The organism is Paenibacillus sp. FSL R5-0923 (assembly GCF_038009145.1).
Lineage (GTDB): Bacteria > Bacillota > Bacilli > Paenibacillales > Paenibacillaceae > Paenibacillus_AQ.
Window position 1 is genome coordinate 461,372 of sequence record NZ_JBBPAT010000002.1, and the last position, 115,343, is coordinate 576,714.

Here is a 115,343-nt window from a genome sequence, read left to right on the forward strand (position 1 = left end):
AAGAACATCCCGCATATCGACGTGGAGAATAAACCCGGATATACCAATATGGATTCCAAGGCGCTGCTCGTTTTGATTGCGTTGTTCATTCACAATATACCAGAAGGTCTTAGTACGGGATTCAGTTATGCCAGTGAGCAGGCGAGTCTGGGTCCCACCGTGGCCATAGCGATTGGTGCACAAAATATGCCTGAAGGATTGATTCTCGCAGTCTTTCTGATGAACTCTAGAACAACTAAGTTAAAAGCCTTGGGAATCGTTACGCTTACCGGACTTATGGAAATGGTATCTGCGGTTATTGGGTATTTTACGGCGAGTTACCTACAGAATGTAGTGGGCTATGGTCTTGCTTTTGCCGCCGGGGCTATGCTATTCATCGTCTACAAGGAACTTATTCCAGAGAGTCATGGTCATGGTTACGAACGGCCTTCGACGTATTCGTTTATCTTTGGATTACTGATTATGGTGTATATCACGCAGATATTTGGGTGAATAGGATAGAAGGGATTCCAGTGAATCCTGTCGAACAAGAGTAGTTATGATGACAACACATAAACTTGAAAAGCTACCTTTTTACACCTTACTTATTTTTATCGTTGCTGGAGCTATAGGAGCGGGGTATTTTTATACCCGTTCCTTTTTGGCGTTGTCTGCTGTGCTCTATGGAGTAACGGCTGCGCTGGAAGCGATCAATGTCTCTCTACTCTTGCCAGTATCCTTATTATTCTTATGTTGGTGGTGGTGGTTTTGCGGTTCTATTCCCTTCTGTATATGTAAATATGTACATCAACATAATTTGCAGATTGGATTGGACTGGATGTCGGAGTGATCGGGGTGTTGGTGTTCATCACAATGATTGGTATGTTGAAGAAAGTGGATGATAGTCGAAAATAACATGGTGTATATTAAAAAATGCATTGTCATTTGTTAGATTATGCCTTACCATAGGTAAGTATTTCCATTGCATACATATTTAATGAGGAGAAGATTGTCTGCGGTTTTCATTCTACTACAGGAACTCCTTTTTTGAAGAAGGTTGTGGGAGGTATTCAGCGAACGGTATGAAAAAGTTATTTGGTTCAGAAGAATCGTACTGAGATAATCCATTAGTAACCCAACGGTTAACCTAATGTTCTACATACTAAGGGATACATCAATTACATCTAGGGGGTAATATGTCTATGCAAGTGAAGAAGTCCGTATTCATCAGTTCATTAGTAGTATGCAGCTTAGTGTTCGGGGTAGTTGGAGCGGGAGCAGCAAATGGTATCACAAAGATTCAAGCCGCTTTAAATTCAAATATCAAGTTTAAAGTTGATGGTAATTCATGGCAACCAAAAGATAGTAATGGAAAGAGTCTCTCCGCGCTTGTCTACAACGGTACTACCTATCTACCATTACGTTCTACAGCAGAGGCTCTTGGTGTCAACTTGTCGTTGAACAGCGCAACACAAGTGATTTCACTGGATAGTGGTTCCGCAAACGGGATTCCTTATAATGATGCGACGACTCCAGTCACATCTCCAAGTACAAGCACATCATCGACTCCAGTCACATCTCCAAGTATAAGCACATCATCGACTCCAGTCACATCTCCAAGTACAAGCACATCATCGACTTCTAGTGATATCAAGGTGCTTTCTGGAACTACATCACAAATGACTAGCAAATTAAAGGAACAAGCTGTGATTCTTCTTAAAATGTACGGAGATTCCCTATTAAGTGGAGATACTTCCAACTACGCCTCTTATTTATCGAAAAATGTATCCACTTCTCGTGAGAATTCGGGAACTTCTTTGGGTGATGACTACTTTATAAATAATTATTCTGATTTGGTAACAGGCACAAAAAAAGCGAATTCGGCATCAACTCTCAATTCCTTTGCAAAGGCTTTACAGAATGCTAAACTTTCTGATATTGAGGTTGGGCTTATCAGTGATAAAAATGAATACTTCCAACGTTTCAGCTTCTCTTTTCAGCCGAAAGACTTTAATGCTCTCAGTACTGTTTACGTCTATTTTTCATATGATGTAGAGACCTATAACAGTAGCACTTATATACTGTCAGAAGCCTACGTAGACTAGGAACTCGAACATAAATATCTTTCAATCAAGCCTATTCTTCGGAGTAGGCTTTTTATTTTGACTTTAAAGTTGCTTCATTTATATACTGTAATGAGGTGAGAAAACGGACGTGCCAGATAATGTAGTACATGAATTGAACTCTGTTATAAATGCTGTGCTCAGAAGTTGCACCTGAGAAGGCTATTTCTCGTCAGGAAATGGTTGTCATGCTAATGAGTGCAATTGATCTCCAAGCTTTAATCTAAAATGTTTAAAAAAACGGCCAATGAAATGCCAGAGCAGCTTAAGCTGCCTGACCTCATTGGCCGTCTTTATGGTTTAATCTGTAATTATCCTCGCAAAATCGTCTCGATTTGCTCCAGCTCTTCTGCGCTTAGCTCCGGTGCATTCAAGGAAGCGACTGCATCTTCAATCTGGCTCACCTTACTTGCGCCGATCAGAGCAGAAGTGACTTTACCTCCCCGGAGTACCCAAGACAACGCTAGCTGAGACATTTTTTGTCCACGTGCAGCAGCAATCTCGTTCAGTTTGCGAACTTTAGCGATCTTCTCTTCCGTAATGGCATCTTCGGACAGGAATACACTTGGTCCAGCAGCGCGAGAATCAGGAGCGATTCCGTTTAGATAGCGGTCTGTCAGAATGCCTCCTTGTAGTGGGGAGAACACAATCGAACCGATACCTTCCTCAGCTAATACATCCTGCAAGCCATCTTCAATCCAGCGGGACATCATGGAGTAGTTAGGTTGATGAATCAGGCATGGCGTTCCAAGTCGACGCAGAATTTGTGCCGCTTCGCGTGTCTGTTCAGGGTTGTAATTCGAAATCCCAACATACAGCGCTTTACCTTGACGTACAATAAGATCCAGCGCAGCCATAGTCTCTTCCAGTGGTGTATTCGGATCTGGACGGTGGTGATAGAAAATATCTACATAATCAAGGCCCATACGTTTCAAGCTTTGGTCTAGACTGGAGACGAGATATTTCTTGGAGCCCCATTCGCCATATGGACCGGCCCACATATAATATCCAGCCTTAGTAGAGATGACCATTTCATCACGATAAGGAGCAAGATCCTTCTTAAGGATTTGACCAAAGCTTTCTTCTGCGGAGCCAGCTGGGGGACCGTAGTTATTAGCGAGATCAAAATGAGTGATTCCAAGATCGAAAGCTCTTCTTGCCATGGCGCGACCATTCTCGAATAAGTCGTTTCCGCCAAAGTTATGCCAAAGTCCTAGCGAGATCGCCGGAAGGAGTAGACCGCTTTTTCCAGTGCGGTTATATTTCATATTGTCATATCTGGTAGCGCTTGCGTTATACATCATTATTTCCTCCTAAAAAGACTTATTTCTGATTACGTTACGTCCTTATTGTAGCGAAAGATCCCGGACAAACGTATGTCAGCAAGGAAGAAGTTTATAGCACAATGTCATTTTCGAGATGACGGATACGGTATTCTTTTGGAGAACAACCTTTCACCTTCTTGAACATTCGCGAAAAGAGTAAGGGGTCCTGATAGCCGACAGAACGCGAGATCTCACCGATAGTACAAAGGGTTTCTGTCAGAAGCTCGCATGCTTTAGCGATTCGGTAATTTAATAAATACTGCTGCGGTGGCATACCAATGGTCCGTTTAAACAAGGAAGATAAATATTTGCGATCCAGCTTGAGAGAAGAAGACAGCATTTCCACCGAAATGTTCTCACAATAATGTGTATGCAAAAAGTGGAGACTTTGCTCGACGTAAATACTCTTTTGACGCGGTAAAGGAAGTACATCCGGAACAGCTGGCACCGCTTGTAGCAAGAGGGAGAAAAACTCATACATGATCGCTTTTAGCGGCAGGTCAAGACAATCTGAATTGTCGGCTGCTTCTGTCAGGCGTTCGTAGAGATTAGGCATAAGCTGTTTATCCATCGGGAAGATTGGCTGCTCAGGGGTCAAGGAGGTTTTGGATAAAATATATGATACCTGTTCTCCGGTAAAGGCTACCCAGGAATAGATCCAAGGATTGGTCAGGTCCGCTGCATAAGAAGTAACGATATGAGGGTAGGTAAGAAAAGCTTGTCCCGCTTGCAGGATATGGGTTTGTTCACCTACAGATACCTTACCAGTTCCCTCATGAATGAAATGTATTTTGTAAACGTCACGAACTCCGGGTCCGAAAAAATGCCCGGGTAGACACTGCTCCCGCCCCCAGTAATGGAGATGCAGATCGGGATTACCTCTGAAGGGACGCTCAGAATTATAATTAAATATCGCCATGAATGCTTCAGTCTCTTTCTTTTATAGAGTTAACTAAGGGTGATTATGCCCGCTTTCTTTTATTATACAGCATATTTTAGTGGGAACATTACTTGGAATGGTTTGCGAATTCTGTGATAGAAGTTTATCCCAGCTCAGTTTGGTTAAGTAAGCTATGAAGCTGAAAGTATGAGCTAACTTCGATCATTAGGAGGTAATGGAGATGAATAAGAGAATAGTGGGTGTCTTTGCTGCCGAATACGAAGCTTCGAGGGCAATTGAAGAGTTGAAACGTCAAGGCTGCAGAACAGAGGACATATCGATTATCGCGAGAAATTCAGAGAGTGCGGATACGCTTAGAGATGAATCAGGGACGCAAGCGCCGGAAGGAATAGCTACTGGTGCAGCTACGGGTGGTCTGCTGGGTGGATTAACTGGGCTCTTGATGGGGATAGGCGCTTTGGCTATTCCAGGCATCGGGCCGATCATTGCAGCCGGACCGCTTGCGGCAACACTTGCTGGAGCGGCAATAGGTGCAGGCAGCGGTGGATTAGTTGGCGGTCTTATTGGACTTGGCATTCCTGAAGAGGAAGCCAAGCGTTACGATAACTACGTAGATGAAGGCCATATTCTTGTAATGGTGGATGTGGAGGGCGAGCAGAAAGAGGAAGAAGTGAAGCGGATCTTCGTACAGCATAATAGTCTGAATGCAGACCGTTTTGAGGATATTGCGAATATGAATACAGCTGAAAATCGAAATTATGATGGCAGTGTAAAGGAAAGCGATGCGCTCAGAGCCGCTGATCAACAAGAGGCGAGAAATTTGGCTCAAGCTACCGGAACCATGGATGCCATGGATACCTTAGCTAGTGAGCGCATTAGAAATAAATAAGAGATGAAAAGATATTTAGTAAAAAACAGACTATTTCACTAGCCAAGGGTGAGCTGGTGAGATAGCCTGTTTTTTTGTGTAATGCTATAGAGAGGCAACATTCTGTCTAACGGTTAGTCCATCCGGTATTTCTTTGCCAGGCAGGAAATGAATGCTACGGATGTAGCGGATTGTTCGACTCTGTGCCCGCATGATGACCGAATGCGTCTCAGCGCGCTCTTTGCCGATAAAACGGACACCGTTCAGAAATTCACCTGAGGTTACGCCAGTGGCGGCAAAGAGTACGTCGCCTGTGCCAACCATGTCCTCCATGTATAACACTCGCGTAGGATTAGAAATTCCCATACGGACACAGCGCTGCTGCTCAAGAGGTCCATCGGGAAGCAAACGGCCCTGCATTTCTCCACCAAGACATTTCAGTGCGGCAGCTGCAAGGACGCCTTCAGGTGCTCCGCCCGAGCCCATGTACAAATCGACATCGCTATCCGGCAGGGCTGCCGCAATAGCGCCAGCCACATCGCCGTGACCGAGTAGCTTAATCCGTACACCCGCTTCTCGAAGACTATGAATGAGCTGCTCATGCCGTTTGCGGTCAAGTACCATTACAGTTAGCTCGGAGAGGGACTTGCCACTGAAGAGGCATGCTTTCTGGAGAGTGACCTCCACAGGGTCTTCAAGACTAAGCTTCCCGGCAAGCTCAGGACCGCAAGCGAGTTTCTCCATATAAATGTCTGGAGCATGCAGCAGGCTGCCCTTATCTGCTATGGCAATCACGGATTGGGCATTGTGAAGACCACAGGCCACCACTTCAGTGCCTTCCAGAGGATCGACGGCTACATCGACAGAAGGACCCTTTTGATTCCCGACTTTCTCGCCAATATAGAGCATTGGAGCATCATCCATCTCTCCTTCACCAATGACGACCGTTCCGTCGATGGAGACGGAATCAAACATGGAGCGGATGGCAGTCGTGGCTGCATCATCTGCCGCATTTTTATCTCCCCGCCCGATCCAGCGAGCTGAGGATAATGCACCTAGTTCAGTTACCCGTACAATCTCAAGAGCCAGTTCGCGATCCATTCTAATTCCCTCCAGTACATCCCATAAATTTTAATCTGAATGTTAGATATAACCCATAATAATACCAGCGGTTTCTTCTATAGCTTTGTCGGTAATATCGATTACAGGACAGCCTAGCTTATTGAACAGAGAAGAGGCATATTCCATCTCCTCTGTAATCCGCTCCAGACTTGCATATTGGGAGCCAGTCGGTAACCCAAGCGCCTTCAGCCGCTCGGAGCGAATCTTCAGCATATAATCCGGCTTCATGGTTAGTCCGATCAGTCGGTTCGACGGCAAGCTTAGCAGCTCTTGCGGAGGAGCAATTTCTGGAATAATCGGATAGTTAACGACCTTTTTCCCCCGATGGGCCAAAAAGATACTAAGTGGTGTTTTTGAAGTACGGGACATCCCTAGTAGAACGATATCGGCCTTCAGCATAGCGCCGAGATCGCGGCCATCATCACAGGCAACTGTGAATTCGATAGCCTCCATACGGCGGAAGTAGTTCTCATCAAGCTGGTGCAATAAACCCGGTCGCTGCTGAGGAGCGTCGTCAAACGTATCAATGAAAGCTTGCATCATTGGGCCCATGATATCGACGATACGAAGGTCAAGCCGTACAGCCTCTTCTTTAATCATCTCTCTTAGCTCCGGCTGCACCAGCGTATAGACGACAAAACCTTTATGCTGCGCGGCTTCTTCCATAAGCTTCCGGAGCTCATCTTCATGTCTAATGTTCCCGTATCTTTTGATGGTGATCTGCTGATTCTGGAATTGATGAATGACGGCCTGCACGACAGCTTCCGCCGTATCTCCTATAGAATCTGAGCAGATCGTTATTAGGTTGGAAGATTGCTCGATGCTCATGAATTCCTCCTGTTATCCTTTGGCTTCTAGTTCGAGGAGAAGTTTTACGATAGCAGTTTTCGTCAAGCGTCCTATGACATCCAGTTTCGTACCATTGTCTTCTGTGGCGCTGGGAACAACTACCGGTAAACTATCTACCTCGTGAAAAATCATTTTATGTGCGGCATCAAGCACCGTCTCATCTGGTGAAGTTGTGACTACTTTGGGCTGGCGTGTCATGACCATGCTTACGGGCATGGATACAGCACCCGGATTGCCAAGGGTTACTTTCAGGAAATCCTTACGTGAAGCAACACCGGTGAGCTTGCCCTCTTCGTCACAAATAATAAGGGTGCCAACATCCTGTAGAAATAGCGTAACTACGGCATCTTGAACCGTAGTAGTCTCACGGATAATAATAGGTACACTTTGAATCTCTTTTACCTTTGTCTCCTGCAACAAATAATTGCTTCCCAGACGATTAGATGATTTGAGTCCCGGGAAGTAACCGACTTTAGGTTTAGCATCGATATATTTGAGCATAACCAGAACAGAGAGATCGGAGCGAATCGTTGGCCGTGTTAAATTCAGACATTCGGCAATCTGTTCGCCGGTAATCGGAGCTCTTTTGTTCACAATATCAATGATTTCTAGTTGACGTGATGTCAGTTCGATCGCAATTCCCTCCACTTCAGATAAAAAGGCATTCCTCTTTAGAAAAGAAGCGCCGTTAAGCGAATCCTCCTTTCATATATGAGTCATATATAGATGTTTTTAATTTAACTTGGTTATATAATACGCAATAGTGGTCATAAATGCAATATATAGTACGTCATATATTCATTTTTTTTGACGCAGATGTACGGACCCTACGCTTTAACATTAATTGTTTCAAGGCATCAGCATTGACCAGGATGGTCCCAGCAATGATAGTGAATACACCGAGGATCGTAACCCAATTCACGGCTTCATTATAAAAGAAAAAGCCAACCCCTACGGCAATCGGTGGAGAGATATAGAGCCAGGTAGAAGGAAACACAGGATTTGTCTTAGCGACGAGCCAGTAGAACAACGAATGACCGACCATCGAGCCGATTACGATTAGATAGAGCAGTGAACCTGCGGTCTCGTAAGAGAGGAGAAACTCAGGATGTACATTTTCGGTGGCTAAGGAAAGAATGAATAACAGCACTCCACCATACATCATTTGGGCTGCATTAAGTGCGATTGGAGAGACCTCAGGCATACTGTTGATTACTTTTTTAGAATAAATCGCACCTACTGCGTAACAGCATTCCCCAATGAGGACAGCTGCGCAGCCGATGAGCCATAACGGTGAAATATCAACGACAAGATTAGGAAGAACGAGCAGCAGTACGCCAGTCAACCCGATGATACAACCATATAGGGAGATGGCAGGTGCTTTTTGACGAAGAATAGAAGTTTGGAGCAACAGAATCATGATCGGACCCGTGGCAGAGAGTACAGCTGCTAACCCGGAAGATACATATTGTTCAGCCCAGTAGAGACCTGCAAAGGTGCCAAAGGTTAACGCAGATCCGGTGAAGAGCATTTCTTTACGTAGGAGCAGGGAGAAGCTAGCCTTTCGTTTCCAGACCATCCATAGAAATAGAACAGCGCCTGCAACAAAAAATCGCAAGCCTGCTGAAAAGAAGGGCGGCGCACCGGCATCCACACCGATTTTGATAGCTAGAAAGGTCGTACCGAAGATCAGACATACAAGTGCATAAGCGAATAAGATCATTTTGAAAGTCCCCTTTAGTGTGTGTATATAACGATCCTTGAATCAGTTCGTTAATCATATAGGGGAGAACACAGAACAGATGATGTTGAGTAGAACAGATGACTTCGAAAATCGTGTACAATACTGTAAATAGGAGTTGTTCGGAGAGGAGTTGCAGTGAGGTGAAAAAGTCAGCGAGCGTGGAGAATAATCATCCCTTGTTTCGGCAGGTATATGAATTTCTAGTGAATCGCATGGAGCGAGGGGAGTGGGGGGCACATGATAAGCTTCCTTCTATACGGCTGCTAGCGGAGGAATTACAGGTACATCGACTGACAGTATTCAAAGCGTATAGAATGCTGACAGAGGATGGAAAAGTTTATGTAAAAGATAAATCAGGTTATTACGTATCGCCTGTTAGCTTGGTTCCTATTGTAGAAAAAGGAGCAGCAGTGACTGCCTATGCGCTCACTAATCCTCTTTCGGATATACAGAGAATGCCTGCTAAGTATCAGTTCTCACAGGCGCTGATTGATCCAGGTCTTTTGCCAAATCTTTTTCTATCCGACTATGTCAAAAAAGTGTTCGATTTATATCCCAAGGTCATGGGGACGTACTCTTCGGTTCAGGGAGATGAGGAGTTACGGGAGACGCTTAGTCGTCATTTTCGGAAGAAGAATCGGCTACAGTTATCCTCGGAAGAGCTGCTTATTACTTCAGGTGCGCAGCAGGCGATCAATCTGATATCACGAATTGTGCTCGGGCCTATGGACACGGTGCTTGTGGAGCGACCGACCTACAGTGTGGCCATGGATATTTTTCGCCGGGAGGGGGCAAGGCTGGTTCCGGTGGAGATCACTCCGATGGGCTACGACTTGGAGGAAGTTGAAGCGCTGATGAAAAAGCATAGACCGCGCATGTTCTATATCAATCCGACTCATCATAACCCAACTGGATATACGGTGCCAGCGCAGCAACGTAAACTGTTGGTCGAGCTTGCCGAGCGTTATCGCTGTCTGTTAGTCGAAGATGATCCGTTCCGCGATATGTATTTTGAAGAGGAGCCCCCGCCGCCCTTTTTTGCTTACGATACCGAAGGTTGGGTGATCTATATTAGCAGTTTCAGTAAATATGTAGCCCCAGGCTTACGGATCTGTGCGGTGGCTTGTCGCTATCCGTTTATGGAGCGCTTGATCACGGCCAAATCACTCGCGGACAATGGTACTCCGCTGCTTAACCAGAAGATATTCCTACATTACTACACGTCATCACGTTTGCAACAGCATCTCGGTAAGCTACGCATTGCACTTCAGGTGCATAAGGAGATTGTAGAGGAGGAGCTGGCTGGGACTGGGTGGGAGTGGACGCCTCCGCAAGGGGGCTTGAATTTATGGGTGAAGCTGCCGGACCATCTTTCGGCGGATCGACTGTTTGCCTCAAGTATGGCCCAGTCGATTGCTTTTGTGCCAGGAGAGTTGTTTGATCCGCTTGGTGAGATGAGGTCGAGGATTCGAATAAGTTACTCTTTTGCAAGCGAAGGGGTGCTACGTGAGGGGATTCAGCGGATGATTGCAATTGCGCGGGGGTTATGAGTAGGTACAGTAGACATGAGGAACTAATGAAGACTATTTAGGATGGAAGAGATTAGACTTGTATAACTTGTTTGGAAATTGTTGTAACACTTTCTTCTTCTGTTCCGTCTGTAGAGTAAAGAAGGAGGTTATTATGATGTTTAAGACCAAGTTCCGCAGTCCACTTATGATGTTCCTAAGTATAACGTTAATATTTATGGCCTTACTGACGGTGCGTCCCTCCGTTACTTATGCGTGTTCCTGTGTTGTACCTGCGGAGCCACTTGAGGCGCTGGAGTCAAGTTCAGCCGTCTTTACTGGGAAAGTAGTGGACAAAAAGGAGCCAAAGGGGACTATAATCTCATCTGCGGATCCAGTAAAAGTAACCTTTGAAGTCGATTCCAGCTGGAAAGGAATTAAGGGGAATAAAGTTACCTTGAGTACTGCTTTATCGTCTGCCAGCTGTGGGTTTGAATTCGTGGAAGGGGAAAGTTATATCGTCTATGCGTATGCTAATGACGAAGATGACTCTGGTAAATTAGAGGCCAGTTTATGCAGCCGAACGAAGCTGCTTGCCTCGGCATCAGAGGATCTGAAGGAGCTTGGACCTAGTATATCGGCAGGTACTCCTACAGCTTCTCCGGAGGTAACATCAAACCATTCGCCGAAATCCGAAACTGGGAATAATGGGGCGACTGAAGTTGAGGGGAAACCAGCTGCGGAGAGTGACTCTTTTCCACTTGTGAATGTAGGGATCAGTGGAATCATTATCGTTTTGATAGCGATAGCTGGCGCTGTACTCTACCGTCGTAGAGATGGTGGAACGCGTAAGAAATAACGCTTTAACTGTAGGTTCACGTTATGTCGTGATGAAATAAGCGGTCGCCCGGGAGTTGTTCGGGCGACCGCTTATTTGTTTGAGCTGACCTTAAGTAGGTGGTGGGCGGTGTGGGTACTGGTGCTTAAGTATAGCTCGGGTCATCAAAACTCGAAGTAAGTGAAATCCTTCTTAAAATTGTCGTGGTTTACTCGATATTATCGATAATTAGGGAAAATCTCCCTGATTTAATCGTATTTTACTCTGTATGATCGATAATTGGGGAATTCCTCCCTAAAATTCTGCGGAAATGCCCTATTTTTCCTATAATCGACTATTTATTAGGGAGAATTTCCGCAAAAAGTTTAATTTGCGCTTATAAAGTTCGAATTTGGGGGAGAATTTCCCTAATTATGAGTTCAAGGAGGGCAGAATTTTGTGAAATACGGTGAACATTAGATGTTGTAAGGTGAGACAAAGTAAATTTAGCTAATGTAAGTTGAAATCAGTTAAAGTTCGCTGCTGTAAGATGAATTCATGCTACAAGCTTCGTCACACCCAGCCAAACAACCGAGCAAGCTGAGCGACAGCAAAGGTTACTCCAATGGCGATACCGAGTGGGATGACTGCTGAGAGAACAGCCCACTTCATGCTTTTTGTCTCCTTATAGATGTTTACGAGTGTAGTGCCGCAAGGATAGTGAAGTAGGGAGAACAACATCATGTTAAGTGCGGTCAGCCAAGTCCAGCCATGTGATAAAAAGACATCTTTGATGCTGCCCAAGCTATCGATATCGACCATAGCACCTGAGGACATATAGCCCATAAGCAGAATGGGCAGTACGATTTCATTCGCAGGAAGTCCAAGAATAAACGCCATGATGATAAAGCCATCCATGCCGAGCATCTGTGCAAAAGGATCGAAGAATGCGGCCATATGATTCAGGACAGAATCTCCACCAACAAACAGGTTGCCAAGAATCCAAGTGATAATACCGGCAGGGGCAGCAACGACGATGGCACGAGTAAGTACGTTAAGGGACTTATCTTTAGAGGAAATAAGTATGGTCTTCCAAATTTGTGGACGACGATAGGGCGGGAGCTCTAGTGTATAGTGCGTTGGAACACCGCGTAGCGCAGTTTTGGACATGACCCAGGAAACCGTCAGGGTAACGATGATGCCGATCAGCACCATCCCCATAAGTACGGAGGCGGTGGTGAGGGTACGGAGTGCGCCTGTCGTAGCCGCTCCTGCCATGAATAAGGAAGACAATAGAATCAATGTCGGCCAGCGGCCGTTACATGGAACGAAATTGTTAGTCAAAATCGCGAGCATCCGTTCACGCGGCGATTCGATGATTCGGGTGGAGAGGATCGCGGCGGCATTACAGCCGAAACCCATAGACATGGTCAAAGCTTGCTTGCCGTGACCGCCTGATTTTTTGAACAACCGATCCATGTTAAAAGCAACCCTCGGCAGATATCCGAAATTCTCAAGCAGCGCAAACACTGGGAAAAATATCATCATTGGCGGCAGCATGACGCTGATGACCCAAGAGGTTCCTCGATATAATCCAAGAACAAGTACACCGTGTAGCCAAGCTGGGGCATGGATCGCCTCAAATCCGGCAGTGAGATAACCTTCGATGAAGCCGAAGAAGGAAGCAAGCCAGCTTGAAGGATAATTGGCGCCGGCAATCGTAATCCAGAACACGATACCGAGGATGGCGAGCATAATGGGGAATCCCCATATTTTTGAAGTTACGATATTATCTAGCTTATAAGTGCTGTTCAGCTTCTTCTTATCCCTATAGGTGACTGCATCCCCGCAGATGCCTGCGGATACGCCATAGATACCACTGACAATCTCATCCCGTATCGCTCCGCCGTCAGCGAGCTTTTTCGCTGTGGACAGCAAGGAATCTAGAGGATCTAATCCCTTAGTGATATGCGGTGACTCCATGACCGATGACCTCCTTTGCTTCAGGTAATTCTTTATTCTTCATATTCTCTTTAAGTGAGGTAAGAAGGCTGTCATCACCATCTAACAGGCGCAATGCAATCCAGCGGGCCGGGTATTTGCTGCCAATGGTTTGTTCTACCAGCGGTGTAAGCTCTGCAATTCCTCGTTCAATCTCCTCGTTGTACGTAATACGCAGTGGCTGTGCAGTGAATGCGCCTGTAGCCACTCGCTCCACCTGATCCAATAACGCCTCAATACCGATTTTATTGCGAGCCGATATCGCTACAACAGGCACGCCGAGACGTTTGGAAATACGTTTCAGATTGATGTCGATACCAAGTTTACGGGCTTCATCGATGAGGTTGATGCAGACTACAGCCCGCCCGGTAATCTCCAGCACTTGCAAGGCAAGGTTGAGATTTCGTTCTAGCGAGGTAGCGTCGAGAACAACTAGTGTCACATCGGGCTGTTCAAAAATAATATAATCTCTAGCCGCTTCTTCATCAGCAGAATTCGAGTACAGCGAATACGTACCAGGAAGATCTACTGCGAGGTACGTATGGTCCTTATGCTTAAACTCGCCTTCAGCGGTAATGACGGTTTTACCTGCCCAGTTTCCTGTATGCTGGCGCATGCCGGTCAGCAGATTGAAAAGCGTGCTTTTGCCAGTGTTAGGATTGCCTGCAAAAGCGACTGTGAAATGACTCATGCTTCTACACCTCCGATGACTTCTCCAAATATTAAAGAGCTTTCTTCTCTACGTAATGCAATGGTCGTGTTGCTTACCCGAAAAGCTATAGGATCTCCTAAGGGACTACGCCGTAACACCTCAACGGCATTACCGACTACAAACCCGAGATCCAGTAATCTTCTTCTAAGCACGCCCTGAACTTCAATGCCGCTGATACGCAGTGTGCTTCCTTTAGCCGCTTCTGATAAAGGAATACTAGCTCCAGACATTAGATCCCCTTCTTTCATTTATTATTATTTGTATTTTTATGGTTATTATTTTGTGCATTGGAATTTTTCTTGTGGTCTGACACAATATTAGTATATGTGAACAACTTTGTCCCTGCAACAAGAATGTTTCCCTAAGGCAAAATTAATTTAGGCGCAAAAAAGCCCCTAACGGAAAGAAGGCTTGCGCTCTCCAGCCGAGGGGCTAAGGTTGAGTCTACTTATAGGCTTGTCTTTAATTGGAATAGTCTAATCAAAGTTTTTATTAGCCGTGAAGTTATGTCCAGCTTCCAAAATCAAGCGTACGTCCAGTCTCTACTAAAGTCTTGGTATTACTTAGAACCTGCCACCAAGCGCTGATGCTGCCTGCATACGACGGATCTTCAGGATGCCATTCATCATGGATAAGCGTGAGCTTAGTAGTTCCGCCCACCGGTTCAAGCAGCCAAGAAATACGCGATTCATATATTTCATGTCCTTTATGATAGGAAGGTCCTACCTTATGCGTGAAACGCAATGCTTTTTGCGGAGTGAACTCCAGCAGAGTCCCATAGACATGCAGCGTTTCATCTCCATCTGCACCGGGTCCGATGTATTCCAGTAATTCTCCTTCTTTGAAGGTTGAACGAATAACGCTGCCGTAATAAATCTGCTTCGTACCTTCCGGAGAGATTAAGGTTTCCCATACCTGCTCAGGTGTTCCGCCAATATAAAATTCATAGTGTAGTTCCTTCATTCGTTATTCCTCCTTGATTTATAGGTTCATTTATTCCCTCAGACTCATTTACACTATACAAAAGGATCACTGACAACTACGGTCAGTGATCCTAAAGTAATTTATGTCTTATAATGAGCTGCTAAATTGGAGGCTATGGAGGCTAGTCTTTCTCTTAGTGAGGAAGGCTCCATGATGCGTAATGTGGTTCCATAAGGCAACAAGAAATAGGGTGCATAAGTCAGTAAAGAAGTTTCGTCCACTTGAAAGCGGGCTTGTCCTTCCATGCGCTGTACCAGCGTATGTCCGAACAACCAATGACTGCATAGATCATTCAAGACTCCCTCATCGGATGCGATGAGTACTGTAACTAGTTTCTCTTCAGTATTGCGTGCAGGCAGTAAGCTCTTTAACAAAAAATCACGTGCAGAGAAGTCAGCAGGACGAGCGAACACAGCTTCTGTACGGTGTAGTTCAATGATTCTATCCACCCTGAAACTACGAATTTCATGTCGCTCGTGGCAGTAAGCTACGGTGTACCATTGGCCCTTCCAGAGCACAAGTCCGTAAGGATCAATGGCACGGGATGATTTGGTTTCTCCATTACCCTTACGATATTCCATTTGCAGGGTGTATCCGTTCGCTGCCCCCAATTCCAATTCTTGAATCAGATGGCTAAGCGACGGGGAAGGAGAATGGATCGTCTCAATGCCATTCTCATGGCGCTCCATTTGTTCTAATTGCTGGGCATTGCTGTATCTTTTTAGCTTGGATAGGGCTCGGTCCAGAGCTTCAACATAAGGATATCCGGTCCCCCTGGCAAAAGAAGAAGCTTGTAGAAGGGCACGCTGCTCTTCGGAGTCAAAGAATAATGGAGCCTCAATAAAATGCTCCGGTAAGCTGTAACCGCCACCAGGCCCGCTATCCGCAATAACGGGTACACCACTGATGCATAACGCATCGATGTATCTGTACACAGACCGAACACTGATCTCTAACGCTTCTGCTAGTTCTCCGGCGGTTCTTCCCCGCTGCTTGAGCATCCAAAGAATGGATAACATATGATCAGCCTTGGACATAAATCTGGAGCCTCCTTGCTGCAGAAATTAGTAGTTCAACTATAGCAAAATGCTCATAGATCAGCCAGAATCCTTTCGATAGGATCTTATTGCTGTTTAACCATACGTTTTTTGCCATAAGTTCCGAGTCGCCATAAATATTCTACCGGTCCCATCCGGAACCGTTTGAGAATAAGGGTACTAGATATGATTTGTAGAAGCAGTATGGCCGCCGCTGCAATCATCTGTGTCGATACATGCACTGTACCAGGCCAATCTAGCAGATTGGATAGTGTTAGTATAATAACGGTTTGCAATAAATAATTGGTTAAAGCCATTCTGCCTAGAGAAGCTAGGGGCGCAAGTAGTTTCTGTACAACTCCATGGCGCATGAGTAGGGTTAGCGTTGTCACATAAAAAATACTGACTGGAAGTCCGCCTACTGCGAAAGCTACATCCAGAGCGCCTGTTTTATCCATGATACTCTGTTGCGCAAAATACATCGGAATGATTAGCAGCAGAGAAACCACTTGGGTGATCCGTAATCCTAGCTTATACCGTGACGGATTCTGAAATAATCCAATCTGACCACTCCAATGCCCAAGCAGAAACATACCAAACGTTACCACTATCGGGCCTAAGTAGAGACCTGCAAGGGTGACCACAATGCCTGCAATTAATACAAAACTTGACTTTAACTTATAAAAAGGAAGGAGAATCAGTCCAATGACTGCATAGATGAGCAAGGTTTCACCGGGTTGGAAATAATGGTGCACCAGACCGATTAGAAATAAAATGAACAGCCTACGCAGAAATAATACACGGGGCTTAGACTCCCCTTTAGCTTCAACCCGGGATAAGAATAACTGAAAGCCAACACCGAATAAAAATGAGAATATCACAAAAAATCGGTGATCCACTGCTACATCAAGAAAACGAATAATCTGCAAATCGAGCGAGTTAAATTCCATCGTACCGAATACCATCTGACGAATGTTTATGAAGATGATACCCATTAGAGCAAAGCCACGGAGCACATCGAGTGTTACGATTCTTTTCACCATATTCTTTATACCATCATCTTCTTGAGACTTTGTATGTAGCGTGATCGCGCTATGATGAAATATATAGTTTGCACAGCAAGGAATGCACCAGATGTAATTAGGACAGGTACCGTTACATTCGTGATACTAATTTGCTTCAATACCGGTCGGATGACGACAAGCGTCTGGATGGTAGCGACAATGATCGGAATATAGAACAGCACAGAGATTTGTCTGGTGGCAGAAGCAGACATTTCTTTGACGCTTAAACCGATTTTAGACAAGGCATTATACATTTGCTTATCTGCATTCAGCTCAGTATGAAGCTTGAAGAAGAGGAAGCTGGCTGAAGAAAGTGAGAAGATAAGCGCGATAAAGATCCCTATAAAGCTAAGCATAGCCGTGCCTTGTTTGGTAGTTAGATAATCATCTGCTCGAGCATTTAATATGGAGATATATTGATTGTTGGTATTGTTGGAATCTCTACTCCACTGGATCAGTTCATTGGTGATGATGGTTTCAGGTGAGGTATCCACAGGTAGTGGACCGTCCCAAGCAGGGATTTTATATAGATATTTCACATATGATCTCGTGTACTTCGCTGCTGAAGAAGAGATATTCTTGTACAAGCTGTCATCTACAATTAAGAGTGAGCTTGAATATTGCCCCATGGGATGGCTCTTCGGAATTCGTACCTCTTTCAGCATAAGCTCCGCATCGTTTTGAACCTTCAGCAGAATCTTTTGATTAATAGTATAGTTCTGTGAATCCACCTGAGGGTTTAGCAGTAAGACAGCTTCTTTGTCAGATAAGGGAGCAACTTCGGACATATCCATTTTTGAAGTTAACTGATTGAACTGGGACCAGGATATTAAATCAATGCTTTGGGTAGCTTCTTTACCCAGACTCTGAATGGAGGCAGAGATTAGCTCGATTTTATTCTCTGTATACTCCACTTTAGCGTTTTGTAATTTATTATGAATGGGTTCTAAGTCAGGGGGAGTTTTCCCTGGTTTATAAATCGAATACTCCATAGCGAATGGACTATTTTTATAGAGTTCTACGTTTGCTTGATTAATCGATAAAATAAATCCTGACGCCATGCAAGCAAGCGAGGTTACAACCGTTACAAGAAACAGCATTCTTGCATTATCTTTGATCTTGTAACTCATCTCGGAAATCCATAACAGGTTGGTTCCGCGCCAAAGTCGCTTGCGGCTTAGTTTAAGCAGACGTATTCCGAGTACGGACAGCTGAGAGTAAAAGAAATAGGTACCTGCGATCCCCGTGACAGCAGCAACTAATAACGTAATTGGAGACAATTGCTTTCGAATGGCGAGTGCCCCTGCCGTCAATAACAGAAGCCCAAGGAGTGAGAGCAGCCAAGACACACGGGGCTCCTTTTTAGGTTTAACACTCCCTTTTAACAGATCAAGGACTTGATGTTTGCGGATAAATAACAATGTGAAGATAGAGATGACCAGAAACAGTGAGATAAACGAAATAGATGTGATCAACAGCGGTTTAACTGGCCAATAGAAGGGTAAATGATCCATTCCCATAATGGTCGTGCTGAGCAGCAAAAATAACTTGGATAAAAGCATGCCGAAAGACATACCTGTTACTATGGATAGTAGTCCGATCAGCATATTTTCTATAAGAATCAGTTTGTTGATCTGACCGGAACGTGCACCTAACATCATTAGTATGCCGAACTCCAGATTACGAAGTTTCAGAAATGCACTAATCGAGTAAAGAACGAAAAAGAAAGCAAAGACAAACACAATATAAGAAGCGATTTTCATACCAGCGGCTGAATTTGTACCTAGCTCGATACTGGCAACCCCAGGATGATAAATAAAGACGGAATATGAAAAGAAGATCATGACCATAAAAGCACTACTTAAGAAAAAGGCAAAATACGCCCGAGAATTACGCTTCACATTGTTAAACGCGAATTGAGGAAAGTTCATGACTATTCCCTCCCCAGAATGAAAGTGTGTCGATAATTTTTTGGAAGAAGGCTTGGCGGTTATCTCCCCGGTGAATTTCGGCTGCTAGCTTCCCATCTTTTATAAAAATAATCCGATTGCAGTAGCTCGCTGCCAGCGGATCATGTGTCACGAGCATTAGCGTAGTGCCTTCTTTGCAGTTAATATCCTCTAGCGACTCCATCACAATTCGTGAGGAATTAGAATCAAGTGCCCCTGTGGGTTCATCTGCTAGAATGATCGAAGGCGAAGTAATAATGGCACGGGCAATCGCTGTCCGCTGCCGTTGTCCGCCGGATATTTCATAGGTGCGTTTATTCAGAATTTCCGTAATGTTCAAGCGTGCAGCGACCTTTTGCAGCAAGGCTTCCATTTCGGAGAGCTTGCGATTATCCAGCGTTAGAGGAAGCACGATATTTTCGGCTACCGTTAAAGTCTCCAGGAGGTTAAAGTCTTGAAATACAAAACCGAGTTCTCTGCGACGAAAGTGAGCAAGGTCTTTTTTGTTCAAAAGATAAGGATTGCTGCCGTTGATATTCACCTCACCTGAGGAGGGCTGATCGATGGTAGACACCATGTTAAGCAGAGTGGTTTTGCCGCTCCCTGAGGGGCCCATGATGCCAACAAATTCGCCGCTTTCAATGCTAAGATGAATATCGGTGAGGGCCTGTGTCTTTACTTTGCCCGGATATACCTTATTAAGACCTTTGACTTCTAAAACATCCATTCCTATCATTCCTTCCATTACAATCTAATTTCATCCGTCCTTAAGCGGGGACGTGTTATGTATATAATTTACAAGATCGGGCTATGTGCTGCTATGGATTTACCTTAACGTTATCTTACAACCCGTTTAAGGTTATGTTCGTACGTGAAGCGAGTAGGCCATACATAAAGAAGAGGGACTCCGTAGCCATAAGTTAAGTATGACTAGAAGTACCCTCCGATCTTATTTCTGTAAATGGTCACTGTTGTGAAATGTAATTTGGACTTTAGTGCCTTCTCCAAGCTTAGATTGAAGCTCCACAGTATGTCCTAGCCGGATGCAAATTTCTCGCACTAGATACAGTCCCATTCCTGTTGACTCATGGTATTGGCGTCCACGTTCACCGGTGAAGTATGGATTAAACACTCGTTTGAGGTCTTCAGGAGAAATGCCGATACCTTGATCTGTAATATTAAGTAAGAAATCCGTTCCGATGTGCTTTGATGAAAGAGTTACGGTTTTATCGTTGCCGGAGGTGTAATTGACAGCATTGGTTAAGATTTGGGTTAGCATAAACATTAACCATTTGGCATCACTATATACGGTGAAGTTAGGATTGATTTGTATATTTACTTTTATGCCTCTTCGGATGAAAAGCCTGCGGTTCTCAGCTACAGATTCACTAACCACTTTACTGAGAACTAGCGGCTCCACTTGGAAATCATCCTCAAATTGATCCAGCCTTGAAGTATAAATCACCATTTCCAGCCCTCTGCGCAGACGTTCCAATTCCTCCTGAATACTTATAGCAGCCTCATCCTCAAGATCCTCTAGCGAAAGCTGAATGACTGAAAGTGGGGTCTTCATCTGATGAACCCAGCGGTTCATGAATACGATATGCTGATCCATTTGGCGGACATGCCCATTTACCTGCTCCTGATACTGGCGGTCAATAAGCTGTAATAACTCATGGATCGCTTCTGGTAGCGGGGTGTCTCCTAAGGAAACAAGATGTTCCTCTAGCATATTCTTGGGATTACTTAAGGCTGCGTATAATCTCCGGTGCTGAACGTATCGGTAGCCAAGATACAAGAGAAGAACTGCAGTGCTCAGGGCTATGCCATAGAGCATGATCGAGAGGGGTCTATCCTCACCTGTCAGCCAATATAGTGGTGGAACAAGCAGTACTTGAAGCAGGTAGAATAGGATAAATGGAAGCTGGTCTCTCCAAAATAGCTTCATAGCATATCCTTAGTGACATTAAGCCGATAGCCAGCGCCTCTTACAGTTTCCACAATATCGCCAAGACCGAGGTCCTTGAGTTTTTTGCGGACACGGGTTATGTACACATTTAAAGTATTGTCGTCTATAAAATGCTGATCCTTCCACATGAGATCTAGCAGACGCTCCCGGTTAACAACTCGTCCTTCTTTTAGCAATAAGGCTTCCAGTAGAACCGCTTCTTTCTGTGTCAGCTCGCTAGTATGTCCGCCAAATTGAATCACATACCGCTCAGGATAAAGAATTAGTTCTCCGGCTTGGAGCGTCCGTTCCTCTTGAATTTGTGAGTAAGAGCCGTAAGCTCTGCGTAAATGGCTGCGGATTTTGGCAAGTACGACTTCATAATGAAAAGGCTTGGTGATGTAATCATCCCCGCCATTTTCTAGCGCCATCACCTGATCCATTCCACTATCCCGAGCGGATATGAAAAGAATAGGGCAGAGTGAGGTAGTGCGAATCTGGCGACACCAATAAAACCCATCATATTTAGGCAGGTTGACGTCCAGCAGAACAAGATCAGGATGGGTGTCATTAAAAATCTCCAGTACCCTGTTGAAATCCTCTACTATCACCGTACGAAATTCATATTTAGATAGATACGTGCTTAGAAGGCTTGCGAGCTTAGCATCGTCCTCTATGATTAGAATAGTCTCCATAGTTGTGCTCCTTTGATCAAATATAAGAATGCAGTGGTTCACACGGTTATACAGTAACATGGACTAGGAAAATTATGCAAAAAGGACGTCTAGCTGCCGAAAAATAATATGAGGAATAGTTGCACTTTGTACAATAGATTCTATCAAAAAGACATTGGGATTTGATTCTATTGCACATCCTGCAACCAATTGGTTACCAAAACGTCTTATTATTACAAATAGGTCGAATTCTAATGTACAAAGTACAACAGAATCCTATTTTCCTATAAAAAAGAATGCATCTATTGCACAAACTGCAATAGATGCATCAAAAAAAGTATTCTTAGAAGTAGAAGCCGAACCTAGCACAACGCTCGTTCGTGCCGCTGGCTAGATCATTCTATTGATATTTAACCACAATTGCGTTGCTAATCTGGCGCCCAGGGGTCGTGAGATATTTGCCATTGTAGTATAATCCGCTTGATGCGCCGCCATCCAGATTCATGGCTTGATACGCTCCAGCCTGCTTCATCATTTCTGCGAGCTGTGGGATAGTAGCTCCACCAGTAGTTAGCAGAATTAGCTTGTGGTCGCGAGTGAGGCCGAGTGCGCTGCGGGCTCCGCCGCCTGTTAAGATTTTGGCATCTTTGAAGCCTTCTGCTGCAACATTAAGAGATACCTTACCATTCACAAGCAGACGTGGTCCGGCTTGGAGCGCCCCTTCCATAGATCCGGAAGCGAAATGGTTCGTAAACTCTAGTCCGGGAATAAGCGAGGCCAGGTGATTGCTATCATAGGTGAAAATCGTGCGGCGATCTCCAGAGCTGTTTTTGAGCATTTTTCCACCACTGACCATGTAACCGTAAGGAGCTTTGTAGGCCCCTTTAGTGTAGGCATCAAAGAACGTACCATTAATAGCCACTACGGCATTATTGCGCTTGGCTAGACTGCTCAGGTCCTCCACTTTTCCTACCGTATTTCCTGCTAGTACAACGTCGAGCTTCACTTTAGGATGCAGTAGGGATACCGTAACCGTTTGGGCTTTGAAGGATCTGCCGCCCACCTTGAAAGTTTTACTAGCACTGACAACGGGGGAGGAATCTGCTTTGATAAGTGCGCCAGTCAGTACAGGTACCGTTGATGAAACCCCGTTATTAGTAAGGGTTACAGAAGAGGCTTCCTGATTCCACTCTAATTGAAAGCCCAGCGTTTTGCTGATAAAAGACAAAGGGATATATACCGTACCGTTATCACTAAAAGCGGAATCGGTTAGTGTAACTGGCTTGTCGTTGACTAGCGCAGCTGCTTGTCCTACAGTAAGTGTAATCTTAGTGTCTGCGTTCGTAATGGTTATACGTTTGTCACTAGCATTCATTTCAGCATGTATACCAGTGAAATTATTTAAGAGACGCAGCGGGATGTACGAGTGATTATTCTTGGTCACATACACGGTGTTTTTCGGAACCGGAGCAGCACCAGCAGTGGAGGAACAAACTGTGTAAACCGGAACCAAACATAGTAGAAATGCGAGAAAGAACGGAAACAATAACTTTTTCATATTAACCAAAATCTCCTTATCCTGTAGCTGATGTAAAAAGCGGTAAGGTTTATTATACCTCAAGTTCTAAAACATGGATAACCTCATTTTTCAAATACTCATGGAAAGATTCTGATAGAATGTAGATACCATTACAAGAATAGTACTAGAACTCAACAACTAAAGGGAGATCTTTATGACTACAATAGGTTTAATTCGCCATGGAAGTACCGCGTGGAATAAAGAAGGCAGAGCGCAAGGGCATACGGATAATCCATTGGATGCTGAGGGTGTGCAGCAGGCGGTTCTTCTTGCTGAACGGCTCAGCACTGAACAATGGGACTATTTATATTCGAGTGATCTGCTTAGAGCGCGACAAACAGCAGAGGTAATTGCAACAAGGCTTGGCATGGAGATCGCCGGTTTAGTACCAGGGATCCGTGAGATGAACGCAGGGCAGATTGAAGGTACTACGGAACAAGATCGCGTTGAACGATGGGGAAGTGAGTGGAAGAAGTTAGATTTGGGACTGGAAAGTCCGGAGGCTAGTGAGATCAGAGGCAGTCAGGCTATCGAAGATATCGCGGAGAAACATCCGGGCAGTCGTATATTGGTCGTTAGCCATGGTGCGATTTTACGGAGTAGTCTTAGAAGACTTTTTCCAGAACTGAATGTAACTGTTTTGCTGAGTAATACATCTATCACTCGGATTATTAAATCCGATTCGACATGGAATTGCGAACTATACAATTGTGCACGGCATTTGAAGATATAATTAGTGTTCAGATAATGTTCAGAGCATTTTAATATAGTAATTGCTCAGATAGTTAATCATTTTTGTAGTCAGAAGGATGTGCGAATTTAAGGTGGCAGAGGTCCAGATTTACTTACAAACGTTATTCTCCATTCTCATCGCAGCAGCGGCCGGTTATTTAGTGCTAAGACTTTACCGGGATATTTCATCTAAAACGCCTCAAAAAAGAGCGATTCATACCGGTCTTTCCGTGATCATTATCGTCGCCTCCCTATGGATCATGCACCAGCTAGGTGTAGAAACCTTACTGGGAAATGAAGTGGCCGATGATGGGGTTATTATACCGCTGTTGGTCTATAGTCTTACGATAGCCCTATGTATGTTTTTACTTACACGCATGAACCTAGTATTGGCTGAAAGAGAGCAATTGAAAGAACTGGCGTATAAGGATGCTTTAACGGGGTTATTGAATAAGAATGGAATGGATCATTTTTGGGATCGATGCAAAGTAAATGAGCAGCTTGCTGTTTTGTTTCTGGATCTGAATCGTTTCAAATCGATCAATGACAGCTTGGGGCATCATGTGGGGGACTTATTGCTGCAAGAAGTGGGTAAAAACCTAATTCAATTCTCCAGCAAAAGAAAACGTCATATTTTCCGCGTCGGCGGGGATGAATTTGTGATTGTCGCCAAAGGTAGCACTCAGAAGGAAGCGGAGCAGCTTGCTGTGCGGATTCTGGAGAAGACGACTAAGAGTTACCAGCTTGGCGAACATAACTTGTTCGTATCCATGAGTATAGGGATCAGCATAAGTCATGGTAAGGTAGATCATTTTAGACTGCTAAATGAAGCAGATACAGCGATGTACGCTGCCAAACAGCTTGGTACGGGGCGTTACTCCGTCTATAAGAATTAGAATGAGTTGGTATAAAATACAAGCGGCAGCCATGGACCTCTACAATAGGTCTGATATGCTCCCCATACGGTAGACAGGCGAAATAAAAAAACCTGCTACTGTGAGGGGAGCTTATTCATGTCTAGAGGGAAATATAACGCTTTGGAGAAACTCACCATCCTCGAAGAGGTATCGAATGGGGAGATTGGTTTTTTAGCAGCTGCGACGAAATATGGGATTAACAAGACGACTTTAATGAAATGGCAACGTCGATATAAGACACATGGATATAAAGGGTTGGAGCGCCGTACACATCTTCAAAGGTACAGTGCTGAACTGAAGATCCAGGCGGTGAAGGACTATCTTGAGGGGGACTTGTCTCAGTATCAGATCATCGATAAATACAAGATTGCTAGTACGAGGCAGCTCTTCAATTGGATTAACAAGTATAATGGTCATAGCAGCTTAACAGCCTACAAAGGGGAAAGAAAAGCTATGACAAAAGGGCGAACTACGACTTGGCAAGAACGGATCGAAATCGTTCAGTATTGTCTGAGCAATCAATATGATTACCAAAAGACAGCTGGACAGTTTCAGGTCTCCTATCAGCAAGTATACCAATGGGTGAAGAAGTTTGAAGGTGGCGGCCAGGATGCATTAAAGGATGGTCGAGGAAGAAAAAAAGCCCCAGAAGAGTTAACGGCGGCCGACCAACAGAAACTCAAGATGAAGCAAATGGAGTACGAAATTGAGCGACTTCGGACGGAAAATGCATTTTTAAAAAAGTTAGAGGAACTAGAAAGAAGGCGACGCTAAATCAAACACGGCAGGAAACGATCTACCTTGCCATTCAAGCACTTCAAAAGGACGTGTCAGCAAGCGTTCAACTGCTATGCGAAATTGCAGGAATTGCACGCTCAAGCTATTACAAATGGCTAAATCGCAAGCCCAGCCCTCGTGAGCAGGAGAATGAGCAGTTGATCCATGTAATGATGACCATCTATGAGAAAGTGGAGCGCACTTTTGGGTACCGTCAATTAACTCTGCATATGCGCAGACAAACCGAAAAAACCATTAACCACAAGCGCGTAAAGCGGCTAATGAAGGTCATGGGAATTCAGTCCGTTATTCGGAGAAAGAGGAAAAAGTATGCCAATGCTACTCCACAACAGGTCGCGGAGAACGTCCTAAACCGCAACTTCCATGCGGATACGCCGAATGAAAAGTGGCTCACCGATGTAACGGAATTCAAGTATGGCAACGGCCAGAAAGCGTATTTAAGCGCTATTCTCGATCTCCATGATAAATCCATCGTCTCTTATGTATTAGGGCGTTCCAATAACAATCCACTTGTATTCCAAACGTTGAAACTCGCCTTACAAGAAGCCCCAGAAAACAGCCCATTGCTTCATAGCGATAGAGGCTATCAGTACACTTCACTGAGCTTTAAGAAGCTTCTGGATGGCAACAAAATGGTTCAGAGTATGTCCCGAGTTGGGCGATGCATCGATAACGGTCCAATGGAATCCTTCTGGGGGACCTTAAAATGTGAGAAGTATTATTTGCACAAGTACCATACCTTTGAAGAGCTTAAAAGGGACATTGAGGCCTACATTCACTTTTACAATTACGAACGGTTACAAGCAAAATTAAACGGCCGTAGTCCGATGGAATTTAGGACCAAGGCCGTTTAAACGATTTTGATTATTTGTACTGTCTACTTGACGGGGTGCAGTTCAGTCCTAGACTGCCGCTATTTTTATTGGACTAACTATTCCCTTTGAAATGAAATTATGCGCCAGGCGAATGAATGCTGTTAGTCACATCCTTGCGGCCTTTCATGAGGAACAAGCAGACAAGAGCAACTGCCATACTAATCGCCGCCACGTAGAACAGGATCGAGTAATCAAAGATATCAATCATAAGTCCCAATAGTGGAGGCGAACTGATGGCCGCAAGGGAAGAGACGAGATAATACATCCCTGTTCGTGTACCAATACTCTCTTCTGTCCCTGTTGCCACAACATAAGGATAGGAATTGATATTAATACAAGCCCAGAAGACTCCACCTAGCAACAGTAACCCTCGAAGGAGCAATAAGTCCTTTGCAAAACCGACGAGAGCAAAAATGGTCATTAGTCCGCATACGCCGATGATGATCATTTTTTTCTTCCCGAATCTTCCGCCCAGCCAACCGCTCGGAATGGCGAACAGCACGAAGGCCAAAGAGAAGAAAGTGAGCGAGAAGGAGGCCGCCTGTTCGCTTAGGCCGAGATGATGTTTGCCATATAAGGTAAACAGTGTCTCAACGCCTTGATATGCTACGAACCAGAAGAAAATCGCCGCTAGCAAAAATACTGTGGTACGGTCAAGCTGACTTCGAAAGGAAATACGAGAGGGCTTGGTGGCAGTAGCTGCTTCTGAAGGAAGCTTCATTTGTACGTTTACGCCATCCCGATTTTCTTTAATAAAGCGTGATACGATAAACAGACATAATAAGGTAATCAGTCCAGCAACGATAAACGGTAGCGCTGGGTTTGATTTATACAGGATAGAACCTACGCCAAAAGCGAGAATAGAACCGAACCCACCCATGAAATTAATCAGCCCGTTGGCCTTCGTACGCTGCTCTTCTGGCGTAATGTCCGGCATGAGGGCGACGGTTGGTGAACGGTATAAGCTCATGGCCAGATTCATTAGCATCATAAACAACAGAAGTGTAAATAGTCCGGTATGAAACGGAATCAGCATGGTTAGCACGGCAGCGAAAGGCATACCAATCATAAGATAAGGCATTCTGCGTCCAAAACGCGAGGTAGTGCGGTCACTACGGTTGCCAATCCAAGGCTGCAGGAATAAGGCAAAGTAATTATCAATCGTCATCAAGAAGCTGATAAGTGCCACACTATGTACGTATTTTTCTAGAAAAAAGGGTACAAATGCGTTATACAGACTCCACGTAATGCTGATGCTGAAAAAGCCGAATCCGAGCAACCAGACTTTTTTCACACAGTCACACTCCCTTATTATTTAGCTAGAAGCCCAGCCAGCACATCTGGATGATCTGTAATAATACCTGACACTCCAGCTTCGATTAAAGCCTTCATCCGCTCTGGATCATTAACGGTCCAAGGATGATAAGCGATGCCATGCTTAGCGGCTTCTTCGACGAATTCAGGAAGTACTGCTTGATGATAAGCATGTAGTGCGTTTGCGCCAAGCGTAGCTGCATAATCCCAAGGACGATACAGACCTTCCCCGTATAGAATTCCTGTCTTGATCTCAGGTGCGATCGTTTTACTGTGAGCTAATGAATAATGGTTAAAGCTTGAAAAAATCACGCGATCGCTCATCTTGAACTCCCGTACAGCCGCGATAACCTTTTCCTCCATACCCGGGTAAAAGAAAGTACCATTTTTAAACTCGATGTTCAGTACTGTATCTCGACCTTGCAGCAGATCTAACAAATCTTCTAGCAAGGGGAGTTTCTCGCCTTTGAACTCGGGACTGAACCAAGAGCCCGCGTCCACTTCCAGAATTTCTGCAAGGGTTTTATCCTTCACATAGCCACTTCCGCTTGTCGTACGGTTTAGGGTTTCATCATGAATAAGAACAAGCCCGCCATCCTTGGTCATTTGTACATCGGTTTCAATTCCGGTTGCACCTAACTCAAGACCTTTGCGGAACGCTGCCATAGTATTTTCCGGACACACTGCCGATGCGCCGCGATGCGCAAAATTAATAATGTTTTTCATCAGCTATTCATCCCTCCAACTTAGTGTTTGCTGTCGCCCTGTAGACGAGGGCTACTTTTCATATTCCACACGAAGACAAGAAACCCTGTCTAGAAATTCTGACAGGGCTCTATTTCTTGAAATTTAACATGCAGTTAACCTTCTGCAAATTCTTGCCTCAATGATTCATAGCGCCATAAGGAATCCGTTCCAGCAGACCTGATCCATAGATGTTTTGCAGCTTTAGCTCTGGCATATGAATATAACCGATATAACAGTCGCATACCTTCATTCGGCAGGCTCTTACAGCGGATAGACCTTCCAAGCCATCGCGGTAGAGATTGCCTATGACACCTCTGTCCTTATAGCAGCGTTTCACCAGTCCAGCGCCTTGTACATAAAAGACTTCATTTCCAGCGTTGCAGGTTTGACCAAGGCTCTCGTAATCCATAGCATTCACAGCAAAATGCGGATCAATTTTGCTAAGAATAGAAAGATCCTCGGCAGTATAGTAATCCGGTTTATCTTTATAAGCATTGACCCATAGATATACACTCTCCGGTAATGCTGCGCGAAGCGAGGCTATAGCAGGAAAGGCGCTGCGGATCCCAACGCTCCCAACACTGAAAGGCATATTATTCTCATACAAGGTCATGCATTGCGTTAGAAACTTATCCTCGCTCACCTGACCGGAGTGGTAAGTAGCCCAAAAGGCAGCCTTGTTTCGATTCAGCTTATGAATGAAGTCAAGATTTGCTGAAAGGTTCGTCTGAATGGCTACCTTCTCCACATGCTCCATATTGGAGAGCGAGATCATCGCTTCTTTGTACCAGCGATGAATCAGCCCTTCGCCATAAGGATTGAAAAAGATAGACAGCCGATGGCCCGTTGTACCTTGCAGAGAGGCCCACTCGACAAAGGTTTCCAATCCTTGTCGATCCTTCGCGAGAGTGGCTGCGCTGTCTCTTGTTTTGCCGAAAGGACAGTAGGGGCAGTCATAGTTGCAGGAGGTGAGAGACCCACGGTAGTAGAGGACCGCATTCATGGCAATACGAACCTTTCCATCTGCTCTCGTATCTCTCCTGAAATAAACCAATCACCGATGGAATCGGAGTAGCCCATGCCTTCAGTAGTGAGGCGTAAAACTCCATCTTCTTCTTTCCCTAAGCCGGTATGAAGCAGGTTAGACAGTTCAGGATAATCACTCCAGAGTGAATTTCCGAAGCGCAGACTATAATCTTCAAGCCTCAGACCTTCACTATGTAAAATCGCCTTTAGAATAAAGCGACGCTTCTGTTCTTCCAGACTTAGCACAATTCCGTAATCTGCCGTATCGTAACGATCTGTACTGACGTAATCGGCAATAATGCTCTCGGTTGCTTTACGGCTCACCCCATAACGGGAAGCGTAATGCACATTGCGGGTATAGGACCTAGCCCCGCAGCCTAGCCCGACCATTCCTTCTTCCTGACAGCTGTAGTCAAGAATGCTTTTATCCGTTCCTGCGGTTTCCTTGGCGAAACGACGCATGGAATATTGGCGATAACCTCTGGCTTTAAGCAGCTGCCCAGCGGCCTTGTAGCAGTCTAGGCGAATATCCTCCTGGCGCTGGATATCCCCTGGCTTTACGATGGTGTGCTCACGGGTGTAGAGCGGATAAATAAAGATTTCCTCAGGATTATAGCTAAGCGTCTGATTTAGCGAATACAGCCAAGAGTCGACGGACTGCCCCGGAAGACCATAGATCAGATCCAAATTTAGAATGGGAAAATCATATTTTCCCAGCAGCTCTAGTGCGCGATACACCTCATCCGGATTTTGTGGGCGATAGATGGCCGCCGATTCAGCTGCGACAAAGCTTTGAATGCCCATGCTGACCCGATCCACCGTATATTCTTTTAGAATATTCAGCTTCTCTTCGGTGATCGTCTCCGGTGAAGTTTCCACTGAGATGGAGGCTGAGCTAATATCCAATCCCATCGTATCAACGGCAATGTGGAACAAACGGCGCAGTTGATCTGCCGCCAGTAATGTAGGCGTACCCCCACCAATCGCGAAACGGGCATACGGCTTATGTTTGGTGAACGCGGCCCACTGCTTGGCTTGACGTTCTAGCGCGTCTACGTATGTAGCGTGAACATTCGCGCGTTTATCAGGCAAGGTGAACAGGTTGCAGAATCCACAGCGAGCACCGCAAAACGGGATATGCATATATAGAAAAAAAGATTCTGCAGGCTCATCTCGCCATAAGGATTCTAGTGGTATCGGAGGCTGTAGATCCCTGTAAGCTGTTTTGTGTGGATAGGAATACAGATAAGATCGGTAAGGGTTAGCAGTAATATTGTCTTTCCATTGGTGAAGCTCTTCTAAAGAGAAGGACGATAACGTCATAACAGTTCTCCATCCTTTCCTTTTATAAAATAAATTCCCGATAAGGGACGTTCCATACGGTCTCGTGAGCCAAGCGATGCCCCTGATAGCCATCTTCGCCAAAAGCAGTTCCATGATCAGAAAACGCCAGACAGAAGGTAGGATTACCGCGTTCCCGGAAGGCATCGAATAATCGGCCCAGTTCACCATCCACATATCGGAGTGCTGCGCGCTGGCTGTCTACGGAGTCCTTTTTAGCACCGGGTATAAAATAATGGTTCGGCCCGTGAATGGCTGAGACATTGAGGAACATGAACAATCTTTGTTCGCCCGGAGTATCCTTCAGCAGCTTCAAGGCATGATTCACCTGATGCTCTGTGGAACGCGGATTGGTGACCCCGAACGTCATCCGCCAGTAGCTTTGCTGGAAATAGCTTGGTAACACACGAGCGAGTGGATTTTTTTTGGTGAAAAAAATAACGCCCCCAATACAAACCGTACGGTAGCCCTCGGCAGCAAGCCCGGATACGATATCGGGTGTATCGAACAGCCAGGTATGGGGATGCGTCTTCATTCCGGTGTTTCGGGAATGGAACATTCGGATATGTTCCGTCTTATCCGTTGTGGCTGGAGTAGGCAAAAAACCGCCGAAGAAGGCGTGATGAGCCGCATAGGTAAAGCTGCCTGGGGTATGTCTTTTCTCCCATGATCCGGTTCCGCACAAGTTCGGGCAGTTTGATTCTTCCATAACAGCAGCATCATAACGAAGAGTATCGAGTGTGATCATAAGAATGTCATGAGTGCCGACGATGGTGTTCATATCCATTAAGATAATCCTTCCTTTATAAGCGGTGTGGAGGGAGGTGTGATATAGTCTCTAGCCGACAATACCTTCATTTCCCATTCGTAGGTGCTGCAGCCGCGGTATTTCACATCGTACAGCAAGTCGCCAAATGGATTGACATCCGCGACAAAACATTGCTGTGAACCCTCGGATACGAGTACATCGATTCCGGCTACCCCGGAACGGGGAAAAGCAGCCAGTGCTTGCACAGCGGTATTCCGCACCTGCTCCTGTACGGATTCAGACAGACCGGCTTCCGAAAGAGACATCCGCTGGTTGCGTAAATGCAGATTCGTAATTGGTGTAGGGCTGACCCGAGCAACCGCGTGGCAGGCCTCGCGGAGAACGACTAGCTGGCGAATATCGAATGCTTTTCCCTTAAGCCCCGCTTTAGGGATCCATTGCTCAGCATAAGCACCGTGCTGGTAGATCCAGTTCATAATTCCCGAGATTGTGGCGGTATCCGTGTACCGTCGCAGTTTACCGGAATTATAGTAAATGGGTGGTCGAGTGATGTAATCCTCGACCCCCACTGTTGTTAAGGCAATTTCGGCCCCCGTCACAGGATGGATTTGATAGGCGATCACTCCAGAAGCGGCAGAACCAAAGGCTAGCTTAATGAATACCCGGTGCATGCGCCGGGATAACATCATCTCCCGGAGAGAGTCATAATCCGTAGGCTGCTGATCTTCGCCTACTGGGCGAGGGATTGGAATCCCTGCCTCGCTCAGAATCTGTTGTGTCTGGCGTTTATCGGTCATGGCCGCAATGTCAGTAGGGTCATTTAACCACAGTGAACCTGGACACGCGGTGTTGGCCTCTCGCTGTAGTCTAGCCAGCATTCGGCAGTAGCCACGGAACCATTGTGATGGATGATGCAGGACACCTTGTATTTCCTTCAATTGATGGGCTACCTTCACGCGGAGTGGTCGCGGATCAGGCCTATCGGCGAAGGGATGAAGGGAATCGTCCATATCATCCGAATCCGGTGCACCCAGAGCGATAATGGCTCGTTCTATCTCGAAGCTGCTGCCAGGCGATTCCAGTCTCAGTAGCGGGGGAGCTGCACTGAGATCTACTCCGTTATAAACGGAGGACTGACGGGATATCTGTTTCTTCTGCTCTTCCATAAGATCACCTAACGATCTTCCTTGCAGAAACTCAGCGTACGATAAAATAATGGCAGGGGGCATTCCAAGATCGGAACGCGCTTGCTGGATGCCGCTAGTCCGTTTATCACCGGGAATACCGATAACGATCATCGGCCTCATGAGAGGCTCACTCTGTGATGGAAGGATAACGCCAGTCTTCCTCATCATCGCTTTCCTGCTTGTCGCTAACATCAACAGGCAATCCACTTTGCTTCCAGCGGGTAATCATCTCGTCAGACATATAATGATGGCTTAGGTTTAATGCTTTTAATTTTTTGATTCTGTCGCTGGCTAGAAGCAATTCTGCCCCCTCATCGCTTAGGGTACCGAGTGATAGATCGAGCGTATCTAGCTGATCCAGAATAGGAGCATTTGCTAATGCACCTGCGATCTCATCTTGGATCTGGCTATTTTTTAAACCTAGATAAGTAAGCTTAGGGAACTTTCCTACTTCTATAAGAGGGAGAAGATCTACTAGGCTGCCGTCAAATCCGTAGTTATCTACGCCGAGATATAGCTCCAGCTTGCGCAAATTCGGCAATTGGCTAGTTGCAATCTGTTCAAGAACGGCTTTACCTAAGCCTCCACTTATAATAATCAGTTCTTCTAGCTTGTCGTGTTTGAGTCCTGAGAGGCTCAGCTCATTCCCACCTTGAATCGTGAGTGACTGTAGCTCTGGAAAAGCAGGGAGCAACGGCGATAGATCACTTTGGGTAATCCAAGAAATCTCGCATTCCTCATAGCCCATCTCGCCTATGAAAAGCTTGCGCAAAGCAGGGAAACTAGCACTATGCGTAACCAGTGACTCTACAACTTCTTCTGAACTATTTTCGTAGGCTTGCCCCCAATCACCGATAATTAGACTTGTCAGCGAAGAACTTTCAGGGCTGCTACTAAGTTTCTCAATTTCAGTGCCAATTCTTTGGCCTTCTTCGAATTCGTCGTATCCGATACTAAGCTTTACTTCCGTCATGGGCATTCCCTCCCGGAAAAATTTAACTTCGAAAATACCCTATCATCTGTAGCCGAGGGAGTCAAATCACAGGTTTAAATAATTATAGTCAAATTCGTCATGTCCTTGAGCTAATTATTTATGGTAGGTTTATGCTAGGGAGAATTACATTATTTTGAAATATAAGAAAGTATACGTTTCACACTATGTTTTATCCTTATATTTCTCGCTAAACGCTTACCGTCCTTATAAGGACGCCGAAGGCGATTATACTTGAAGGAGCTGTTCTGATGAAGATCAAAATTCAGGAATGGATAATAGAAGCGGATATTGCAAAGCTGCAAGCGGCTATGGAAGCAGGCGTAGTCAGCTCTGAAGATTTGGTAGTAGCCTATTTGGAACGGATTCATAAGTACGATATAGACATAAACGCAATCTTAGAAATCAATCCAGAGGCTAAAGACATCGCTAGAGTACTGGATATTGAACGTAGGGAACAAGGAAGTCGGGGAAGTCTACACGGTATTCCTATATTGTTGAAGGATAATATAGATACTGCGGATGAGATGCATACGAGTGCTGGGTCAATAGCTTTAGCAGGATCATTCGCGGCAAAAGATTCCTTCGTAGCTGCGAAACTTCGGTCGGCAGGAGCTGTTTTGCTTGGAAAGGCGAATATGTCAGAGTGGTCTAACTTTATGTCTAGTTCAATGCCAGCTGGGTATAGCTCCCGGGGAGGGCTAGTGCTGAATCCTTACGGACCTGGGAGCGTATTTGTCAGCGGATCTAGTTCTGGACCTGCGGCAGCTATTGCGGCGAATTTAGCAGCAGCATCGATCGGAACGGAAACCGCAGGATCAATTGTTGGGCCAGCCTGTCAGCATGCACTCGTCGGGATCAAACCAACGGTCGGATTAGTCAGTCGTACTGGAGTGATTCCTATTTCAGTTAGTCAAGACACTCCTGGACCTATTGCTAAAACGGTTACGGATGCGGCGATTATTTTGGGGGCATTAACGGGAGTAGATGACAAGGATGAAGCAACAATATCGAGCGAGAAGCATGCTTTTACGGACTATACTCCTTTCTTAGATAAAAGCTTTATACGGCAAGCAAGAATAGGAATCCCACGGCATTATTATAACCATTTAGATGCAGAGCGACTTTCAATTATGGAAGCAGCTATCCAGACTTTGAAGAATGAAGGAGCTACGATTATAGATCCGGTTACGCTTTACGTTGAACAACAAAACTGGAATAATGATGTGATCTGTTATGAATTTAAAAAGGGGCTCAACGCGTATTTATCCCAAGTAGATGATTCCGTTCCGATTCACTCTTTGCAAGAACTGATAGCGTATAATGAGCTCCATGCTGAAATCGCATTACAATATGGGCAAGACACATTAACTAGGTCAGAGGAAGTAACTTTAACCGAAGAAGAATATCAGCAAAAGAAACAAGAATACAGAAAGCTAGCGCTCGAGCAAGGAATAGATTACGTGTTGGAACAATATAGTTTGGATGCATTATTACTGCCAGGTGATGTAGATGGCATATATATTGCGGCACGCTTGGGGTATCCGTTAATTACCGTTCCGGCAGGGTATGTAGAACAGGGCATTATTGATGCTGATGGTGATCCTACTCGGGGGCCCTTTGGTGTAGTTTTTTCCGGAAAAGCCTATAGTGAGCCTACGCTCCTATCCATAGCCTATGGGTTTGAACAAGCTACGCAGCATCGTGTTCCACCGCAACTGGAATAGGTATTGACTACTTTATTATAGAAGGAAGAGATCAGCTTGAAATATTGTCTTGAATGTGGAACAGCGTTAGTAATGAAAGAAAGCGATGGGGAAGGGCAGGTACCTTATTGTAATGCATGCGAAATGTTCAGATTCCCTATTTTTAGCACGGCGATCAGTACAGCAGTATTAAATCGGGATATGAATAAGATTCTATTGATCCAGCAGTATAACCGACCAGATTATATATTGCTTGCAGGGTACGTGAATAAAGGTGAAGATGCGGAAACCACACTTATTCGTGAGGTAAAAGAAGAGGTAGGAATGGATATTGTAGCTTATGAATATATGCGCAGCTTGTATTTCGCACCTTCTAATACGCTGATGCTGAATTTTATAGGTGTTGCAGATACGGAGGACTTAAGTCAGGTGAGTGCTGAGGTAGATCATGCAGAATGGTTTACTTTGGAAGAGGCCGCCAGTGCTATTAAAAAGAATAGTCTAGCCGAAACCTTCCTGTTGGCGATTATTGAAAAATTGCATGCAGATCAGGTACAGGTAAATCCAGTGTCGGTAGGAGGAACAATGTAAGATGATAGTATATAGCTTTCAGCGGAGAATATGAGTTTGGCGATGCCGATGGTGCAGGAGATTCTGGAGCGGAGGTAAAACAATGTTTAATCAAGAGAAAAGAACAATGACGACCGAAAGATTGATTTTGAGACCCTTTGAATTATCTGATGCAAAACGTGTCTCTGACCTCTGCAATAATTATAATATCTACAAAAGTACGTTGACTCTACCTTATCCATACACTATCGAATGTGCAATATCATGGATTGAAGCTCATGAAGAGAATTTTATCAATAATATGTATTATGAGTTTGCGATTACTGATAAAAGTACAAACGAGCTTTATGGAGCTATAGGACTGACAAATAAGCAAGCACACAGAAATGGTGAAGTTGGATATTGGATCGGTGAGGAATATTGGGGGAAAGGATACGCGACTGAAGCAACAAAAGCGATCATTGCGTTTGCTTTTTCAGAAAAGCATTATCATAAAGTATTTGCAAGACACTTTGCTTCAAATCCCAGCTCTGGGCGAGTGATGCAGAAATGTGGAATGGTGGAGGAAGGCATTTTATTACAGCATATCTATAAAGAAAATAAATATGATGACCTTATTCATTATGGAATTATAAACACTAAAGGTTAAGCTACATACAGTGAATTTTAAAGTTTTTACAAGCATATAAAACAAAAAGGAGCCGAAGGGCTCCTTTTTATAGTTCTACCATTGACCTTTGCTGACAGATCGGATGGATTTTATTATTTAAGCTTATATACACGAGCTTCATAAGGACGAAGCTGAATTGTGTTTAGTTCTTCTTCTGGATTTACTTCGTAGTTGGCAATAAGCAATTCCTTCGCTTGGAATTTCACAGTAGAAGGAAGTTCGAAAGTCGTAGGCTCTCCGAAGAAATTCAATACAACCAGTAGCTGTTCTTCTCCAAGAGTACGTAGATAAGCGTATACCTGCTCATTCTCCTCGGCCAAGATTGTATAGTTTCCGTATACGATAATCTCATGCTGCTTACGCAGTTCAATTAGCTTCTTATAGTAGTGGAAAATAGAATCGGGATCAGCCAGTGCCTTCTCTACGTTGATATCTTTGTAGTTAGGGTTCACAGCCAACCACGGATTGCCGGTAGTGAAGCCTGCCTGCGGTTCCGAGTTCCATTGCATCGGCGTACGGCCATTGTCCCGACCTTTGATGTAAATGGAATTCATGATTTTTTCTTCCGAGTGTCCGGCAGCCAAGTATTCCTTATACATATTTACAATTTCAATATCCTTGTAGTCATCGATGGAAGCAAATTGTACATTTGTCATGCCGATTTCTTCACCTTGATAGATGTAAGGTGTACCTTGGAGCGTATGAAGCAGTGTTGCTAGCATTTTGCCAGACTCTTTCGGGAACAGCTTATCATCACCAAAGCGGGATAGCATACGCGGCTGATCATGGTTGTTCATATACAAGCTGTTCCAACCCTTACCGTCGAGTGCGACTTGCCACTTGGAAATAATGGACTTAATGTCCGCCAGCTTCCAAGGTTGTACATTCCATTTACCTCCAGGACCGGAATCGACGTCCATGAGCTCGAAATGGAATACCATGTTCAGCTCGTTACGATCCTCGGAAACATACAGTGAAGCTTCTTCTGGAGTGACATTAACGGCTTCACCCACTGTCATGATATCGTACTTGGATAGCACCTCACGGTTCATTTCCTGCATATACTCATGTACGCGTGGACCGTTAACGAAATAGTCTCCACCGAAGTGGTACGTAGGCTGTTCTCCGTTACTTTCCCCAGAAACGCTAGGTAATTCCGGTACTTTGGAGATCAGGTTGATTACGTCCATGCGGAATCCGTCAATTCCTTTATCCAGCCACCAGGTCATCATATCGTAGATTTCCTTGCGGAGCTTTGGATTGTCCCAATTTAGATCGGGTTGTTTACGGGAGAATAGATGGAGGTAATATTCCTCTGATTTCTCATCGTATTCCCAAGCTGATCCACTGAAGAAGGAGCCCCAGTCGTTCGGCGGCTGTCCGTCTTTACCCGGACGCCAGATATAATAATCACGATAAGGATTGTCCTGCGATTTGCGGGACTCTACGAACCAAGCATGCTCATCTGAGGAATGGTTGACCACAAGGTCCATAATCAGCTTCATGCCACGGCTGTGAAGACCAGCAAGCAGTTCCTCCCAATCGGAGAGCGTTCCGAAATCATCCATAATACTTTGATAATTACTGATATCATAACCGTTATCGTCATTAGGCGACTGGTACACTGGGCACAGCCACACCACGTCGACACCAAGATGATTTAAATAATCAAGTTTCGAAATAATCCCTTGCAGATCACCAATACCATCCCCGTTACTGTCTTTAAAGCTACGGGGGTAAATTTGATACACTACGCTTTCTTTCCACCATTTTTTATCCAAGGTTGTAATCTCCTATCTCTATATAGATCTTACTATTTTATTTAATGGATCCTGATGTAAGTCCGCTGATAATCCATTTTTGTGCGAACAAATAGACGATGAGCATCGGGGTTAATGCGAGCAAATATGAAGCGAAAGCTAAGTTGAAATCTGTACTGAACTGCCCCTGGAATACATATTGTACCAGCGGAAGTGTGTAGGAATCCTGATCGCCGAGCAGAACCAGCGGTAGCATAAAGTCATTCCAAGTGGATAGACAAGACAGGATACCGATCGTTGCACTAACAGGAGCAAGAAGCGGAAAAATAATCTTCCAGAACGTTCCGAAGGTTGATGCACCGTCTACTGTAGCCGCTTCTTCCAGTTCATACGGAATGGAACGGATATAACCGGTGTAAACAAACACGTTAAAGGCCAGACCATATACGACGTATAGAATAATAATCCCTACAATGTTGTTCATGTGCAGATCCGTAGTCACTTTGACCACAGGCAGCATGATAATCTGGAAAGGGATAAACATTGCGCTGATAAAATAGAAGTACAGCACTTTGAAAAATCTTCGCTTCATATTACGTGCAATAGCATAGGCTACCATGGAGTTGGTAAGCAATATGAACACGACTGTTGTAATGGTAATCACGGTACTATTTCCTAATGCATTGAAGAAATTCGTTGCTTTAATCGCATTGGAGAAGTTCTCAAAATGCAGGCCAGTTGGCAGCGAGAAGATTGATTGAGCCATTTCCTCGGGATTCTTGAGTGCGATGGCAATGGTCATGTACAGCGGAAACAGGATCAGTATTGAGCCTAGGGCGATAAGAATCGTTACAGGCCAGTTGGTTGATTTTTTGATCATAAGTCCATCTCCCGTTTCTGCAGAAATTTAAGCTGAAGGGCGGAGATAACGACAATCACGATAAAATAAATCACGGCGTTCGCCGATTGATAGGCAAATTCTCCGCCTTGGAAGCCGCCTGTGTAGATTAAGTGGGCAATGGATTGCGTTGAACGACCTGGACCCCCGCCTGTCAAGGCAACGATTTGGTCGAATACCATTAGACCGCCCTTCATCGCGAGCACCATATTGATGGTGAAGAAGGAAGCAAGCATTGGAAACGTAATGCTCCAGAATTCTCTCCAGCGGCTAGCGCCGTCCAGATTGGAAGCTTCGTAAAGATCATGAGGAATGGTTTGAAGACCCGCAAGATAGAGAATCGTGTTATAAGCAATCCCCTGCCAAACGGCTACAATGACGATACCGATCCAAGCCCAGTCGGAGTTACCGAGAATGTTCTGTGATAGGAATTCGCTGCCGATTTTCGCACCCCAAATAGGGAATACATTAGCGAACAAGTAGTTAAAAATAAAACCAACAATCAATACGCTGAGGATATTCGGCAAGAAATATACGCCACGGAAAAAGTTTTTAGCTTTAATTTTGGCGTTAAGTCCAAGCGCAATCAACAAGCTGATGATATTGATAAGAATAGTGGTTAGAATGGCATATTTAAAAGTGAACACATATGAATTCAACACATTTTCATCTTGAAAAATGTTAATGAAGTTCTTAAATCCTACGTAATCAAAGCTGTCACTAAAGCCGTCCCAGTTCGTGAACGAATAATATATACCCTGGATTGCAGGAAAGGTATGGAAGGCAAAGAAAAGAAGTAATGCCGGTATAGTCATCAGATAAAAGGCGACTCGGCGTTTGGCCATCATGTAATCCTCCTCATTGTAAAAGCGAAAGAGAAGAGGGGAAGCCCCGTTCTCTTTCGCGGTTCATGTTTGTCTGATCAGTTTATTTCCGGTTAGCTACTTTATCCCATTCCTTATCAAGCTGTTCTAGGTAAGCTTTAATGTCTTTCTTTTGCAAGAAGGATTGGTTGATGGTATCCACTTTCATCGCACTTGGGATGTAGTGGTCAGCAAAGTCAGCCAAGTTGCCAGCGGTAAACGCTTCTTTGAAGCCATCCATCGTTGGATCATCTTGTGTTACACCTTTTACAGCTGGGAATGCTTTTTGCTCATTGATGTATAGGCTAACATTCTCAGGTTGAAGCAGGAAGTCTACGAATTTCTTTGCTTCTTCTTTATGTTTAGTGTTCTTGGAAATCGTCAGCAACGTATCTACGCCAGAAATGACTTTGTTATCGGCAGCATCATTTGTTGCTGGGAATGGGAATACGCCAAGTTCAATGGATGGATTGGCTTTCACGATTTCTGGGATCGCCCATACGCCTTGCAGGTACATTGCGGATTCACCTTTAGCGAATGCTGTGTTTCCGTCATTGTAACCTTTACCAAAAATATCTTTTTGTCCGTATTCCGTCAGCTTAAGCAGCTTTTCAGCAACCTCGTTAAAGCTGTCTGCGAAGGTTACAGTGCCTGCCGCACGCTCCTTGAAGAAATCATTCCCTTTAATGATCGTGGAGAGGGAGTTGAACGGCGTAAGTGTTGTCCATGAATCCTTCAGTGTCAGGTAAAAAGCATTTTTACCGCTGTCTTTGAACTTTTGAGCGACAGCCATGAACTCATCCCAAGTAGTTGGAACAGTAACACCGGCTTCAGCGAACATCGCTTTATTGTAAATAACACCACTTGCGTTTGAAGAGAATGGGAGACCATTCAGTTCGTCCGAACCCGTCAGGTCTTTCAGCATTTGGAGATATGCTGGCTGGATATTCTCAGCGAGTGGATCACCTGTGAAATCTTCAAAAAGACCGCTGCCAGATAACGTCTTGTAGGTGTCAGTTGCTCCGATCCCTACCACGTCAGGAATATCTTTCTTCGCTGCACGAGTTTTCAATACGGTTTCAGCATCTGGCGGGTTAACCTGTGTGACAACAATATTTGGATTGGCTTCATTGAATTTCGCAACCAGCTTGTCGAAGGTGGCTTTGGCTTCGGTTTTATTTTGGAAAAACTCGACTTTTACCTTTTCACCGGAGGAGGCATTTCCACCACTATTTGCGCTGTTGTCAGCCGCATTGCTACCACAGGCACTAAGTACGGACATAGCCAGTACGCTAACCACTACGGGTTTGATTGTTTTTTTCATGATTAAATCCTCCTAATAATTTGTTGGTATTATGAACATGTAAGAGATTAAACATGTACGTAAATGAAAACTAATTGATATTCTGCTACTTATAGGCGGCAGATATGCATCACCAATAGAGAGAGTAAACGTTTACGTAAAAGGGGTAAAAAGACTCAGGTAAGTGATCTTACCGTTTGTCTTTCCACGATTAAGTGATCGACAATTTTGCTATCTACAGTCTCGCCTGTTTCAATCATCTGAATAAGCTTCTCCACGGCGATCTTACCAATATCGTACAGTGGTTGACGCACTGTAGTTAACGGAGGAATAATCATTTTCGCCATTCCAAGATCGTCATAACCCATAATGGATATATCGTCGGGAACACTTAAACCATATTTGATGACCGTGGAAAGAGCACCAATCGCCATTTCATCACTAGCGGCAAAGACGGCAGTGACATCAGGGGCTTGCTCCAAGAGAGCTTCCATTGCAATGCTCCCGCTTTCATACAGAAAGTCTCCAAAGGTGAGATAGCGGCTGTCGAAAGGAATCCCACTCGCTTCAAGCGCTTTACGATATCCCTCGGCTCTGGGTGCACCAGCGATAGCATCGCTTGGATTTCCGCTGATCATGGCTATTTTGCTATGACCTTTGGAAATTAAGTAGAGGGTAGCATCATAAGCAGCCTGGTAATCGTCTACTTTCACGTAAGGTACACTGGCAAATTCCGTTTGGGAAGAAACCAACACAACTGGGATCTTCATGGTTTCTAGCACATCGTAATACTCTTTCTTCAAGACCTCACTAGAGTAAATAATGCCATCGACCTGCTTCTCCCTTAAGAGCTGTAAGTACTTTAACGTTCGTTTACCATCCTGGTCGGTATTACAGACCATTACACTGTAATTGCGGTCATTGGCCAATTCCTCAATGCCTTTAAGCAGATCGGAGGAGAACGCTCCAGAAACACTTGGAAACATTACACCAATGGTCTGCGTACGCTTATTGATTAGACCACGAGCAATCGCGTTAGGTTGATAGCCGAGTTCTTTGATAGCTTCATTTACCTTTTGTTTCGTCTTGTCGGAGTACCCACTTAAATTGTTTAGCACGCGAGAGACTGTTGCAATGGAAACGTTCGCTTTTTGTGCAACATCTTTAATTGTTGGGTTCATTCATACGACTCCTTAGATTACGGTTAGCCTTAGATTAAACGTTTACGCTTCGAAAATCAAATTCATTAAAAAGTATTACGTAAACGCTTACCCTGAATATAAATCCTGACAGGTATGCTTGTCAACTCCACTTAAAAAATATGTGAATGATAAGAACCATGAAAGGTAATTATTTTTTAATAGAATGAAACCGATTAAATTACCAGAAAATCTCTGTTAAAGTGGTGTATAAGAGGAAGAAATGTAGTTGGAGCAGGATATTAAGAATACAGAGACCCAGAATTGACAAAAGAATATTAGAGGACTAACATTTAGACAGTAAACGCTTACGTGAAATCGGATTGACATGTTTATCGTTGGTTTAGTGTTTAACCGGATAAGGAGCTGCGCTTATGAATATTTATCTCGAAATTCCAGATGTGGATAAGCATTTTCCTTTTAGAAGTTTACTATGTGGAGGAGATACGCTGTGCTATCCGCATTGGCATAAAGAAATTGAAATTATATATGTAACTAAAGGAAGTCTAAATCTGGGAATAAATGATACCCCTATTCACATGGAGCAGGGTGAGGTTCAATTTATCAACGGTGGGGATGTTCATTATTTTCTCGCTTCACCTGAAAGCGAACGGGTAGTAATTCAATTCGATCTTAACCTGTTTCAGGAAGTCGCAGCTTTGAGCGGAAATGATTATTCGCTTCGTGAGGTTTTTACGCTTATGGAGCATTCTAGTTCAAAATGGCCCGAAGCAACCGCCGTGAAGATCAAAGGGCTGATTGAGAGTATTTATGAGGAAGACGTGCAGCGAAGAGATGGGTACGCTTACTTAATCAAAGCTAGATTGTTTGAACTATTGACCGTTATTTTACGGGAAGTGCCGAAGAGTGCACTCAATAAACAGCCTAAGTTCTCGGAAGATACGCTGAACCAGTCCAGAGAAACACTGGAAAGATTAGAGCGGATTTTTATCTATGTAGAGCAGCATTACCAGGAAGCCATTACGCTGAATGAGGTAGCTAGCTATATGGGCTTTAGTCCGTATTATTTTACCAAGCTATTCAAGAAGAATACTGGTATGACCTTTATAGCTTTCTTAAACGAATATCGGCTTAACAAAGCTAAATGGATCTTAATCAATGAAGATTTGCCGATGTCTGCGGTGGCGGAAGCCGCCGGGTTTGGCAGCGTGAAGACATTCCATCATTTTTTCAAAGATGCCACGGGGATATCCCCCCTAAAATACCATAAGACAATATTCGGGAATAATACAGCAAGAATGCAGGAAGAAAGACGCCCCCGGGCTTTGTATGATAGAGATATCAAAACAGGAACAAGTGGAGGTTAGAATAAAAATGACATTAACAGTAGGAATTATCGGCTGCGGAGGCATTGCAAACGGCAAACATATGCCAGCGCTATCAAAAGTGGAAGGTGCTCGAATGGTTGCTTTTTGCGATATCGTTCCAGAGCGTGCTGAGAAGGCAAAAGCGGAGTTTGGGGATGAGGGCTCCGTGGTTTACACAGATTATAAAGAGCTTCTTAAAGATGCAAGTATAGATGTAATTCATGTATGTACACCAAACATTTCCCATGCAGAGATTTCCATTGCGGCAATGGAGGCAGGCAAGCATGTAATGTGTGAAAAGCCGATGGCTAAGACCACAGCAGAAGCGCAAGCAATGATCGATGCTTCAAAACGAACTGGGAAGAAGCTGACCATCGGTTACCAAAACCGTTTCAGACCAGATTCAGCTTATCTGCATACGGTATGCGAGAATGATGGTCTTGGAGAGATTTATTATGCTAAAGCTAAGGCGATCCGACGTCGTGCCGTTCCAACGTGGGGCGTGTTTCTGGATGAGGAAGCGCAAGGCGGAGGTCCATTGATTGATATTGGTACTCATGCCCTCGATTTGACTCTATGGATGATGGATAACTACAAACCAAAATATGTTGTCGGTAACGCTTATCATAAGCTGTCCGGTCGTAAAAACGCTGCGAACGCTTGGGGCCCGTGGGATCCAGAAAAATTTACAGTTGAGGATTCCGCCATTGGGTTTATTACTATGGAGAATGGAGCTAGCATCGTTCTCGAAGCAAGCTGGGCGCTGAATACCCTTGATGTTGGTGAAGCTAAAACTGTGCTTTGCGGTACTGAAGGTGGAGCGGATATGGAAAACGGTCTGCGCATTAACGGAGAAGAATACGGCAAGACATTCGAGAAGCATATCAGCCTGGAAGCCGGTGGCGTTGACTTTTATGATGGCGCGGGAGATGATCCTGCATTGACCGAGGCTACTCAGTGGATCGAAAGCATCGTCAATGACACCGAGCCTGTAGTGAAGCCAGAGCAGGCGCTCGTTGTTACCCGCATCTTGGAGGCTATTTATAAATCCTCTGAAACTGGCATGCCTGTATTTTTTGAAAAGTAAGAAAGTATAAGTTCCACGTTATACTTAATCCTTACTTTTCTACGAGAAACGTTTGTCATCTTTTAAGGATGACAACGGCGTTTCTTCTTGAATAAACAGTCAAGTTTAACGACATAGATAACTATGAACTAGGAGTGTGTCCAAAGTGACCAGAGTAACGGTATGGAATGAATTCCGCCATGAACGGCAGGAAGAGAGAATTCTCAAGGTCTATCCGCAAGGGATTCACGGACAATTGGCAAGCTTCCTTCAGGAAGCTGGACTGGACGCTCAGACAGCTACGCTGGATGAACCGGAGCATGGACTGACACAAGAAGTGCTGGATAACACAGATGTACTGATTTGGTGGGGACATGTTGCCCATCAAGAAGTTAGTGATGAGATTGTAAATCGTGTTCACCAAAGAGTGCTTCAAGGCATGGGGCTAGTGGTGCTTCATTCGGGTCATATGTCCAAAATATTCATGAAGTTAATGGGCACCAGCTGTGATCTAAAGTGGCGTGAAGCAGGGGAGAAGGAGCGTCTTTGGGTCATGGACCCAAGTCACCCGATTGCTGAGGGCATTGGTGAATATATCGATTTGGAGCAAGAGGAAATGTACGGAGCACACTTTGATGTGCCAGCACCAGAGAGTCTAATTTTTGTCGGCTGGTTTGAAGGCGGCAATGTGTTCCCAAGCGGATCGACCTATCGTCGTGGGAACGGGAAGATCTTTTATTTCCAACCCGGTCATGAATCTTATCCAACCTATTACAACAAAGAAATCCAAAGAGTGATCATCAATGGCGTGAACTGGTGTGCACCAACGAAGCGTGATTATCCAGTTTACGGACATTCTGAAGCTTTGGAGCCAATCAAAGAAAAGGTGGTATTATAAATGAAATTAGGCGTATTTGATCCTGTATTTGGAAGTTTGACTCTCGATGAGATGCTTGATAAAATCGCTGCTGCTGGTTTGAATGCGGTAGAGATCGGTTCAGGAGGCAATCCCGGAAATGCCCACTGTCCAACAGATGAGCTGCTTGCCAGCGAATCAGCACGTAAGGAATATCTGGAGAAGTTCACGAAACGTGGCATTATGATCAGTGCATTCAGTTGCCATAATAACCCGATTTCGCCGGATAAAGAAGAAGCTCGTGAAGGCGACGAAATTCTGCGTAAGTCGATCAAGCTAGCTTCGCTAATGGGCGTTAAGGTAGTGAACACTTTCTCGGGAACCGCGGGAGACAGCGACGATGCAAAAGCACCGAACTGGCCAGTTACACCCTGGCCTACCGTGTACAGCGATATCAAAACCTGGCAGTGGGAGCATAAACTGATCCCTTACTGGAAGGAAATTGGTAAGTTGGCTGAGGAGCATGGCGTTAAGATCGGTATCGAGCTTCATGGCGGATTCCTCTGCCATACTCCTTACACGATTCTGAAGCTTAGAGAAGCAACCTGTGATGCGATCGGCGCGAATCTAGACCCGAGCCATCTGTGGTGGCAAGGCATCGATCCTGTAGGCGCGATCAAGATTCTTGGTAAAGCTGGTGCGATCCATCATTTCCATGCCAAGGACACGTACCTGGATCAGGACAATATTAATATGTATGGCCTGACGGATATGCAGCCTTACGGCGATGTACAGACCCGCGCATGGACCTTCCGCTCCGTTGGCTGTGGACACAGCATATCTGAATGGTCGGATATCATGAGTGCGCTGCGTACTTACGGTTATGATTATGTGGTCAGCATTGAGCATGAAGACCCTCTTATGACGGTAGACGAAGGCTTCCATCGTGCAGTAACCAATTTGCAATCCATTCTTATTCGCGATCAACCACAAGGTATGTGGTGGGCGTAAGGATAGTTTAAGAACGAAAGGTCTTGATTCTCTAGTGTTTGTAGAGGATCAAGATCTTTTTTTGCGTGTTTATATGGAGGTGGGTTAGGATAATGTGCGGATGAAGAAAATAGCAGAAAGCAAGGTTCTAAGATAAATGAAGGAGAGACAACAATGTTACTAGAAGTTATTGCTACAACATTAAGTGATGCAGTACTGGCCGAGCGTTATGGAGCTGATCGAATTGAATTGATCACTGGGATCAGTGAAGGGGGATTGACGCCCAGTCTGGGACTTATTGAAAAAGTGCGCAATGCTGTCTCTATCCCGGTCAGGGTAATGGTTAGACCCCATGCCAGATCCTTTTATTATGATAAGGATGATATAGAAACCATGGAGCAGGATATTCAGCATATCGTATCTATCGGCGGGGTATCTGTCGTAATGGGCATGTTACGCCCTGATGGAACAATTGACGAAGAGTCACTTCAAAGGTTACTTCGTACTGCAAAAGGTTTGGAGGTGACATTCCATCGTGCTTTTGATGAAGTGAGGGATCAATTTGAGGCGTTAGAAATATTGATGCGTTATCCTCAAATTACTGACATTCTAACATCAGGAGCCGAGAATACAGCCCCTAAAGGTGCGGAACGTCTTGCTGCGCTGGAGCAGCTTACCTCGAAGCAATCTATATCTATTCTTGCTGGCAGTGGGTTAACGGCAGATGGGTTAAGTGATTTTATAAAACAAACGGGTGTGCGCCGAGTGCATTTCGGTTCTGCCGTTAGAGAAGATGGAGATGCGCTAAAGCCGATAGATCCTCTTCGCTTGCAGGTTGTTCGAAACTTTTTGGATCAAAGAAAAGAGCAGTAACCTCACCGGTACTTATTGATTTCATTCTTCGATAGGCTTGTCCGTTGATTTCGATTTAATTTCCTTATATTGGATGATATTATAAAATCGGAATATTAAATTTACGAATGTTGATCAAGCCAAATATGACAATCGGAGGATGATCCACAGTGAGTAAGGTACAGTTTTCGGTTCAAGTAAGGCTGGTATCCAATCTGGAGCGGTCCAAGGAATTTTACGCTACAGTGTTAAGCTGTGAAGTGAATGATTGGTGGGCGGTACGCGATGAATTTGCACTGGGATTTAAGCTAATTCAAGCAGCTCGTACGGAAGATGTACAACCAAATATAGCCGGACAAGGTCAGATCACTCCGTGGGACACCTATGCTTATGTAGAGACTCATCCTGAGCTTGACGAGCTATATGAAGAGTTAAAGGGTAAAGGAGCAGAATTTGTTCAAGAGCCTGATCTTCAGGAAGCAGACTGGGGGAGCTGGAAGGATTTTGCGATTAAAGATCCGGATGGATACGTGATTGCATTTGGTTCAGGTAAGAAACATTAGTTGTCTAATCATGAAATACTGAGCATATAAAATATAGAGCTGATCTTTGGTTATCCAAAGGTCGGCTTTTTTAATGTGCGTTCACTTGGTTACAGTATTGCAATCTCTGCGTCAAATGTGGGGGACGAGTTGAAAAGAATAGGTACAGGTTGGTATGCAACAAAATTGAAATGATTTCGTCTTTATATATGGAGGTGGAGAAAATTGGGATTTTTCGTTTCGGGTGGCCGGTTTGAATCATTATTACAGCGGAACATGAAGCTGATGCTTGTATTTGGACTTCTGTTCGCTGCATGTTTTACAGGTGTGGGAAAGGCGGAAGCTGCTGCTGGATCAGATCTGATTATCGTGAACAAAAAGACAAACAAACTCGCGTATTTCAGTGATGGCAAGCTTGTGAAGACTTTTCCAGTCGCAACAGGAAAATCAAAGGAACTGACGCCTGAAGGCAGCTTCAAAATGGTAGTTAAAGTAAAGAACAGACCCTATTACAAAGAGAAAATACCCGGGGGTGATCCGGCCAATCCACTTGGCGACCGCTGGCTAGGGCTAGAAGTGAACGGAACTTATGGTACCACATATGCGATTCACGGCAATAATAATGAGTCCTCCATAGGAAAGTATGTCAGCGCCGGATGTATTCGAATGCATAATGATGACATCCACTGGCTGTACCCAAAAATAGCTAAAAATACAAGGGTCATTATTACAACAAGCACACTGGCTATGGAGAGTATTGCGACTAAAAATGGGTATTCCGTAGGAAGTAAGATGTTTGCTGGAGCTTTTGAGCTGGATGGAGTCACGACAAAGCTAAAAGATCCTTTTTTAATGGATAACTCCCGTGTATTTGTTCCGCTGAGAGAATCTGTAGCCTTGTTAGGTGGAACTTTACAGAGCAAAGCTGGAACAGGTGCACTGCTAATTACGATAGGAAATCGTACGGTGGCACATCAGCCTTTATCCGATCAGGCTGTTGTAAATGGAAAGACGCTTACGATACCAGCGTCCCGTAATGAAAATGGTCGATTGATGATTCCGCTGAGCATCTTGCCCGAATTATTTGGTATTCAGGTGCAATGGAGTTCACAGTCTCAGTCGGTAAAGATTATTTTATAACTATTCTTGAACTTTTAATTCTGGCTTAAATGGGTATATACTATATTCATTCAAACCAATTCGGACAATGACGGAGGACCACCGACTAATGAATAACTAACACGTTTCCTAGAAGAAGACCATAGAGCTTGTGAAGTGCATATGCACAAGTCACGGATCACCCGTTCAGGGTGATAACGGTCAGGGATACGTGTGTCGGTCGGGGGTCTTACGTTGCTTTTATATGAATAGATCTATCTATTGTTTGGTTTACTCTGCATACAGCAGGTGATCACGGCCGTAGTCTATTCATGTTATGGCATATTTCCCTCCCCATCATACGCTATTTGACCGCAGACCGCTGGCTGCGGTTTTTTATTTGCAATATAATCGGAGGAATGGAATATGACCCTAATAAAAACAAAAAATTTACGTAAAGAATGGAACGGGACCCTGTTATTCGAGAAGGTGTCCTTTGAGATATCAGAAGGAGAGCGTGTGCTCTTGTTCGGTCGTAATGGAGTCGGCAAAACCACATTACTTAAGGGGCTGATCGGTCGCCTCCTCTTTGAGGAGGGAAGTATCTATCATGGTTTGCCACGTGAGGAATGGGGTGTGCTGGATCAGCAGCTAGAAGTATCCGAAGAAGTGACCGCCTTGGATTACGTAATCGCCGGATCGCCAGAGCTCCCCCAATTGAAGCGCAGGCTTGAAATTCTCAGTCAGAGGTTGCAGGAGCAGAACGACGAGAGTGAAGCGGGACTTACTGAATACGCCGAAGTGTACGATCAATACTTGCAGCTTGGTGGTTATGACTGGGAGGCAAAAGCGGAAAAATGCTTGAAGCAGCTCAAACTTGAGCGTTCGGTTTGGAATGTGCCGTATCCATCGCTAAGCGGTGGGCAAAAGACACGCGTTCAATTGGCCGCATTGTTAGCTCAGCAGCCGAAGCTGTTGATTCTAGATGAGCCGACGAATCACTTAGATGGAGAAACGATGGAGTGGTTGGAACAATGGGTCCATACCTATCCCGGAACTGTGCTTTATGTTTCGCATGATCGTACGTTCATCGATCGAACGGCGACGGCGTTGCTGGAGCTTAGTCCAGAGGGGTGTCGCCGGTATTCGGGTGGATATACGCAGTATCGGGAGCAGAAGGAGGTAGAGGCGCGAACGCTAGAGGGACAATATAAGAAGCAGGAACAGGAAAAGGAGAAGCTGCTGGAGAGCATCAGAAGGTATTCCGAATGGTTCCAACAGGCACACCGTGCTGCCGGACAGCATGATTTCCTGCGTGCGAAATCAAAGAAGAACGTATCTCGTCTTCATGCGAAGGAAGCTGCACTCGAACGCTTAAATAAGAACCGTGTGGAATTACCACGCGAGACAAGTAAGCTGAAGATGAAGCTGGAAAGTGAAGCGTTTATGGCGGACACTTTGCTGTCACTCCGCGAGATTGATTTTGCATATAAGGGTAGTGCGCCTGTACTGAAAAATTTCAGTTTGACATTGAGTCGAGGAGATCGTCTCGCTATTCTGGGTCCTAATGGTGTCGGTAAGTCTTCTTTGCTGAAGCTGATTGCTGGTATTCATCAACCTAGCAAAGGTGAAGTGCGGCTGCATCCGCGTACGAAGGTTGGTTATTTTGCGCAAGAGCTCGATAATCTAGCGGTGTCGTCCACCATTCTGGATAGTTTGCTTGAACTGCCAGGTATGACCCAAACGGAGGCACGAACGATTCTGGGCTGCTTTTTATTTTCGCGGGATGATGTCTTTAAACGAATTGGTGATTTAAGTCTGGGGGAGAAATGTCGTGTAGCTTTCCTTAAACTGTACTTTGGAAAAGCTAACCTATTAGTACTGGATGAACCCACCAATTATCTGGACATTGACACTAGGGAACGAGTAGAAGAAGCGCTAAGGGTATATCCGGGAGGAATTGTGATGGTCTCACATGACCGGTACCTTCACACTAAAGTAGCTAATCGTTTGGTAATACTAGCACCGACTCAGGCACCGAAGTTTTTTCAAGGCTCCTACGAGGAATACATCTCGAAAGACAGGAGTCGAGTGCTTACCCGTAAAGAACAGGCCCTTGAGGACGACTTCGTTCTTCTGCAGCTGCGTCTGAATCAACTGATCCAGAGCGGAACTAGGGATACAGAGGAGGAGAATGAAGCGTTAATGGCGGAAATCGTTAATCTGAGGGCGCAGATTCAGGAAATAGAGGGTAAGGAAAAAACTATACACTCATAGGGAAGAACCGACACAACCTAGCTCAGGATAGAAGGTATCTTGGGCTGGGTTGTTTTTCGAATATTCCGATAGGAGTCATCATGGTCAAAGTGTATAATTGGATGAATATGGATGTTTTGCGAATAGAAAATCTTGAAGGGAAGGCTGTAGAAATGACAAAATTCGGCTCTTTTATATTGGAATTACTTCGAATGTGTGTATTGCTTGTGTTGACCTTGTTTATTTTAGGCGGGGTAGAGAGATTTATATATCAATCTATATTTGGTCAGCCTGTGTATAACTGGAGTATGGCGCTCGGGAATTTATTGATATTTTTTATGCTGTATCGGAATCATTTTCAGTTTAAAGGTTGGTACAAATCGCAGAAAAATCAAAAGCTAACGATCCTCACTACGAGAATCACAACTGTTATATCGCTTGGACTTATCATCCTGCCGATCGTGCGGCTAAGCCTATGAGGATTAGAATCATCGGGGCCTGTGGAAGTGGCAAATCTTATATCGCTAGAGAGCTGTCCAAAAAGTATGGTGTGAATTATTACGAAACAGATAATTTGGTATGGGATAGAAATGGCGAAAACCTCCGTTATTCTGTTGAAGAAAGGGATGCGCAATTGAAGGAGATCCTCGATAAACCGTCATGGATCCTGGAAGGCGTACATTATAAGTGGGGGCAAGAGAGCTTTGGAAAAGCAGATTTAATCGTTATTCTGAGACCTAATCGAGTATTCAGGGATTTGAGGGTCATTACTAGGTTTATAAAGACAAGACTTGGATTTGAGCAAGCGAATTATAAGCAATCGTTTAAGAATCTGTATGTGATGATTTTTGAATGGAATCGGGGATATGATCAGGAAGCGATACATAGAATAATTGAATTAACGAATAATTTTTCTGATAGACGGGTGATTTTAAAGAATAATAAGGAACTGGAAACTACTATTGAAGAGCGGATAATCAGGATGTATGAATAAAGTAAGCATAGAGAGTGAGGCCCTAAAATGGATAATTATAAAGTTGAACGTTTGGAACAGGAGGATTTCATAGGCTTTTGGAAAAGAGTTCTCGCTACTATTCTTGATCTCCTTATCATTCTGATACCTGCGGTTATTGTATACTGGATATTCAATTCATTAGCTATATCCTTGCATTCGGAGATTCCCATCATCCTTGAGTATATTTTCTTCGTCGTGTTTGATGTTTTTATGATCGTTAGATTTGGCGGAACGCCTGGGAAGCTGGTTTTAAAGATGAAAATTGTCAATCAGCAAGGGAATATCCCAACGTTGAAGGAAGCACTAATTCGAAATATTTTCCGAATCATGAGTACGATTTTTTCAATGATTGTTGGCGTGAGCCTCTACGATCTCACTGTGATTTCCACCACTCTTAATTTATGGGCACCTTTAGCTACTGACCTCAGTAAAATACTTGGCCTCATCATGCTTGTGGATTATCTATTTGTCGCATTTACTCCCCGTAAACGGGCGCTTCACGATATGATGGCTGGTACTTATGTTGTTGATAAATCCGCAATCTAAAGGATGCTTTTATAAGCATTCTTTTTTTTAATATTAAGTATTTTACCATTAAACAATTTACTATTAAATATTTTAGTGTTAAAATATATGTCGAAGCAGCCAATAATTATGAAATATCTAAGGAGGATGTCTTGGAAAACCCAGATATTTTTAGACTCATACATGCAGTTGAATTATTCACGAATGAAATTATTGTTCGATGGATGAATGCTTTTGACCACAATATTGGGATATCTCCTGTTCTCGTCTTGGGAGAATTGAATAAAAAGGGTCCCCAGAAGCAAACTACTTTGGCTAAGAAGCTAGGTTATACGCCGGGGGCGATGACGAATATTGCCAATCGCTTAATTAAGCAGGAAATGGCCGAGCGCAAATATAACGAGGATGATCGCCGAAATGTACTGCTGTCTATCACGGACAAAGGCAGAGATGTACTGAAGGAAGCACAGCTAAAAGGGCAGGAGCTCCGAGCTGAAATGTTTCAGAAGCTCGATGAAGAAGAACTGCAGCAATTCTTGAAAATCTATGAAAAGTTGTTAACGAGCTTTGATAGCTCTGAAACATAAATGAAGTCATCTAAGAATCTTAATCACATTATAAAGGGGTATGAATATGGGAAGAGTTCAAGGTAAGGTTGCATTAGTAACTGGAGGCGCTTCAGGTATTGGCTTATCAGCCGCTACTTTAATGGCTAGAGAAGGAGCCAAAGTTGTCATCGCCGATTTTAATGTAGAGGCTGCCAAAGAAGCAGCGGCTAAGATTAAAAGTGAAGGTGGAGAGGCGGAAGGTCTTTTCCTGGATGCATCCCAAGCGGATTCGATCAAGGAAGCTGTTGATTTCACAGTCGCTCAGTATGGCACGATTACAGTCTTATTTAACAATGTAGGTCTAACTAATCTGCAAAAAGACCTAGATGTCGTCAACATAGATTTGGAAGAATGGGATCGCTTGATGAATGTGAACACCAAAAGTGTTCTGTTAGGCAGCCGGTTTGCCATTCCACATATGATTAAAGCGGGCGGGGGCTCGATCATTAACACAGCTTCCATGTCAGCATTTGCTGGAGATTCATTGCGCACGGCTTATGGCTCCTCTAAGGCAGCTGTTGTGAACCTAACTCGTTACATCGCCACACAATATGGTAAAGATAAGATTCGTTGCAATGGAGTGGCTCCGGGCCTGATCTTAACACCTGCGGCTGCAAGAAATATGCCGCCAGCTGTGCTGGATATTTTCCAGAAGTTCAACGCTCTGCCTTACCATGGAGAAGCGGATGATATCGGAAACACAGTGTTGTTCCTGGCATCGGATGAATCTAAATTCATTACTGGTCAAACGATTGAAGTAGAGGGTGGTCACTATATGTCCAACCCGAGCATTACGGACTTCCAGAATTACATGATGGAAGCTAAAGGTAAATAGAATCATGCGTAATTAAAAAATCCGGTCCATGCTCGTGTTAAACGAGAGGGACCGGATTTTTGTTTGTATAAGTGAGTTAGGCTAAGTTAGCTTACCGCTAAAACAGCCTGTATAAAGGTTTTCAGTGCTGAGGATTTTGTGCTATCAATCCATTGCTTCAGCACATCCGTCTGACCATTTACATACCATCCGAGTTTTTCCTTCAGCTCTTGGTCAAAGTTGTTAGGCTGTTTCGTTCGTTCAGCTATGAGCTGTTTAAGCATTTGCGGCCAACGATACCCATTATGACCGAAGCTGTGTTCGGGGTAATGTTCAGCTAGTGTCATTACAGAAGAGAGCGACTCACCAACGTATAATTCTGCCGCCAAATAGCTGCCAATAAAACGATGGCTGCCATCATGCTCTAGAGCCATAGCGAATTGTTCGCGTGCTTCTTCTAGCTTGCCTTGATGCATGAGAGCTGTAGCATTTATCGAGCGGTCATAGTCATCCCCCTTAGTTTGACTCAGCTCAATGTAGCGGGAATAATACTCGTTATATGATTTCCAGTCCGCATGGTCAAAATAGTACTGTGACAACGTGAAGGCATAATTAGAATAAGGATGCAACTGTATGAGCTTTTGGAGTAGCGGAATTGCCTGATCTTCTAATGAGTCATCCTTCGTCAGGGAGGATTTAGCGAGCATCAGCTTCACAAGCATGTGCAGGGCATGAGCATCCTCTGGATCATCTGCAACATTCTTTTGGTAAATTTCTATGGCTTGATCAGGTTTCTTATTTAGCAATAGTCTATCGGCTGTGGTTAATTCTCGTTCCTTGAGATAGAAGAAGGGCAGATTACCAACGGTGTCTTCGTTCAATCTGTAGCCATTACTGCGGGTAAGCAGATGTCCATCCGCATCAAATGCTTCGATATTCCAAGAAAAGCGTGCTTCAGGATTCATGAACACGAGAAAAGATAGAGGATCAATCGATTCAAAGCCCTCTCCGCCACTGCCGTAGGAGAAACCACTATTGTAATAGAGTTCATCTACTGGAATAGAGACTTGATTGTCCGTGATATGGTCCCGAATCTGCGAACTGAAGGAGCTCCCCACCATTGAGACCCCACCGCTTAAACGATAGTAAGCCGCACCTTCAACAGCCTTCCAGTGGAAATCTACAGACTGACCCGTTATCGTCTCCTGATTAATAGGAGACTGAAGCTCAAGCAGAGGTTGTAGAACAATGCTCTCATTCAACCTATCATCTCGTTTAACTTCAATCCAATCGTCATACTGTACAGGCCAAGTCCATCCGTCGATCTGATCATAGCTAAGTCCAAGCTGCAATTGATAGAAGCCCGGAATCACACCGTGGAATTCGAAACGCCCTTCATCGTCGGTAACGATTCGGTACGGTTCAGCAGCTGTGATGCTGTGATTAACCTCGCTTTCAGCACGGAGAAAAATACCTGCGCGCGAGATTGGTGTCCCATCGCTTCGGGTTAGGGTTCCAGATACGACAGCTGTTGAGGTACTTCCCATATCTACAGCTGACTGAATGGCAGATATTAGCGCTTCAAGCTGCATTTCGGCTTCTGAAGTGCCAATCGTTGGTGCTGAACTTGATGATGAGCCCGCTGCTTCGCTGTCTTTATCAGAGTTACTAATGACAAGACTCATTTGTTTATGAATATCCTGCCAGTATTTTTTGTAGCTCACCAAGCCATTGGTTACTACGGCAAGGGCTTCCTGCGCTTTGCCTTTCGTGAAGAGCAGGCGCCCGGTAAGCCATGCTTTTTGCGCTTCTAAATCTTTCTGATTCTCGTATGGAAATGTGGTTTGTTCAAGAATAGATTCAGCGGCTGTTGTATCCCCACGATTCAGGGCACGTTCTGCTTGAAGCAGCGCCAGTTCTTTTGCCACGCTAGAATTACTGTCTAACTGTTTCGCGGCGGTGTTTAGCGCTTGATCTCCGTCGTCCCTACGACCAAGAGCATCATATTCGTAGGCAAGCAGCTTAACCGCAAATATACGTGTATTATTCGCTGGCCCATCAAGGATGTATTCCTCTAGCAACGCGATTTTATCCTCTGACTGCAAGTCGGAAATACTCGGTTCATCATGATTCCACTGACTCATAGAGGGGCCAATATTTACGTCGTATCTATAGGGATCGTAGCCATGCTCCTTATCGATGATATTTGTTTGAATAAGCTCCATACGTTTACTGCCAGTTGTAGACTCTAGCTTTTTCAGAAGTTCTGTACGGGCCAGGTTAGATTGAATAGCTGGGCTTTCCTCCATTTGTGCCTTTGAGGAGGGCAGAAAGTTAAATAGAAGAATGAGCAGGGAGGCCGGGAGTAGCACGAATGACACTAGATGTTTGATTTTGATCTTAATTCGCATGTCTCTTCACCGCCTGATCATAGATATCCTTCCAGTACGTATTACCTCCAGCCTCAATAAGTTCACGGTTCGGATGCTGCTGGACGTTTTGTTGTGGTTGATGTTTAACCTCTGGTTGATGCAGAGTCAATGATACGACTAGAATAATGGCACCAATGGCGCCTATAGGTTTCAAAGGGATCTCGATTTCTTTATTCCAGAAAGCCAAGAGACGAGCTCCAAAGGTTGGAGGGTGGGTCATCTTGAGGACGCGTTCATGTCCTTCGAAGTGTATGGGTTGTAGTTCTTCATCTAGCTGTTGCTTGATAGCTCCGCGTTTCGTATTCTCCGTGTTCCCCGTATTCATAAGAAATGTCCCTCCTTCTCCAACATCTTTTTTAAGAGTGTCCGTCCTCTAACTAACCGGGATTTAATCGTATTCTCCGGTGTATTCAATTGCTCGGAAATTTCACGGATGCTCATCTCATGAAAGTAATATAACGTCAGACATTCGCGGTATACATAATCGAGATTCCTGATGAACTCGGCGAGTCTAACATTATGCCATTCCACCATAAAAAGCTCTTCTGCCCCGGCAGTGAAGCCCGCATCATCGCTGGCTTGTAGCTCTGACCCACCCGAGGGGAAAATATTACGCCAGCTCCAAGTCCGTTGCTTCATGCGGCAGCGGTTGACTACGATGCGAATGAGCCAAGCCCTTAACCGTTCCGGATCCTGCAACTGATTCATTTTGGCATAGGCTTGAATAAAAGTATCTTGTACCGCCTCTTCGGCACTCTGTCGATCTTTGAGCAGTAAGCAGGCAGTTCGGAGCAGCATATCCCCGTAATCGTCCATCAATAGGCGGAGAGCTGACTCATCCTTTGCTTTTATTCTCTCTATAATATTCAGATGAAGCTCCCCTCCCTTTACTAATAAGATGCGGCTTGGAGGATTAAGGTTGCGTTTGTGTGGAATATTTTTACTAAGGGGGAGTATCTCCCGAGATGATGTCCCGTAATTTATTGATGTTCAGCTGATTTGGGTAAATGATATTTAGACCAAGCCAAGCCCTCCTTGGCTGATGAAACTTTTTCATTTCAGTATCGTCTATATTTTCAGTTTCATTTTTTTGCAAGCTGGTTTTGAGCTAACCTACTAAGGAGATGACATCATGTCAGTACAGATTAAATTTTTAGCAGCTTCTATTTTGCTCACAGGAATGATTGGATTAGCTGGATGCAGCTCGAACAATGAGCAAGCTAATTCTGCTTCTGCTTCCCCAACTACGGCGCCAACTGAAACGGTAACAGCAACCGCAGAACCAGAAGTTAGCCCATCAGCCACTCCTTCGGAAACCGCACCAGCAGTGACCGCTTCCCCTATGGAGACTAATAAAGATACAGCCAATGCGAATCCGCAGAATAGCGACAAACAACTTCAAGAATTACTTGAGCTTGCTAAAAAGGGGAAGGTGCCCGGTGTTGAATATGCTGCTCATACCGGACTAATTGATGAGGTAGAAGCCGATTGGGGTAAACCTGATCAACAAGAGCCAGCGGGAAAAGGTATTTATGCTACCTACACTGATGAACATGTCGTATTCGGATTCAATAAAGGGAGCCTAATCTTCGATGTTCGTTCCAGTGATGCTGCGCTGCAAGAGCTAACACTGAAACAGATCGAGTCCACACTGGGCAAGCCGGATGATACCAAAGTAAATGGTGAGGATAAGATCTACACTTATCAAGCCAATGATCAATTCCAGTTGAAATTCATTATTCCAAACTCGACGGGTAAGGTAGGTCACATCTCTGTTTTTAGTGAACAGGATTCTACTAATAATATGGCTGGATAAGACCAGCAGTGGGTGCAAGGAGCAATCATGCAGAGAAATCTGCGGATTGCTCTTTTTGTATGTTTATTTTTAATCTGGAGTACGCCTTGGATGGGCTGATATAATGTAACCAATGAGCGGATTCGGGGGAAAGAGAGGTTCTATCATGCAGCTGGAATTAATCGAAAGTGAATATAAAGTGACCGGAGATGGGATAACGATCGAATTATTCCCTAAAGAATTTACGCTTTTTCAGTTCTTGTACAAAAATAGAGGGCGTACGTTCAGTCGAGAACAACTGCTGGATAAGGTATGGCCCCTAGAATACCCAGTAGAGCGAACGGTAGATGATCATATTTATCGCCTTCGTAAAAAGCTTAGCAAGCTACAAGGCTTGGATATTAAGACTGTTCGTGGATTTGGCTATAGTCTAACGATGCGGGAACCCTCAGTAACTATGACCAATCCGACTACATATGACGCAAAGATGCAAGAGACGATGCGGGAGGTATTCGTAAAATATCATCAATACGGCCAAGGACGATCCATGTTAACCTTAGCGCGACAACAGGATGTTTTGGGTTATGAAATGGATCCGTTCTATTCGATCTATATTCATTTTGTGCAGGGAGATTTGGAATGGCTTCTGAACACAGAGGAAGTTGAGATTGAAGAGCGTTTCTATTCTTTGATGATCTGTTATATATTTTTGGGTGATCCGAAGAAGAAATTAGAGTTCTGTGAGCTAGTCCTTGAGAAAAAGATTCTTTTGCCGCCCCAGCATCGTGAAATGGAGATCCTTAATATTCTGGATTTGTACACATTGGCCGGGCAACCGGAAAAAGCAATAGAACGATTAAAGCTAACGCATGAAGTGATTAAAGAGCCTGGGTATGAGAACTTCATTCCTGTAACGGCCATTTCCGAAATGCTCGTACACTTGTGGATGGGGACAAAAGATCAGGAATTGGAGCGGATGGCGAAAGACATTGAAGTGCTTTTGCAGGAGAAACCTTTTTTGCGTGAGATCGGCAGTTATAAAGTTGCAAGAGGCTTGTGGTGTCTACGGCGCAAGTCTTGGCGTGAAGCAGAGCAGTTATTGGATGAGGCGCTTCAGGTGCTAGAGATGTCAGGATTCGTGCCGATGCGGATATATGCGTTATACCGAATTGTTCACTATTGTAACGAGTTTTCTCCCCAGTCAGCTTTGCATCAGAAATATGCAGATTTATTTGAACGTGAGAAGGAAGAGCGGGGATTCCATCGTTTGGAGCAATCCTTGGAAAACGTGCTTATGAATATCGTGACAGCTCTCTGATAATTCTCTGACAATTCTCCGTTACATTAAGATCATGATTCATATGTTCTTGTTCTTAATCGTAACTTGGAGGAATGTCCGATGAATGCTTCATCACAAGCAGGAACGAGTCTGCTAAAAAACAAAGTGTATATGCGTGTGTACAGCGCATATGCGACAGCCACTTTTGGGGATTGGTTCGATGCACTGGCGATTCAAGTACTCGTAGGGTACCGCTGGCAGGCTAGTCCGTTAATGCTGGCTTTGATTCCAGTCTCCATAGCTTTACCTGGGATTCTGCTCGGCTCAGTGGCGGGGGTAGCCGCTGACCGACTAAATAAGCTAAAGCTAATGCGGATGTGTGACCTACTAACGGCATTGTTAACAGTACTAGTTCTTTTCGCTCCCAGTATGGTGTGGCTACTCCCTTTACTGATGTTGCGTGCTGCTATCTCGACGTTAAATGTGCCTGCCCAGCAGTCGATGACCCGCAGTATGGTTAGAGAGGATCAGCTGCTTCAAGCCACTTCACTTAATGGAATCGTAAATCAGGGTTCCAAAATCGCTGGGCCATTGCTGGGTGGTTTTGCATTGTCTGTGTTGACGCCACAGTGGTGTATTTTGATCAATGCTTGTCTTAGAGGATGCTCTTACTTGCTCCTACTTACTGTTAAAAATAGTGAAGCAGGACAAGTCAGCTCAGAGAGCAAGGGGGATCCAGAGGAGCATGTTTCTCTCCGCACGATGTGGAAGGAAGGCTGGAGCTTTATGCTGCGCAGCAGACTGCTGCTAAACAGCATGCTCTTTGGTTTAGTTGGTGCGTTAGCTATTCAGATGATCGATTTTCAGTTTACAAGTCTATTCAGAATTATCGCACCTGCTGAGGAATCTATGCTGGGCTGGCTTGTCGCGGCAACTGGCGTGGGTGCAATATTGATGATCATGGTCATGAGCAAAATGAACCGGGGAACAGGCTACGGTTGGAAGCTAGGTACGGGTTATGCACTTATTGGTGTATCGGTCGGAGGGCTTGGCCTGCTTCAGCCAGGCGTTACTAGCCTTCCTGTACTGCTGCTAGGATTCGTACTGGGTCTCGGAAACGGAATGTTTATGATTACCTTCAATTATTGTTTACAAAAAGAAACTCCCCCGCACATGACAGGGCGTGTGTTCGGTATTCAGAGTACCATTCTTAGCGGAGTTATGATTGGCGCTCCACTCCTCGGTGGAATGCTGGTTCAGGCTGCTGGGCCTAGTCGAATCTTTTTAAACTTTGGTATCGTAATCGCTTTGATAGGTGTGCTGGGGATAGTATTTGGCCGCGTGCTGTGGCCTGTGCAGAAAGAGAAAAGTGATAGCTCAACGGAGCAACCGGGGAAGGTTAAAGTGGTGGATACTTGAGGCTACAGATAGTGAAGGTCAGGCAAACTAGCCAGACTAGAAAGCTTGAGTAGCACAGACTACCTAGCGGGCTTACCTAGCATTTAGTTGCAGAATCTGCAATTAAATGCTGTTCCATCGTTCAAAGCGAACTTTAGTTGTATTATGTGCAGCTATAATTTGATTTTTTCTCTTTTGGGGTAGAAATGATGGTTTTTAGTTGCAGAAACTACACTTATTTGCTTAGCAGATCTCTTTTTACGCTTAATAGTTGTATAGAGTGCAATTAAGAGATTTCCTAGCTCGCTAGGATCGATTCTTGCCCGTAAGGGCTTTTTTTATGAAGGAGTTCGGATAGAACACGAGAAATGTAAAAGTAGAGGAGGGGAAAGAATGACAACTTTTATTTTTATGGTAAGGCATGGAGAGTCACCCAAGCTGCCCGGAGGAACTGAGAGAACACGTGGATTAACAGCGAAGGGGGAGGCGGATGCCCGTAAGATAACGGAGAAATTACGTCTCGAAGGAATTGAAGTCTTTTATTCAAGTCCATATCTTCGGGCTATACATACGGTTTCTGGCTTGGCGCAGGAGTTAGGGGCAGAGATTCAAAGTGTTGAAGATCTTCGGGAAATCCATTTTTCGGATGGAAATATGATCATGCCTGACCAGGAGCTATTTCCATTACTGGAAACAATGTTTGCTGATCCAAATTTTGTTCCGGTTGGTGGAGAGTCCATTTATGCGTGTCAGAAGCGATCAGTTAGCGTGCTGCAAGATATACTGAAACAACACAGTGGGCAAAAGGTTGCGATTGGCACTCACGGTGCAGTCATGACGCTTATGATGAATTATTTTGACGCTAAATATAATCTGGATTTTCTACTACAAACTACAAAGCCGGATATTTATAGAATGGAATTCACAGGCGGAACGTTAATGGGTGTGGAGAGGTTGTGAACTCCCAAATTGGGATAAAGCTGTGATTATTCAAAAGGATGGCCTGGCATTTGAACTGCACCCCGTCAAGTAGACAGTACAAAAAATAAAAGTAGTTTAAGCGGCCTTAGTCCTAAATTCAATGGGACTGAGGCCGTTTAATTTTGCCTGTAACCGTTCGTTATTGTAAAAGTGAATGTAGGTATCAATATCTGTTTGGAGTTCTTCAAAGGTCTGGTAGGTATGTAAGTAGTACTTCTCACATTTCAATGTTCCCCAGAAGGATTCCATCGGCCCATTGTCAATGCAGCAGCCTACTCGGGACATGCTTTGCTTCAGTTCTGCATCGTCCAGCATCTTCTTAAAATGCAGAGAGGTATACTGGAAACCGCGGTCGCTATGGAGTAAGGTTCGGCTCTCCGACGCTGCCTGCAATGCTAATTCCAGCGTGTTAAAAACTAGCGAATTATTATTGGAATGGCCCAGAACGTAAGCAACAATGGAATTGTCATACAGATCTTTTATTGCACTTAAATACGCCTTCTTACCCTTGCCGTATTTGAATTCTGTTACATCCGTTACCCATTTTTGGTTTGGAGCTTCCGCCTCAAAATTACGGTTCAGCACATTCTCCGCGACCTGCTGAGGCGTGGAGCCTACATACTTCTTTCTTTTTCTGCGGATGACAGACTGGATACCTTGGCGTCTCATGAGCCGGTATACTCGTTTTGCGTTAATAGATTTGTTCATTTGTCTGCGCAAATGCAGGGTCAATTGACGATACCCAAAGGTTCGTTCCACCTTCTCATACAAGAGAAGCATAGCCTCTGTCAGTTTCTCGTTTTCGGTCTCTCGGGAACTGGGTTTGCGATTCAACCATTTATAGTAACTTGACCGTGAAATCCCTACGATTTCACACATAAGTCGAATGGAGCAAGACTGTTCCTGCTGAACGGCTTGAATGGCCAGATAGATGATCTCCTGGCGAATGGTTCTTAACGTCTCCTCCTTTCGAGTTCCTCTAACTTTTTTAGAAAAGCATTCTCCGCACGCAGGCGTGCATTCTCGTACTCCAGCTTTTGCATCGCGAGTTTGTGGCGATCTGCTTCCGTAAGTTCTTCGGGCGCTTTAGTACGTCCTCTGCCGTCTCGTAACGCCTCTTCACCGCCTGCTTCGTACTTCTTTACCCAGCTATATACTTGTTGGTAAGACACGTGAAAATGGCTTGCCGCCTTCGTGTAGTCTTCTCCGTTCGAAAGGCAGTACAGCACGATATCTATCCGTTCCTGCCAAGTGGTTACGCGTCCTTTGGTCATAGCTTTAGATCCTCCTGAATGAGCTGTTAAGCTGTTGCTATGACCATTATACTTCCTAATCCAGTTGGCAAGTTGGGTTGAACTTGCAATCTTATACTTGCAGATGATTTGGTTTTGTGACAATCCTCCCTCGAGATAATCCTTAACGGCATGGAGTTTAAGTTCTGCGGAATACGTACGGTTGTGGATTCGAACTTCCAGCCCTTCGTACCCATACAATTGATAACGTTGCCGCCACTTCACTACAGAGGTTTTGGATAATCCATATTTTCGGGCCGCAGCTTTCAAACCAATGTCGCCCCGTTCAATTTCTTGGAGAATCGTTAATTTTTCGAGTGCCGTATACTTCTTTTGTTCCATAAAAATACTCCCCATACAGCAGCAGGTTTTTATTATTTCGCCTGTCTACTATATGGGGAGCATATCACATTCGCTAGGAACCATCCTTTTGTTTATTTACAAGCTATAAAATCGCTTAGTATTCGCAGTCAGTATCTCTTCTGCTTGGCTGGAAGTGTAGCCATGCAGTACTCCCCAAGCAGCGGCGACATCAGAAATCATAGATGGATGCGTGACTCTACCCGCAAAAGGTCCTTCAAATGGCCAAGGACCATCGGTCTCCGCCATGACAAGCTCTGGGGGATAGCGGCGGGCAAGCTCTTGGATCTCCGTCTCATAAAGGATGTCAGGGGTGAAAGAGATGTAGTAGCCATTCTTAATCATACGGGCAATGGCTTCTTCGGGTCCCTTGAACCAGTGGAAGTGGGCACGCTTTATACCATGTTTCTCTAATAGATCACAGGCAATCAGCGCATCCTCATAGACAGCGTGCAGGACCACTGGTTTATCTATACGGACGGCAAGCTCAAGCAACTGATCAAGAAGCTGAATGTAAGGCTCCATATCAAAAGCTTCGCCGCGCTCCAGCGCTTCAGCACGCGAATAATAAGGCAGTCCAATTTCACCTACAGCGATGAAATCCTCCCGGGCTTGACGCTCAATCCATTCCAGCAAAGAGGATAACTCAGCTTTCTGCGGTATGGGTTGCTCTGGATGAAAACCATAAGCTGGACGTACCACTCCGGGATAGGTAGCGGCAAGCTTTTGAGTGCGAACGCAAGAGTCTAAATTCATGGAGACAGCAATCAGGGCTTCGATCCCCAAGTTAGGAAACTCACTCAACATTTGTTCCGAAATCTCAGGCTCATATTGCTCTAAATGTACATGGGCATCAATCATAGCTGCTTACCCACCACATAAGAGGCATACTCCTCATGAGGCTCAAAACGAATGGATTCAGGTTCCATTCCATCATTCCCTGATCTGTAGGAAAAGGTTAATGTGCCAATACTCTCTAAAAATCCAATATAAACATTGGTTTCAGCTTTCAGCTTGCCTTCTTCTACCATGTAGTAAGTCACAGCACCAATCCCGGCTTTTTCGCCAAGATTGCCATCCTCGCCACGATCCGGATATCGCATAGTAACCATAGATGGAGTTGAACTTTTTACCTGAATTTGAATTAAGGCATCGCCTTTTTCATTGGAGATTTTTGAGGTAACAAATGCTGAGACAGCTTTATCTGCGGAAGGTACATTCATTTCTTTCCACTGGTCAGGCTTAATGACGTGAAGCTCCTGCATAGACATGCCCGTACCTGTTCCTAGCCACAGTATGACAACAACTTCTTCCTGCCCATCCTGATCTATATCGGCATAATGAATCTCAGGAGTGTAACCTAACAATCTTGGTGCTTCCCAATTAAACGTATGCTTGTTACCGTTCACCTCTACAACAAATCCTTCGTAGGTACCGCCATTTTTGAGGGCAGTATACAGCTTAACTTGGTCATTTTCTGTAGCAATCGCGAGAGGTTCGCTGGGTGTTCTTACGGTAGTACTAACATCCCCTGATGTAATGGAAACTTCATTTTGCGAGGCATTCAGCTGCGCAGTGGCACCAGAGAGAGAGTTTAGAGAGTCTGCCGGAATATATATAATACCATTTCGTAGAATTGCAGGTCCCCCCAGCTCATTTTGATAACCGTCACCTTGCATATACTCATTACCTGGCTTCAAAACATATTTACTGCTTCCATCAGAGATGGTTAAGGTTTTCGTAGCATTATCCCATTGTTGTTCAGATGAGTAGTACTCCATGAGTACTTTTGCAGGTACATAGACCTTATCACCTGAGAAAAAAGGTGGGAGAGAAGGAAGAACGGTTTCTCCATCAACGATTAGCTTCAGTGGTGCTTCAGTAGTTTGTGTTTGGTTAATTGCCATTGTTGTATCCATATCTATAGATGCCGATGCTCCGCATCCGGCTAAAAAGAGCGTGATAGCTCCGATTACGATGATTTTATTCATAATTACCTCCGAGGATTAAGTCCAATCCTCTTAAGTATAGATTAAATCAGCGCGTAGTAGGTCACTTTCTGTAAACAAAGCAGAGACAAGGTTGTTACGTTTGCTATTTATTTAAAAATACGGTCCGAGTAACTTGTGATTTAGGGTCTACCGTTAGACTTTTGCTATAGCGGATCTCCCCAATAGAACAACCCGGTCCGATGACAATATCTTCACCGCAGACGAGATCTGCTGTCGTTCGATATAACATGATGCTAGTCCCTTCAATCGTTTTGCAGGTGAGCTTCCGGAAGTAGGGGATTAGCGCATTCATTAGCTTCAAAGATGGCTTAACAGTAATGGTACCGCTAGATTTTATGACATCGATTGTGCTTCTGTTTCCTAAACGTAGCTCAATGGATGATTCAGCAGTTAACCTATGGATCTTCACAGCACCTTCGGCATAGAAGGTTTCGAGTGCAGCATCTTGTGCTGCAGAAAAGTATCCAGACGATTGCAGTCTGTCTGCCTGGATGTGTTGAACACGGAGACCTCCCAGATTGATAACCTGCTCGGCTCTACAATGACCTCCAATCGAACAATCACCAGATACTTTTAACTTAGCGGTAGTGACATTCTTCTGTGCACTTAAATGGCCGACAACATCGATGGTATCCGCACGAACATCTTCTTTGAGGGTCAGTGAACCTCTTACTTTCAGAGGTGGACCGATCATTTCCTGGCGTTCAAAAAGATCATTAGCATTGGACATTTACAGGGGCCGCCTTTCGAAATATATTTTAATGATTAAAATATATAATTATTATAATATATAGTCAATATAGTATTTTGGACATAAAAAAACTGCCGTCAGTTTCCTGACAGGCAGCATATATAACCCAAAAGCTTTTAGTTCATCATTTTATCCATTAGCACATTTATTTGTTCTAAGGTTCCTGAGATTTTATCCAAACCCGAGGTAGGAAAGGCTTCAAAGATATGGAGAATCCGCTGATGCCCTTGTTCTGTAAGGACAATATTGACGACTCTGCGATCCTCCTTCGTCCGCACACGTTCGATAAGACCGGCATCTTCCAACTTATCGCACATCGAGGAAGCGGCTCCTGGTGTAATAATGAATCGTTCGGAGATGTCAGTAATGTTCAAGCTACCTATAAGCCTGAGCTGGAACAGCAGTAGGATCTGATTGTGAGTCAGGGTCTCCTGCTTGGTGATCATATCAATGAAGAACTGGGATTTCTGCTGCACATTTGCCATAGATTCCATAACCTTATGGATAGCATATTGTTTATCTTGCTCTGTGCTCATAGCCACGCTCCAATGTACTTTAGTTCCTAAAATATATAGAAGCTATAATAAGCTTGTCAAGTTAAGGGGTTCTCTCTTTCTTTTTAGTATCTTGTAATAGAATTGGAATTATTGCGTATTAACAGGCGAATTTATTTAGCTAAGTAAATTTTGCGGGAAAGGAGAGATTGAGTGATGCCAGAGCGCGTGGTGCTTGGTCCATAACGGCGGTCAAACCACTTGAACCTGATGCAGCTCAAAAGGCTGGGTTAAATTCGTTAAAATAAATCGAACGATATCTCTTTGATTTACCAATATATAGTGTAAGACCGAAGGAGGGATTGAGAGGGATGAAACATCCAAATGAATATTCTCAGCTCATTGCGCTTACGCTAGCCGGCAGTCGTGAAGCGTATGGTGAGCTATATGAAGCAACGATCCGGGATGTGTATCAGACCGTTCATTTCCTCGTTCGCGAAACCTCCGATGTGGATGATATCGTTCAGGAGATTTACATTCAGGTGCACCGTTCTCTTGAACAATTTGACGTAAACCGCCCCTTTAAGCCTTGGCTGATGGGAGTGGTCATGCGGCAAATTCATGCCTATCGAAGAAAGAGATGGACGCATCTCCGAATGGTGAAAAAAGTAGAACAAACAGATCTAATGCTGGAGCATGATTTCACGAGTGATGTTGTGGACAGGTTATCTAACCGCCGCCTGCTAGCAAGTGTAGATCGTCTTCCATTTAAGCTGAAGCAGGTGATTATTCTGCATTATTTAAACGAATATTCACAGGAAGAAAGTGCTGCGATACTGGGTATTCCGGTCGGAACCGTGAAATCCCGTATTCACGCTGCACTGCAGAAGCTTCGTCAGAAGCCAGACAATCATACTCTTTTTAAGGGAAAGGTGGAGGACCTGCATGAATTTCAATGAAGAGTTACGGACAGTTCTGCAGGAAGAGGCGAGAAATATAAGTGCCCCACCGGAACTGAAGGAGCAAATATTAAATAGGGCCGTAGCCAAACAAGGGGGAAGACGTATGAAGAAATGGCTCGTGGCAAGTATTATGGCGGCTGCACTATTAATTCCTACTGGAGCTTATGCCGGATATCATTATTTGGCAGACAATATGTATGGATCCCCAGCAACTGCTGCTACGATAGGAGTAACCCAGCAACAATATGACAGGCTTGAAGCCAAACTGCAAAACGCGAAGCAAAGCTTTGACGAAGAGGAATTCACAAAGCTGATGTCCTTACTAGAGGAATTGGGAGCTTATAATCTACAAATGGCCGATGCTGAAGGCGTCTTTCACCTAGAACAGTTAGGTGCGAAGGACCAGAAGGCATATAAAGAGTTACAGGCTAAGCTTGAACCTTATTTCGAACAAATAAATGAAGCGAAAACATCAAAGAAATCAGTGCAATCCGTAGATCGTGATGCTTTCTGGAATGGATTGCTTGAAAAAGCTGAACAGAGGCTTACTAAAAAAGAGTTTGATGAGATCGAACGATTAATCGTAGATTTACAAAGCTATGATGCTAAGGTATTTGATGCAGATGGCAGTGTTCATATGGATCGGCTTTCGAAAGAAGAGATTCAAAACCAAGAGAAGTTAATTGAAACGCTAGACCCTTATATTAAAAAGCTGGATATGATGATTAAACCTAGCTCTTAGTTGAATTTAAATGCATGTATTGAATAACTATTGATAGTAATATCATAAGAAAAACCATCAGAAAAGGTTTATTACACCTTGTATTCTGGTGGTTTTTATCTTTTACTAATCTAAAGTCTATACATTGATCACCGAATAATTGCATAATGAAAAGGAATAGAAAAAAAGTATTTGACCACTGGAATAATTAGACATATATTTATTAAAATGCTATTTGCTTATCTATGAATTATGTTGGCGGAAGGTGGCTTTGATCATGAAGCAGATGACCATTCGTGCAGAACTGGCAGACTATCTCAAGAAGCAGGGGATAACGATCAATCAGTTCGCAGAGGTGTCTAAGGTAAATTCAGGCACGATCAGTAATATCATCAATGGGAATCGCCCGATAGCCATGCAACAATTAGATCGGATTACAGAAGGTATGGGATTAGAAGAAGGCTGCTACTATGATTTGTATGTGGATGAGTGTTTTGTTCACTCCAATCCGAATTGGAGACGTCTTCGGCCATTTCTATATCGCTGTGCAGAGCTGGATAAGCTGGAATGTATTGCACGGGTAGTTGGGATCATGATGGATAGCTTATCTTATACGCCTTCGTTATTTGATACTGCAGAAGATTTTTTTACGCTAGGGAAGCACAAAGCAGCAGCGATGTTATATCAGAGTGTGGCTGAGAGTGAGAAGTATCAACATTCAGAGCGGCTGGCCCTTTGCCAATACAGGCTATTCACGATCGCTTTGGGTGAAGATCGGGATGCCAATTTGCGAGCAGCTGTGCAATTTGAAGGATTTGTTAACCGGCTTGATGAGGTGGACCAGCTTGATGCGCTGAAAGATTTGGCGAATACATATAGTGCTTTACGACATTGGGACAAGGTAATGGCAATGGCTAAGGAAATGGGGAATAAAGCAACAATTCAATATCATGCTAAATACGACCGTGCCAGAAAAAGCAGGCTTCAAAAGGAACCTGAAATACCACTATTCTCATATATTCAATACTCTTACATGTTACGTTCAGTAGTTTATAGAGAGCTAGGAGATTATGATAGGGCTTTACATTATGTTAACATGTACATGGATATGAACTGGATTCGGGAAGACACGGAAGAAGCTTTGCAGCTTATGAATCAATGTATGGAGTGGGCACGGGCTAATATTAACTTGCTGCGAATTTTAAAAGGGGATATAACGGTGCTGCCGGAATATGTGGCATATCTTGAACAAAGAGAGGAAGAGATCCTCTCAGGTCTGTTCAAAATCCTTCAAGCAGCTAATTATTACCAATTTAACGTGGATGATATTCTTCTGCAGTTTGAGGGAAAAATATCAGATTGTAGAGATCGTCATCAGCTAGACATTAGATCCTATAATCAACAAATCTTCGAAGATAGATATACCAACTTGATGGCTGAGATAGCGTTTTATTATATAAGAAGAAATAAATATGAGATTAGTATAAAGTATATAATGGAAAGTTTAGAATATTCAGTAAAAATAAATAGCGAATCATGTATTATAAAATGTGTTGGAATGTTCGAAGAGCTTCGTCATACGGTATCTTTAGAAACGCAAAAAGAATACCGAAACCTAATTAGTAAGGTGCAGCGAATCAACGAAAAGAAAAATGGCTTTGTTGTTAGCAGTGCATAGTAACGTAATTATTACCTTCCTTCTAGTATTTATTAGAATCATTTCTTTATAGTACTGCACTTATTTGTAAAATATAGAATTTGACATATACCTCTAGTATATTAATTTGAGGAGGTAGTGTAATGAATAATCCAGAAATTCTCCAAAAGAGAATAGAGGGTGCTAGAGCCAAACTTTATTTAATGGAAAGGGAATACGGTGGATTGTTACATCCAAATGTGATCAGACAGTCGATGAGGTTGGATGAATTAATCAATCAGTACAATAAAGCAATACATAGTGATAATGAGAGTTGAAACAAGAAACTGATCGTATAATTTTCTCTCTATTCAAAAGATAAGACCTACATAATGTTATTACATTTCTGTATAAAACATAAAGCCAGCGCTATGCGTGGGCTTTTTTTGTTTGTATGTTCCTAAAAAATAAATCTAACTCCCAGCTTGTCATGCCCGTCTGCATATTGCGGCCAAGTCCCTCATAGACATGTACTAATCAATGCATTCAAAACAGGTTAAGGGGATGATGTCATGCGCCGGACAATATGGGTACTCGCGATCATTATGAGCGTGGCCCTGGTGATGACGGGGTGCGGGAAGAAGGATGCCGCTTCCGTGGTCAAGGATTTGAACAATGTGGCCGACAAGTTGGAGAGTAAGCAGGGAACGTACCAAGCTTCAGGCATTATGACCCTATTCACCGGCGAGCAGCCGCAGGAGTATAAGGTAGAGGTATGGTACAAGAACCCTTCTTATTACCGGATCAGCTTGGCGAATGTACAGAAGGATATTACGCAGATCGTGCTTCGTAATGATGAGGGAGTGTTCGTACTTACACCAAGTATGAATAAGAGCTTCCGCTTCCAGAGTGATTGGCCGGACAATCAAGGTCAGGTTTATTTGTATCAGACACTAGTTCGGGGCATCGTCTCAGATAACAATCGTCAATTTGTGGAAGATGGAGATAACTATGTGTTTGAGGTAGCTGCGAATTATCAGAGCAATGCCCTTGTGCGGCAGAAGATTTGGCTGGATAAAAAGACTTATGAGCCTAAACAGGTTCAAGTCTCTGATTCTGAAGCCAAGGTAGTTGTAGACGTGAAGTTTGACACCTTTAAATTCGATACAGATTTCACTAAGGATTCCTTTGATATGCAAAAGAATATGACTACAGGTGCTGCTTCAGAAAGTACAGTAGCTCAGGTTGACGAAAATGGAAATCAGGTTGTAGTTCCTGAGGGTCAGGAGCAAGAGGGGCAACCTGTCGCTGCTGAGCTGGGTGACTTTGGTATTATCGAACCGGGGTACGTTCCGGCAGGTGTCGAGTTGAAGGACTCCCATAAAATGGAGGGGAACAAGGATCATGCTGTTCTCATCCGGTATGATGGGGTTTATCAATACACCATTATGGAAGCCCGTCCATTGGACCGTGCAGTAGCATTGGCTCCTGGAACGCTGATAGATCTTGGTTTTACCGCAGGACTTCTGAGTGGTGATGAGCAGCAGACTTTGACTTGGATGTCTGAGGGTATAGAGTATCGAATTACAAGTGCTAATCTTCCTGTTAACGAAATGATGCAAATTGCCGCTTCTATGGAGGCACAATCGGGTAAATAATATAAAGTAGGCGGATACTGCGTTTTGTGGGATTCTTTCCTCTACAACGTAGTATCCGCCTTTCTATATTTGCCAGCGCTCCAGCCGCTTTGAACTGAATCGAAAAGATAACTGAGCTCACATTGACAGCCACCTTCCGTAGCATTACCATGAGTACTAAGACAATGATCATTACAGCTATGACGTTTTACTACAACGTAAGAAGGTGACTTTGAAGTGCAAGCAAGCTATCGACCGACAGTAGCCGAAATTAATCTGGATGAATTGCGTGCCAATTACGAAGCCTTTCGCCGCTACTTGCCGGCAGAGACAAAGTTTATGGGATGCGTCAAAGGAAATGCGTACGGCCATGGAGCAGTGGAAGTGACACGGGAACTGGAAAGACTCGGAGCAGATTATGTTAGTGTGGCTTTTTTGGATGAAGCATTGGAGCTGCGTCAGGCGGGAATACTGATTCCTATACTGGTGCTTGGCTACACTTCTCCTGAAGGAATAGCCATTGCCTGGGAGAACCATGTAACTGTAACACTGTTCACACCGGAAGTATTAGAGGCTGTTAGACAGCTTCCTATAGATCCGGAACATCGGCTGAAGGTGCATATCAAGATTGATAGCGGGATGGGGCGACTGGGTCTTTTACCAGATGACGCACCCGCATTTATCTCTGAAGTGCAGTCTGTTGCGCAGGCGGAGCTGGAGGGTATGTTTACCCATTTTGCCAAGGCAGACGAACTAGACAAAAGCTATACACTGGAACAGCATCGACGGTTCATGAGCGTGGCGGAAACGCTGCGGGAGCAGAACATTCAGATCCCGATCATACATACGGGCAATAGCGCTACGGCCATTGATTCACCTTATTTATCCAGCAACATGGTGCGGGTAGGCATCAGCTTGTACGGATTTTATCCCTCAACTGAGGTAAACCGTCAGCTGGTAGAACTACATCCGGTAATGACGCTGAAGACGCAGGTTGTATATGTGAAGAGCCTGCCTTCTCATTGGGGCGTCAGCTACGGCACTCGGTACTTCACAGACAGCGAGGAGATTATCGCAACGTTACCTGTGGGGTACGCAGATGGATATTCCCGCATGCTAACTGGCAAAGCGGAGGTGTTAATACGTGGACGCCGCGTTCCTGTCGTCGGAACAATCTGCATGGATCAGTGTATGGTATCACTCAAATCTTTCGCTGAAGAAGCGGAACAAATTAAAGCAGGCGAAGAAGTTGTACTCATCGGCCGTCAAGCTGACGTGATGGTCACGGCAGACGAGTTGGCTCTCCATCTTGGAACGATTCACTACGAGGTAATTTGCATGCTGGCTCATCGGGTGCCGCGCGTTTATATCCGTGAAGGCACACTTCCTAAATTAGTAAATGCTCTGTTACAATCTTAAAGTTCTTGACAGTAATGTTATTCAAGGGAGAAAATAGAAGGAATTGTATCGTTTTAGGAGATATGACTAAAAGCCTATACGAACCGCCATTTCTAGTTTATAATGGGATGCAGCATACTTGATATACTGGCGGCATATATTCCTTGTATAAAATTCCTTGTATATTGCAACACTGGAACACAAGGGCAGAAGGTTTGTGGGGGTGGAAGAGAAGGTGGCCAATTTGCAGAACACCAAAAGAATCATGATCAGCTTGCCCGATCATCTCTTGCAGGAAGTGGACGGAATTGTTCAATTGGAGAATTCCAACCGGAGTGAATTGATTAGGCAGGCCATGAAGCTGTATTTGAGCGAACGGAGGAAACGTTCTATCCGGGAGTCCATGCAGCGCGGCTACATGGAAATGGCTAAGATCAACTTGACCATGGCATGCGAGGCGTTCCTCGCGGAGGAAGATGCAGACAGCACTCTTGGCCGCTTAGTAAGCGGGGTGTAGACATTGATCGTTAAACGTGGCGATGTTTTTTTTGCTGATCTTTCGCCGGTTGTAGGTTCTGAGCAAGGCGGAGTAAGGCCAGTACTGGTAATCCAGAATGATATTGGCAATCGCTTTAGCCCGACGGTAATTGTGGCCGCAATCACGGCCCAAATCCAGAAGGCTAAATTACCTACGCATGTGGAAATTGACGCAGCAGCTCATGGCTTTGACAGAGACTCTGTTATACTGCTGGAGCAGGTTAGGACGATTGACAAACAACGCTTAACTGACAAGATCACCCACCTTGATGATGAGACTATGAAGAAGGTGGATGATTCGCTGCAAATCAGCCTCGGACTGATTGATTTTTAATCACCCAGGGTTATAGATAATCCATGAGATAGGCGCTCGGGTACGAATCCGGGCGTCTTTTGATGTGCATTTTTACGAACTCATGGTAAAAAAGGATTAGGGGTTCACTTTTACAAAATGATCTGATAGTATTAGACCGTACGGTCGGTTTAGGAGGTGCTTAGAATCAGAGGACGTTCAGACGGAGAAGAAACAAAGAAACGAATTGTACTTAAAGCCACACAGCTCTTTGTTCAAAAGGGGTATGCAGCTGTAACCATGAATGAAGTTTGCGTAGCCTCGAATGTTAGTAAGGGCAGCTTATATCATCATTTTCCGAGCAAGGATGAACTTTTTCTATATGTGGTAGAAGAGGATACCGCGCAGTGGTTACAGGCGTGGGAAGATAAGAAGAATGAAATTGTTGGTGTTCAGGAGCGTTTATATGCTTTAGCCGAGCACTATGCAAATGATTTTCAGAATCCGTTGATTCGGGCGCTTGAGGAATTCTCAAGAAGCAGAGCTCATCCGGAGGATATCACTAAGCGGCTTGCTCATTTATATGAGGCTGCCTCGCATGCGTGTCGTGATCTTCTGAAGGAAGGCATGGACACGGGGTATTTTATTAAGGGTGACTTAGAGGATTATGTGATTATTGTAAATGGTATGCTCGAAGGAATCGGAAGAGCTGCTGAATGTTCTATTCCTGAAAAGACTCCGGATGATATCAAAAAATATTACCGGGAATCAGTACGATTGTTATTACAAGGGATATATACGGGATAAGATATAATGGGGCTTGAAAGAAGCTTTACATTCAGGAATCAAGAAGGCTGAAGCTTCTTAAAGGCACCGGATTAGAAGGATTATTTTTTTGCTATAATTTAGACCGGATGGTCGGTCTCTACAGGGAAACTATTTGAAGACTTGGCTTTAGAAACTACGGAGGTTAACACAATGTCATTACTACTTAGAAACAGGGGCGCTATGCTACTAGTTATGCTTAATATTTTTCTTGCTTTTACAGGGATCGGACTTGTAGTCCCTATCATGCCTACTTACATGAATGAACTTGGGATCACAGGAAGTACCGTTGGGCTGTTAGTGGCTTCATTCTCCCTTGCCCAATTATTAGTATCGCCATTCGCCGGCAGGTTATCCGACAGAATTGGCCGAAAAAAAGTGATCGTTGCGGGTCTGATCGTGTTTGCTTTTTCAGAGCTGCTCTTTGGTCTGGCGAATGTGTCCTGGCTCTTGTTCGTTTCAAGACTGCTCGGTGGTGTAGGCGCTGCGTTAATTATGCCAGCAGTTATGGCTTATGTAGCGGACACGACCTCTTTTGAAGAGAGAGCGAAAGGCATGGGGCTTATTAACGCAGCCATTACTACCGGATTTATTATCGGTCCAGGGATTGGCGGTTATCTTGCTGAGCTTGGCATGCGGGTACCCTTTTTCTGTGCGGCTGGTGCGGCTGGGATCGCAGCTCTAATCACAGTTTTGATCTTGCCTGAGTCTCTGTCTGTAGAGAAACGGATGGAAGCGAAGCTATCTAAAAATAATCAGGAGAGCTTTTTCACGCAATTGATGCGTTCTTATCGTGAACCTTACTTTTTTGGGTTAATTATTGTATTTGTTATGGCTTTTGGATTGGCTAACTATGAAACGGTATTCGGATTGTTCGTGGACCATAAATTTGGCTTTACCCCTAAAGATATTGCTTTTGTGATTACCTTTGGCTCAATCGCCGGTGCTGTGGTGCAGGTATCCGCGTTTGGCTGGATTCTGAATAAATTCGGCGAGAATAAGGTAATCTCCACTTGCCTTATAACTGCTGCAATGTTTATTCTGTTGACGCTGTTTGTAAGTGGCTTCTGGGCGATTTGTGCGATTACCTTTGTCGTATTCTTGGCTATGGATATTCTTCGACCAGCGGTAGGCACCCAGTTATCCAAAATGGCGGGGGAAACGCAGCAAGGCTTCGTAGCAGGAATGAACTCTGCTTATACGAGTCTTGGAAATATCGCAGGGCCTATCGTTGCAGGGTATCTTTTTGATCTAAGTATTAACTTTCCATATGTGGCAGCGGCGTTTGTTCTAGCATTATGTTTTATGTTGTCACTTAGTTCTGGAAAAAGGGGAATGGGACAACGCGCGTAAACCACCCAATCTGCCTCCTCTCTAGGCTGGACTTTGGAACAGAGCCGATCTGTGATACTATTTTAGTTATGAGAACAAGAATTGTATAAGCAGATTGTGTACGGGAAGAGGGATACTAATGACGATAGATAACAGCAATACGGGAGTCATTACGGAAGAGGCGGCCGCACAGCGGGAGCAGGAATTGATTACTGTAGCGATTGCCAAGGAATTGAACATTAGCCTGAAGCAGGTGCGTACAACGGTTGGACTGCTGGATGAGGGGAATACGATTCCGTTCATCGCCAGATACCGGAAAGAAATGACGGGTGAGCTGGACGAGAATGCGCTGCGTGATATTGAAGAGCGCCTGGCTTATCTTCGCAATTTGGGCGAACGTAAGAAAGACGTTATCCGCAATATTGAAGAGCAGGGCAAGCTGACCAAGGAACTTCATGAACAAATCACAAATGCGGTCAAGCTGCAGGAAGTGGAGGACTTGTATCGTCCTTTCCGTCAGAAGCGTAAGACTCGTGCTAGTGTTGCGAAGGAAAAAGGCTTAGAGCCGCTTGCAAACTGGATTATGGAGCAGCAAAGACAAGGTGACCCACAAACTGAGGCAACGAAATATATAGATGCTGAAAAAGGAGTGGAGACCGCAGATCAAGCGCTTCAAGGTGCACTGGATATCATCGCCGAGAACATTGCAGATGATCCTGCGATCCGCTCTTGGGTTCGGCAATATACGGCAAGTCAGGGCATCCTTGTGTCTGAAGCTAAGGATGCAGAGCAGGAATCCGTATACGAGAACTACTATAGCTACCGTGAACCTGTACACAAAATGCCACCTCACCGAATTCTCGCCATTAATCGCGGTGAGCGGGAGAATATACTAAAGGTAGGCATTGAGGTTGTCACTGACAAAATTCATGCTTACATTGCGCGGAAAATCATTAAAGGCCCATCCCCAGTGAAGGAACTGCTGGAGGCAGTGACTGAGGATGCCTACAAGCGTCTGATAGCTCCTTCTGTGGAGCGTGAGGTTCGTGGGGAGATGACCGAGCGGGGCGAGAATCAAGCGATCTCAATCTTCTCTGGTAATCTACGCAGCTTGCTGCTGCAGCCGCCGGTTAAGGGACGCTGTGTGCTGGGTGTTGACCCTGCCTACCGTACCGGCTGTAAGCTGGCCGTTGTAGACGATACTGGTAAGCTGCTTGAAGTAGCTGTGACCTATCCAACACCACCGAACAACAAGAAGGTTGAAGCTGCTGCTAAGTTTAAAGAACTAATCGCTAAATATGGCATACAGCTTATTGTTATCGGAAATGGTACAGGCTCTCGTGAGACCGAGCAATTTACTGCAGAAGTGATTGCTGAAATTGGTAATCCAGAGCTGGCCTACCTGATCGTTAATGAAGCAGGAGCGAGTGTCTATTCTGCTTCTAAGCTAGCGCAGGAGGAGTTCCCGGATCTGGATGTCGCAGAGCGCAGCGCGGCTTCTATCGCCCGCCGTGTGCAGGACCCGCTGGCGGAGCTGGTGAAGATCGATCCGAAAGCTATCGGTGTGGGACAGTATCAGCATGACGTCTCCCAGAAGCATCTGGAGGAGAGTCTTAAGGCCGTCGTGGAATCGGCGGTTAACCATGTGGGTGTTGATGTGAATACGGCATCTCCAGCCTTGCTCTCTTACGTAGCTGGCGTTAATGGAACGATTGCTAAGAATATCGTTAAATTCCGTGAAGAGAACGGTAAGTTCACGACTCGGAAGCAGCTGCAAAAGGTGCCTCGTCTGGGTGCGAAGTCCTATGAGCAATGTATCGGCTTCCTGCGGATTCCTGGAGGGGATAACACCTTGGACCGCACGCCTATTCACCCGGAGTCATATCCGGTGGTGGATCGGTTGTTCCGTGAGCTGAGCCTAGATGTAAACAAGCTGGGCAGCAAAGAAGTGGCTTCACAGCTGGAGGCACAAAATGCCGAGGAGCTGGCTGTGAAGCTGGATGTCGGCGTGCCAACGCTTCGCGATATCCTAGAGAGCTTGCAGCGTCCGGGCCGTGATCCGCGCGAGGAGCTGCCGTTGCCGATCTTCCGTACCGACGTGCTGAAGATCGAGGATCTGGTTCCCGGCATGGAAATGCAGGGAACCGTCCGCAACGTGATCGATTTCGGCGCATTCGTCGATATCGGGATCAAGAACGATGGGCTGGTGCATATATCCCAGCTCAGCGGCAGCTTTGTGAAGCACCCGATGGATGTTGTCTCCGTAGGAGATAATGTCACCGTCTGGGTGATGGGTGTTGACCTGAAGAAGGGCCGGGTCAGCCTGACCATGCGTCCGCCGCGTGTTGAGGCAGGAAGTCTTAGCTAAAGTGAACTAAATGAACAAATAAAGCCATCTACTTCGTGAGGAGTAGATGGCTTTTTCTTTTGACTGAATGGTATTGAAACAAACAGCTGTATCTATGAAGATCTCGTTAAATTGTCTAACTTAATAGCTAACTCATTCAGATTGCTAATGCTAATCACCGTTTCAGAAACATGTTGTTGCTGGACCTCAGCGCTAGCGAGGACTTGTTCAATAGCTGCGGTATTCTCTTCGGTAATTGCAGCCACTGAATTAACTTCGCCGAGTACAAGGGTGGATGCATGCCGGATATGATCGCTCCTATCCTTCAGGTCTTCGGCTTGTTCAAGCACCTGGTGTGTATTATTTCGAATGCCCTCGAATAATCGAGCGATATCATCAGTGGAATTTTTCCCTGATTCTACAACTAGCAACCCGTTAGAAACCATATCGCCAACCTGCGCAATATTATTTTGAATGCTTCTGAGAATCCGGGCAATGTCCGCGGATGCATTGTGGGAGCTCTGTGCCAATTTTCGGATTTCATTGGATACGACTGCGAAACCTTTGCCGTGTTCCCCCGCATGAGCGGCTTCAATGGAAGCATTTAGCGACAAAAGATTCGTCTGCTCAGCAATTCCTACGATGCTGGAAACAATCGATTCAATCTTCTGATTTTCTTCATTCATTTGTGTCATCAAGCCAGCGGTACTCGTTACGATATCCGTAACTTCAGACATAGTTTCAGTTAAGCGAATGATTTCATCTTGCCCCTCTTGCGTAATTTGATCCGTTTCACGGCTTCTATTGCTCATGGACACGGAGGCAGCATTTGCCTGCATAGCTGATTCGTTTAACTGCTGCATAGCATTTGAGATATCGCTAACACTCTGTGCTTGTGATTCTACTCCACTAGCTATCTCTTGGAAGGCGGTTACGACTTCTTTGGAAATTCGATCTGTTGTCAGTACGTTGTTATGCATTAGGTTACTAGATTGACTCAGAACTCCTACGGATTCAGTAACACCTGTAAGGAAGGTCTCCATTTCCGCTCTGGCATGTTCAGCTTCGTTGCTGCTCTTAGACATATTTTTGAACATTTTCGCACCAATCTGACTCTGATAGATCAGAACCAGTATCATCATGATGAGAAAAACGTTAACACTTAAGGCATCAACGGATTCGAAAGCGGGTTTGGTCATCAGAAAATAGTTGAGTAAGATGCAAGCTATCACTCCATTAAGGAGCAATGGGCGATAGTTGTGATAGAGGGATACGATGCCTAGACCCCAGTATAGAATTAACGTACTAATGATGTTTGCCCCTGCATCGATGTAGAAGTATGTAATGATATTAAAGCCAATAGCTGTTATGTACATAATATAGGGTGTAGCCACACGTTTCCAAATTAGTACCGTACACAATAATCCAAGGGGGACCGCTGCTGATATAATCGCCATGATTGTTTGTGGAAATCTGTAAAGCGAAATTGAACCGAACAACAAACAGCCCCAAAACAAGTAAATAATTAATTTGTTTCTCTGGTGTAATTCAGACATATGATTCAAGGGCATATTCACACTCCATAATGTAATAGTACTTCTGATTTTTAAGTTTAAGAGATTCACGAAATGATGTCTATGATGTTAAGGTAAGTGTCTGCGATCCTTAAAAAAACACGAAAAAAACCTCCCTTAGGTAAAATGGAAGTACCACACAACCATTCAGATCCGAGAGAGGTTTCTTTTGTAATATTATTCCGCAACAATCAAGCTCGTGCGTTTGGTTTTAAACTTCTGGAGGAAGCTTCGATCTATATTACGGTCGGTAATAATGTACCCAATTTTATCGAGTGAGGCGATGCCGATGGTCACATCTTTCCCGAATTTAGTATGGTCAGCAGCAACATAAACTTCTTTGGAGAGATCGATAATTTTTTTGCGCGTTTGGGCTTCCTCCAGGTTATAGTCGGAGATGCCTTTTTCAAGGGTAATGCCGCTTGCGCAAATAAAAGCCTTAAGGATATTTAATTCACTGAAATTAAATAGATAATCATATGCAATGACAGACTGCTCATTTAGTCGGACCTTTCCGCCAATGATAATAAGCTCAACCGCACTGTTCATCAGCTCGTTTACCACAGGAATGGAGTTCGTAATGACCGTGAGATTCTTTTTATTCTTGATATATTTGGCGATCTGATAGGTGGTAGAGCCGCTGTCCAGATAGATGCAATCCCCATCGTTGATATATTCGCTGCACTTTTGGGCGATCATTTTCTTTTCCTCTAAGTGACCGACCATCCGCGCATCCATTGGAGATTCAGCAAACTCCGATTCCACCAGTTTAATTCCACCATAAATCTTCTTGATCTTCCCTTGCTTGTCCAGCAGGTTGATATCTCTGCGAAGGGTATCGATAGAAATATTAAGCTCTTCTGCTAGCTCCGGCAGCTTCTGAACCTTTTTGAACATTAAGATTTCTATGATTTTCTTTTGTCTTTCCAGTGGAAACATGTAATCACCCATTCAAAGTTTATATCGCTTTCGATAGTTGAAGTATAAAGGGATTAATATAGGGTAGCAACTACTCCTTTCTAAGTTAGTCATGATATACTTATAATATACTCACAACTTATTTATAATTTACATACATTTTACGTAATTGTTTATCCTCAAAAACAAAACCTTTTTATACTGAGGTTGTACTTGAGGAGGTGGAACCTTTGCTTAAATTACAAAACATAAGCAAGCATTACGATAACAAGGTTGTTCTAGAGGATATTAGTCTAGACATCCAAGCAGGGGAAATTGTCTCCTTACTCGGCCCCAGCGGGAGTGGCAAAACCACCTTGCTAAACATTATCTTGGGATTGGCTAAGATGGAGCAGGGGCAAATCATTTTTAATGATCAAGATTTAAGCAATGTACCCATGAAGAAACGCGGATTTAATATAGTGTTCCAGGATTATGCGCTCTTCCCCAACCTTAATGCTTACGAAAATATCGTTTATGGTCTGAAAAATAAAAAGGGATTAACGTCGGAGCATGAGGTTCAGGAGTATATCGAGTTTCTGGAATTAAAGCCGCATTTAACGAAGAAGATCGGCGCTCTATCGGGTGGGCAGAAGCAAAGGGTGGCTTTGGCAAGAACGCTCGTAATGAAGCCCAAATTATTACTGCTCGATGAACCTCTAAGCGCACTGGATGGAATCATCAAGGAATCTATTAAAGCTCGGATTAAATCCATCGCCAGAGAATATAAGCTTACGACGATTATCGTCACCCATGACCCTGAAGAAGCGTTAACCCTATCGGATAAAATTCTCATCATTAATCAAGGTCATATTGCCCAATTCGGAACACCTCAAGAGATCATTCAACAACCTAGCAATGATTTTGTAAAAGAATTTATTCTGGGGCAACTGCAAGTGAAACGGGAAAATATCTATAACCTCTTCGGTGAACATTATGCCTAAAGCTAAACCGGAAATGCGGATCATTTTTATCCCAATCGTATTGTTATTTATCGTTTTCCTGATCTTGCCACTGGCAGTTTTATTTATCCGCTCGTTTGAAACAGGCCAAGGTTATTCGGTATCCAATTATCTCACCATTCTGGCAGATCAAGAGATTCGAGAGTCCATCGGAAATAGTATGAAGGTCTCCGGTGTTACGGCACTCATCACAACGGTTCTAGCTTTTATCCTAGCCTATTCTATCCACTGTACAAGAATCTATCGCCCGTTAAAAAGCATCATTAGAACTGGAATTCTGATTCCTATGCTGCTACCTACGATTACTTACGGGTTTGCAATAATGTACTCTTTCGGCAACCAGGGACTGATTACTAAAATCTTCGGACGGAATTTATTCGAGATTTATGGATTTAATGGTCTGTTGATAGGCTACGTAATTTATACCTTACCTTCTGCTTTCCTGCTGATTCATAATTCGTTCAAGTACATTGATAAAAAGTTCATCGTCGTATCCAAGCTTATGGGGGATGGGACGCTGCGAAGCTTCATGAACACGATCGTTCGGCCTTTATGGGGCACTTTGGGAGGGGCGTTTGTTCTTTCTTTTATCCTAAGCTTCACGGATTTTGGGATCCCTGCATCGGTGGGGGGGACGTATAACGTGGTTGCTACTCAGCTGTATCAGGTCATGCTTGGGGCTATACCGGATTTCAACAATGGGGCAGTTATTGCTGTACTGATGTTAATACCGGCGGCGTTCGGGGTTGTGCTGTTAACGTATCTTGAAAAATTCAATTTCCATTATGACAAGGTGACTGAAATCGAGATGATCCCGAATAAAGGCAGAGATTCGGTTCTTGGACTAATCTCATCCGTGATTCTAATCGGTCTACTAGCTGTATTTGCAGTCATGTTCGTTGCACCACTGATGAATGGCTATCCTTATGATCTTACGTTTACATTCAAGCATTTTGTGGATGTTTTTCAATCAAGCGATTTAATCAATGTATATAAAAATTCCTTGCTCGTAGCAGGACTGACGGCAATCGTAGGTACGATCGTGGCTTATGCTGCGGCTATCATCAATGTGCGAACGCCTATAAAAGGGAAAGCGACTTTTGACATCCTATCGATGGTGACGAACACGGTACCGGGTATGGTCCTTGGTCTGTCGTATCTACTTCTGTTCAATAACAGCAGTCTCAAAGGAACCTTTACGATTCTTGTGCTCTGCACCCTTGTTCATTACTTTACGACTCCTTATTTGATGGCTAAGAACTCTCTGGCGAAAATGAATCCATCATGGGAAACCACTGCTGAATTATTAGGTGACAGCTGGTTGCAGACGATCCGCCGGGTTATTCTACCGAACTCTGCATCCACGGTGATCGAGATGGTCAGCTACTATTTTATCAATGCGATGGTGACCATTAGCGGAATTATTTTTCTAGTGACTGCCCAAACCTCGGTAGTTGCCAGCAAAATAAAAGAGCTGCAGCATTTCGCCAAATTTAATGAGGTGTTTGTCCTATCCATCCTGATCTTTTGCACCAACCTTATTATCAAGCTCCTAGGTGACTATCTTCAGAAAAGGCAATCAAACTCTCGTTAATTAACGATTTTAATATAACTAAAAACAGTTAAAGTGAGGGAGAAATTATGTCTAAGAGAATCAAGGGAATCATGTTGTCTATTGTAGCTTTGAGTTTGGTGTTTACATTAGCAGGTTGTGGTAACAAAGCAACTGGTGAAGCGAGTAAAGTAGTGATTTTGACCAATGCGGATGAAGAAGCTGTAGCCTCTATGGAGACTGCGCTAAAAGGTGCGGGGTACGAAGGGCAATATCTCTTTCAATCCTTGGGCACTTCTGAGCTGGGTGGAAAGCTGATGGCAGAGGGAGACAAAATTGAGGCTAACCTGATCACGATGAGCTCTTATTTTGTAGAAAGTGCGCAAGAGAAACACAGCATGTTTAAAGATCTATCGTTTACGACTAACGCGTTAGATTCCTATCCAGCGTACTATACGCCGATTTTGGCGAATACCGGTGCTATTTTTGTAAACACAGCGGTGCTTAAAGATAAGGGCTTGGCGATGCCAACGTCCATTAAGGATTTAACAAAACCAGAATTTAAAGGCTTGGTATCTGTTCCGAACATTATGGACTCTTCGACAGGCTGGTTGTTGGTTCAGGCGATTATTTCGCAATACGGGGAAGAAGAAGGTAAAACGGTTCTGCATGATTTAGTTGCTAATGTAGGCCCACATCTGGAAAGCTCCGGTTCCGGTCCGATTAAAAAGGTAAAAGCAGGAGAAGTGGCTGCAGGCTTTGGACTTCGTCATCAGGCAGTATTAGCTAAAGAAGAAGGCGCACCGATTGACTATGTAGATCCAACGGAAGGTAACTTCTCGCTTACAGAATCCGTAGCCGTGGTGAAAAAAGATGATGCAACAACAGAGCTGGCTATGAAAATGGCAGAAACGATTATTAAAGATGCTAGAAAAGACTTAATTACAAATTACCCAGTGGCTCTATATAAAGATGAAACGGTTAGTGATATCCATAAGCCTGCACACAGTATGAAATTTGTTAAGCCGTTGACTGTGGAACTGCTGGAGCAACATCAACAATTCTTTAAAGAAAATAAATAAGATTAGAAGGAGTGTTAGGGCCATGAACAACTATAAACTGCTGACACCCGGTCCCTTGACAACTACTAACACGGTCAAAGAGCAAATGCTCTTTGACCGTTGTACTTGGGACCAGGACTATAAGAACATTACACAACAAATCAGATCCAGACTTCTGGATTTGGCAAGGGCAACGAACGATGAATATACGGCAGTTCTCATGCAGGGTAGTGGTACGTTTGCAGTGGAATCTGTGCTGACTACGGCGATTTCAGCGGATGATAAGCTTTTGATTATTACAAACGGTGCCTACGGAGAACGTATTGTGCAAATGGCGCAATATATCGGACTCCATTATCGTGTGTATAGTGCCCTATATAATGAATTCCCCCAAGAGGCAGAGCTTAGAGGGATTCTTAAAGAGGATCCAGCCATTACGCACATTGCGATGGTGCATTGCGAGACGACGACAGGGATTCTTAACCCGCTTGAGATGATCTCACAACTGGCAAAAGCCTACGATAAAACATTAATTATCGACGCGATGAGCAGCTTCGGTGGAATAGAGATTGATGTACCTGGGCTTGAAATTGACTATTTAATCAGCAGCGCCAATAAATGTATTCAGGGTGTTCCGGGATTTGGGTTTGTCATTGCAAAGCTGGATAAGCTGCTCACATGTAAAGGGAATGCACGTAGTCTATCACTTGATCTATACGATCAATGGATGGCGATGGACGCAGATGGGAAATGGCGCTATACGTCTCCGACCCATGTAGTCGCTGCATTTTCGAAAGCGATTGAAGAACTGATCGAAGAAGGCGGCATTCCTGCAAGGGCAGCAAGATACCAGAATAATAACCGCATACTGAGAGAAAGACTTGCGAGAATAGGAATAGAGGCGTATATCACAGACGATAAGCAGTCTCCTATTATAACCACCTTTCTTTTTCCGAACGAGACATTCAGCTTTGAAGATTTCTATGAATATGTGAAAGAAAAAGGCTACGTCCTCTACCCAGGCAAATTAACGGAGCACGACACCTTCCGGATTGGGAATATTGGTGAGATTTACGAAGAAGATATTCAGAACTTATGTAATATTATCGAAGCATACATGGGAGGAATGACACAATGAATCAAGTCGAAGGCGTAATTCTGGACTGGGCAGGAACAGCGGTAGATTTTGGCTGCTTTGCACCGGTGAATGTTTTCCTTGATATTTTTCGGGAGGCTGGGATTGAAGTTACGATGCAGGAAGCTAGAGCCCCTATGGGGATGCTGAAAATAGATCATATCCGCGCGATGTTATCCATGCCAAGAGTAGGTGCCTTGTGGGAAGAAAAGTATGGCAGAGCTTTTACTGAACAGGATGTAGAGAACCTGTATGCTGAATTCGAACCGGCTCTGATGGCATCCTTATCCGAATATACTGATCCGATTCCGCAGGTTATTGAGACCGTCCAAGTGCTCAGAAGCCAAGGACTAAAGATTGGTTCAACCACTGGATATACAGAGTCCATGATGGATGTTGTAATTCCGAATGCCGCTGGGAAGGGCTATCAACCGGATTATGTAATCACGCCAGATGGAACGCATTCACTGGGAAGACCTTACCCGTATATGATTTATCATAATATGGAAGCTTTAAAGCTATCGGCAGCATGGAAGGTTGTTAAGGTAGGCGATACGATTTCAGACATTCAAGAAGGTGTTAATGCAGGCGTCTGGTCCGTAGGTGTAATCATTGGAAGCTCTGAAATGGGCTTAAGCCAGGAGGAATTTAATGCACTTTCAGACGTGGAGAAGGAAACGGTGATCTCAGCGACACAGACCTCTTTTATTCAAAACGGGGCAGACTTTACGATTCAATCGATGAGTGAGCTGCCTCAGCTGATTGGGCGAATCAATGTACTGATTTCTCAAGGAATCAGACCTTATGCGAGATAATCATGAGCTGAAAAGAGAAGGTGACATCAACTTTAGCCCCTTGCGGACAGAGTGGATGACCCAGTTAAGCGCTGTGAGTATAGATAGGATCGAAGCGGACGAGCGTGCATATATGCGACAATCCATGTCAACGCCATGCTTGAACAGTATCGTAGATGCTGAGGGATGTTATATCACAGATGTGAATGGACACAAATATCTTGATTTTCATGGAAATAGCATTCATCAGATTGGCTATAAGAATCCTTACGTAACTGAAGCTGTGAAAAAACAGCTCGACGAGCTACCGTTCATTCCAAGAAGATTTACGGCAGATATTGCGGTGAAAGCTGCGGAAGCTTTAATCAACAAAACGACCTCAAAGGACTATAAAGTATTATTTACGCCTTCCGGAAGTGCAGCTGTAGGTCTGGCCCTTAAGATTGCTCGCAAATGGACGGGGAAGCATAAGGTCATTTCCATGTGGGAGTCCTTTCATGGCGCGGGGCTGGACACAATCGCTGTCGGAGGAGAATACGTGTTTAAAAAGGACATGGGCCCGCAAATGCCAGGAATGCTGAAAGCCATTCCTTTTAACGCATACCGTAACCTGCTGGGAAGTCATTCCCATGAAGCAGTGGCTACCTTTTGCCTCGACTATCTGGAATATATGATTCAGCATGAGGGAGAGATCGGGGCGATCTTACTTGAGCCTATTCGGGCGACGGATACGCATATCCCGCCTATCTCTTATTTCACAAGATTAAGAAAAATATGTGATGAATATGGGATTCTGCTGATTTTTGATGAGATTCCAACAGCGCTGATGCGAAGCGGAAAGTTCTACGTCCATCAGAATTTCGATATCGAACCGGATATCCTCGTGCTCGGAAAAGGGTTAGGTGGAGGGATGATCCCGCAAGCAGCGGTGCTTACCAGAACGCAATATGATTGTGCGGGGGATATTTCTTTGGGGCACTATACCCATGAGAAACCGGCGTTAGGAAGTGCAGCGATCTGTGCCACCATCGATTATATCGATGATTTAAATCTGCAGGAACAATGTATCAGCAGGTCTGAATTTGTAAGAGGGAAGCTTGAGACTCTGTCGGCTAAACATCTTTGCATAGGAGATGTCCGTATTGCTGGACTACTGATTTCCATTGAACTTGTGAAGTCCAGAGAGACTAGAGAGAAGAATGAGGAATTAGCTGAGCGAGTACTGTATTATTGCTTGGAGAAGGGTCTTTCTTTTAAATTGGCTGGAGGAAACTGCATCACTTGGCATCCTCCGCTTATTGTATCTGAAGAGAAATTAACTTTTGCTGTTAATCTTCTGGATGAAGGATTGTGTAAATATAGTTGAGAGATAGGCAAGCTTCAAAACAGGTTTCTTCCGCTCCGTACATGGGGGAGAAACCTGTTTTGTCGTTTAAGGAGTGAAGGACCTGCTCTTTTTGGGTAAGTTTAGAGTAACAGTTGAGCCAATAGATGAGATGAAGGGGACGGAAGTCCAAACATTCACCGCAGTTACAAGGTAGATTAATTATACGAATGGGCTGGAGCAGCATTTAAAAAGATACGCAACAGCTCGTCCACCGCAGTGTCTAGACGGGAATGATTGTTAGCTGCAAGCCAATCCTCTTGCACGATGATGTAGCTGCAGGAGCTGCTTTTTAAATAGCTGTATATAATTTGTGCTTCGTCAATTTCATGGCGAGTAATTGCTGCCGGGGCCTGGTTAAGTTCACCGCAGAAAGTGTCCATAATCGCTGATGTTATAACGGCTTGCAGGTAGGTAATATCGGGTTGAGCGTATTCGAGCTTAGTATGCGCCAGGATGCGATTTCCTTTGAGTAATATGAGTTTAAGCGTCTGTTCATCCATGGCTTCAAGGATCGCAATATTCTGATTCTCTGCAGCGAATTCGATAACCTTCTCTTTGTGATTCAGGAAGCTGATGGCTCCCATGTAATCCCTATATTTGGCGGCGGTTTCGAAGTCAAATTGCTGTGCAGCTTCAGTCATCTGTTGCTCCATCTCCACAAGGAGGCTGGAATCCGTTCCGTTTAGTAGGGCTATGACTTTATCAATGATTGTATTATATTGAACGGCAGCATCGCCGCCAGCACACATCCCTATGCATAAGCCAAGCGAATGGTTTAGGCATAAAGAATTTTTGAAGCTTGGATTGCTGCAAAGGATTTTTGAGCTTTCCTTGATGCCTTGCACGGCTCTTTCCACGGTACTTCTGCTCGTGTAGGGGCCCCAAATCATGTTCCCTTTCTGGACTTGAGGATCATAGGTTATGTCTAACGAACGCATCTTGTTGTCTGCTCCTATTACGATATACGTATAGGCCTGCGGATTTTTCATTTTTCTATTGTACATGGGCTTTATTTCTTTAATTAATTTGCACTCCAGCATAAAAGCTTCGAATTCGGTATCTGTAAGGATAATATCCAAATCTTTAATATGGCGAACGAGCTGTTTTACCTTTGGGGAATGAGACTTCGAGTTTTGAAAATACGATTTTACTCTCCGTTTCAGCTGTTTCGCCTTTCCTACATATATAATATGGCCGAGGCCATCCTTCATGAGATACACGCCGGGAGTCAGAGGAAGGCTCTTTAGTTTCTCTGATAAATCGATAGTAACCACTCCGTCATTCAAGATCTTATTGATAGTTTTAGTATAAGCTTGCAACCTTCATTTGTTCAAATCAGTCTAATAAGAAATGATCGAATGGTGAGGAGGGATTTTATGCTTAGAGCGAGTAGTATTGGAGGTATGCTTCTGATAGCGAGCCTGTTATGGCTTACGGCCTGCAGTGGAACGCCTGAAAAAGGTGTAGATCCGCAGCAGACGCCAGAGCAGTTACAAACTGCACAGCCAGTCGCTACGATGGTACCACCACAGGAGACAGAGCCACCACAGGAGACGGCGCCACCAAGCACGGAGCAGCCCCAGGATCTAGAGGGTTTGCCGCCATTAGTTGAGGAAGCGGCATCTACGGTGATGAACGCTCTTAGGAACAAGGATATGAGCCAGCTGGCTGCATGGGTTCATTCGGAGAAAGGACTTCGTTTCTCTCCCTACGCTCACGTGGATACGAAGAATGATCTTGTATTCAATAAGGATGAAGTAGAAGGATTAATGAAAGACTCCACCAAAAGAGTCTGGCGAACGTTCGCTGGCTCGGGTGATTTAATCGAGCTAACATTTGCAGATTACTACAAACGGTTTGTTTATGATGCTGACTTCATTCAGACAGCCGAGATTGCTGTGAACAAGGGGCTTGGTCAAGGCACAATGATTAATAACTTAAACGAAGTGTATCCAAAGGATCAATATGATTTCGTTGAATATCATATTGCTGGTATCGATCCCTCTGTGGAAGGGATGGACTGGCGCAGCTTGCGTCTAGTTTTTGAGAAGATTGGAGAGGATCATGCTCTAGTGGGCATTATTCATGATCAATGGACGCCCTGAGAAGTAGAGGTTTTTATTAGTCCTATCTGCTACATTCACCGAATCTACCACATTCGCGCAAAAACTACGTTATCAAACAAAGTATGATTTAGAACATGGGAAAGACCTCAAAAAACGAAGGTGCCTCATTAGCCATTTCACGGCTTTTGGGGCACCTTCGTTTGATTCGTTCCATAAGAGTCGAGTCCGGAGCTTTTATTGCGTAGCGCTAGAAGAATAAGATGTAGATCCGGATACCGATTTAGCGATCGCTTTATATCCCTCTGGCAGATAAGTGACAACAGATGCTTTTGAGATCACCTGTGCGTACATTTTGCCTGGATCAGGAGCAGTCACATTAAAATAAATCACAGCGGTCTTGTCTTTGCCAAATTCGATTCGCTCAATCACTAGTCCATATCCAGAATGCGGTAAGTTGTTAACGGTCAATGTAGCCTTGTTTACTCCTTCACCCGCTTTGGTTAGTGTAACCTCAGTCTCATAGGTTGGAGTAGTAGGGCTGCCATTAGACACAATTACGCGTTTGGCAAAAGCAGCTGCATCGTAGGTCATCGCGGCTGCTTCCGAACGGGTAATGGCATCATTTGGCCGGAAATTACCGTTCTTATCGAGTGTGGCGATATGTGTATTCAACAGGATCTGGAGACTATTTATAACCTCTGTAGAAAGTTTATCGCCATCCTTAATGTCTACATACATGAGTGTAACCGGGAAGTTACCTTTACTTTGCAGTGCTTGCGTCAATAAGTGAGCGAACTGAGCACGGGTGATGGTTCCGTTAGGATCTACTGTTCGATCAAGTGAAAGACCATTTTGCTTGGCAGTCAGGAAGGCTGAAGCATACCAGGATTTGTCGTTCACCTTATCAAAATAATCACTAGCTTTGGATGAGCTGTTACCCGCCTCTGGCTTCGGAGACAGATTCAGACCCCCAACGATGAACTGAATCCCTTGGGCAAAGCTTACTTTAGATTTAGGCGCGAACTTATCTTTGTCTACTCCATTTATAATCCCCTCTTTATGCAGGGAGTTAATTTTTGCTTCCGCAGGATCACCTTTCAAATCCGAAAAAGCAAAAGCGGATGCTCCAAATGACAGGCTTGCTGCTAGAATACCGCAGGCTATCGTCATTGTTTTGACATTACTTATGAATAATGATTTCTTCATTATGCGTCACCTCCATACTCTTAGATGGTAGATTAGACCAAAATGTTGCAGGCAATTTAAAATATTATAAAGATTCAAGTAAAACGTTATCCGCGAAGGAGTGACTCGGCACCATCTACATAGATCTCAGTTCCTGTGACATGGAAAGACTCATCCGAGGCGAGAAATAATACTAGATTGGCTACTTGTTCAGGTTTACCGGGCGCATCTTCCAGAGGATGATTGCCTTTCGGAAATTCTACAGGAATCTTCACTTCTTGAAGATCATCGCTCTTATCCGTATTATCTCCAATTTGAGTGTCGATCGATCCAGGACAGACCGCATTTACGCGGATACCGTATTGCGCCAGCTCTAGCGCAGCCATTTTCATAAAAGTGACTTGTCCAGCCTTGGAAGAGGAGTACGCAGCAGCGCCGATGTTCGAGAACACTCGATTTCCGTTAATAGAGCTAGTGATAATGATGCTGCCGCCATTTTCTTTCATATGGGGGATAGCATATTTTACTGTGGCAAAGGTACTGCGTAGGTTGGTATCTAGCGTCTGGTCCCAATCTTCGATTTCTAGTGTTTCTATTGGAGCCCATGTACCATTAATGCCAGCATTCGCAAAAATAATATCAATCTTCCGAGCCTCATCCGCAACCTTACGAATACTTTCTTCGACAAGACCTGGATTGGAAACATCGCATTCGATAACTGTAGCTGTTCCTCCAATGGATTCAATTTCACGTTTAGTTTCATAGGATTCCTCAGGGGTGCGATCAAGCATATATACCTTAGCTCCGTGCTGAGCAAACCTTATGGCTGTAGCTTTTCCAATACCGGACCCTGCGCCTGTGACTACTACAACTTTATTTTGCAAACGTTGATCTAACATGATGAATTTCCTCCTTGGCGTTAGACTTCTTACTTAGTAATTACATACCCGGCATAGCTGAATTTAACCAATTTAGTAGGAGGGTGGAACAACAAGGAGGGATGTATTACTATGAGACATAAGGATGTGTACAATATAAATTTAGATCAATCTAGCTCATGATAGGGGTACTATAGATGATTCAGCAGCAGGGAGCAGAACGGATTAATGTGGGGATATTTGCCCATGTGGATGCCGGCAAGACAACAACAACAGAGCATATTTTGTATGAAAGCGGTCGCATTCGAGCGCTCGGCAGTGTAGACAGTGGGACAGCATTGACGGATTCTATGGATGTGGAGCGGCAACGAGGAATATCCGTTCGGGCGGCATTAGCTTCTTTTGAATGGAAAGGCGTGCAGATCAACCTCGTTGATACACCAGGACACGTCGATTTTCTGTCAGAGGTTGAACGGTCTTTGCGAGTGATGGATTGTGCGGTGCTAATTTTGTCGGCGGTAGAGGGTGTGCAGGCTCAAAGTGAGATGATCTGGAACGCGCTGAGGAAGCTGGGAATACCGACGCTTATTTTTATGAACAAAATGGATCGTGTAGGTGCAGACCCTGAGGCTGTGCTGGCCCAAGCGAGAAATTATTTATCTAGTGATATCATTCCTGTTCAGCAACCGATAGGTAAAGAGCAGGAGTACATAGAAGCTATTGATTTATGGGGAAGTGATGCTGATCCTGCTGCACAGACAGAATTATTAGAGGCATTGGCTGAGCGGGATGAAGACCTGCTAGAAACGTATATGTCAGGTAGTTCGATTGATCTTGCAGCTTGGAAAAAATATATGAAGACAGCTTCCGCTTCAGGACGCTTCTTCCCAATGGTTTATGGTGTTGCCGCCAAGGGGCTTGGCATTACTGCATTGCTGGACGCGATGGTTGAGTATTTTCCGCGAGCTGGTGGCAATGTTGAGGGGCCGGTGTCCGGCATTGTCTACAATATTCAGCGTGATAAAAGCATGGGGCGAATGGCGTTTGTCCGCCTTTATGAAGGAACGATCCGTAACCGCGATACGGTAATGAACTACACGCAGAATATTCAGGGAAAAGTGACCCAGATCCGCAAGGTCGAGGGTGGTCGTACTGAGGATGTCGGATCGCTTGAAGCGGGGGATATCGCTGTAATCTATGGTCTTTCAGGGGTACGGATCGGAGATGTACTCGGCCATCCGGAGGCGATTCCGGAGGAAGCGAAGCTGGCTGTACCGCTGCTAACGGTGCGCGTATTCTGGGGAACCGATATGGATGACCATAAGGTTATCGGAGCATTGCAGGAGCTGGCGGATGAAGATCCGCTCTTGGATGCGCAGTGGCTGCAGGATGAGCGCGAGCTGCATATCAAAGTAATGGGACCTATTCAGCTGGAGATTCTGAATAGTGTTCTGGAGGAGCGGTATGCGCTGAAGGTTACCTTCGGTCAGCCTTCTGTTATCTATAAAGAAACGCCAGCCTCTGCTGGGGAAGGCTTTATCGCTTATACGATGCCGAAGCCTTGCTGGGCGATTCTGCGGTTTCAGATAGAGCCCGGACCTCCTGGCAGTGGTTTAGTTTATGATTCGGTAGTGCGGAGTTCCGATCTGCTGCCGCAATATCAGAGCGAGACCGCACGCCGTGTACCAGAAGCCTTGCAACAGGGCTTGTACGGCTGGGAGGTTACCGATCTTAAAGTGACCTTAATCGAGGGACAGCATCATGTATGGCATACCCATCCGCTAGATTTTGCCGTAGCGACTCCTATGGGGATTATGGATGGACTCGCGCGGGTAGGCACTAAACTACTGGAGCCGATTCTTCAGGTTCGTATCGTTGTCCCTGAGGAGAATGGCGGCCGAGTGATGAACGACCTGGTTCAGATGCGCGGCACCTTCGAGCCACCTGTGCTGCAAGGCGAGCGGATGATCATCGAAGGGCGTCTGCCGCTGGCAACGTCGCTTGATTATCCGATTACTTTAAGCTCCTACACGAAGGGGCGTAGCACATTTACTTCTTTTTTTGCAGGCTATGAAGAATCTCCGCCAGACGTATCCGCTGAGCGCACCCGCCGGGGTGTGAACCCGCTGGATCAGGCGAAATATATATTAAGCGTGCGGAAGGCGTTGCAGGGATAAGTGAGATAGAAGGATAGAACCGGATGACGTCTCAAAAGGATGCTATCTGGTTCTTCTTATTTCCAGAATATAGGCTGGTGGATATAATGGGATAGTCAGGGATACTTGATTAGAATTAGTACAGGGGGGAAATGAATTGAAGATCAGAGAAGCAACAGCTAGTGATATAGACGGGATCGCTTTCGTCCACGCTACGAGTTGGAAAACCACGTATAAAGGACTAATATCAGACGAGTTTCTTGATAATTTCACAGTAGAAGCTAGAAGGAAGCGTTGGATTCAGAATTTTGAAAATCCCAATAAAGACGAGGTAATGTATGTTGCTGAAGATGAGTCTGGGATGATCATTGGCTTTGCAAATGGAGGGGCGCGAAGAGAGCCGGATCTCTACGATGCGGAGCTTTACGCACTTTATTTGCTTAAGGAACACCAAGGAAAAGGTCTAGGGAAGCAGCTCATAAGAAGTGTAGCACAGAATTTATTGAAGAAAAATTATAGCTCGTTCATGACTTGGGTGCTGGTGGGCAATCCGGCGATTCATTTCTACCACAGCGTTGGGGGAGAGTCTATCTCAAGTATAGAAGTTAAGATAGGGAATGAATTATTAGAAGAAATAAAAATAGGATGGCAAGACATTAGAGGCATAGGGATTGATTAATGACTTTTTACGCAAAAAAAGACTCATAAGGGATACAAAACGCATACCCCTTATGAGTCTCATAATGATTTATTTAATGTACGTACGGCTGACCAGAACATCTGCAATTACATCTGTTGGAATGATGAATTCTCTAACGCCCATGTAGCCAGGAGCCACATCATATTTGTTAAAGGAAATAACCAGCTGGTACTTATCGTTGATATAGAAATCTTGATCTTTAGCTATATTTTCAAATTGATAAAAAAGGTCTTCATTGGGTTCATCTGTTGAAATCCAGTAGAACATATCTTTATCTGCTTTCATTTGGGAGCGCATCTGTTCTTTAATATTTTCACTTATGATACTGATATATCGATCATCCTTAAATAACATAGGCAGACTTAGCAGGATTTGATTCTTCTTGTCTATCGTATCGTGCTGCATTGTTGTTGACGATGAACCTACGGTATTTACCACGTATCTGCTAATAGCAAATAGCTCAGCATTGTCCGTTTTAACCTCAAAGCCTGTATCGACCCCTAAATGCCCCTCTCCGGATTGCTTTAAAGACTCCATCTCTGTTTGAAACTCATCATATAGTTTTTTGTTTTCTTCGAGATATTTTTCATTCAGAGTCGATTCCAGCTCTTTATTCTCTAGGTTAGTAATGATGGGGACCTTTATGTCTGCATTATAGGTCTGCTCATCCACTTTGTATTCTCTAAAAGTTAGCACTTTAACAATACTGTCTACACCAGGTATAGCGGAGAAGGCATTGGCAATGTTAACATTGACATTAATCCCAATCACGAAAAATAGGGCTGCCGCACAAACTCCAGATATCCACTGGTAACGTATTCTTCTTATCTTCCTTTTCTTTAATGCTTTACTTACAACGAAATCTAATTCCTCAGGAATAGGGAGTTTGTTATAATCTTCTATAATTTTTTTGATTTGGTTATCCATTCTAATTGATCTCCTTTGAGGATTCTTCCTGCATGTTGACTCTTAATAACTGGAGTGCTTGATATAGTCTAGTCTTTACTGTATTGACGTTTTCATTTAATACTTCCGCAACTTCCTCGATCTTTAAATCTTCGATATATCTAAGGACGATGACATTTCGATACTTAAGGGGTAGATCATCCAGCGATCTTTCTAAATCAATATCTGGATACACGTCTACCGCACCAGGGATAAAAAAGTCGAGTGCTTCATCATCTACTGGTTGAACTCTTTTATGTTTCCTCAGAAAATCCAGAGAGGTAGTTACTACGATTCTAAACAACCAACTCTTTACGGATTCTGGTTTTTTTAGCAACCCTATAGAGGAGAGAGCTTTATAAATCGAATCCTGAACAACATCTAATGCATCCTCTTTGTTCTTCACATAGCTGTAAGCTAGACGGTATATGTTCTCCTTGTTATCTGTAATACAAAGAGTGAGTAATTTCTCTTTATTCCTCTTAAGCATATTCGTAAAACCCTTCTCTTTTTATATTGCGTAGCTTTAGTTTGTTAGATTACTATTCTCATTGATTCTCCTTTTGTATGGCTTTAGCTACAAGTGCGGCATAGGATTTGGCACCTTCTCGTTTTAGATGAACGCCATCCTCATAGAAGTAAGAATCCTTTCCTTCGCTTGAGGAATGCCAGTCTACAACCATAGCATTGGGGAATTCTAAAGCCACTTTCTTAAGCAAAGTATTCACAGTATTTTGCCATTTTTTCGGTACACGTGTGTTTACTAGTACGACTTGCTGAACATCTTCAAGTGAAATAAGTAATTTCCGCAATTGATTGGAGTTAAAAGCTCCGTTCGTACCTAAATTAATGATCACTCGAGTGCCAAGTTTCCCCTTCGTCCTAAGTTTATCGACCACTTCTTGTGCCTGTGACATCTGCCTGCCTACCTTACCATCGATAACAATGCCTGGCAGAAGTTCTTGTAGATAAGGAGCAGCATCGAGGATTACGGAATCACCTATCGCAGTAACACCTTTACCTGCTTCTACTACCTGAGGCTGAGGTTCTGGCTTCTTCGGTGGATCTACTGGTACAGGCACAGGTACAGGCGCAGGTGTTGGTGCATTTTGAGGGGGCACTAGTGTGACATTATGTTCATTCTTATCGGGATTAGTAATAGTGCCTGTATTCGGATCTGCGGATATCTTAGTATCCAAGTTGCTACTGCAGGATATGGACAATATGATTAACGGGACTGCAATAAAGATGAATAAGGGTCGAATCTTGAATTGCAGACGAATGCTTAATTTCGTACACCATCTTCCTAATAAACCTTGACGAATAGGTTCTTCGATATATTTCCACGATAGTGAGGCTAATAGGAGGCTAACTCCCAGCTGAAAAAGAACACGGAAACCATCGAACCCACCTGTATCTACTGTAGGATTAGTTAGAATGATGACTGGATAATGCCATATGTAAATACTATAGGAACGTACGCCAATCCAACGCAAGGGCTTGCAACCCATGATTTTAGCTAGTCGGCTCGCAGGATGTGCGAGTACAGCTATTACAATTGCGGAAAGGATCGACACGAGAACCAAGCCGCCATAATAAAGAAATTGTCCGTACTCATTCGTCCGCCAAATCATAAGAATGAGGGTGATTAATCCGATTGCACCACTGAAGTCAAGGATATAGCGAGATCTGCGTGAAATCTTATCGGTCAAATTTTGACTCGGCCATGCTAGAGCGAGAGCGGCTCCAATCAGTAGAGCAAAAGCTCGGGTATCAGTACCATAATAGACTCGGCTTGGGTCAACTCCAGGTTGATAGATTAGCGCCATAGCAAGTGCCGAGAGGAATGCCCCTGTTAGACACATCACAATGAGTTTACCTCGCTGAGGTGCAAGGCGTAACCCTACAATAATAACCAATGGCCAAATGAAGTAGAACTGTTCCTCAATAGCGAGCGACCACAAATGACCTATAGGAGAAGGAGGTCCAAAGCTCTCGAAATAAGATACATCGTGAAAAATAAGCCACCAGTTATTGAAGTATAACGTTGAAGATATAAAGTCCCCTTGTAATGCTGCTAATCGTGAACGATCGAACAACAGAAGCCACATAGCAGTGACAAAAAGCATGACAAACATAGCAGGCAATAGCCGTCGCGCTCGTCTGATCCAGAAATCTTTAAGGTCGAACCGTCGGTCTTGCTTCCACCTTTGGATGATTTGATCCGTGATCAGATATCCAGACAGAACGAAGAATATTCCGACCCCTATAAGTCCTCCTGGAGCCCAATTGAGGTCGAGATGATACGCGATAACTGCGATCACAGAGAGTGCTCGAAGTCCATCTATTCCCGGCATATAACGCCTTCTAGTCGTGGAATTGTCAGGTTCTAAAGAGTTAGTCGGTGGTGTAACCTTGATTTCTTTCATGGTAGTTCATTCCTTCGTCATCAGTTGTCTTATGTCAGCAAGACGTATGACTAACTTAAAAAAGTTCTTAACTTCTCTTGGTAAATAAAGGAGTGACCATGAATGGATCAGAAATCGGTACACAAGTGCCTATGAATTTAAAAAAGGCATTCTAGAACAAAAAATCATTCTGGAATGCCATTAGCCCAATTAGCCGTTCTTAATTTCCACACGTAAAATATCGGTAACCATTTTAACCGGAACGTATATCGTATCGTTCTTTAGGATAGGAGCAGTACCTAAAGTGACAGGTGCCATTTTGGCAAAAAAGTAAGAATCTTTACCTAAGGTAACATTTGTCCACTGTGCACCTTTCTTTAGCTCAGCTGAGCGCGACGTTTGATTCCACTTGATTTCATATCCTAAACGATTCGCCACATCTCGTAATGACACCATTGAAACCCCATTAGCATTCTTAAATGTAGCTATTGTACTTAAATCGAGCTTCGGGTTGTTCGTAATATGGGTACTGAAACGAAATTCAGGAGTTCCCATGGCGCCTGGAGCGATACTATATTTAGGGAAGAGGATGACAACCTCACCATTTTCAATATAAAAACCTTGTTCTTCGTCGATCCCTTTGAATTCCTCAATAAAATAGTTCTCAGGTTCCTCATTGATCTTCGCAAGGATACCGGTATTCAGCTTTTCCTTAAAGTCGTTTCCAAAGAAATCTGACAAGGCAATCCGCTTCGCTTGTTTCGTATTAAATACATTGTATGTATCTACACGAGGCATGCCCGTTCCACCAGTGTCTCCTTGAGAAGTAACAACAAGTGAGATCATTCCAGAAGGGTTATCCGATCCATTTTCTTTTAATTCATAAATAATGTATAGCTCATATGGACGATACTCGAAACCAGCCTTTTTAGCGTCTGCTGCTGCTTCAGTTGCATCCTTTTCCCAAAGAGCAAGGTCTTTCTGCGCTTTAGAGAGAATGATACTGTTGATTTCTTCCTGAGCCTTAGTGTCCAACATACCTACGATCTGTGGCACTTTAATATTTGTATTCAGAAGCTCCGTTGAAGATGTGAGAATTACTTCTTTGATTTGGATCCCAGTGTTATTGATGGTGGAAATCGGTACAGCTGAAATCGGGGCATTGATGGCAGGCTTAGTCGTGTTCACTGCATCAGCAAAAGCAGTGCCATTCGTTGGTAACATGCCAGCGCTTATTCCCACAACCGTTAATCCGACTACACCAAGCTTCAATACGTTAAAAGGGCTCTTTTTCATTGTTTGTTCACGCTCCATTTCGTTGTAATAAGTGTGTTATTAGCGCACTTACTAGCAAGACGTATTAGGAGTGTTGAAAAGTTTGGGGGGGATAAAGGTTGATCGAAATTCGTCATCCCGCAAGAGTTCCTTTAATAGTCACTCCGAACCCTTTTCAGCCTTCTTCCGCGCCCGGAACCGCCGCACCTTCATGAGGTTGCCACAAGCCTTGTCATCGCAGTACCGCTTAGAGCGGTTGCGTGTATCGTCGTAATAGACCCAGAGGCAATCGGGATTCTCGCAGATACGGAATCTTGAGGGTTCTTTTTCAAGCATAGCCTCCGCAAAAGACGCCGCTATCTCCGCCATCACCTGCTCCCAACCGCTATGTAGTGGCAATAATGAAATCTCCGCTTGCTCGGCACTTTTCCATATCATTCGCCGCGTAACAGGACCCTTGTCCATATAGATATTAAGCTGCTTCAGCATTTCTCCATCCATCGATTTTCCTTGTACAATAGCCTGTACCCAGTCCCCTAATAGGGATCGAAGCTTCTTTAGCTGTTCCAGTTCTATCGTATTCGGCAGCTGTGTTTCTAGCAGAGCATGCTTCTTCAGCCATTTCGCAATCCACTCCGGATCTTCGAGTTCATCCCGATCCTTGTTCTTATCTCCTGTTCGCCAATCCCGCCAGTAACTATTAATGAAATCCTCCCACAACACGTCCTGTTCATCCTTTCCGCACAACTCTCGATTATAACGATTGTAACAGTTAAAATTGTGATTAGCTAGTTACTTGATTGAACGCTGGAAATATGCTACATTTCTTGTGTAACCACTATATAATGGTTTAAGTAGTTACATAATTCAGTAAGTATTAGGAGGTTGAACATGCAAAATAAAATCAGTGAGGTTCTGCTGCAAAATTGGGATTATTGCATGGATATCGAGGATTGGGCCCCGCCATTAAGTGATGCACTGGAAGGTGTGGACAGTAAACAGGCACTTTGGAAGCCAGAGGGGAGTACAGTCAATTCCATCTGGGAGACGGTTAACCATCTAACATATTATAAGGTGCGTTTGCTGCGAAAGTTAAAAGGGTTGCCCAAACAACCTGATGCTGAAAGCAACGATGATACCTTCACTGTAACAACGGAAGGGGAAGAAGCATGGTCGAAGGCCGTTGCAGACCTGAAAGACGTGCACGCTGCTCTTAGAGAAATCATTGAGGCGTTGGAAGAAGGCGCATATGATTGGGGTGGTTCGGGTCATGCCCCAGGGGAAGAGGTAATGAGTCTTATCCTGCATGATTCATACCACACCGGACAAATTATTATGCTTCGTAAACTGCAAGGCTCCTGGGTTTCCAACCGTAGTTTTAATTAGAACCTCTACAATAAAAATATAAGCCACACTCCACTATACTGGTTTACCTGGTGCAGCGGTCGTGTGGCTTTTCTTTATTTTAACCTTTTGGGGTGCTTCGATATTGAGTCGGCGAGCATCCCATTATTTTTTTGAACAATCTAGAAAAGTAGTAGGGGTCCTGCATCCCGATAGCACTAGAGATTTCTTTAATATGTAAATCGGTTAATGCTAGCAGTTGACTGGCACGCTGCATTTTGAGGCGCAGATAGAATTCAATCGGGGGAACCCCGGTTTCTTGATTAAATAGATAAATTAGATGCTGCTTCGATAACCCCATATGCTTCGCTACATCCGGGAGTGAAATGGAGCTGTTGATTCGATCCGTCAAGTAGCGAATGGCTTGCTCAAGATAACGTTCGTTCTTTTTATCTTGCTCAGAGTTCATGGTACTCAATCCCACGTGGCTGATCAGATGACGAATGCACTGAGACACATAGATATGATTACGCATGGCATAAGGCTTATCCGATAACAGGGCATAACATCGCTCGAAATCTTCGATCCATTGGGTATGAAGGTTCAGTGTAAAGGTTAGCGGCTCTACGTCCATGGCATAAGTTTGAATCAACGCAGCGGCATGCGTTCCTTTTAGATGCATCCAGTAGATCGTCCAGGGATTCACATCTGAAGCACCATATCGATGGGGTGTTCCGGCAGGAATGACAGCTAATTGCCGTTCTTTTATTTGGATCAGCTTATTGTGATGACTCTCCATCCACCCTTCACCCTCTACGCAATACATAAGAATATGCGAGTCACATCCTTGTGGACGCTCTCGATAATGAAACTTCGCTCTTGGGAAGCAGCCAATGTCACTTACATAGAAGGAATTTGTTAACGAATTCTCATGTAATTCATTCATCATGAAATCGTGCAGCACAAAAAGCTTCTGCTCATCGAAGCCATCCGACTTTAATGAGATATCTGTCATGATAACCCTCCTTTTTAAGAACATAATTTATTTATTTGAAATAACAACCTATTCATAAGGAAAATATTATTTTAAGGATAAGAATATTGTCCATCAGTTACAGATTATCGTCAATTGTTTAAAAGCGCATACAACGATAAATTAGAGCTATATCACGAAGGAGGAGAGAACGAAATGAGTATGAAAGAGCCTTCTGCAATCTTAACGAACAGCGTCCGCATATGGGAGGAAATGGTTGAAATTCCTACCTATGAAACCGGTGAGCCCGATAAAAATCCAATGTTCCTCGAGAAGCGAGTCTATCAAGGCAGCTCGGGGCGAGTATATCCACATCCTGTGGTTGATAAAATTATGGATGAGAAAGAAATGAAATCGTATCAGATGGTAATGCTCGAAAATGAATATGTACGCATCGAGATCATGCCTGAAATTGGCGGCCGTATCTATCGTGCTCTGGATAAGACGAACAATTATGATTTTGTTTACTATAATCGCGTGATTAAACCTGCGCTTGTTGGTCTGACAGGACCATGGATTTCAGGTGGAATTGAATTTAACTGGCCGCAGCATCATCGTCCGAACACGTTTGGCCCTGTGGAGCATGTAATTACGGAGAATGAAGATGGCAGTGCAACCGTATGGGTGAGTGAAATTGACCGGATGTATGGAACGAAGGTCACAACGGGCTTCACGCTGCATCCTGGAAAAGCCTATCTCGAAGTTACAGCACAGCTATATAACCGAACTTCGGAGCCACAAACCTTCTTATGGTGGGCAAACCCTGCGGTTGCAGTCAATGACCATACGCAATCGGTGTTTCCACCGGATGTCACAGCCGTATTCGACCATGGTAAACGTGATGTGTCCAGATTCCCAATTGCAACAGGAACGTATTATAAGAAGGATTATTCCGAAGGTGTAGATATTTCACGCTATAAAAATATTCCGGTTCCTACGTCATACATGGCGTACAAATCCGATTACAATTTCGTGGGCGGTTATGATCATGGGGTTGAAGCGGGTCTGCTTCACGTAGCGAATCACCATGTATCTCCGGGTAAAAAGCAGTGGACTTGGGGGAACGGCGAATTTGGTCAAGCGTGGGACCGTAATTTAACCGATGAGGACGGACCCTATATTGAATTAATGACAGGGGTATTTACGGATAATCAACCCGATTTCACTTGGCTCCAGCCGTATGAAGAGAAGTCATTTACACAATATTTCATGCCATATAAGAACATCGGAATTGTGAAAAATGCTTCTGTTGATGCTGCAGTCAATCTTGAGGTGGATGAGACTTTACGGACTGCCACTGTGATGGCCTATGGAACTTCGGTATTCGAGGGAGCGGTTATTGAACTTAGAGGACAGCATAGAACGTACGTGAAGGATACCGTTACGCTCTCTCCAGAATTAACCTATAAATCTGTCATTACGTTAGATAAAGTGGATCAGCCGCATCACTTAATCCTAACGGTGTTTGATGTGAACGGAAACAGCCTCATATCTTATCGTCCAGCGAAGCCTAGCATTGAACAGGTTCCAGATGCAGCCAAGCCACTTCCACTACCGGAAGAATTAAAAAGCACAGAGCAGTTGTATTTGGCTGGAGTTCACTTGGAGCAATACCGTCATGCTACGTTCGAGCCAGAGCATTATTATGAAGAAGGCTTAAGAAGAGATGCATCCGATATTCGGCTTAATGTGGCTTATGGGACACTGCTGCTTCGTCGAGGATTGTTCAAGCAAGCGGAAAATCATTTCCGTACGGCTATACGATCGCTGACTTGGCGCAATCCGAATCCATATGATAGTGAAGCATACTATCAGCTTGGTGTAGTTCTCAGACTGCAGGATCGCAAGGAAGAAGCATTTGCTGCCTTCTACAAGGCGGTATGGTCTGCAGCATTTCAAGACAGTGGATACTATGCATTGAGTCAAATTGCTTGTGAACGTGGGGCGTATGAAGAAGCGTTGGAACTCGCAACTAGAGCTTTGGCACGTAACACAAGAAACAATAAATCAAGACATGTAAAAACAGCACTTTTACGCAAGCTTGGACGTTACTCTGAGGCGATTACATTCGCAGAGGAGACATTGAAACTAGATATCGCGGATTTCGGGGCAGCGTATGAGAGAGTGCTTACGCTTACATTGCTCGGGCGACAAGAGGAAGCAGCTGAGGCTCAGATGAAGCTTGCACGGTTCATGCGAAACGATGTGCATAACTATTTAAATCTAGCTTCCGATTATGCAGGTAGTGGATTGTTCGCGGAAGCTGCACAGGTGTTAGAGCAAATTCGTAGGAAATCGAATGAACCCAATTATCCGATGGTGCATTACACATTGGCTTATGTACACGAGAAAATGGGCCGTGAGGAAGATGCGACAGCGCAGCTTCAGCTTGCTCAAGCAGCATCATCTGATTATTGCTTCCCGAACAGCTTGTTTGAGCTGCAGGTATTAGAAAGTGCGATTGCCTGCAATCCGCTAGATAGTAAGGCTCATTATTATCTAGGAAATCTATTCTATGATAAAAAACGTACCGACGATGCCATTCGCCATTGGGAGCAATCCGTCGCGCTTGATGATCGTTTCCCGACGGTTCATCGTAATCTTGCGCTTGCCTATTACAATAAGCGTAATGATGCTGAGGCTTCCTTGCAGTCACTTGAACAAGCTTTCCAGTGCAATACGAATGATGCGAGAGTATTCTACGAGCTGGACCAATTGTATAAGAAGATGGGTGTTTCTGCTCAGGAGCGTATGGCAAGACTTCAACAGCATATGGAGCTGGTGGAGAAGCGGGATGATCTATACCTTGAATATGTGACTCTACTGAATTGGCTTAGCAAGCATGAAGAGGCTTTGTCTGTTCTATTACGACGTCAATTCCATCCATGGGAAGGTGGAGAAGGGAAGGCTACGGGGCAATATGTTTTGGCGCTTGTTGAACTGAGCAAGCAGGCGAATCAGGTAGGCCAATATGAAGTGGCTATCTCATTATTAACACGTGCGCTTCATTATCCAGAGAATTTAGGTGAAGGTAAGCTCGATGGTGCGCAAGAGAATAATGTGTATTACGAGCTTGGTGTGGCTTATAACGGATTAGGCAAGACGGAGGAAGCTGCACATCACTGGGCGATTGCGTCACAAGGCATGGAGGAACCAGCCAGCGCGATGTACTACAACGATCAGCCGCCAGAAATGATCTTCTATCAGGGCCTAGCATGGGTACAGCTGAATCATCCCAAGGAAGCGAACCGGCGTTTTAATAAGCTGATCGATTTCGCAGAAAGACATCTCTTTGATGAGGTGAAGATTGATTATTTTGCCGTATCCTTACCTGATTTCCTCGTATTTGAGGATGATCTGAATAGACGCAATCAAATTCATTGCTTGTTCATGATGGGTTTAGGTTTATTAGGCTTAGGGGAAATGGCAGAAGCGAAAGAACGATTTGAAGAAGCGTTGCACTTGGAGCCGAACCATCAGGGAGCTCGAATTCACAAGGCGATGTGCTTGGAATCATAAAAGAAATAAAGCAGTTTCATGATGAAGGAAAATAACTGGTTCGATTTGGAATTTTGTTTCAACTCTGAAAGCCCCGGGTTAATGGAGACTATCTACCAGCCTATATTCGAAAGGAGAGATTGATGATGGAACCGGGCTATAAAGATAGAAGCGTTGAAGTGGAGCATACAGAGGTGCAACGGAAATCGGATTCCAGTGTTGTCGCATCTACCTTTATTAAATATGCTGCTTATATTATTATTTTTTTCGGAGCACTTTTCTTCTTGGTCAGATATGTATTCCCTATGTTCTAATTCGGATTCCAACGAATCCTATACAAAAATCCATCCCCTGTAAGTAGCGGGATGGATTTTTGAATTTAACGAATCCTATAAATTTCTCTGGATGGAATCCGGTGATTCCGCAGAATTACGATAAAAGAACCAGCACTCGTTCAGCAGCTTGATCTGACGGCGGTCTTTTTTGTAATAGGCTTTCATCAGTTGATGGCAGAGCCACTGTGGCAAGGGTATCACTCCTCTAACTGCTTACGTAAGTTAGCATATGGAGAAATGAGCCTAAAGGTGACGATTTACAGAATGCTTTCTGCTTCCTCTTCGTACCATTGCTCTAATTGCGCTTGCAGCGCCCGAATCTCGGTCAGCAGGGAGATGAGTGGATAGTTCTTTTGCTCCTGAACAGAGGCAAAGGCCTGTTCCAATCTATTGATATAATCCAGACCGGACTCCAGGGAGTAATCTTCGCGTAGCAGATCCAATGAATCACACTCAGCAATAGCTAAGGGCAGATCCGGTACATTATCGGCTGTCAGCTTGTCGATTTCTTTGTTTAGACGTAAATTGAGCGCACTTAGCTGGTACGCATATTCCTCGGGCATTTCCACGAATTGTAATTCTTGATGTTGCTGCAAAATTACATACCGCATTTTCGGCATTGGTCATTCTCCCTCCGTACTTGTCTTCCTTCTTGACAGTTTAGCCTATGCACAAGTTACAATTCAAGTAGAGATCTTAATTCCCGTGGAAAGGACTTGTGATAGAACGCTATGGAAACGATGAGCAACGAAGAGCTGCAGCTGTGGATTGAGCAGGTATCACGGGACAGCTTTGGCGTACCCTTTAGGCACAAGGCAAGCTTTAACAGCAGATTATCTTCAACAGGCGGTCGATATTTTACCAAGAGCCATAATATAGAGATTAATCCCCATCAGCTTGCTATGTTCGGTAGAGAAGAGACGGAGAAGATTATAAAACACGAGCTCTGCCATTATCATCTGCATTTGGCGAAGCGAGGGTATATGCATCGTGACACTGATTTCAAAAGACTGCTGGCACAAGTCGGCGGGAGTCGCTATTGTCAGACATTGCCGGGTGCGAAAGCTCGAAAGTCACTCCCTTACCGGTACAAGCTGATCTGTACAGCATGTGCTATGGAGTATCCGCGTAAGCGAAAAGTAGACCCAAAGCGCTACCGCTGCGGCAAATGTTCGGGTAAGCTGAAGCTGCTAGCGCTGGAAGTCCAGTAAGTAGAACAGCACGTTATTTTATAACCAGACCCATCAATCCAACAAAGGAAACAGCTTGCTGAGGCGAAATGATACATCCCTCCAAATCTTGTATATCCACGATCAAGCCACTAAACTCGCAGTCACTAAGATCGATCCCGTTAAGCTTTGATCCTGACAATGTGGCTTGATCAATATTACATTCGCTGAAGCTGACTTTCTGGAAATTCGATTGGTAGTAATCAGAGCTCATCAATGAACTATTCTCAAAAGCAACCTGCTTCAGATTAGCCATTCGAAATGTTGCGAAATCCCCGATACAATCTACCACGCGAACATTCTGGAATCTGCCTCTTGTGAAGTCCGTACCGATGAGCTTGCAGTTCCTGAATTCGGTTCGATGAATAATTGCATTCGTAAAATCCACATTGGATAGATCGCATCGCTCAAAAATTACATCCATCAGTTCAATCCCAGTTAAGGACGACTCGATAATCGTAACATTTTTGAAAACCACTTGATCAAAGCTGACTTTATTCGCCTCTTGATTATCAATAACTGTATCGCTTATGCTGCAACGACTGAATTCATCTTTGGTTTGCAGCGAGTATATTTGCTCAGGGAGTAGGGCGTCTGGATCTGATATTTTTGGTGAATCCATTTTGAATTTCATATGTACCTCCATTTAATGAATGCTCGTTTCTAATTAAATTAACTATCTTAGGGTTCAGCAGATTTGTCAATTTTCAGTAGCGCTCAGACCTTTCGGGAGATACGTACAAATACACCTTTTTCTGGATAAAATCACACATCGTTTTGTAAGCGTTGCCAACTTAAGATGGAAGGGAAGTCCATATTAGGTAGAGGGGGCACATTTATGAAAAGATTCAGGTCCGCGATGGCGGGTCTGCTCGCGATGCTGCTGATTTTCTCAAGCTTGCCTGTGATGGGAATCGGTAGCGGTTCCGTAGGAGCAGAAGGGGTTGGAGGAACTGGCGCAGGGCTAATTCCATCAGGGACAGTACTCATCAAGAATAAGTGGAAAAATAATTTCTTATATGAAACGTCTGATGGTATCGTGCGTTATGGCATGACCAATCCAGCGGACACATCATCGCATTGGACAGTGGAGACGGTAAATGGTCTGTCACGAATTAAGAATATGAAGACGGGCCACTACATTACAATGGCTGGTAATAACGGCAAAGAGGATACACTTAAGGCGGCAGATCTCCAAGGAGCTGGAAGTGTTACGGATCAATGGTTGATCGATACTTCCAATAGAAACGGATACATGATCATCCGAAGCGCGAGCGTGCCTGAGAGTAAGCTGGTTATCCACGAGGAGAATCAGCTTGGTTATGCGCAAGTAAGCTCGGATATCAATATTACGTTTGAGAGTCCGCAGTGGGCTTTTATCGATCCTAACGCAGGAACAGTACCTGTACGGTTGGAAAGCCGGATGCGTCCCGGTCAGGTGATGTATGAGGAGAAAGGAAATGTACTTTACGGTAAACAGCCTTTGAAGAATGAGGCTGCCCAGTGGTTTCTTGAGCCGGGTACGGACGACGGAACACTGATGATTCGAAACCGTGAGACGGGTCATTATATTAAGCAAAATGAAGTGACTTGGGCGGGAGTCTTTTCGCAAGAAATCGATCCGGACAAGGTGATGCTAAGTGAATGGGTGAAAGAAGATGCACCAGGCGCGGATGGAGTGGGTTTTATTACCTTAAGTAATAAAGGATTAACCGACGGAGTTAAGCCTTTATGGCTGAATCCTCAGTTTGAGGAAGATAACAACGTGCGCTCTAACAGCTGGCCGGGTGAAGCAACCAGTCATAATGCCCAGTGGACAGTTGTCCCTATTTCCGAGTTGCAGCCGGTACGCTTGGCAACTTATACAGATGCACAAGTAGCTACAGATTTCTTGTATGAATCCGCAAATGGTGCACTTAAGCACGGATTAATTGCTCCAGATACTGCTGATTCATCCGATTATCTATGGTATATAGAGGATTATGACGGTAATAAACGTATCCGTAATGCAGCAACTAATCATTACCTTTCGTATAGTGATGGCACAGCCAAGGCTGAGCAGATCAGCGGAAGCCAACCATCGGATCAATGGAATTTTAAAGATTCTGATGATTATGATGATTATCTGACACTAGAAAATGTAGAGAGCAAAGGCATCTATCTATCTACCTTGGGTGGAGACAGTGCTGGAGCAAGTGGGGATGCGACTTCATTAAGCGCCCAGTGGCAGCTTCTAGACCCTAACACACCAACAGATGGCACCATTCCATATTATCGTATTCAAAATGGCTGGAAGTCTTTTTATTGGTATGAATCTGCTGATGGTCTCTTGAAATATGGAAATATGCAAAAGGATGGCTCCGATCAATGGCTGATTGAGAAATATAATGGCCGTAAGTTATTCAAGAACAAGAAAACAGGCCACTACATTAACACAATGAATATGCCAGATGGCCATATCCAGGTCACTGAGCTTCCAGACAGGAATAATGTGGAGCGGGAATTTATCTGGACAGGTAAAAATATTGGCGACAACACATACGTAATCAGCAGTGTTCTCGATAAGGAACCTAATAAATTCCCTGAGAAGTTCATTTCACTTCAAAATCTCACTAAATACGCCGAGTATGGTGTGATCAATCCAGGCTGGGGCAGCCCACAGTGGCGATTTGTTACCGTTACTGAGAAAAAGCCGGACTTGTTCCGCTTCAAGCTTGACGCTGTAAATGGTGAGGATCAATATCTTAAGGATGGTCCTTTGTTGACCTCTCCAGATGTACTAGAGAAATTGTTAGAATCTAAGACTGTCACCGAAGCTGTCTATGATTCGCAGGACACTGAAGCAATGGTGCCGCAGGATAAGTCGGAATCTGCAACCGCTGATTCAAAATCTGTAGCTTTAGCTGCTGCGAACGAGGATGTAACAGTAGGTCAGGCTACTTATGGTTCACTTGATATGAATGACGATACCTTTGTCTGGCAGCTGCAAGAAATAGCTGGTAGCAATGGATCTGTGAAGATTAAAAATAAAGGTACTGGACGTTACCTCTCCCTGGAGCATATAGGTGGTGCAGTAGATGAGATTGAGCCTAATGTTGCCGTTCAGACACTGCAAACCGTCTATGATGTATGGGGCAGCATTAAGTGGATTGTGGATATGCAGCCTTCAGGTCTGACTACTTTCAAGAGTGGATGGGCTGGCCACTATATGTATGGGGCTTCTGATGAGAATGGGAATCCGATTATAAAGATCAGTAAGGCTCCCGATGCAGCGGATAGAAACAGTGCTCATTTTGCCGCTGAAGCCGTTGAAGCGATTGCGCCACCTATCCCTGCTTACCCTGTAAGATTTAAGAATGCAAGCAGCGGGGAGTATTTATACGAGAATGAACACGGAGTTGTTCTGTACGGGCAGCCGTCAGCAGAGAATGGATTCTCGCATTGGAATATATCTGTGCAGGACGGCAAACAAACGATTATCAATCGAGCAACAGGCCATTATTTAACATTGAATGGAGATTATTCATACTTGGAGAGCAGTAGCGCGGAACCGGCTATAGACGGAGCATCTGCTTGGGAAGTAAGCTTGGCTTCCGATTATACGCACTACACCATTCGTAGTCTCTATGGAGAATACGACGATGAATTAATAAACATTGCGAATAAGACAGGATATGCTGAACGTGCGCTCCTACTAGAGAGTGACGGCTTAGCTCAATGGACACTTGAAGCGGCTCAGCAGGAGTTTACTACTCCGTCTGGAGAACTGCGCAATAACAATACAACAACTCCAGTTCAGAATGATACCAACATTATAACGATCGTGCCGAAAGGGCTGACTGGTAAAGTATTGTCTGAACAAGAAGGGGCACTCGTATATGCAGAAGCCTCCGACACGGTGGCTCACTCCCAATGGATCGTCCAAGATGTAAATGGACGTAAACGCATAATGAATGTTCAGACGAAGCAATATCTTTCTTTAAATGAAGGGGATCAAGTCGTCTTGTTATCTTCCGGGGAAACAGAACGTTCCCAGTGGACGCTGGAAGAGAAGTTAGGCTACAACCTCCTGCTAAGTGCTGATAGAACGGGCTTTCTTACTCACAGCGCATCAGCTGTTCAACTTGGTTCTGCTGTGGGAACCGATAGCACTCTTTGGAGCTTCCTGCCTATCCCTACAGATGCAATTTATACAGGAGAAGAAGCATTCCAAGGCGATCATGTTATACGGTTTGCAGTCAATGCCCAGCACGCCGGTGAATATGATGCCGTTGTTCGTTACAAGAACACTTCCAGCGCTGTTACAGATCTGTTGCTTGAGGTGAACGGCTTGAAGGAAGCGGCTAATGTTAATGTTGCTCAGTCCTCCTCTTGGAAGACTGAACAGGTAAAGCTGAAGCTGCGTGCAGGGATCAACACGGTTTCTCTAAGTAACGACAACATCGATTGGGGTAAAGTAAGCATTGATAGCCTGACAGTAAAAAATAGCGTGAACAAAGTTTACCGCGGGGCAACAGTTCCTTACATTAGCTATGAAGCTGAGGATGCAGTGACTAACGGAACACTAATCGGTCCTTCGCGGAAATATCGCACTATGGCTTCTGAGGCTTCTGGACGACAAGCCGTCGCCTTGAAGAATACTGGGGACTATATAGAGTTCAAGCTTGCAGAAGCAGCTAATTCTATTGTTCTGCGCTATTCCATTCCGGACAGTTCGGATGGTGCTGGTGCTGAGGAAACATTGACTCTATATGTAAATGGAGTTAAGAAACAGCTTAATTTGACTTCAAAATATGCTTGGGAATATGGCAGCTACCCATGGTCAAATGATCCTCGTCAAGGTAGTGGACATCGCTTCTTTGATGAAATTCATGCTCTGATTGGCGATGCTCCTGCCGGAGCAACCATTCGTTTAGAGAAGGGAACAGGAGACCAAGCGACTTCATACGTCATCGACTTGGTGGATATGGAGCAGGTAGCCCCTGAGTTGACTCGCCCTGACGGCTTTATTTCTGTAACGGATTTTGGAGCAGTAGCCAATGATGAGGGAGATGATACCGCAGCCTTTAAGGCAGCGCTTGCCGAAGCGAAGGCAACAGGGAAAGGGGTTTGGTTCCCGGTAGGTACCTTTAATGTCGGAGAGGGTCTGCTGGATCTGGATACAGCCGAAATCCGTGGAGCAGGCATGTGGTATACGGTACTGAATGGCGCCAAATTTTACGGTCACGGCGGTAAGGTTGGCGTATACGATCTATTGATTGAAGGTGGTATTAATGTACGGGATGATGAGGCATTCACGAATGCTTTCCATGGTGCTTTTGGTCAAGGCTCGGTCATTCAGAACGTATGGATTGAACATACCAAAGCAGGCTTGTGGTTAACACAACCTATTGGTGAGAAGGCTCGCACGAATGGTCTGTATATGGCAGGTCTTCGAATCCGCAATCTGATGGCGGATGGAATTAACTTTGCTGTAGGCACTGGCAACAGCATGATGGAACAAAGTGACATCCGCTATCCAGGGGATGATGGTATTGCGATGTGGTCGTTCACAGATGCCAAATTGAATGAAGTGAATGGCGCGGAACGGACTTTTAGCTATAACAATACGGCACGTTTTAATAACGTCTCACTGCCATGGTTGGCCGATAACATTGTGGTCTTCGGTGGTAAAGATAACAAAGTTCAAGATAACGTGGTAAAAGACACTGTAACTAATGGAGCCGGGATCGCTGTATCTACCCGTTTCTCCGCAGAGCCGTTCCAAGGAACGACAATCGTTGAGCGGAATACATTGCTTCGCACAGGTAGTTATGATTCGGGCTACGGGGTAAACCTCGGTGCGTTATGGCTGTACGCTGGTGAGAGCGACCTAAAAGGAAAAGTACTCATCCGTAACAATACGGCGCTCGACAGCACCTATTCTGGCCTGATTGCCCACGGTAATCTGGAGGGAAATGCTCTCACGACGATTGATGGAGTTGTTCTGACGAATAATGTATTAGACGGTGCAGGTACGAGCGGTATAGAAGTAACGAAAAATCTGAAAGGTAACCTGCTCGTCGACAACTTGATTATTCTTGGTGAACGGATGAACCTCCTGTCCAATGCATCTCCTGAATTTAGCATCATTGAACAGAATCAAGGGATAGCCACAGCTGTTAAACCTTTCTCCATCAAGCTAGCAGATGGACAGAGCGGACCTGTTGTACTAGAACAAGGAAAGTCAGCTATTCTTCAGGTGTTGGACAAAGAAGGAGCGGATATTACTACACAAGCTACACTTAATTTTATGAGCAGTGACATTGCTACTTTTACAAACAACAGTATTCATGGAGTTAAAGCGGGAAGCACAGACTTCACGGTAACTGTTGGCAACGATAAGAGGGTGTATACAGTTGAGGTGGTGTTACCTAATGGTGGGACGGATCCTGTGGATCCGACTGAACCAACGAGTACTCCTGATCCGGCGGGGTCAGTAAATCCTGTTGCACCTGTCGCTACACCAACTCCAACACCAGCTGCTAATCATGATGCGCAGCTAAAAGCTAAGGCGACTGCTGGGCAAGCTCTTATCGAGATTTCAGCTAACGGAGATGGTATAGCTCGCTTTAGCGCAGAAGCTTTACGCGATGCAGCAGCACTTAGCCCGAATGCGGTGCTTGTCATTGCCAGTGGCGATATGAGCTATCGCTTTCCGTTAGGACTCGTGGAGAGCGTGCTGAAAGCTGCACAAATGCCGGCAGGCACTTTAGAGTTCCAACTAAATCCGCTAAACGGAAAAGGATTGGAACAACTGCTTGCCAAGGCTAAGCAGCAAGGTTTTAATGTGCAAGGAACTCCGGCAAGTGTCACCTTAAGGGTCACAGATGGCAAAAACACTGTAGCTGCTAATGGGTTCGGCACTACGTATGTAGATCGTACATTTATGATGGAGGGAGCACTGGTTGCAAAGACGGGAGTAGTCCTTATTTACGATGAGCAGACGGGTTCCTTCCGTTATGTACCTGCATTATTCGAGATCGTAGGCGGGTTGACCAAGGTTACTGTTAAGAGCAGCAGTGCTAGCGGGATATTCGTCGTTGCACAACATCCTGTAACTTTTGGAGATATTTCTTCACACTGGGCAAAGAACGAGATCGAAACGCTTGCCAGTCGACTGATCTTGACCGGACAATCCACAGATAACTTTGCACCTCAGAATTCCGTTAGTCGTGCTGAGTTCGCAGCTATGCTAATTCGCTCTTTAGGCCTAGCCGCTGCGAACACAACGAAGACCTTCAGTGATGTGTCTGATTTATCATGGTATGCTGCAGACGCCAGAGCTGCAGCAGCCTTAGGACTAGTTCAAGGCTATGAGGATGGAACCTTCCGTCCGAACGCCCCTATTACACGGGAGCAAATAGCTGTTATGGTAGCTAGGGCACTGAAGCTGTTAAACCTTGGAGCAGGAGAATCGGGAGCTAACCCTGCGACAAATGTATTTACAGATTCATCTGCTATTTCTACTTGGGCTAAAGAGGCTGTGAATGTCTTAACAGCAAAAGGAATCATGAAAGGCCAATCGGCAGATAGCTTTGCGCCTGGC

General features: G+C 44.4%; 106 protein-coding genes (2 of these 106 running past the window's edge). 55 read left to right on the forward strand and 51 right to left on the reverse strand.

From position 1 onward, the window contains the following. From MKX35_RS27030 to MKX35_RS27040, 3 genes are all read left to right on the forward strand, one after another. Positions 1-492 carry the 3' portion of a ZIP family metal transporter gene (locus MKX35_RS27030; protein WP_076299193.1) on the forward strand. The gene continues 240 nt to the left of window position 1, outside the view, so 492 of the gene's 732 nt are visible here — the last part of the coding sequence; the start codon falls outside the window, past its left edge; the stop codon is at positions 490-492. 46 nt (positions 493-538) lie between these two features. Next, a complete protein-coding gene (locus tag MKX35_RS27035) occupies positions 539-829 on the forward strand; it encodes a hypothetical protein (RefSeq protein ID WP_143759390.1) in 291 nt (96 codons plus the stop codon). Between the two features lie 352 nt (positions 830-1,181). After that, entirely contained in the window at positions 1,182-2,084 is a 903-nt protein-coding gene (locus tag MKX35_RS27040) for a stalk domain-containing protein (protein WP_076299195.1), read from the forward strand. Between the two features lie 329 nt (positions 2,085-2,413). Here the strand turns inward: MKX35_RS27040 and MKX35_RS27045 are convergent, their stop codons facing one another. Continuing rightward, the gene (locus MKX35_RS27045; protein ID WP_060621685.1) at positions 2,414-3,403 is read right to left on the reverse strand and encodes an aldo/keto reductase; all 990 of its coding nucleotides are present in this window, start codon (positions 3,401-3,403) and stop codon (positions 2,414-2,416) included. A 94-nt stretch (positions 3,404-3,497) separates the two neighbouring features. Then, positions 3,498-4,346, reverse strand: coding sequence for an AraC family transcriptional regulator (locus MKX35_RS27050; RefSeq protein ID WP_076299197.1), 849 nt, complete (start codon positions 4,344-4,346; stop codon positions 3,498-3,500). A gap of 202 nt (positions 4,347-4,548) precedes the next feature. Between MKX35_RS27050 and MKX35_RS27055 the strand changes: the two genes are divergently transcribed. After that, complete coding sequence (locus MKX35_RS27055) at positions 4,549-5,217, forward strand: general stress protein (RefSeq protein WP_076299198.1); 669 nt, start codon at positions 4,549-4,551, stop codon at positions 5,215-5,217. An 84-nt stretch (positions 5,218-5,301) separates the two neighbouring features. On the opposite strand, the gene glpX is transcribed toward MKX35_RS27055, so the two are convergent. From glpX to MKX35_RS27075, 4 genes are all read right to left on the reverse strand, one after another. Then, the gene (gene glpX, locus MKX35_RS27060) at positions 5,302-6,297 is read right to left on the reverse strand and encodes a class II fructose-bisphosphatase (RefSeq protein WP_076283979.1); all 996 of its coding nucleotides are present in this window, start codon (positions 6,295-6,297) and stop codon (positions 5,302-5,304) included. Positions 6,298-6,339: 42 nt separating this feature from the next. Then, a complete protein-coding gene (locus tag MKX35_RS27065) occupies positions 6,340-7,146 on the reverse strand; it encodes a pyruvate, water dikinase regulatory protein (protein WP_076299199.1) in 807 nt (268 codons plus the stop codon). A 12-nt stretch (positions 7,147-7,158) separates the two neighbouring features. Continuing rightward, entirely contained in the window at positions 7,159-7,815 is a 657-nt protein-coding gene (locus MKX35_RS27070; protein ID WP_042185371.1) for a helix-turn-helix transcriptional regulator, read from the reverse strand. Between the two features lie 142 nt (positions 7,816-7,957). After that, entirely contained in the window at positions 7,958-8,890 is a 933-nt protein-coding gene (locus tag MKX35_RS27075) for a DMT family transporter (protein ID WP_076299200.1), read from the reverse strand. A 161-nt stretch (positions 8,891-9,051) separates the two neighbouring features. Here MKX35_RS27075 and MKX35_RS27080 point away from each other — a divergent pair, with 161 nt between their 5' ends. Continuing rightward, positions 9,052-10,461 (forward strand): aminotransferase-like domain-containing protein, encoded by a 1,410-nt coding sequence (locus MKX35_RS27080; RefSeq protein ID WP_076299201.1) that lies wholly within the window; start codon positions 9,052-9,054, stop codon positions 10,459-10,461. A gap of 133 nt (positions 10,462-10,594) precedes the next feature. Then, positions 10,595-11,278: a hypothetical protein gene (locus MKX35_RS27085; RefSeq protein ID WP_143759394.1), complete on the forward strand. Its 684-nt coding sequence runs from the start codon at positions 10,595-10,597 to the stop codon at positions 11,276-11,278. A gap of 531 nt (positions 11,279-11,809) precedes the next feature. Here the strand turns inward: MKX35_RS27085 and MKX35_RS27090 are convergent. The 11 genes from MKX35_RS27090 to MKX35_RS27140 all read right to left on the reverse strand — a co-directional run bounded on the left by MKX35_RS27090 (position 11,810) and on the right by MKX35_RS27140 (position 23,163). After that, positions 11,810-13,219, reverse strand: a complete 1,410-nt coding sequence (locus MKX35_RS27090) for a nucleoside recognition domain-containing protein (protein ID WP_076299203.1) — start codon at positions 13,217-13,219, stop codon at positions 11,810-11,812. Then, complete coding sequence (locus MKX35_RS27095; RefSeq protein WP_042185385.1) at positions 13,197-13,928, reverse strand: FeoB small GTPase domain-containing protein; 732 nt, start codon at positions 13,926-13,928, stop codon at positions 13,197-13,199. The genes MKX35_RS27090 and MKX35_RS27095 overlap by 23 nt, the downstream gene beginning before the upstream one ends. Next, positions 13,925-14,179: a FeoA family protein gene (locus tag MKX35_RS27100; RefSeq protein WP_042185387.1), complete on the reverse strand. Its 255-nt coding sequence runs from the start codon at positions 14,177-14,179 to the stop codon at positions 13,925-13,927. The genes MKX35_RS27095 and MKX35_RS27100 overlap by 4 nt, the downstream gene beginning before the upstream one ends. Positions 14,180-14,453: 274 nt before the next feature. Beyond that, a complete protein-coding gene (locus MKX35_RS27105; protein ID WP_076299204.1) occupies positions 14,454-14,912 on the reverse strand; it encodes an SRPBCC domain-containing protein in 459 nt (152 codons plus the stop codon). A gap of 101 nt (positions 14,913-15,013) precedes the next feature. After that, on the reverse strand, positions 15,014-15,970 hold the full coding sequence (locus MKX35_RS27110) for a helix-turn-helix transcriptional regulator (protein WP_076299205.1): 957 nt from the start codon (positions 15,968-15,970) through the stop codon (positions 15,014-15,016). A gap of 86 nt (positions 15,971-16,056) precedes the next feature. Further along, positions 16,057-17,013 (reverse strand): DUF418 domain-containing protein, encoded by a 957-nt coding sequence (locus MKX35_RS27115; RefSeq protein ID WP_076299206.1) that lies wholly within the window; start codon positions 17,011-17,013, stop codon positions 16,057-16,059. Positions 17,014-17,018: 5 nt separating this feature from the next. Then, positions 17,019-18,965, reverse strand: coding sequence for an FtsX-like permease family protein (locus tag MKX35_RS27120; protein ID WP_076299207.1), 1,947 nt, complete (start codon positions 18,963-18,965; stop codon positions 17,019-17,021). Further along, positions 18,940-19,710, reverse strand: coding sequence for an ABC transporter ATP-binding protein (locus tag MKX35_RS27125; RefSeq protein ID WP_076299208.1), 771 nt, complete (start codon positions 19,708-19,710; stop codon positions 18,940-18,942). Before MKX35_RS27125 ends, MKX35_RS27120 begins: the two co-directional genes overlap by 26 nt. Positions 19,711-19,932: 222 nt before the next feature. Continuing rightward, positions 19,933-20,931 (reverse strand): sensor histidine kinase, encoded by a 999-nt coding sequence (locus MKX35_RS27130; protein ID WP_076299209.1) that lies wholly within the window; start codon positions 20,929-20,931, stop codon positions 19,933-19,935. Beyond that, complete coding sequence (locus tag MKX35_RS27135) at positions 20,928-21,626, reverse strand: response regulator transcription factor (RefSeq protein WP_076299210.1); 699 nt, start codon at positions 21,624-21,626, stop codon at positions 20,928-20,930. The genes MKX35_RS27130 and MKX35_RS27135 overlap by 4 nt, the downstream gene beginning before the upstream one ends. Before the next feature lie 379 nt (positions 21,627-22,005). Continuing rightward, a complete protein-coding gene (locus MKX35_RS27140) occupies positions 22,006-23,163 on the reverse strand; it encodes a phosphodiester glycosidase family protein (protein ID WP_076299211.1) in 1,158 nt (385 codons plus the stop codon). Positions 23,164-23,338: 175 nt separating this feature from the next. On the opposite strand from MKX35_RS27140, the gene MKX35_RS27145 reads away from it, so the two are divergent. The 4 genes from MKX35_RS27145 to MKX35_RS27160 all read left to right on the forward strand — a co-directional run bounded on the left by MKX35_RS27145 (position 23,339) and on the right by MKX35_RS27160 (position 26,485). Continuing rightward, positions 23,339-23,917, forward strand: coding sequence for a histidine phosphatase family protein (locus tag MKX35_RS27145; RefSeq protein WP_042185403.1), 579 nt, complete (start codon positions 23,339-23,341; stop codon positions 23,915-23,917). 76 nt (positions 23,918-23,993) lie between these two features. Further along, positions 23,994-24,812 (forward strand): GGDEF domain-containing protein, encoded by an 819-nt coding sequence (locus MKX35_RS27150; protein ID WP_081382828.1) that lies wholly within the window; start codon positions 23,994-23,996, stop codon positions 24,810-24,812. A 117-nt stretch (positions 24,813-24,929) separates the two neighbouring features. Further along, a complete protein-coding gene (locus tag MKX35_RS27155) occupies positions 24,930-25,607 on the forward strand; it encodes a helix-turn-helix domain-containing protein (RefSeq protein WP_076301172.1) in 678 nt (225 codons plus the stop codon). Further along, the gene (locus tag MKX35_RS27160) at positions 25,565-26,485 is read left to right on the forward strand and encodes an IS3 family transposase (RefSeq protein ID WP_143759616.1); all 921 of its coding nucleotides are present in this window, start codon (positions 25,565-25,567) and stop codon (positions 26,483-26,485) included. Before MKX35_RS27155 ends, MKX35_RS27160 begins: the two co-directional genes overlap by 43 nt. 97 nt (positions 26,486-26,582) lie before the next feature. Here MKX35_RS27160 and MKX35_RS27165 read toward each other — a convergent pair whose 3' ends face one another. The 7 genes from MKX35_RS27165 to MKX35_RS27195 form a co-directional block, all read right to left on the reverse strand. Continuing rightward, a complete protein-coding gene (locus MKX35_RS27165; RefSeq protein WP_076301058.1) occupies positions 26,583-27,800 on the reverse strand; it encodes an SLC45 family MFS transporter in 1,218 nt (405 codons plus the stop codon). Between the two features lie 17 nt (positions 27,801-27,817). After that, positions 27,818-28,546, reverse strand: coding sequence for a glycerophosphodiester phosphodiesterase (locus tag MKX35_RS27170; protein WP_076301059.1), 729 nt, complete (start codon positions 28,544-28,546; stop codon positions 27,818-27,820). Positions 28,547-28,703: 157 nt separating this feature from the next. Next, positions 28,704-29,570, reverse strand: a complete 867-nt coding sequence (locus tag MKX35_RS27175; RefSeq protein ID WP_076301060.1) for an STM4011 family radical SAM protein — start codon at positions 29,568-29,570, stop codon at positions 28,704-28,706. Further along, on the reverse strand, positions 29,567-30,916 hold the full coding sequence (locus MKX35_RS27180; RefSeq protein ID WP_076301061.1) for an STM4012 family radical SAM protein: 1,350 nt from the start codon (positions 30,914-30,916) through the stop codon (positions 29,567-29,569). Before MKX35_RS27180 ends, MKX35_RS27175 begins: the two co-directional genes overlap by 4 nt. A gap of 22 nt (positions 30,917-30,938) precedes the next feature. After that, positions 30,939-31,721 carry an STM4013/SEN3800 family hydrolase gene (locus MKX35_RS27185; RefSeq protein ID WP_042185413.1) on the reverse strand — a complete coding sequence of 261 codons (783 nt, stop codon included), beginning with the start codon at positions 31,719-31,721 and terminating at the stop codon, positions 30,939-30,941. Beyond that, complete coding sequence (locus MKX35_RS27190; protein ID WP_256716434.1) at positions 31,721-33,058, reverse strand: STM4014 family protein; 1,338 nt, start codon at positions 33,056-33,058, stop codon at positions 31,721-31,723. Before MKX35_RS27190 ends, MKX35_RS27185 begins: the two co-directional genes overlap by 1 nt. Then, positions 33,018-33,863 carry an STM4015 family protein gene (locus tag MKX35_RS27195; protein WP_076301062.1) on the reverse strand — a complete coding sequence of 282 codons (846 nt, stop codon included), beginning with the start codon at positions 33,861-33,863 and terminating at the stop codon, positions 33,018-33,020. Before MKX35_RS27195 ends, MKX35_RS27190 begins: the two co-directional genes overlap by 41 nt. A gap of 269 nt (positions 33,864-34,132) precedes the next feature. Between MKX35_RS27195 and MKX35_RS27200 the strand changes: the two genes are divergently transcribed. From MKX35_RS27200 to MKX35_RS27210, 3 genes are all read left to right on the forward strand, one after another. Further along, on the forward strand, positions 34,133-35,608 hold the full coding sequence (locus MKX35_RS27200) for an amidase family protein (RefSeq protein WP_076301063.1): 1,476 nt from the start codon (positions 34,133-34,135) through the stop codon (positions 35,606-35,608). A 36-nt stretch (positions 35,609-35,644) separates the two neighbouring features. After that, positions 35,645-36,178, forward strand: a complete 534-nt coding sequence (locus tag MKX35_RS27205) for an NAD(+) diphosphatase (RefSeq protein ID WP_076301064.1) — start codon at positions 35,645-35,647, stop codon at positions 36,176-36,178. A gap of 82 nt (positions 36,179-36,260) precedes the next feature. Then, on the forward strand, positions 36,261-36,806 hold the full coding sequence (locus tag MKX35_RS27210; protein ID WP_076301065.1) for a GNAT family N-acetyltransferase: 546 nt from the start codon (positions 36,261-36,263) through the stop codon (positions 36,804-36,806). Between the two features lie 113 nt (positions 36,807-36,919). Here the strand turns inward: MKX35_RS27210 and MKX35_RS27215 are convergent, their stop codons facing one another. The 5 genes from MKX35_RS27215 to MKX35_RS27235 all read right to left on the reverse strand — a co-directional run bounded on the left by MKX35_RS27215 (position 36,920) and on the right by MKX35_RS27235 (position 42,832). Beyond that, complete coding sequence (locus tag MKX35_RS27215; protein WP_076301066.1) at positions 36,920-38,608, reverse strand: glycoside hydrolase family 13 protein; 1,689 nt, start codon at positions 38,606-38,608, stop codon at positions 36,920-36,922. A gap of 37 nt (positions 38,609-38,645) precedes the next feature. Continuing rightward, a complete protein-coding gene (locus MKX35_RS27220; protein WP_179085741.1) occupies positions 38,646-39,467 on the reverse strand; it encodes a carbohydrate ABC transporter permease in 822 nt (273 codons plus the stop codon). Continuing rightward, positions 39,464-40,330 (reverse strand): carbohydrate ABC transporter permease, encoded by an 867-nt coding sequence (locus MKX35_RS27225; RefSeq protein ID WP_042185429.1) that lies wholly within the window; start codon positions 40,328-40,330, stop codon positions 39,464-39,466. Before MKX35_RS27225 ends, MKX35_RS27220 begins: the two co-directional genes overlap by 4 nt. Before the next feature lie 82 nt (positions 40,331-40,412). Beyond that, positions 40,413-41,672, reverse strand: coding sequence for an ABC transporter substrate-binding protein (locus MKX35_RS27230; protein ID WP_076284000.1), 1,260 nt, complete (start codon positions 41,670-41,672; stop codon positions 40,413-40,415). Between the two features lie 155 nt (positions 41,673-41,827). Beyond that, complete coding sequence (locus MKX35_RS27235; protein ID WP_076284001.1) at positions 41,828-42,832, reverse strand: LacI family DNA-binding transcriptional regulator; 1,005 nt, start codon at positions 42,830-42,832, stop codon at positions 41,828-41,830. Positions 42,833-43,224: 392 nt separating this feature from the next. On the opposite strand from MKX35_RS27235, the gene MKX35_RS27240 reads away from it, so the two are divergent. The 13 genes from MKX35_RS27240 to MKX35_RS27300 all read left to right on the forward strand — a co-directional run bounded on the left by MKX35_RS27240 (position 43,225) and on the right by MKX35_RS27300 (position 54,821). Beyond that, a complete protein-coding gene (locus MKX35_RS27240) occupies positions 43,225-44,178 on the forward strand; it encodes an AraC family transcriptional regulator (protein ID WP_076284002.1) in 954 nt (317 codons plus the stop codon). A 7-nt stretch (positions 44,179-44,185) separates the two neighbouring features. Beyond that, the gene (locus tag MKX35_RS27245) at positions 44,186-45,265 is read left to right on the forward strand and encodes a Gfo/Idh/MocA family protein (protein ID WP_042185435.1); all 1,080 of its coding nucleotides are present in this window, start codon (positions 44,186-44,188) and stop codon (positions 45,263-45,265) included. A gap of 145 nt (positions 45,266-45,410) precedes the next feature. Beyond that, positions 45,411-46,142, forward strand: a complete 732-nt coding sequence (locus tag MKX35_RS27250; protein WP_042124690.1) for a ThuA domain-containing protein — start codon at positions 45,411-45,413, stop codon at positions 46,140-46,142. After that, complete coding sequence (locus tag MKX35_RS27255) at positions 46,143-47,111, forward strand: sugar phosphate isomerase/epimerase family protein (protein ID WP_076301067.1); 969 nt, start codon at positions 46,143-46,145, stop codon at positions 47,109-47,111. It abuts the gene before it with no gap. 153 nt (positions 47,112-47,264) lie between these two features. Further along, positions 47,265-47,963, forward strand: a complete 699-nt coding sequence (locus MKX35_RS27260; RefSeq protein ID WP_076301068.1) for a copper homeostasis protein CutC — start codon at positions 47,265-47,267, stop codon at positions 47,961-47,963. Between the two features lie 149 nt (positions 47,964-48,112). Continuing rightward, the gene (locus MKX35_RS27265; protein WP_076301069.1) at positions 48,113-48,505 is read left to right on the forward strand and encodes a VOC family protein; all 393 of its coding nucleotides are present in this window, start codon (positions 48,113-48,115) and stop codon (positions 48,503-48,505) included. 204 nt (positions 48,506-48,709) lie between these two features. Beyond that, a complete protein-coding gene (locus tag MKX35_RS27270; protein ID WP_256716435.1) occupies positions 48,710-49,624 on the forward strand; it encodes a L,D-transpeptidase family protein in 915 nt (304 codons plus the stop codon). Positions 49,625-50,008: 384 nt separating this feature from the next. Then, a complete protein-coding gene (gene abc-f, locus MKX35_RS27275) occupies positions 50,009-51,859 on the forward strand; it encodes a ribosomal protection-like ABC-F family protein (protein WP_076301070.1) in 1,851 nt (616 codons plus the stop codon). Positions 51,860-51,939: 80 nt separating this feature from the next. After that, positions 51,940-52,317 (forward strand): hypothetical protein, encoded by a 378-nt coding sequence (locus MKX35_RS27280; RefSeq protein ID WP_081383091.1) that lies wholly within the window; start codon positions 51,940-51,942, stop codon positions 52,315-52,317. Continuing rightward, positions 52,314-52,832, forward strand: coding sequence for a hypothetical protein (locus MKX35_RS27285; RefSeq protein ID WP_076301071.1), 519 nt, complete (start codon positions 52,314-52,316; stop codon positions 52,830-52,832). The genes MKX35_RS27280 and MKX35_RS27285 overlap by 4 nt, the downstream gene beginning before the upstream one ends. A 27-nt stretch (positions 52,833-52,859) precedes the next feature. Beyond that, positions 52,860-53,399: an RDD family protein gene (locus MKX35_RS27290; protein ID WP_076301072.1), complete on the forward strand. Its 540-nt coding sequence runs from the start codon at positions 52,860-52,862 to the stop codon at positions 53,397-53,399. Positions 53,400-53,530: 131 nt separating this feature from the next. Further along, a complete protein-coding gene (locus tag MKX35_RS27295; RefSeq protein WP_042185446.1) occupies positions 53,531-53,965 on the forward strand; it encodes a MarR family winged helix-turn-helix transcriptional regulator in 435 nt (144 codons plus the stop codon). 46 nt (positions 53,966-54,011) lie between these two features. Next, positions 54,012-54,821, forward strand: a complete 810-nt coding sequence (locus tag MKX35_RS27300; RefSeq protein WP_042185448.1) for an SDR family NAD(P)-dependent oxidoreductase — start codon at positions 54,012-54,014, stop codon at positions 54,819-54,821. 86 nt (positions 54,822-54,907) lie between these two features. Here the strand turns inward: MKX35_RS27300 and MKX35_RS27305 are convergent, their stop codons facing one another. The 3 genes from MKX35_RS27305 to MKX35_RS27315 are packed head-to-tail and all read right to left on the reverse strand — an operon-like array spanning position 54,908 to position 58,051. Further along, on the reverse strand, positions 54,908-57,211 hold the full coding sequence (locus MKX35_RS27305) for a hypothetical protein (RefSeq protein WP_076301073.1): 2,304 nt from the start codon (positions 57,209-57,211) through the stop codon (positions 54,908-54,910). Further along, the gene (locus MKX35_RS27310) at positions 57,201-57,557 is read right to left on the reverse strand and encodes a hypothetical protein (RefSeq protein WP_076301074.1); all 357 of its coding nucleotides are present in this window, start codon (positions 57,555-57,557) and stop codon (positions 57,201-57,203) included. The genes MKX35_RS27305 and MKX35_RS27310 overlap by 11 nt, the downstream gene beginning before the upstream one ends. Further along, positions 57,554-58,051 (reverse strand): sigma-70 family RNA polymerase sigma factor, encoded by a 498-nt coding sequence (locus MKX35_RS27315; protein WP_256716436.1) that lies wholly within the window; start codon positions 58,049-58,051, stop codon positions 57,554-57,556. Before MKX35_RS27315 ends, MKX35_RS27310 begins: the two co-directional genes overlap by 4 nt. Before the next feature lie 313 nt (positions 58,052-58,364). Between MKX35_RS27315 and MKX35_RS27320 the strand changes: the two genes are divergently transcribed. The 4 genes from MKX35_RS27320 to MKX35_RS27335 all read left to right on the forward strand — a co-directional run bounded on the left by MKX35_RS27320 (position 58,365) and on the right by MKX35_RS27335 (position 62,664). Next, positions 58,365-59,048 carry a YjgB family protein gene (locus MKX35_RS27320; RefSeq protein ID WP_076301076.1) on the forward strand — a complete coding sequence of 228 codons (684 nt, stop codon included), beginning with the start codon at positions 58,365-58,367 and terminating at the stop codon, positions 59,046-59,048. Between the two features lie 145 nt (positions 59,049-59,193). Next, positions 59,194-60,345, forward strand: coding sequence for a winged helix-turn-helix domain-containing protein (locus MKX35_RS27325; protein ID WP_076301077.1), 1,152 nt, complete (start codon positions 59,194-59,196; stop codon positions 60,343-60,345). An 81-nt stretch (positions 60,346-60,426) separates the two neighbouring features. Further along, positions 60,427-61,725 carry an MFS transporter gene (locus MKX35_RS27330; RefSeq protein WP_076301078.1) on the forward strand — a complete coding sequence of 433 codons (1,299 nt, stop codon included), beginning with the start codon at positions 60,427-60,429 and terminating at the stop codon, positions 61,723-61,725. A gap of 372 nt (positions 61,726-62,097) precedes the next feature. Beyond that, positions 62,098-62,664 (forward strand): histidine phosphatase family protein, encoded by a 567-nt coding sequence (locus tag MKX35_RS27335; RefSeq protein WP_076301079.1) that lies wholly within the window; start codon positions 62,098-62,100, stop codon positions 62,662-62,664. 96 nt (positions 62,665-62,760) lie between these two features. Here MKX35_RS27335 and MKX35_RS27340 read toward each other — a convergent pair. The 5 genes from MKX35_RS27340 to MKX35_RS27360 all read right to left on the reverse strand — a co-directional run bounded on the left by MKX35_RS27340 (position 62,761) and on the right by MKX35_RS27360 (position 67,636). Further along, positions 62,761-64,319 (reverse strand): IS3 family transposase gene (locus MKX35_RS27340; protein ID WP_143759361.1). Its coding sequence is split into 2 segments (ribosomal slippage): positions 62,761-63,686 and positions 63,686-64,319, totalling 1,560 coding nucleotides; the frame shifts between segments, so codons are not numbered across the junction. Between the two features lie 96 nt (positions 64,320-64,415). Further along, entirely contained in the window at positions 64,416-65,198 is a 783-nt protein-coding gene (locus tag MKX35_RS27345) for a TatD family hydrolase (protein ID WP_076298392.1), read from the reverse strand. Next, positions 65,195-66,328, reverse strand: coding sequence for a copper amine oxidase N-terminal domain-containing protein (locus tag MKX35_RS27350; RefSeq protein ID WP_076298391.1), 1,134 nt, complete (start codon positions 66,326-66,328; stop codon positions 65,195-65,197). Before MKX35_RS27350 ends, MKX35_RS27345 begins: the two co-directional genes overlap by 4 nt. Positions 66,329-66,431: 103 nt before the next feature. Next, positions 66,432-67,079 (reverse strand): hypothetical protein, encoded by a 648-nt coding sequence (locus tag MKX35_RS27355; RefSeq protein ID WP_076284019.1) that lies wholly within the window; start codon positions 67,077-67,079, stop codon positions 66,432-66,434. Positions 67,080-67,216: 137 nt separating this feature from the next. Continuing rightward, positions 67,217-67,636, reverse strand: coding sequence for a MarR family winged helix-turn-helix transcriptional regulator (locus tag MKX35_RS27360; protein WP_076298390.1), 420 nt, complete (start codon positions 67,634-67,636; stop codon positions 67,217-67,219). 329 nt (positions 67,637-67,965) lie between these two features. Here MKX35_RS27360 and MKX35_RS27365 point away from each other — a divergent pair, with 329 nt between their 5' ends. From MKX35_RS27365 to MKX35_RS27415, 11 genes are all read left to right on the forward strand, one after another. Continuing rightward, on the forward strand, positions 67,966-68,553 hold the full coding sequence (locus MKX35_RS27365; RefSeq protein ID WP_076298389.1) for a sigma-70 family RNA polymerase sigma factor: 588 nt from the start codon (positions 67,966-67,968) through the stop codon (positions 68,551-68,553). Then, positions 68,540-69,298, forward strand: coding sequence for a DUF3600 domain-containing protein (locus tag MKX35_RS27370; RefSeq protein ID WP_076298388.1), 759 nt, complete (start codon positions 68,540-68,542; stop codon positions 69,296-69,298). The genes MKX35_RS27365 and MKX35_RS27370 overlap by 14 nt, the downstream gene beginning before the upstream one ends. Positions 69,299-69,554: 256 nt before the next feature. Next, positions 69,555-70,955: a helix-turn-helix domain-containing protein gene (locus MKX35_RS27375; RefSeq protein ID WP_076298387.1), complete on the forward strand. Its 1,401-nt coding sequence runs from the start codon at positions 69,555-69,557 to the stop codon at positions 70,953-70,955. A gap of 122 nt (positions 70,956-71,077) precedes the next feature. Next, positions 71,078-71,251 (forward strand): aspartyl-phosphate phosphatase Spo0E family protein, encoded by a 174-nt coding sequence (locus MKX35_RS27380; protein WP_076298386.1) that lies wholly within the window; start codon positions 71,078-71,080, stop codon positions 71,249-71,251. A 234-nt stretch (positions 71,252-71,485) separates the two neighbouring features. Beyond that, on the forward strand, positions 71,486-72,571 hold the full coding sequence (locus MKX35_RS27385; protein WP_076298385.1) for a LolA family protein: 1,086 nt from the start codon (positions 71,486-71,488) through the stop codon (positions 72,569-72,571). Between the two features lie 216 nt (positions 72,572-72,787). Further along, a complete protein-coding gene (gene alr / locus MKX35_RS27390; RefSeq protein WP_076284028.1) occupies positions 72,788-73,969 on the forward strand; it encodes an alanine racemase in 1,182 nt (393 codons plus the stop codon). A gap of 214 nt (positions 73,970-74,183) precedes the next feature. Next, positions 74,184-74,465 (forward strand): CopG family ribbon-helix-helix protein, encoded by a 282-nt coding sequence (locus MKX35_RS27395; RefSeq protein WP_025698676.1) that lies wholly within the window; start codon positions 74,184-74,186, stop codon positions 74,463-74,465. A gap of 3 nt (positions 74,466-74,468) precedes the next feature. Then, entirely contained in the window at positions 74,469-74,819 is a 351-nt protein-coding gene (locus MKX35_RS27400) for a type II toxin-antitoxin system PemK/MazF family toxin (protein ID WP_042124727.1), read from the forward strand. 156 nt (positions 74,820-74,975) lie between these two features. Beyond that, positions 74,976-75,584 (forward strand): TetR/AcrR family transcriptional regulator, encoded by a 609-nt coding sequence (locus MKX35_RS27405; protein ID WP_081382723.1) that lies wholly within the window; start codon positions 74,976-74,978, stop codon positions 75,582-75,584. A gap of 171 nt (positions 75,585-75,755) precedes the next feature. Continuing rightward, positions 75,756-76,955 (forward strand): MFS transporter, encoded by a 1,200-nt coding sequence (locus tag MKX35_RS27410; protein WP_076284029.1) that lies wholly within the window; start codon positions 75,756-75,758, stop codon positions 76,953-76,955. 118 nt (positions 76,956-77,073) lie between these two features. Next, a complete protein-coding gene (locus MKX35_RS27415) occupies positions 77,074-79,302 on the forward strand; it encodes a Tex family protein (protein ID WP_076298384.1) in 2,229 nt (742 codons plus the stop codon). A 92-nt stretch (positions 79,303-79,394) separates the two neighbouring features. On the opposite strand, the gene MKX35_RS27420 is transcribed toward MKX35_RS27415, so the two are convergent. Next, the gene (locus MKX35_RS27420; RefSeq protein WP_341044493.1) at positions 79,395-80,657 is read right to left on the reverse strand and encodes a methyl-accepting chemotaxis protein; all 1,263 of its coding nucleotides are present in this window, start codon (positions 80,655-80,657) and stop codon (positions 79,395-79,397) included. A 375-nt stretch (positions 80,658-81,032) separates the two neighbouring features. Next, a complete protein-coding gene (locus MKX35_RS27425; RefSeq protein ID WP_341044494.1) occupies positions 81,033-81,806 on the reverse strand; it encodes a DeoR/GlpR family DNA-binding transcription regulator in 774 nt (257 codons plus the stop codon). A 197-nt stretch (positions 81,807-82,003) separates the two neighbouring features. Here MKX35_RS27425 and MKX35_RS27430 point away from each other — a divergent pair, with 197 nt between their 5' ends. From MKX35_RS27430 to pbfA, 6 genes are read left to right on the forward strand one after another with little or no spacing between them, the layout of a single operon-like run. Beyond that, positions 82,004-82,756: an ABC transporter ATP-binding protein gene (locus MKX35_RS27430; protein ID WP_042124736.1), complete on the forward strand. Its 753-nt coding sequence runs from the start codon at positions 82,004-82,006 to the stop codon at positions 82,754-82,756. Further along, complete coding sequence (locus MKX35_RS27435) at positions 82,749-84,368, forward strand: ABC transporter permease subunit (RefSeq protein WP_076284031.1); 1,620 nt, start codon at positions 82,749-82,751, stop codon at positions 84,366-84,368. Before MKX35_RS27430 ends, MKX35_RS27435 begins: the two co-directional genes overlap by 8 nt. Before the next feature lie 47 nt (positions 84,369-84,415). Further along, positions 84,416-85,408 carry an extracellular solute-binding protein gene (locus tag MKX35_RS27440; RefSeq protein ID WP_076298383.1) on the forward strand — a complete coding sequence of 331 codons (993 nt, stop codon included), beginning with the start codon at positions 84,416-84,418 and terminating at the stop codon, positions 85,406-85,408. 22 nt (positions 85,409-85,430) lie between these two features. After that, positions 85,431-86,525 (forward strand): 2-aminoethylphosphonate--pyruvate transaminase, encoded by a 1,095-nt coding sequence (gene phnW, locus MKX35_RS27445; RefSeq protein WP_076298382.1) that lies wholly within the window; start codon positions 85,431-85,433, stop codon positions 86,523-86,525. After that, a complete protein-coding gene (gene phnX, locus MKX35_RS27450; RefSeq protein ID WP_060621568.1) occupies positions 86,522-87,337 on the forward strand; it encodes a phosphonoacetaldehyde hydrolase in 816 nt (271 codons plus the stop codon). Before phnW ends, phnX begins: the two co-directional genes overlap by 4 nt. Further along, positions 87,327-88,682, forward strand: coding sequence for a (R)-1-hydroxy-2-aminoethylphosphonate ammonia-lyase (pbfA, locus tag MKX35_RS27455; protein WP_076298381.1), 1,356 nt, complete (start codon positions 87,327-87,329; stop codon positions 88,680-88,682). Before phnX ends, pbfA begins: the two co-directional genes overlap by 11 nt. 176 nt (positions 88,683-88,858) lie before the next feature. Here the strand turns inward: pbfA and MKX35_RS27460 are convergent, their stop codons facing one another. After that, complete coding sequence (locus MKX35_RS27460) at positions 88,859-89,989, reverse strand: UvrB/UvrC motif-containing protein (RefSeq protein ID WP_341044495.1); 1,131 nt, start codon at positions 89,987-89,989, stop codon at positions 88,859-88,861. A 90-nt stretch (positions 89,990-90,079) separates the two neighbouring features. Between MKX35_RS27460 and MKX35_RS27465 the strand changes: the two genes are divergently transcribed. Next, complete coding sequence (locus MKX35_RS27465; RefSeq protein WP_076284035.1) at positions 90,080-90,808, forward strand: hypothetical protein; 729 nt, start codon at positions 90,080-90,082, stop codon at positions 90,806-90,808. Positions 90,809-91,003: 195 nt separating this feature from the next. Here the strand turns inward: MKX35_RS27465 and MKX35_RS27470 are convergent, their stop codons facing one another. Together MKX35_RS27470 and MKX35_RS27475 are read right to left on the reverse strand one after the other, a co-directional pair. Beyond that, entirely contained in the window at positions 91,004-91,975 is a 972-nt protein-coding gene (locus MKX35_RS27470; protein WP_076298380.1) for an S-layer homology domain-containing protein, read from the reverse strand. 86 nt (positions 91,976-92,061) lie between these two features. Then, positions 92,062-92,853, reverse strand: coding sequence for an SDR family oxidoreductase (locus tag MKX35_RS27475; protein ID WP_076298379.1), 792 nt, complete (start codon positions 92,851-92,853; stop codon positions 92,062-92,064). A gap of 176 nt (positions 92,854-93,029) precedes the next feature. Here MKX35_RS27475 and MKX35_RS27480 point away from each other — a divergent pair, with 176 nt between their 5' ends. Beyond that, positions 93,030-95,009, forward strand: coding sequence for a GTP-binding protein (locus MKX35_RS27480; RefSeq protein ID WP_076298378.1), 1,980 nt, complete (start codon positions 93,030-93,032; stop codon positions 95,007-95,009). Between the two features lie 136 nt (positions 95,010-95,145). Next, entirely contained in the window at positions 95,146-95,667 is a 522-nt protein-coding gene (locus MKX35_RS27485; protein ID WP_076298377.1) for a GNAT family N-acetyltransferase, read from the forward strand. 69 nt (positions 95,668-95,736) lie between these two features. On the opposite strand, the gene MKX35_RS27490 is transcribed toward MKX35_RS27485, so the two are convergent. The 5 genes from MKX35_RS27490 to MKX35_RS27510 form a co-directional block, all read right to left on the reverse strand. Then, positions 95,737-96,615 (reverse strand): RsiV family protein, encoded by an 879-nt coding sequence (locus tag MKX35_RS27490; RefSeq protein ID WP_076298376.1) that lies wholly within the window; start codon positions 96,613-96,615, stop codon positions 95,737-95,739. 1 nt (position 96,616) lies between these two features. Further along, complete coding sequence (locus MKX35_RS27495) at positions 96,617-97,123, reverse strand: RNA polymerase sigma factor (RefSeq protein ID WP_076298375.1); 507 nt, start codon at positions 97,121-97,123, stop codon at positions 96,617-96,619. Positions 97,124-97,181: 58 nt separating this feature from the next. Next, complete coding sequence (locus MKX35_RS27500; protein ID WP_076298374.1) at positions 97,182-98,990, reverse strand: acyltransferase family protein; 1,809 nt, start codon at positions 98,988-98,990, stop codon at positions 97,182-97,184. Between the two features lie 261 nt (positions 98,991-99,251). After that, a complete protein-coding gene (locus MKX35_RS27505; protein WP_076298373.1) occupies positions 99,252-100,337 on the reverse strand; it encodes a stalk domain-containing protein in 1,086 nt (361 codons plus the stop codon). Between the two features lie 138 nt (positions 100,338-100,475). Continuing rightward, positions 100,476-101,039 carry a CGNR zinc finger domain-containing protein gene (locus tag MKX35_RS27510; protein ID WP_076298372.1) on the reverse strand — a complete coding sequence of 188 codons (564 nt, stop codon included), beginning with the start codon at positions 101,037-101,039 and terminating at the stop codon, positions 100,476-100,478. A 168-nt stretch (positions 101,040-101,207) separates the two neighbouring features. On the opposite strand from MKX35_RS27510, the gene MKX35_RS27515 reads away from it, so the two are divergent. Beyond that, entirely contained in the window at positions 101,208-101,702 is a 495-nt protein-coding gene (locus tag MKX35_RS27515) for a DinB family protein (protein WP_042185502.1), read from the forward strand. A gap of 79 nt (positions 101,703-101,781) precedes the next feature. Here the strand turns inward: MKX35_RS27515 and MKX35_RS27520 are convergent, their stop codons facing one another. Next, positions 101,782-102,675 (reverse strand): AraC family transcriptional regulator, encoded by an 894-nt coding sequence (locus MKX35_RS27520; RefSeq protein WP_081382720.1) that lies wholly within the window; start codon positions 102,673-102,675, stop codon positions 101,782-101,784. 174 nt (positions 102,676-102,849) lie between these two features. Between MKX35_RS27520 and MKX35_RS27525 the strand changes: the two genes are divergently transcribed. Both MKX35_RS27525 and MKX35_RS27530 read left to right on the forward strand, forming a co-directional pair. Then, positions 102,850-106,212, forward strand: coding sequence for a DUF5107 domain-containing protein (locus MKX35_RS27525; protein ID WP_076298371.1), 3,363 nt, complete (start codon positions 102,850-102,852; stop codon positions 106,210-106,212). Between the two features lie 122 nt (positions 106,213-106,334). Further along, a complete protein-coding gene (locus MKX35_RS27530; RefSeq protein WP_156113060.1) occupies positions 106,335-106,505 on the forward strand; it encodes a hypothetical protein in 171 nt (56 codons plus the stop codon). A gap of 75 nt (positions 106,506-106,580) precedes the next feature. Here the strand turns inward: MKX35_RS27530 and cmpA are convergent, their stop codons facing one another. Together cmpA and MKX35_RS27540 are read right to left on the reverse strand one after the other, a co-directional pair. Continuing rightward, positions 106,581-106,718 carry a cortex morphogenetic protein CmpA gene (gene cmpA, locus MKX35_RS27535; protein WP_094874036.1) on the reverse strand — a complete coding sequence of 46 codons (138 nt, stop codon included), beginning with the start codon at positions 106,716-106,718 and terminating at the stop codon, positions 106,581-106,583. A gap of 65 nt (positions 106,719-106,783) precedes the next feature. Continuing rightward, positions 106,784-107,146: a hypothetical protein gene (locus MKX35_RS27540; RefSeq protein WP_042124766.1), complete on the reverse strand. Its 363-nt coding sequence runs from the start codon at positions 107,144-107,146 to the stop codon at positions 106,784-106,786. 120 nt (positions 107,147-107,266) lie between these two features. Between MKX35_RS27540 and MKX35_RS27545 the strand changes: the two genes are divergently transcribed. Then, the gene (locus tag MKX35_RS27545; RefSeq protein WP_081382729.1) at positions 107,267-107,737 is read left to right on the forward strand and encodes a SprT family protein; all 471 of its coding nucleotides are present in this window, start codon (positions 107,267-107,269) and stop codon (positions 107,735-107,737) included. A 13-nt stretch (positions 107,738-107,750) separates the two neighbouring features. Here the strand turns inward: MKX35_RS27545 and MKX35_RS27550 are convergent, their stop codons facing one another. Continuing rightward, positions 107,751-108,389: a pentapeptide repeat-containing protein gene (locus tag MKX35_RS27550; RefSeq protein ID WP_042124771.1), complete on the reverse strand. Its 639-nt coding sequence runs from the start codon at positions 108,387-108,389 to the stop codon at positions 107,751-107,753. Positions 108,390-108,593: 204 nt separating this feature from the next. On the opposite strand from MKX35_RS27550, the gene MKX35_RS27555 reads away from it, so the two are divergent. Further along, positions 108,594-115,343, forward strand: the 5' portion of a protein-coding gene (locus tag MKX35_RS27555) for an S-layer homology domain-containing protein (RefSeq protein WP_076298370.1). 72 nt of this gene lie beyond the right edge of the window; 6,750 of the gene's 6,822 nt are visible here — the first part of the coding sequence; the start codon lies at positions 108,594-108,596; the stop codon falls past the right edge of the window.

What these genes read in the sequence shown, in the direction of transcription:
- MKX35_RS27440 (WP_076298383.1), top strand. Translation starts at nt 84,416, where the DNA reads ATGTCTAAGAGAATCAAGGGAATCATGTTGTCTATTGTAGCTTTGAGT.
- MKX35_RS27115 (WP_076299206.1), bottom strand. Translation starts at nt 17,013, where the DNA reads ATGGTGAAAAGAATCGTAACACTCGATGTGCTCCGTGGCTTTGCTCTA.
- MKX35_RS27095 (WP_042185385.1), bottom strand. Translation starts at nt 13,928, where the DNA reads ATGAGTCATTTCACAGTCGCTTTTGCAGGCAATCCTAACACTGGCAAA.
- MKX35_RS27150 (WP_081382828.1), top strand. Translation starts at nt 23,994, where the DNA reads ATGTGCGAATTTAAGGTGGCAGAGGTCCAGATTTACTTACAAACGTTA.
- MKX35_RS27155 (WP_076301172.1), top strand. Translation starts at nt 24,930, where the DNA reads ATGTCTAGAGGGAAATATAACGCTTTGGAGAAACTCACCATCCTCGAA.
- MKX35_RS27500 (WP_076298374.1), bottom strand. Translation starts at nt 98,990, where the DNA reads ATGCCGGGAATAGATGGACTTCGAGCACTCTCTGTGATCGCAGTTATC.
- MKX35_RS27380 (WP_076298386.1), top strand. Translation starts at nt 71,078, where the DNA reads ATGAATAATCCAGAAATTCTCCAAAAGAGAATAGAGGGTGCTAGAGCC.
- MKX35_RS27525 (WP_076298371.1), top strand. Translation starts at nt 102,850, where the DNA reads ATGAGTATGAAAGAGCCTTCTGCAATCTTAACGAACAGCGTCCGCATA.
- MKX35_RS27090 (WP_076299203.1), bottom strand. Translation starts at nt 13,219, where the DNA reads ATGGAGTCACCGCATATCACTAAGGGATTAGATCCTCTAGATTCCTTG.
- MKX35_RS27360 (WP_076298390.1), bottom strand. Translation starts at nt 67,636, where the DNA reads ATGAGCACAGAGCAAGATAAACAATATGCTATCCATAAGGTTATGGAA.
- MKX35_RS27140 (WP_076299211.1), bottom strand. Translation starts at nt 23,163, where the DNA reads ATGAAAAAGTTATTGTTTCCGTTCTTTCTCGCATTTCTACTATGTTTG.
- MKX35_RS27515 (WP_042185502.1), top strand. Translation starts at nt 101,208, where the DNA reads ATGCAAAATAAAATCAGTGAGGTTCTGCTGCAAAATTGGGATTATTGC.
- MKX35_RS27325 (WP_076301077.1), top strand. Translation starts at nt 59,194, where the DNA reads ATGCAGCTGGAATTAATCGAAAGTGAATATAAAGTGACCGGAGATGGG.
- MKX35_RS27545 (WP_081382729.1), top strand. Translation starts at nt 107,267, where the DNA reads ATGAGCAACGAAGAGCTGCAGCTGTGGATTGAGCAGGTATCACGGGAC.
- MKX35_RS27435 (WP_076284031.1), top strand. Translation starts at nt 82,749, where the DNA reads ATGCCTAAAGCTAAACCGGAAATGCGGATCATTTTTATCCCAATCGTA.
- pbfA (WP_076298381.1), top strand. Translation starts at nt 87,327, where the DNA reads ATGCGAGATAATCATGAGCTGAAAAGAGAAGGTGACATCAACTTTAGC.
- MKX35_RS27370 (WP_076298388.1), top strand. Translation starts at nt 68,540, where the DNA reads ATGAATTTCAATGAAGAGTTACGGACAGTTCTGCAGGAAGAGGCGAGA.
- MKX35_RS27280 (WP_081383091.1), top strand. Translation starts at nt 51,940, where the DNA reads ATGGTCAAAGTGTATAATTGGATGAATATGGATGTTTTGCGAATAGAA.
- MKX35_RS27475 (WP_076298379.1), bottom strand. Translation starts at nt 92,853, where the DNA reads ATGTTAGATCAACGTTTGCAAAATAAAGTTGTAGTAGTCACAGGCGCA.
- MKX35_RS27105 (WP_076299204.1), bottom strand. Translation starts at nt 14,912, where the DNA reads ATGAAGGAACTACACTATGAATTTTATATTGGCGGAACACCTGAGCAG.
- MKX35_RS27530 (WP_156113060.1), top strand. Translation starts at nt 106,335, where the DNA reads ATGATGGAACCGGGCTATAAAGATAGAAGCGTTGAAGTGGAGCATACA.
- MKX35_RS27310 (WP_076301074.1), bottom strand. Translation starts at nt 57,557, where the DNA reads ATGAATACGGGGAACACGGAGAATACGAAACGCGGAGCTATCAAGCAA.
- MKX35_RS27130 (WP_076299209.1), bottom strand. Translation starts at nt 20,931, where the DNA reads ATGAAGCTATTTTGGAGAGACCAGCTTCCATTTATCCTATTCTACCTG.
- MKX35_RS27075 (WP_076299200.1), bottom strand. Translation starts at nt 8,890, where the DNA reads ATGATCTTATTCGCTTATGCACTTGTATGTCTGATCTTCGGTACGACC.
- MKX35_RS27185 (WP_042185413.1), bottom strand. Translation starts at nt 31,721, where the DNA reads ATGGATATGAACACCATCGTCGGCACTCATGACATTCTTATGATCACA.
- MKX35_RS27065 (WP_076299199.1), bottom strand. Translation starts at nt 7,146, where the DNA reads ATGAGCATCGAGCAATCTTCCAACCTAATAACGATCTGCTCAGATTCT.
- phnW (WP_076298382.1), top strand. Translation starts at nt 85,431, where the DNA reads ATGAACAACTATAAACTGCTGACACCCGGTCCCTTGACAACTACTAAC.
- MKX35_RS27235 (WP_076284001.1), bottom strand. Translation starts at nt 42,832, where the DNA reads ATGAACCCAACAATTAAAGATGTTGCACAAAAAGCGAACGTTTCCATT.
- MKX35_RS27375 (WP_076298387.1), top strand. Translation starts at nt 69,555, where the DNA reads ATGAAGCAGATGACCATTCGTGCAGAACTGGCAGACTATCTCAAGAAG.
- MKX35_RS27125 (WP_076299208.1), bottom strand. Translation starts at nt 19,710, where the DNA reads ATGGATGTTTTAGAAGTCAAAGGTCTTAATAAGGTATATCCGGGCAAA.
- MKX35_RS27550 (WP_042124771.1), bottom strand. Translation starts at nt 108,389, where the DNA reads ATGAAATTCAAAATGGATTCACCAAAAATATCAGATCCAGACGCCCTA.
- MKX35_RS27170 (WP_076301059.1), bottom strand. Translation starts at nt 28,546, where the DNA reads ATGAAAAACATTATTAATTTTGCGCATCGCGGCGCATCGGCAGTGTGT.
- MKX35_RS27135 (WP_076299210.1), bottom strand. Translation starts at nt 21,626, where the DNA reads ATGGAGACTATTCTAATCATAGAGGACGATGCTAAGCTCGCAAGCCTT.
- MKX35_RS27520 (WP_081382720.1), bottom strand. Translation starts at nt 102,675, where the DNA reads ATGACAGATATCTCATTAAAGTCGGATGGCTTCGATGAGCAGAAGCTT.
- MKX35_RS27180 (WP_076301061.1), bottom strand. Translation starts at nt 30,916, where the DNA reads ATGACGTTATCGTCCTTCTCTTTAGAAGAGCTTCACCAATGGAAAGAC.
- MKX35_RS27255 (WP_076301067.1), top strand. Translation starts at nt 46,143, where the DNA reads ATGAAATTAGGCGTATTTGATCCTGTATTTGGAAGTTTGACTCTCGAT.
- MKX35_RS27045 (WP_060621685.1), bottom strand. Translation starts at nt 3,403, where the DNA reads ATGTATAACGCAAGCGCTACCAGATATGACAATATGAAATATAACCGC.
- MKX35_RS27040 (WP_076299195.1), top strand. Translation starts at nt 1,182, where the DNA reads ATGCAAGTGAAGAAGTCCGTATTCATCAGTTCATTAGTAGTATGCAGC.
- phnX (WP_060621568.1), top strand. Translation starts at nt 86,522, where the DNA reads ATGAATCAAGTCGAAGGCGTAATTCTGGACTGGGCAGGAACAGCGGTA.
- MKX35_RS27385 (WP_076298385.1), top strand. Translation starts at nt 71,486, where the DNA reads ATGCGCCGGACAATATGGGTACTCGCGATCATTATGAGCGTGGCCCTG.
- MKX35_RS27225 (WP_042185429.1), bottom strand. Translation starts at nt 40,330, where the DNA reads ATGGCCAAACGCCGAGTCGCCTTTTATCTGATGACTATACCGGCATTA.
- abc-f (WP_076301070.1), top strand. Translation starts at nt 50,009, where the DNA reads ATGACCCTAATAAAAACAAAAAATTTACGTAAAGAATGGAACGGGACC.
- glpX (WP_076283979.1), bottom strand. Translation starts at nt 6,297, where the DNA reads ATGGATCGCGAACTGGCTCTTGAGATTGTACGGGTAACTGAACTAGGT.
- MKX35_RS27540 (WP_042124766.1), bottom strand. Translation starts at nt 107,146, where the DNA reads ATGCCGAAAATGCGGTATGTAATTTTGCAGCAACATCAAGAATTACAA.
- MKX35_RS27050 (WP_076299197.1), bottom strand. Translation starts at nt 4,346, where the DNA reads ATGGCGATATTTAATTATAATTCTGAGCGTCCCTTCAGAGGTAATCCC.
- MKX35_RS27410 (WP_076284029.1), top strand. Translation starts at nt 75,756, where the DNA reads ATGTCATTACTACTTAGAAACAGGGGCGCTATGCTACTAGTTATGCTT.
- MKX35_RS27425 (WP_341044494.1), bottom strand. Translation starts at nt 81,806, where the DNA reads ATGGGTGATTACATGTTTCCACTGGAAAGACAAAAGAAAATCATAGAA.
- MKX35_RS27100 (WP_042185387.1), bottom strand. Translation starts at nt 14,179, where the DNA reads ATGTCTGGAGCTAGTATTCCTTTATCAGAAGCGGCTAAAGGAAGCACA.
- MKX35_RS27035 (WP_143759390.1), top strand. Translation starts at nt 539, where the DNA reads ATGATGACAACACATAAACTTGAAAAGCTACCTTTTTACACCTTACTT.
- MKX35_RS27195 (WP_076301062.1), bottom strand. Translation starts at nt 33,863, where the DNA reads ATGACGGAAGTAAAGCTTAGTATCGGATACGACGAATTCGAAGAAGGC.
- MKX35_RS27355 (WP_076284019.1), bottom strand. Translation starts at nt 67,079, where the DNA reads ATGTCCAATGCTAATGATCTTTTTGAACGCCAGGAAATGATCGGTCCA.
- MKX35_RS27470 (WP_076298380.1), bottom strand. Translation starts at nt 91,975, where the DNA reads ATGAAGAAATCATTATTCATAAGTAATGTCAAAACAATGACGATAGCC.
- MKX35_RS27490 (WP_076298376.1), bottom strand. Translation starts at nt 96,615, where the DNA reads ATGGATAACCAAATCAAAAAAATTATAGAAGATTATAACAAACTCCCT.
- MKX35_RS27230 (WP_076284000.1), bottom strand. Translation starts at nt 41,672, where the DNA reads ATGAAAAAAACAATCAAACCCGTAGTGGTTAGCGTACTGGCTATGTCC.
- MKX35_RS27420 (WP_341044493.1), bottom strand. Translation starts at nt 80,657, where the DNA reads ATGTACATAACAGCTATTGGCTTTAATATCATTACATACTTCTACATC.
- MKX35_RS27085 (WP_143759394.1), top strand. Translation starts at nt 10,595, where the DNA reads ATGATGTTTAAGACCAAGTTCCGCAGTCCACTTATGATGTTCCTAAGT.
- MKX35_RS27350 (WP_076298391.1), bottom strand. Translation starts at nt 66,328, where the DNA reads ATGAATAAAATCATCGTAATCGGAGCTATCACGCTCTTTTTAGCCGGA.
- MKX35_RS27145 (WP_042185403.1), top strand. Translation starts at nt 23,339, where the DNA reads ATGACTACAATAGGTTTAATTCGCCATGGAAGTACCGCGTGGAATAAA.
- MKX35_RS27415 (WP_076298384.1), top strand. Translation starts at nt 77,074, where the DNA reads ATGACGATAGATAACAGCAATACGGGAGTCATTACGGAAGAGGCGGCC.
- MKX35_RS27120 (WP_076299207.1), bottom strand. Translation starts at nt 18,965, where the DNA reads ATGAACTTTCCTCAATTCGCGTTTAACAATGTGAAGCGTAATTCTCGG.
- MKX35_RS27345 (WP_076298392.1), bottom strand. Translation starts at nt 65,198, where the DNA reads ATGATTGATGCCCATGTACATTTAGAGCAATATGAGCCTGAGATTTCG.
- MKX35_RS27260 (WP_076301068.1), top strand. Translation starts at nt 47,265, where the DNA reads ATGTTACTAGAAGTTATTGCTACAACATTAAGTGATGCAGTACTGGCC.
- MKX35_RS27055 (WP_076299198.1), top strand. Translation starts at nt 4,549, where the DNA reads ATGAATAAGAGAATAGTGGGTGTCTTTGCTGCCGAATACGAAGCTTCG.
- MKX35_RS27505 (WP_076298373.1), bottom strand. Translation starts at nt 100,337, where the DNA reads ATGAAAAAGAGCCCTTTTAACGTATTGAAGCTTGGTGTAGTCGGATTA.
- MKX35_RS27285 (WP_076301071.1), top strand. Translation starts at nt 52,314, where the DNA reads ATGAGGATTAGAATCATCGGGGCCTGTGGAAGTGGCAAATCTTATATC.
- MKX35_RS27335 (WP_076301079.1), top strand. Translation starts at nt 62,098, where the DNA reads ATGACAACTTTTATTTTTATGGTAAGGCATGGAGAGTCACCCAAGCTG.
- MKX35_RS27200 (WP_076301063.1), top strand. Translation starts at nt 34,133, where the DNA reads ATGAAGATCAAAATTCAGGAATGGATAATAGAAGCGGATATTGCAAAG.
- MKX35_RS27245 (WP_042185435.1), top strand. Translation starts at nt 44,186, where the DNA reads ATGACATTAACAGTAGGAATTATCGGCTGCGGAGGCATTGCAAACGGC.
- MKX35_RS27465 (WP_076284035.1), top strand. Translation starts at nt 90,080, where the DNA reads ATGCTTAGAGCGAGTAGTATTGGAGGTATGCTTCTGATAGCGAGCCTG.
- MKX35_RS27190 (WP_256716434.1), bottom strand. Translation starts at nt 33,058, where the DNA reads ATGATGAGGAAGACTGGCGTTATCCTTCCATCACAGAGTGAGCCTCTC.
- MKX35_RS27305 (WP_076301073.1), bottom strand. Translation starts at nt 57,211, where the DNA reads ATGCGAATTAAGATCAAAATCAAACATCTAGTGTCATTCGTGCTACTC.
- MKX35_RS27210 (WP_076301065.1), top strand. Translation starts at nt 36,261, where the DNA reads ATGTTTAATCAAGAGAAAAGAACAATGACGACCGAAAGATTGATTTTG.
- MKX35_RS27330 (WP_076301078.1), top strand. Translation starts at nt 60,427, where the DNA reads ATGAATGCTTCATCACAAGCAGGAACGAGTCTGCTAAAAAACAAAGTG.
- MKX35_RS27480 (WP_076298378.1), top strand. Translation starts at nt 93,030, where the DNA reads ATGATTCAGCAGCAGGGAGCAGAACGGATTAATGTGGGGATATTTGCC.
- MKX35_RS27240 (WP_076284002.1), top strand. Translation starts at nt 43,225, where the DNA reads ATGAATATTTATCTCGAAATTCCAGATGTGGATAAGCATTTTCCTTTT.
- MKX35_RS27320 (WP_076301076.1), top strand. Translation starts at nt 58,365, where the DNA reads ATGTCAGTACAGATTAAATTTTTAGCAGCTTCTATTTTGCTCACAGGA.
- MKX35_RS27220 (WP_179085741.1), bottom strand. Translation starts at nt 39,467, where the DNA reads ATGATCAAAAAATCAACCAACTGGCCTGTAACGATTCTTATCGCCCTA.
- MKX35_RS27365 (WP_076298389.1), top strand. Translation starts at nt 67,966, where the DNA reads ATGAAACATCCAAATGAATATTCTCAGCTCATTGCGCTTACGCTAGCC.
- MKX35_RS27495 (WP_076298375.1), bottom strand. Translation starts at nt 97,123, where the DNA reads ATGCTTAAGAGGAATAAAGAGAAATTACTCACTCTTTGTATTACAGAT.
- MKX35_RS27175 (WP_076301060.1), bottom strand. Translation starts at nt 29,570, where the DNA reads ATGAATGCGGTCCTCTACTACCGTGGGTCTCTCACCTCCTGCAACTAT.
- MKX35_RS27110 (WP_076299205.1), bottom strand. Translation starts at nt 15,970, where the DNA reads ATGTCCAAGGCTGATCATATGTTATCCATTCTTTGGATGCTCAAGCAG.
- MKX35_RS27300 (WP_042185448.1), top strand. Translation starts at nt 54,012, where the DNA reads ATGGGAAGAGTTCAAGGTAAGGTTGCATTAGTAACTGGAGGCGCTTCA.
- MKX35_RS27290 (WP_076301072.1), top strand. Translation starts at nt 52,860, where the DNA reads ATGGATAATTATAAAGTTGAACGTTTGGAACAGGAGGATTTCATAGGC.